This is a genomic window from Streptomyces sp. NPDC001351, from assembly GCF_042896045.1.
Classification (GTDB): Bacteria; Actinomycetota; Actinomycetes; order Streptomycetales; family Streptomycetaceae; genus Streptomyces.
In genome coordinates, this window is sequence record NZ_JBIAWS010000003.1 from 1 (window position 1) to 113,593 (window position 113,593).

General features: G+C 70.4%; 97 protein-coding genes and 9 pseudogenes (1 of these 106 cut by a window edge). 57 read left to right on the plus strand and 49 right to left on the minus strand.

Annotated elements, in window-relative coordinates; genetic code table 11:
- Positions 1-436: 436 nt before the first annotated feature.
- Both ACFY1U_RS10340 and ACFY1U_RS10345 read right to left on the minus strand, forming a co-directional pair.
- Entirely contained in the window at positions 437-1,321 is an 885-nt protein-coding gene (locus ACFY1U_RS10340) for an LLM class flavin-dependent oxidoreductase (RefSeq protein WP_390693691.1), read from the minus strand.
- Positions 1,322-1,346: 25 nt separating this feature from the next.
- The gene (locus ACFY1U_RS10345) at positions 1,347-2,366 is read right to left on the minus strand and encodes an aldo/keto reductase (protein ID WP_390693692.1); all 1,020 of its coding nucleotides are present in this window, start codon (positions 2,364-2,366) and stop codon (positions 1,347-1,349) included.
- Positions 2,367-2,530: 164 nt separating this feature from the next.
- Between ACFY1U_RS10345 and ACFY1U_RS10350 the strand changes: the two genes are divergently transcribed.
- Together ACFY1U_RS10350 and ACFY1U_RS10355 are read left to right on the plus strand one after the other, a co-directional pair.
- Positions 2,531-3,121 carry a TetR/AcrR family transcriptional regulator gene (locus tag ACFY1U_RS10350; RefSeq protein WP_390693693.1) on the plus strand — a complete coding sequence of 197 codons (591 nt, stop codon included), beginning with the start codon at positions 2,531-2,533 and terminating at the stop codon, positions 3,119-3,121.
- Between the two features lie 9 nt (positions 3,122-3,130).
- Complete coding sequence (locus tag ACFY1U_RS10355) at positions 3,131-3,736, plus strand: cadmium resistance transporter (protein WP_390693694.1); 606 nt, start codon at positions 3,131-3,133, stop codon at positions 3,734-3,736.
- 282 nt (positions 3,737-4,018) lie between these two features.
- Here the strand turns inward: ACFY1U_RS10355 and ACFY1U_RS10360 are convergent, their stop codons facing one another.
- A complete protein-coding gene (locus ACFY1U_RS10360) occupies positions 4,019-5,344 on the minus strand; it encodes a hypothetical protein (RefSeq protein WP_390693695.1) in 1,326 nt (441 codons plus the stop codon).
- Between the two features lie 405 nt (positions 5,345-5,749).
- On the opposite strand from ACFY1U_RS10360, the gene pstS reads away from it, so the two are divergent.
- Positions 5,750-6,895: a phosphate ABC transporter substrate-binding protein PstS gene (gene pstS / locus ACFY1U_RS10365; RefSeq protein WP_390693696.1), complete on the plus strand. Its 1,146-nt coding sequence runs from the start codon at positions 5,750-5,752 to the stop codon at positions 6,893-6,895.
- Positions 6,896-6,915: 20 nt separating this feature from the next.
- Here pstS and ACFY1U_RS10370 read toward each other — a convergent pair whose 3' ends face one another.
- A complete protein-coding gene (locus ACFY1U_RS10370) occupies positions 6,916-7,482 on the minus strand; it encodes a TetR/AcrR family transcriptional regulator (RefSeq protein WP_390693697.1) in 567 nt (188 codons plus the stop codon).
- Positions 7,483-7,567: 85 nt separating this feature from the next.
- Between ACFY1U_RS10370 and ACFY1U_RS10375 the strand changes: the two genes are divergently transcribed.
- Both ACFY1U_RS10375 and ACFY1U_RS10380 read left to right on the plus strand, forming a co-directional pair.
- Complete coding sequence (locus tag ACFY1U_RS10375; protein ID WP_390693698.1) at positions 7,568-8,491, plus strand: SDR family oxidoreductase; 924 nt, start codon at positions 7,568-7,570, stop codon at positions 8,489-8,491.
- A gap of 90 nt (positions 8,492-8,581) precedes the next feature.
- Positions 8,582-8,746 (plus strand): hypothetical protein, encoded by a 165-nt coding sequence (locus tag ACFY1U_RS10380; protein ID WP_390693699.1) that lies wholly within the window; start codon positions 8,582-8,584, stop codon positions 8,744-8,746.
- A 152-nt stretch (positions 8,747-8,898) separates the two neighbouring features.
- Here the strand turns inward: ACFY1U_RS10380 and ACFY1U_RS10385 are convergent, their stop codons facing one another.
- Positions 8,899-9,324 (minus strand): DUF4267 domain-containing protein, encoded by a 426-nt coding sequence (locus ACFY1U_RS10385; RefSeq protein WP_390693700.1) that lies wholly within the window; start codon positions 9,322-9,324, stop codon positions 8,899-8,901.
- Positions 9,325-9,384: 60 nt separating this feature from the next.
- Positions 9,385-9,830, minus strand: a pseudogene (locus ACFY1U_RS10390) (anthrone oxygenase family protein).
- A 92-nt stretch (positions 9,831-9,922) separates the two neighbouring features.
- Here ACFY1U_RS10390 and ACFY1U_RS10395 point away from each other — a divergent pair.
- On the plus strand, positions 9,923-10,501 hold the full coding sequence (locus ACFY1U_RS10395; protein WP_390693701.1) for a TetR/AcrR family transcriptional regulator: 579 nt from the start codon (positions 9,923-9,925) through the stop codon (positions 10,499-10,501).
- A gap of 212 nt (positions 10,502-10,713) precedes the next feature.
- On the opposite strand, the gene ACFY1U_RS10400 is transcribed toward ACFY1U_RS10395, so the two are convergent.
- Together ACFY1U_RS10400 and ACFY1U_RS10405 are read right to left on the minus strand one after the other, a co-directional pair.
- Positions 10,714-11,316, minus strand: a complete 603-nt coding sequence (locus ACFY1U_RS10400) for a methyltransferase family protein (RefSeq protein WP_390693702.1) — start codon at positions 11,314-11,316, stop codon at positions 10,714-10,716.
- Positions 11,289-11,585: a hypothetical protein gene (locus ACFY1U_RS10405; protein ID WP_390693703.1), complete on the minus strand. Its 297-nt coding sequence runs from the start codon at positions 11,583-11,585 to the stop codon at positions 11,289-11,291. The genes ACFY1U_RS10400 and ACFY1U_RS10405 overlap by 28 nt, the downstream gene beginning before the upstream one ends.
- Before the next feature lie 270 nt (positions 11,586-11,855).
- Here ACFY1U_RS10405 and ACFY1U_RS10410 point away from each other — a divergent pair, with 270 nt between their 5' ends.
- The 3 genes from ACFY1U_RS10410 (at position 11,856) to ACFY1U_RS10420 (ending at position 15,383) form a co-directional block, all read left to right on the plus strand.
- The gene (locus ACFY1U_RS10410; RefSeq protein ID WP_390693704.1) at positions 11,856-13,040 is read left to right on the plus strand and encodes a permease; all 1,185 of its coding nucleotides are present in this window, start codon (positions 11,856-11,858) and stop codon (positions 13,038-13,040) included.
- A gap of 153 nt (positions 13,041-13,193) precedes the next feature.
- Positions 13,194-14,429, plus strand: a complete 1,236-nt coding sequence (locus ACFY1U_RS10415; protein WP_390693705.1) for an alpha/beta hydrolase family protein — start codon at positions 13,194-13,196, stop codon at positions 14,427-14,429.
- Between the two features lie 132 nt (positions 14,430-14,561).
- The gene (locus ACFY1U_RS10420; RefSeq protein ID WP_390693706.1) at positions 14,562-15,383 is read left to right on the plus strand and encodes an SAM-dependent methyltransferase; all 822 of its coding nucleotides are present in this window, start codon (positions 14,562-14,564) and stop codon (positions 15,381-15,383) included.
- Between the two features lie 129 nt (positions 15,384-15,512).
- Here the strand turns inward: ACFY1U_RS10420 and ACFY1U_RS10425 are convergent, their stop codons facing one another.
- From ACFY1U_RS10425 to ACFY1U_RS10445, 5 genes are all read right to left on the minus strand, one after another.
- The gene (locus ACFY1U_RS10425) at positions 15,513-15,755 is read right to left on the minus strand and encodes a hypothetical protein (protein ID WP_390693707.1); all 243 of its coding nucleotides are present in this window, start codon (positions 15,753-15,755) and stop codon (positions 15,513-15,515) included.
- A gap of 98 nt (positions 15,756-15,853) precedes the next feature.
- Positions 15,854-16,852, minus strand: coding sequence for a type I glyceraldehyde-3-phosphate dehydrogenase (gene gap / locus ACFY1U_RS10430; protein WP_390693708.1), 999 nt, complete (start codon positions 16,850-16,852; stop codon positions 15,854-15,856).
- A gap of 124 nt (positions 16,853-16,976) precedes the next feature.
- Positions 16,977-17,933, minus strand: coding sequence for a GlxA family transcriptional regulator (locus tag ACFY1U_RS10435; RefSeq protein ID WP_390693709.1), 957 nt, complete (start codon positions 17,931-17,933; stop codon positions 16,977-16,979).
- Between the two features lie 79 nt (positions 17,934-18,012).
- Positions 18,013-18,777, minus strand: a complete 765-nt coding sequence (locus tag ACFY1U_RS10440) for a dienelactone hydrolase family protein (RefSeq protein WP_390693710.1) — start codon at positions 18,775-18,777, stop codon at positions 18,013-18,015.
- 262 nt (positions 18,778-19,039) lie between these two features.
- Positions 19,040-20,035, minus strand: coding sequence for a Gfo/Idh/MocA family protein (locus ACFY1U_RS10445; protein ID WP_390693711.1), 996 nt, complete (start codon positions 20,033-20,035; stop codon positions 19,040-19,042).
- 195 nt (positions 20,036-20,230) lie between these two features.
- On the opposite strand from ACFY1U_RS10445, the pseudogene rox reads away from it, so the two are divergent.
- Positions 20,231-21,788, plus strand: a pseudogene (gene rox / locus ACFY1U_RS10450) (rifampin monooxygenase).
- On the opposite strand, the gene ACFY1U_RS10455 reads toward rox, so the two are convergent.
- Complete coding sequence (locus ACFY1U_RS10455) at positions 21,734-21,973, minus strand: hypothetical protein (protein WP_390694537.1); 240 nt, start codon at positions 21,971-21,973, stop codon at positions 21,734-21,736. The pseudogene rox and the gene ACFY1U_RS10455 sit on opposite strands and share 55 nt — an antisense overlap.
- A gap of 193 nt (positions 21,974-22,166) precedes the next feature.
- On the opposite strand from ACFY1U_RS10455, the gene ACFY1U_RS10460 reads away from it, so the two are divergent.
- On the plus strand, positions 22,167-24,356 hold the full coding sequence (locus tag ACFY1U_RS10460; RefSeq protein WP_390693712.1) for an MMPL family transporter: 2,190 nt from the start codon (positions 22,167-22,169) through the stop codon (positions 24,354-24,356).
- A gap of 70 nt (positions 24,357-24,426) precedes the next feature.
- On the opposite strand, the gene ACFY1U_RS10465 is transcribed toward ACFY1U_RS10460, so the two are convergent.
- Complete coding sequence (locus tag ACFY1U_RS10465) at positions 24,427-25,419, minus strand: threonine/serine dehydratase (protein ID WP_390693714.1); 993 nt, start codon at positions 25,417-25,419, stop codon at positions 24,427-24,429.
- 210 nt (positions 25,420-25,629) lie between these two features.
- On the opposite strand from ACFY1U_RS10465, the gene ACFY1U_RS10470 reads away from it, so the two are divergent.
- Together ACFY1U_RS10470 and ACFY1U_RS10475 are read left to right on the plus strand one after the other, a co-directional pair.
- Positions 25,630-26,196, plus strand: coding sequence for a dihydrofolate reductase family protein (locus ACFY1U_RS10470; RefSeq protein ID WP_390693715.1), 567 nt, complete (start codon positions 25,630-25,632; stop codon positions 26,194-26,196).
- A gap of 43 nt (positions 26,197-26,239) precedes the next feature.
- Positions 26,240-26,413, plus strand: a pseudogene (locus tag ACFY1U_RS10475) (amino acid ABC transporter substrate-binding protein); the annotation flags it as partial.
- Positions 26,414-26,420: 7 nt separating this feature from the next.
- Here ACFY1U_RS10475 and rph read toward each other — a convergent pair.
- The 4 genes from rph to ACFY1U_RS10495 form a co-directional block, all read right to left on the minus strand.
- A complete protein-coding gene (rph, locus tag ACFY1U_RS10480; RefSeq protein WP_390693716.1) occupies positions 26,421-29,018 on the minus strand; it encodes a rifamycin-inactivating phosphotransferase in 2,598 nt (865 codons plus the stop codon).
- Positions 29,019-29,267: 249 nt separating this feature from the next.
- Positions 29,268-30,782, minus strand: coding sequence for a glycoside hydrolase family 43 protein (locus tag ACFY1U_RS10485; protein ID WP_390693717.1), 1,515 nt, complete (start codon positions 30,780-30,782; stop codon positions 29,268-29,270).
- Positions 30,783-30,868: 86 nt separating this feature from the next.
- Positions 30,869-32,323, minus strand: coding sequence for a cellulose-binding protein (locus ACFY1U_RS10490; RefSeq protein ID WP_390693719.1), 1,455 nt, complete (start codon positions 32,321-32,323; stop codon positions 30,869-30,871).
- Positions 32,324-32,437: 114 nt separating this feature from the next.
- On the minus strand, positions 32,438-33,502 hold the full coding sequence (locus ACFY1U_RS10495; RefSeq protein ID WP_390693720.1) for a LacI family DNA-binding transcriptional regulator: 1,065 nt from the start codon (positions 33,500-33,502) through the stop codon (positions 32,438-32,440).
- A 232-nt stretch (positions 33,503-33,734) separates the two neighbouring features.
- Here ACFY1U_RS10495 and ACFY1U_RS10500 point away from each other — a divergent pair.
- From ACFY1U_RS10500 to ACFY1U_RS10510, 3 genes and pseudogenes are all read left to right on the plus strand, one after another.
- Positions 33,735-34,007, plus strand: a pseudogene (locus tag ACFY1U_RS10500) (cellulase family glycosylhydrolase); the annotation flags it as partial.
- Positions 33,940-34,245: pseudogene (locus ACFY1U_RS10505) on the plus strand (X2-like carbohydrate binding domain-containing protein); the annotation flags it as partial. The pseudogenes ACFY1U_RS10500 and ACFY1U_RS10505, both read left to right, overlap by 68 nt.
- A gap of 118 nt (positions 34,246-34,363) precedes the next feature.
- The gene (locus tag ACFY1U_RS10510) at positions 34,364-34,417 is read left to right on the plus strand and encodes a hypothetical protein (RefSeq protein WP_390694497.1); all 54 of its coding nucleotides are present in this window, start codon (positions 34,364-34,366) and stop codon (positions 34,415-34,417) included.
- A gap of 79 nt (positions 34,418-34,496) precedes the next feature.
- Here the strand turns inward: ACFY1U_RS10510 and htpG are convergent, their stop codons facing one another.
- A complete protein-coding gene (gene htpG, locus ACFY1U_RS10515; RefSeq protein WP_390693721.1) occupies positions 34,497-36,401 on the minus strand; it encodes a molecular chaperone HtpG in 1,905 nt (634 codons plus the stop codon).
- Between the two features lie 215 nt (positions 36,402-36,616).
- Between htpG and ACFY1U_RS10520 the strand changes: the two genes are divergently transcribed.
- Positions 36,617-37,969: an RICIN domain-containing protein gene (locus ACFY1U_RS10520; RefSeq protein WP_390694498.1), complete on the plus strand. Its 1,353-nt coding sequence runs from the start codon at positions 36,617-36,619 to the stop codon at positions 37,967-37,969.
- Positions 37,970-38,156: 187 nt separating this feature from the next.
- Positions 38,157-39,530: a pentapeptide repeat-containing protein gene (locus tag ACFY1U_RS10525; RefSeq protein WP_390693722.1), complete on the plus strand. Its 1,374-nt coding sequence runs from the start codon at positions 38,157-38,159 to the stop codon at positions 39,528-39,530.
- Positions 39,531-39,639: 109 nt separating this feature from the next.
- On the opposite strand, the gene ACFY1U_RS10530 is transcribed toward ACFY1U_RS10525, so the two are convergent.
- A complete protein-coding gene (locus ACFY1U_RS10530; RefSeq protein WP_390693723.1) occupies positions 39,640-40,308 on the minus strand; it encodes a type III effector protein in 669 nt (222 codons plus the stop codon).
- Positions 40,309-40,434: 126 nt separating this feature from the next.
- Here ACFY1U_RS10530 and ACFY1U_RS10535 point away from each other — a divergent pair, with 126 nt between their 5' ends.
- The 3 genes from ACFY1U_RS10535 to ACFY1U_RS10545 all read left to right on the plus strand — a co-directional run bounded on the left by ACFY1U_RS10535 (position 40,435) and on the right by ACFY1U_RS10545 (position 41,868).
- The gene (locus ACFY1U_RS10535; protein ID WP_365842170.1) at positions 40,435-40,866 is read left to right on the plus strand and encodes an Hsp20/alpha crystallin family protein; all 432 of its coding nucleotides are present in this window, start codon (positions 40,435-40,437) and stop codon (positions 40,864-40,866) included.
- A gap of 102 nt (positions 40,867-40,968) precedes the next feature.
- Entirely contained in the window at positions 40,969-41,364 is a 396-nt protein-coding gene (locus ACFY1U_RS10540) for a DUF2267 domain-containing protein (RefSeq protein WP_390693724.1), read from the plus strand.
- A 69-nt stretch (positions 41,365-41,433) separates the two neighbouring features.
- Positions 41,434-41,868: a DUF2267 domain-containing protein gene (locus tag ACFY1U_RS10545; RefSeq protein ID WP_390693725.1), complete on the plus strand. Its 435-nt coding sequence runs from the start codon at positions 41,434-41,436 to the stop codon at positions 41,866-41,868.
- Positions 41,869-42,015: 147 nt separating this feature from the next.
- Here ACFY1U_RS10545 and ACFY1U_RS10550 read toward each other — a convergent pair whose 3' ends face one another.
- Positions 42,016-43,665 (minus strand): NAD-dependent malic enzyme, encoded by a 1,650-nt coding sequence (locus tag ACFY1U_RS10550; RefSeq protein ID WP_390693726.1) that lies wholly within the window; start codon positions 43,663-43,665, stop codon positions 42,016-42,018.
- 185 nt (positions 43,666-43,850) lie between these two features.
- On the opposite strand from ACFY1U_RS10550, the gene ACFY1U_RS10555 reads away from it, so the two are divergent.
- Positions 43,851-45,086 (plus strand): GNAT family N-acetyltransferase, encoded by a 1,236-nt coding sequence (locus tag ACFY1U_RS10555; protein ID WP_390693727.1) that lies wholly within the window; start codon positions 43,851-43,853, stop codon positions 45,084-45,086.
- 15 nt (positions 45,087-45,101) lie between these two features.
- Here the strand turns inward: ACFY1U_RS10555 and ACFY1U_RS10560 are convergent, their stop codons facing one another.
- Together ACFY1U_RS10560 and ACFY1U_RS10565 are read right to left on the minus strand one after the other, a co-directional pair.
- On the minus strand, positions 45,102-46,340 hold the full coding sequence (locus tag ACFY1U_RS10560; RefSeq protein ID WP_390694499.1) for an RNA polymerase sigma factor: 1,239 nt from the start codon (positions 46,338-46,340) through the stop codon (positions 45,102-45,104).
- Entirely contained in the window at positions 46,324-46,665 is a 342-nt protein-coding gene (locus ACFY1U_RS10565; protein WP_390693728.1) for a YciI family protein, read from the minus strand. The genes ACFY1U_RS10560 and ACFY1U_RS10565 overlap by 17 nt, the downstream gene beginning before the upstream one ends.
- A 560-nt stretch (positions 46,666-47,225) precedes the next feature.
- Here ACFY1U_RS10565 and ACFY1U_RS10570 point away from each other — a divergent pair.
- Positions 47,226-47,546, plus strand: a complete 321-nt coding sequence (locus ACFY1U_RS10570; RefSeq protein ID WP_390693729.1) for a hypothetical protein — start codon at positions 47,226-47,228, stop codon at positions 47,544-47,546.
- A 55-nt stretch (positions 47,547-47,601) separates the two neighbouring features.
- Positions 47,602-48,459: an alpha/beta hydrolase gene (locus ACFY1U_RS10575; protein WP_390693730.1), complete on the plus strand. Its 858-nt coding sequence runs from the start codon at positions 47,602-47,604 to the stop codon at positions 48,457-48,459.
- Between the two features lie 53 nt (positions 48,460-48,512).
- Here the strand turns inward: ACFY1U_RS10575 and ACFY1U_RS10580 are convergent, their stop codons facing one another.
- On the minus strand, positions 48,513-49,631 hold the full coding sequence (locus ACFY1U_RS10580) for a pentapeptide repeat-containing protein (protein WP_390693731.1): 1,119 nt from the start codon (positions 49,629-49,631) through the stop codon (positions 48,513-48,515).
- A gap of 190 nt (positions 49,632-49,821) precedes the next feature.
- Between ACFY1U_RS10580 and ACFY1U_RS10585 the strand changes: the two genes are divergently transcribed.
- Positions 49,822-50,277, plus strand: a complete 456-nt coding sequence (locus tag ACFY1U_RS10585) for a VOC family protein (protein WP_390693732.1) — start codon at positions 49,822-49,824, stop codon at positions 50,275-50,277.
- A 178-nt stretch (positions 50,278-50,455) separates the two neighbouring features.
- Here ACFY1U_RS10585 and ACFY1U_RS10590 read toward each other — a convergent pair whose 3' ends face one another.
- Positions 50,456-50,671, minus strand: a complete 216-nt coding sequence (locus tag ACFY1U_RS10590; RefSeq protein ID WP_390693733.1) for a hypothetical protein — start codon at positions 50,669-50,671, stop codon at positions 50,456-50,458.
- A gap of 365 nt (positions 50,672-51,036) precedes the next feature.
- Between ACFY1U_RS10590 and ACFY1U_RS10595 the strand changes: the two genes are divergently transcribed.
- The 8 genes and pseudogenes from ACFY1U_RS10595 (at position 51,037) to ACFY1U_RS10630 (ending at position 62,143) form a co-directional block, all read left to right on the plus strand.
- On the plus strand, positions 51,037-52,611 hold the full coding sequence (locus ACFY1U_RS10595) for an acyl-CoA carboxylase subunit beta (protein WP_390694500.1): 1,575 nt from the start codon (positions 51,037-51,039) through the stop codon (positions 52,609-52,611).
- Between the two features lie 74 nt (positions 52,612-52,685).
- A complete protein-coding gene (locus ACFY1U_RS10600) occupies positions 52,686-54,425 on the plus strand; it encodes a fatty acyl-AMP ligase (protein ID WP_390693734.1) in 1,740 nt (579 codons plus the stop codon).
- Positions 54,422-54,949, plus strand: a complete 528-nt coding sequence (locus tag ACFY1U_RS10605; RefSeq protein WP_390693735.1) for a hypothetical protein — start codon at positions 54,422-54,424, stop codon at positions 54,947-54,949. The genes ACFY1U_RS10600 and ACFY1U_RS10605 overlap by 4 nt, the downstream gene beginning before the upstream one ends.
- 110 nt (positions 54,950-55,059) lie before the next feature.
- Positions 55,060-56,487, plus strand: a pseudogene (locus ACFY1U_RS10610) (beta-ketoacyl synthase N-terminal-like domain-containing protein); the annotation flags it as partial.
- Positions 56,481-58,916 (plus strand): acyltransferase domain-containing protein, encoded by a 2,436-nt coding sequence (locus ACFY1U_RS10615; RefSeq protein WP_390693736.1) that lies wholly within the window; start codon positions 56,481-56,483, stop codon positions 58,914-58,916. The pseudogene ACFY1U_RS10610 and the gene ACFY1U_RS10615, both read left to right, overlap by 7 nt.
- A gap of 22 nt (positions 58,917-58,938) precedes the next feature.
- A complete protein-coding gene (locus tag ACFY1U_RS10620; RefSeq protein WP_390693737.1) occupies positions 58,939-59,883 on the plus strand; it encodes an alpha/beta hydrolase in 945 nt (314 codons plus the stop codon).
- 122 nt (positions 59,884-60,005) lie between these two features.
- Positions 60,006-61,241: a PucR family transcriptional regulator gene (locus ACFY1U_RS10625; protein WP_390693738.1), complete on the plus strand. Its 1,236-nt coding sequence runs from the start codon at positions 60,006-60,008 to the stop codon at positions 61,239-61,241.
- A gap of 257 nt (positions 61,242-61,498) precedes the next feature.
- Positions 61,499-62,143 carry a cutinase family protein gene (locus ACFY1U_RS10630; RefSeq protein WP_390693739.1) on the plus strand — a complete coding sequence of 215 codons (645 nt, stop codon included), beginning with the start codon at positions 61,499-61,501 and terminating at the stop codon, positions 62,141-62,143.
- A gap of 67 nt (positions 62,144-62,210) precedes the next feature.
- Here the strand turns inward: ACFY1U_RS10630 and ACFY1U_RS10635 are convergent.
- From ACFY1U_RS10635 to ACFY1U_RS10655, 5 genes and pseudogenes are all read right to left on the minus strand, one after another.
- Positions 62,211-62,578: pseudogene (locus ACFY1U_RS10635) on the minus strand (hypothetical protein); the annotation flags it as partial.
- 494 nt (positions 62,579-63,072) lie between these two features.
- Positions 63,073-63,873 (minus strand): alpha/beta fold hydrolase, encoded by an 801-nt coding sequence (locus ACFY1U_RS10640; protein WP_390693740.1) that lies wholly within the window; start codon positions 63,871-63,873, stop codon positions 63,073-63,075.
- A gap of 113 nt (positions 63,874-63,986) precedes the next feature.
- Positions 63,987-64,673, minus strand: coding sequence for a GntR family transcriptional regulator (locus tag ACFY1U_RS10645; RefSeq protein ID WP_390693741.1), 687 nt, complete (start codon positions 64,671-64,673; stop codon positions 63,987-63,989).
- A gap of 20 nt (positions 64,674-64,693) precedes the next feature.
- A complete protein-coding gene (locus ACFY1U_RS10650; protein WP_390693742.1) occupies positions 64,694-65,422 on the minus strand; it encodes an aspartate/glutamate racemase family protein in 729 nt (242 codons plus the stop codon).
- Positions 65,419-66,762, minus strand: coding sequence for a dicarboxylate/amino acid:cation symporter (locus tag ACFY1U_RS10655; protein ID WP_390693743.1), 1,344 nt, complete (start codon positions 66,760-66,762; stop codon positions 65,419-65,421). Before ACFY1U_RS10655 ends, ACFY1U_RS10650 begins: the two co-directional genes overlap by 4 nt.
- A gap of 106 nt (positions 66,763-66,868) precedes the next feature.
- Between ACFY1U_RS10655 and ACFY1U_RS10660 the strand changes: the two genes are divergently transcribed.
- On the plus strand, positions 66,869-68,287 hold the full coding sequence (locus ACFY1U_RS10660) for an aspartate ammonia-lyase (protein ID WP_390693745.1): 1,419 nt from the start codon (positions 66,869-66,871) through the stop codon (positions 68,285-68,287).
- Between the two features lie 231 nt (positions 68,288-68,518).
- On the plus strand, positions 68,519-70,858 hold the full coding sequence (locus tag ACFY1U_RS10665) for an alpha-L-fucosidase (RefSeq protein ID WP_390693746.1): 2,340 nt from the start codon (positions 68,519-68,521) through the stop codon (positions 70,856-70,858).
- Positions 70,859-71,249: 391 nt separating this feature from the next.
- On the opposite strand, the gene ACFY1U_RS10670 is transcribed toward ACFY1U_RS10665, so the two are convergent.
- From ACFY1U_RS10670 to ACFY1U_RS10685, 4 genes are all read right to left on the minus strand, one after another.
- Positions 71,250-72,182: a zinc-binding alcohol dehydrogenase family protein gene (locus ACFY1U_RS10670; protein WP_390694501.1), complete on the minus strand. Its 933-nt coding sequence runs from the start codon at positions 72,180-72,182 to the stop codon at positions 71,250-71,252.
- Positions 72,183-72,249: 67 nt separating this feature from the next.
- Positions 72,250-73,152 carry a carbohydrate ABC transporter permease gene (locus ACFY1U_RS10675; RefSeq protein ID WP_390693747.1) on the minus strand — a complete coding sequence of 301 codons (903 nt, stop codon included), beginning with the start codon at positions 73,150-73,152 and terminating at the stop codon, positions 72,250-72,252.
- On the minus strand, positions 73,152-73,997 hold the full coding sequence (locus ACFY1U_RS10680) for a carbohydrate ABC transporter permease (RefSeq protein WP_390694502.1): 846 nt from the start codon (positions 73,995-73,997) through the stop codon (positions 73,152-73,154). The genes ACFY1U_RS10675 and ACFY1U_RS10680 overlap by 1 nt, the downstream gene beginning before the upstream one ends.
- Before the next feature lie 50 nt (positions 73,998-74,047).
- Complete coding sequence (locus ACFY1U_RS10685; RefSeq protein WP_390693748.1) at positions 74,048-75,367, minus strand: extracellular solute-binding protein; 1,320 nt, start codon at positions 75,365-75,367, stop codon at positions 74,048-74,050.
- Between the two features lie 241 nt (positions 75,368-75,608).
- On the opposite strand from ACFY1U_RS10685, the gene ACFY1U_RS10690 reads away from it, so the two are divergent.
- The 4 genes from ACFY1U_RS10690 to ACFY1U_RS10705 all read left to right on the plus strand — a co-directional run bounded on the left by ACFY1U_RS10690 (position 75,609) and on the right by ACFY1U_RS10705 (position 80,558).
- The gene (locus tag ACFY1U_RS10690) at positions 75,609-76,634 is read left to right on the plus strand and encodes a LacI family DNA-binding transcriptional regulator (RefSeq protein ID WP_390693749.1); all 1,026 of its coding nucleotides are present in this window, start codon (positions 75,609-75,611) and stop codon (positions 76,632-76,634) included.
- Between the two features lie 37 nt (positions 76,635-76,671).
- Positions 76,672-78,978, plus strand: a complete 2,307-nt coding sequence (locus tag ACFY1U_RS10695; RefSeq protein ID WP_390693750.1) for a glycoside hydrolase family 3 N-terminal domain-containing protein — start codon at positions 76,672-76,674, stop codon at positions 78,976-78,978.
- A gap of 140 nt (positions 78,979-79,118) precedes the next feature.
- Positions 79,119-79,877, plus strand: a complete 759-nt coding sequence (locus tag ACFY1U_RS10700) for an SDR family oxidoreductase (RefSeq protein WP_390693751.1) — start codon at positions 79,119-79,121, stop codon at positions 79,875-79,877.
- 15 nt (positions 79,878-79,892) lie between these two features.
- The gene (locus ACFY1U_RS10705; protein ID WP_390693752.1) at positions 79,893-80,558 is read left to right on the plus strand and encodes a TetR/AcrR family transcriptional regulator; all 666 of its coding nucleotides are present in this window, start codon (positions 79,893-79,895) and stop codon (positions 80,556-80,558) included.
- Positions 80,559-80,658: 100 nt separating this feature from the next.
- Here the strand turns inward: ACFY1U_RS10705 and ACFY1U_RS10710 are convergent, their stop codons facing one another.
- Positions 80,659-81,201: an MOSC domain-containing protein gene (locus tag ACFY1U_RS10710; protein WP_390693753.1), complete on the minus strand. Its 543-nt coding sequence runs from the start codon at positions 81,199-81,201 to the stop codon at positions 80,659-80,661.
- Positions 81,202-81,546: 345 nt separating this feature from the next.
- Here ACFY1U_RS10710 and ACFY1U_RS10715 point away from each other — a divergent pair, with 345 nt between their 5' ends.
- Positions 81,547-82,791 (plus strand): cytochrome P450, encoded by a 1,245-nt coding sequence (locus ACFY1U_RS10715; RefSeq protein ID WP_390693754.1) that lies wholly within the window; start codon positions 81,547-81,549, stop codon positions 82,789-82,791.
- A gap of 45 nt (positions 82,792-82,836) precedes the next feature.
- On the opposite strand, the gene ACFY1U_RS10720 is transcribed toward ACFY1U_RS10715, so the two are convergent.
- Entirely contained in the window at positions 82,837-83,754 is a 918-nt protein-coding gene (locus ACFY1U_RS10720; protein ID WP_390694503.1) for a DUF6891 domain-containing protein, read from the minus strand.
- 231 nt (positions 83,755-83,985) lie between these two features.
- Positions 83,986-84,360, minus strand: a pseudogene (locus tag ACFY1U_RS10725) (aldo/keto reductase); the annotation flags it as partial.
- Positions 84,361-84,971: 611 nt separating this feature from the next.
- On the opposite strand from ACFY1U_RS10725, the gene ACFY1U_RS10730 reads away from it, so the two are divergent.
- Positions 84,972-85,307 carry a hypothetical protein gene (locus ACFY1U_RS10730; RefSeq protein WP_390693755.1) on the plus strand — a complete coding sequence of 112 codons (336 nt, stop codon included), beginning with the start codon at positions 84,972-84,974 and terminating at the stop codon, positions 85,305-85,307.
- Between the two features lie 202 nt (positions 85,308-85,509).
- Here ACFY1U_RS10730 and ACFY1U_RS10735 read toward each other — a convergent pair whose 3' ends face one another.
- Complete coding sequence (locus ACFY1U_RS10735) at positions 85,510-86,136, minus strand: PP2C family protein-serine/threonine phosphatase (protein ID WP_390693756.1); 627 nt, start codon at positions 86,134-86,136, stop codon at positions 85,510-85,512.
- Positions 86,137-86,173: 37 nt separating this feature from the next.
- Positions 86,174-86,674, minus strand: a complete 501-nt coding sequence (locus ACFY1U_RS10740) for a GAF domain-containing protein (RefSeq protein WP_390693757.1) — start codon at positions 86,672-86,674, stop codon at positions 86,174-86,176.
- A 431-nt stretch (positions 86,675-87,105) separates the two neighbouring features.
- On the opposite strand from ACFY1U_RS10740, the gene ACFY1U_RS10745 reads away from it, so the two are divergent.
- Both ACFY1U_RS10745 and ACFY1U_RS10750 read left to right on the plus strand, forming a co-directional pair.
- Positions 87,106-87,609 carry an acyltransferase family protein gene (locus ACFY1U_RS10745; RefSeq protein ID WP_390693758.1) on the plus strand — a complete coding sequence of 168 codons (504 nt, stop codon included), beginning with the start codon at positions 87,106-87,108 and terminating at the stop codon, positions 87,607-87,609.
- 21 nt (positions 87,610-87,630) lie between these two features.
- Positions 87,631-89,097 (plus strand): FtsW/RodA/SpoVE family cell cycle protein, encoded by a 1,467-nt coding sequence (locus tag ACFY1U_RS10750; RefSeq protein ID WP_390693759.1) that lies wholly within the window; start codon positions 87,631-87,633, stop codon positions 89,095-89,097.
- Between the two features lie 352 nt (positions 89,098-89,449).
- On the opposite strand, the gene ACFY1U_RS10755 is transcribed toward ACFY1U_RS10750, so the two are convergent.
- The gene (locus tag ACFY1U_RS10755) at positions 89,450-89,899 is read right to left on the minus strand and encodes a nuclear transport factor 2 family protein (protein ID WP_390693760.1); all 450 of its coding nucleotides are present in this window, start codon (positions 89,897-89,899) and stop codon (positions 89,450-89,452) included.
- Positions 89,896-90,744: an NmrA family NAD(P)-binding protein gene (locus tag ACFY1U_RS10760; protein ID WP_390693761.1), complete on the minus strand. Its 849-nt coding sequence runs from the start codon at positions 90,742-90,744 to the stop codon at positions 89,896-89,898. Before ACFY1U_RS10760 ends, ACFY1U_RS10755 begins: the two co-directional genes overlap by 4 nt.
- Positions 90,745-90,855: 111 nt before the next feature.
- Between ACFY1U_RS10760 and ACFY1U_RS10765 the strand changes: the two genes are divergently transcribed.
- Together ACFY1U_RS10765 and ACFY1U_RS10770 are read left to right on the plus strand one after the other, a co-directional pair.
- Complete coding sequence (locus ACFY1U_RS10765) at positions 90,856-91,794, plus strand: cupin domain-containing protein (RefSeq protein WP_390693762.1); 939 nt, start codon at positions 90,856-90,858, stop codon at positions 91,792-91,794.
- Between the two features lie 330 nt (positions 91,795-92,124).
- Positions 92,125-93,483: an SMI1/KNR4 family protein gene (locus tag ACFY1U_RS10770; protein ID WP_390693763.1), complete on the plus strand. Its 1,359-nt coding sequence runs from the start codon at positions 92,125-92,127 to the stop codon at positions 93,481-93,483.
- A gap of 28 nt (positions 93,484-93,511) precedes the next feature.
- Here ACFY1U_RS10770 and ACFY1U_RS10775 read toward each other — a convergent pair.
- Positions 93,512-93,936 (minus strand): annotated as a pseudogene (locus tag ACFY1U_RS10775) (hypothetical protein); the annotation flags it as partial.
- A gap of 16 nt (positions 93,937-93,952) precedes the next feature.
- Positions 93,953-94,840: a LysR family transcriptional regulator gene (locus ACFY1U_RS10780; protein ID WP_390693764.1), complete on the minus strand. Its 888-nt coding sequence runs from the start codon at positions 94,838-94,840 to the stop codon at positions 93,953-93,955.
- Positions 94,841-94,923: 83 nt separating this feature from the next.
- Here ACFY1U_RS10780 and ACFY1U_RS10785 point away from each other — a divergent pair, with 83 nt between their 5' ends.
- From ACFY1U_RS10785 to ACFY1U_RS10815, 7 genes are all read left to right on the plus strand, one after another.
- Positions 94,924-96,126, plus strand: a complete 1,203-nt coding sequence (locus tag ACFY1U_RS10785) for a thiolase family protein (protein ID WP_390693765.1) — start codon at positions 94,924-94,926, stop codon at positions 96,124-96,126.
- Positions 96,123-96,797, plus strand: a complete 675-nt coding sequence (locus tag ACFY1U_RS10790; RefSeq protein WP_390693767.1) for a 3-oxoacid CoA-transferase subunit A — start codon at positions 96,123-96,125, stop codon at positions 96,795-96,797. Before ACFY1U_RS10785 ends, ACFY1U_RS10790 begins: the two co-directional genes overlap by 4 nt.
- A 56-nt stretch (positions 96,798-96,853) precedes the next feature.
- Positions 96,854-97,507 (plus strand): 3-oxoacid CoA-transferase subunit B, encoded by a 654-nt coding sequence (locus ACFY1U_RS10795; RefSeq protein ID WP_390694504.1) that lies wholly within the window; start codon positions 96,854-96,856, stop codon positions 97,505-97,507.
- A 394-nt stretch (positions 97,508-97,901) separates the two neighbouring features.
- Positions 97,902-98,570, plus strand: a complete 669-nt coding sequence (locus ACFY1U_RS10800; RefSeq protein ID WP_390693768.1) for a pyridoxamine 5'-phosphate oxidase family protein — start codon at positions 97,902-97,904, stop codon at positions 98,568-98,570.
- Between the two features lie 186 nt (positions 98,571-98,756).
- Positions 98,757-99,566: an intradiol ring-cleavage dioxygenase gene (locus tag ACFY1U_RS10805; protein ID WP_390693769.1), complete on the plus strand. Its 810-nt coding sequence runs from the start codon at positions 98,757-98,759 to the stop codon at positions 99,564-99,566.
- Positions 99,567-99,900: 334 nt separating this feature from the next.
- On the plus strand, positions 99,901-102,183 hold the full coding sequence (locus ACFY1U_RS10810; protein WP_390693770.1) for an ATP-binding protein: 2,283 nt from the start codon (positions 99,901-99,903) through the stop codon (positions 102,181-102,183).
- Positions 102,184-102,311: 128 nt separating this feature from the next.
- Positions 102,312-103,040: an MgtC/SapB family protein gene (locus tag ACFY1U_RS10815; RefSeq protein WP_390693771.1), complete on the plus strand. Its 729-nt coding sequence runs from the start codon at positions 102,312-102,314 to the stop codon at positions 103,038-103,040.
- Between the two features lie 83 nt (positions 103,041-103,123).
- Here the strand turns inward: ACFY1U_RS10815 and ACFY1U_RS10820 are convergent, their stop codons facing one another.
- From ACFY1U_RS10820 to ACFY1U_RS10830, 3 genes are read right to left on the minus strand one after another with little or no spacing between them, the layout of a single operon-like run.
- A complete protein-coding gene (locus tag ACFY1U_RS10820) occupies positions 103,124-103,981 on the minus strand; it encodes a phosphatase PAP2 family protein (RefSeq protein WP_390693772.1) in 858 nt (285 codons plus the stop codon).
- The gene (locus ACFY1U_RS10825) at positions 103,978-104,796 is read right to left on the minus strand and encodes a polyphosphate polymerase domain-containing protein (protein WP_390693773.1); all 819 of its coding nucleotides are present in this window, start codon (positions 104,794-104,796) and stop codon (positions 103,978-103,980) included. The genes ACFY1U_RS10820 and ACFY1U_RS10825 overlap by 4 nt, the downstream gene beginning before the upstream one ends.
- Positions 104,793-105,446, minus strand: a complete 654-nt coding sequence (locus ACFY1U_RS10830) for a DUF4956 domain-containing protein (RefSeq protein ID WP_390693774.1) — start codon at positions 105,444-105,446, stop codon at positions 104,793-104,795. The genes ACFY1U_RS10825 and ACFY1U_RS10830 overlap by 4 nt, the downstream gene beginning before the upstream one ends.
- A 151-nt stretch (positions 105,447-105,597) precedes the next feature.
- Here ACFY1U_RS10830 and ACFY1U_RS10835 point away from each other — a divergent pair, with 151 nt between their 5' ends.
- Together ACFY1U_RS10835 and ACFY1U_RS10840 are read left to right on the plus strand one after the other, a co-directional pair.
- A complete protein-coding gene (locus ACFY1U_RS10835; protein ID WP_390693775.1) occupies positions 105,598-106,269 on the plus strand; it encodes a response regulator transcription factor in 672 nt (223 codons plus the stop codon).
- Positions 106,266-107,639 (plus strand): ATP-binding protein, encoded by a 1,374-nt coding sequence (locus ACFY1U_RS10840; protein WP_390693776.1) that lies wholly within the window; start codon positions 106,266-106,268, stop codon positions 107,637-107,639. Before ACFY1U_RS10835 ends, ACFY1U_RS10840 begins: the two co-directional genes overlap by 4 nt.
- Before the next feature lie 613 nt (positions 107,640-108,252).
- Here the strand turns inward: ACFY1U_RS10840 and ACFY1U_RS10845 are convergent.
- Positions 108,253-108,711, minus strand: coding sequence for a MarR family winged helix-turn-helix transcriptional regulator (locus tag ACFY1U_RS10845; RefSeq protein WP_390693777.1), 459 nt, complete (start codon positions 108,709-108,711; stop codon positions 108,253-108,255).
- Between the two features lie 110 nt (positions 108,712-108,821).
- On the opposite strand from ACFY1U_RS10845, the gene ACFY1U_RS10850 reads away from it, so the two are divergent.
- From ACFY1U_RS10850 to ACFY1U_RS10860, 3 genes are all read left to right on the plus strand, one after another.
- Complete coding sequence (locus ACFY1U_RS10850; protein ID WP_390693778.1) at positions 108,822-109,904, plus strand: substrate-binding domain-containing protein; 1,083 nt, start codon at positions 108,822-108,824, stop codon at positions 109,902-109,904.
- Between the two features lie 471 nt (positions 109,905-110,375).
- Positions 110,376-112,073 carry a purine-cytosine permease family protein gene (locus ACFY1U_RS10855; RefSeq protein WP_390693779.1) on the plus strand — a complete coding sequence of 566 codons (1,698 nt, stop codon included), beginning with the start codon at positions 110,376-110,378 and terminating at the stop codon, positions 112,071-112,073.
- A 375-nt stretch (positions 112,074-112,448) separates the two neighbouring features.
- The gene (locus ACFY1U_RS10860) at positions 112,449-112,664 is read left to right on the plus strand and encodes a hypothetical protein (protein ID WP_390693780.1); all 216 of its coding nucleotides are present in this window, start codon (positions 112,449-112,451) and stop codon (positions 112,662-112,664) included.
- A 470-nt stretch (positions 112,665-113,134) separates the two neighbouring features.
- Here the strand turns inward: ACFY1U_RS10860 and ACFY1U_RS10865 are convergent, their stop codons facing one another.
- On the minus strand, positions 113,135-113,593 hold the 3' portion of the coding sequence (locus ACFY1U_RS10865) for a TerD family protein (protein ID WP_390693781.1). 117 nt of this gene lie beyond the right edge of the window; the window shows 459 of its 576 coding nt (coding positions 118-576); its start codon lies off the right edge, out of view; its stop codon occupies positions 113,135-113,137.

Genomic DNA, 113,593 nt, shown 5'->3' on the forward strand with positions numbered 1-113,593 from the left:
TCTGCGAGGTCTCCGCGCCCCGGCAGCAACACCGCGATCCGGGCCCACGCCCGGCCGATTCCCCCGGCCATCACGCGACAGCCCCGGCTTCCCGCGGTGCGGCCGGCGGCTCGCTCCGCCCGGCGAACATCATCGGCCCGTCCTGAAGCAGTTCCAGCACGCGGACACGACCCCTCGAATTCCCGTACAGGTCCCCGCGCTCGTGGTCAGGCGCGGAGGTTGCGCCCGCACTACCTGCAAGCACTACCAAGCCAGCATCTAACCAATTGCGAAATTACGCAATTCCGCATGCGGGTAACATCCCCACGAACTGCGCCGGCCATCGGCCCGAGGTATGCGGCACTGGCACACGTCCAACCAGTCGCCGGTCAGGTGCCAGGACGTGATGGTGGTGACCTGCCCTGCCATCCCGCTTCCCTGCTGCCCTCTCAGCGGTTCATACGAGGGCCGACGCGCCGATGATCTCGTCGGCCAGCCGGCGCGCGACACCGTCGGGGAAGGGCGACGGCAGCCCCAGGACGATGTGCCGGAAGCCGGCGTCGGCCGCCTCGGCGATCGCGTCCCTCGTGGCGGCCGGACGGTCGTAGGAGACGTGCAGGACGATCGAGCGCGTGATCGAGGCGGGGTCGCGACCGAGCTCGGCGCAGTGGCGGTCCAGCAGGGCGCTGCGGCGGACCGCGTCGTCGATGTCCCCGCCCGGCATGTTCCACAGGTCCGCGTGCTCGGCGGCCACGCGCAGGGTCGCGGATGAACGTCCGCCGATGAGGATCGGCGGATGGGGGCGCTGGACGGGCTTGGGGTTGCCGAAGGCTCCGGTGAGGTGGTGGTGAGTGCCGTGGAAGTCGAAGGGCTGCTCCTCGGTCCACAGGCGCCGGATCACCGTGCACGCCTCGGCCAGACTCTCCACGGCGTGGGCGGTGTCCTGGAAGGGCAGGCCGTACGCCGGATACTCACGCCGGGCCTCGGGCGGGTCGGGCCGGGACCCCACCCCGAGGCCGAGGTCGAGCCGGCCGCCGGAGACGACGTCGACGGTCGTGGCGATCTTGGCCAGCACGGCCGGCGGGCGGAACCGGTTGCTGGTGACCAGGAGGCCGAGGCGAAGACGGCGGGTCTGTGCGGCCAGGGCCGCGAGGAGCGTCCAGCCCTCGTAGATGGGTCCCTCAGGGTCGCCTGCGATGGGCATGAGGTGGTCGAACAGCCAGGCGTGCTCGATCTCCGGAATGGTGTCGGCCTCGCGCCAGACCCGCAGGATGTCGCGATAGTCGACCTGCATGGGGGCGGTCATGATGCCGAAGCGGACTCGCGGTGCGGTCGTCGTCATGGTGTTGCCGTTCCTCCTCGGACGGTCAGCGGCGTCGCAGTGACGGGTCGAGCAGAGCGGGCGGGGTGTCGTACTTCTCGTGCGGGGCCAGGTCCGTGCCGGGGGGCACGATCGCATCGATCGCGTCCAGTACGTCGGCCGGGAGCACGGTGTCGGCGGCGGCGAGCTGGGAGCGCAGGTGCTCCAGCGTGCGGGGGCCGATGAGCGCACTGGTCACGGCCGGATGGGCGGTCACGAATCCGAGGGCGAGCTGGATCATCGTCAGTCCGGCCTGGTCGGCGAGCTCGGCCAGCCGCTCGACGGCGTCGAGCCTCGCCCTGTTCTCGGGAAGCCCGGTGTCGAAGCGCTGCGGCATGATCGTCGAGCGGCTGGTGGTGATGGAGCGTCCGGCACGGACGGCCCCCGACAGCCAGCCCGAGGCCAGCGGACTCCACACCAGCACTCCGAGCCCGTACTCCTCGGTCACCGGCAGGACGTGCGTCTCGATCCCGCGCTGCAGGACCGAGTAGCTGGGCTGCTCGGTGACGTAACGGCCCAGGTGATGCTCACGCGAGGCCCACTGGGCCTGCACGATGCGGTGGGCAGGGAAGGTGGAGGACCCGAAGTAGCGTATTTTTCCCGCGCGTTGCAGATCGGTCAGAGCTGACAGCGTCTCCTCGTCGCCGGTGCTCGGGTCCCACCGGTGGATCTGGTAGAGATCGACGTGGTCGACGCCGAGCCGGCGCAGGCTGTCGTCCAGCGCGGTGACCAGCCAACGGCGCGAGCTGCCCCGGTGGTTGCGCTCCTCGCCCATGGGCAAGCCCGCCTTCGTGGCCAGCACGATGTCGTCGCGGCGGCCCGCGATGGCCTTGCCGACCATCTCCTCCGATTCACCGTCGCCGTACATGTCGGCGGTGTCGATGAGGTTGATCCCGCCTTCGAGCGCGGCGTCGACGATGGCGGTGGCCTCGTCCTGGGTGGTGCGCCCGATGCTGCCGAAGTTCATCGCGCCGAGCGCGAGCGAGCTGACCTGCACACCGGTGCGGCCCAAGGTGCGGTACTGCATGACCGTGTTCCTCCATTGCGGGTGGGTGGCGGTGCGTTGCGACCAGGCATGACTTGGTCGCGGGGCTCCGGCTCTGGCATCATGAGCAAAGCGGAACGTCGCTCCGATTACGATACGGAACGTTGCTCCGCTTCAGCAAGCCCGATGGCGGAGGGAATGGCACGGTGAACGACGGCGACAGGGGCGCAGGGCGCGCAGCCCGGCCCAAGCGGACGGACGCCCGGCGCAACGAGCAGACCCTGCTCGACGCGGCCGCCGCGGTCTTCGTCACCTCGGGCGTGGAAGCGCCGGTGCGCGACATCGCGGCGAGGGCCGGCGTCGGGATGGGCACGATCTACCGCCACTTCCCGACGCGCGCGGACCTCATCGTCGCCGTCTACCGGCACCAGGTCGAGGCCTGCGCCGAGGCCGGTCCGGCCCTGCTGGCGAGCAGCCCGACCCCCTATGCAGCGCTGGGCCAGTGGATCGGCCTCTTCGTCGAGTTCCTGGTCACCAAGCACGGACTCGCCGCCGTACTGCAGTCCGACGACGCAGGCTTCGACACACTGCACGCCTACTTCCTCGACCGCCTCGTGCCCGTGTGCACCCAACTGCTCGACGCGGCAGCCGCCTCCGGCGAAATCCGGTCCGACCTGAAGGCCTACGAGCTCATGCGGGGCGTCGGCAACCTCTGCATCGGCGCGGAAAGCGACCCCCGCTACGACGCCCGCCGACTGGTCGAACTCCTCGTCGCAGGCCTACGCCGACCGAACTGACGTCCATCCATGAACCTGGGCATGGTCGCGCAGGCGGCCGGGCTGTTCGCCGTCACCAACATCGACGACATCCTGCTGCTGTCGCTGTTCTTCGCGCAGGGCGCAGGCCACCGCGGCTCCGCCCGCCGGATCACGTTCGGCCAGTACATCGGTTTCGCCGCCATCCTCGCCGTCGCCGTCGCCGCGGCGTTCGGTGCCACTTTGCTGCCCGAGTCGGCCATCCCGTATCTCGGACTGCTCCCCTTCGCACTGGGCCTGAAGACGGCCTGGCAGGCGTGGCAGCACCGTGACGGCGAGGACCAGAACGACACGCAGGAGACGCCCCAGGGCGGCGGCCCAAGAACGCTGGAGGTCGCAGCGGTCACCTTCGCCAACGGCGGCGACAACATCGGTGTCTACGTCCCCGTGTTCGCCACCGCCGGCCCGGGTGGGATGAGCGTGTATGCCGTGGTCTTCCTGACCCTGGTGGCCGTGTGGTGCCTCGCGGGCCGCTTCTTCGCCACCCGGCCGGTCGTCGCCAGGGCACTCAGCCGCTGGGGGCACGTCCTGCTCCCGTCGGTCCTGATCACCCTCGGGCTGCTGATCCTCATCGAGGGCGGCGCATTCGGCTGGTAGCCCCGGCCGGCCGGTGGCCGGGCCCGATCATCCGGGCCCGGCGCGACAGCCCCCGAGGGGCAGTCAGCGTCCATCCGACGCCCCTACGTTCCTTCCCGGGCCGCCGGGTCGAAGGCGAGGACACCCATCGCCGTCACGCCGGCGGCCGTGCCGCGCAGGCACGAGGCCTGACCGCCGCACCACCCAGGATCGACTTCTCCTCATCGTGTTCAAAGCGGTTCGCGAGCGGGGCGAGCCGCCCGCGCTCCGCGTCCAGTGGGTCGAACGGTGCCCTTTCGACGGCTACTTCGAGTGATCCGGCTTCGACGGCTGGTCCGGATACGAGGGCTTCGCCGGGTGCTCCGGGAATGCGGGCTTCTCCGGGTGCTCCGGGAACGCGGGCTTCACCGGGTGCTCCGGGAACGCGGGCTTCACCGGGTGCTCCGGGAACGCGGGCTTCACCGGGTGCTCCGGGAACGCGGGCTTCACCGGGTGCTCCGGATACGCAGGCTTCACCGGGTGCTCCGGGAAGGCAGGCTTCGCCGGATGCTCCGGATACGCAGGCTTCTCCGGGTGCTCTGGGAACGCAGGCTTGACGGGCTGCTGCGGATACGCAGGTTTCTCCGGAAACGCGGGCTTCACCGGATGCTCCGGGAACGCAGGTTTCACCGGGTGCTCCGGATACGCGGGCTTCACCGGCTGCTGCGGATACGCAGGCTTCTCCGGAAACGCAGGCTTCACCGGATGCTCCGGAAACGCGGGCTTCACCGGCTGCTGCGGATACGCAGGCTTCACCGGGAACGCAGGCTTCACCGGATGCTCCGGAAACGCGGGCTTCACCGGATGCTCCGGAAACGCGGGCTTCACCGGCTGCTGCGGATACGCAGGCTTCACCGGGAACGCAGGCTTCACCGGATGCTCCGGAAACGCGGGCTTCACCGGCTGCTGCGGATACGCAGGCTTCACCGGGAACGCAGGCTTCACCGGATGAGCCGGATACGCAGGCTTCACGGGCTGCTGCGGATACGCGGGCTTCACAGGCTGGGCCGGATACGCAGGCTTCACAGGCTGCTGAGGGTAAGCAGGCTTGACCGGCTGAGCCGGATACGCAGGCTTCACGGGCTGTTGCGGATACACGGGCTTCGCAGGCTGAGCCGGATACGCGGGTTTCACCGGATGCTCCGGATACGCAGGCTTCACCGGATACGCAGGCTTCGCCGGATGCTCCGGATATGCAGGCTTGACCGGCTGAGCCGGATACGCAGGCTTCACAGGCTGCTGCGGATAAGCAGGCTTCACTGGTTGGGCCGGATACGAGGGCTTGACCGGCTGCTGCGGATAAGCCGGCTTCACCGGATGCTCCGGATGCTCCGGATACGCAGGCTTCACCGGATGCTCCGGATAAGCGGGCTTCTCCGGGTGCGCGGGCTTCACGGGCTGAGCTGGATGCGCAGGCTTCCCCGGATGTTCCGGATAAGCGGGCGGTGCCGGGGACGGCGGGTGCGGGGTGGTGAGGTCCTGGGCGTAGGCGTTTCCCGCGTTCGACAGCGCGGCAGCGCCAAGGGCGGCAGCCATGAAGGCTGGCGTCAGAACGGATCGCCATCGCGGCGATTTCGTCATCTTCTCCACTCTCCTCGACTCGGTTCGGGGCTTCGTGACGGCCGGTCAGTACCAAGAGCCGGATAGTGGAATGATCAGAAAATCGGAGACACGAATAACGCTCTGGCGGCCATAAGCCACCGGATGGTGTAGCGCGGGAGGCCAGTTGGCCCGGCTGGCGGCGAGGGTTCGGGCAGGGACGGGTTCATGAGCCGGCCGGCTCAGAAGCCGACGCCCGCGGCTCCACCGGGTGCGGGCCCCGACGGCGGACGTCGCCCCGCAAACGGCTCCAGACCGAGGAGACCATTACCGGAATTGTCCGCTTTGATGCGTATAGTTCCCCGAAGGTGCGGGCTGTGACCGCCACCTGATCCACGGTCATCAATCCTTCCGCTGCGCCGACCCCGGCCGCCCACGAGCAAGGAGCACCGAAGAGTGAAGCCTCAGCGGAAGAGCAGGCTGCGTACCTTGGCGGCCGGCTCGGCGGTTGTCTCCGGCACCCTGCTTCTGACGGCCTGCGGCTCGAGCGGCGGTTCCGGGTCGTCCAACGGATCGTCCACGGCCGCCGCGCCGACCACCACGGCCGCCAGCGGCGTCAAGTGCGGCAAGGCGGCCCATGTGCCGGCTTCCGGCTCGACCGCGCAGGAGTTCGCGATGAAGTCCTGGATCAAGAACTTCACACAAGCCTGCCCCGGCACCCGGATCAGCTACGAGGGCAACGGCTCGGGTGCCGGCCAGACCGATTTCCTGCAGGGAAAAACCGCCTTCGCGGGTTCCGACTCCGCACTGAGCGCCACCCAGATCACCCAGTCCAAGAGCGTGTGCTCCGACGGCGGCCGGGCCATCCACCTGCCGGCGGTCGGTGGCCCGATCGCCATCGGCTACAACCTGCCGGGCGTCAGGAAGCTGGTCCTGGACGCGTCCACGCTCGCCAAGATCTTCGACTCCCGGATCACGAAGTGGAACGATCCGGCGATCGCGAAACTCAACCCCGGCACCAAGCTGCCGTCGACGGTCATCCGGGCGGCCCACCGTTCCGATTCCTCCGGCACGACGGACAACTTCACCTCCTATCTGAGCGCCGCCGCACCGAGCGCCTGGCCGCACGGGCACAGCAAGGAGTGGAAGGCCAAGGGCGGCGATCCGGCCAAGAAGTCCTCGGGCCTCGTCGACCAGGTGAAGAAGACCCTGGGTGCGATCGGCTACGTCGAGCTGTCCTACGCGATCGCCCGGGACATTCCCACGGTCTCGATCGACACCGGCGCCACCGCTCCCGTGGACGCCAGTGTCTTCACGGCCTCCAAGGCGATCTCCACTGCCAAAATCGCCGGCAGCGGTGACGATCTCGTGCTCAGGCTCGACTACGCGACCAAGACCCCGGGGGCGTATCCGATCGGCATGGTCACGTACGAGATCGTCTGCGACAAGGGCAACAAGCCGGCCACATGGCCCGCCACCAAGGCGTTCCTGACGTACATCGCCGGCGTGAAGGGCCAGCAGGACCTGAGCTTCGAGGGCTACGCGACGCTCCCGGCTGCCATCGTGAACCAGGTCCGCACCAAGATCAACAGCTTGTCCTGACCCGTCCGGACCGCGAGGCTTCAGCCACCCGCGGTCACGGCCTTGAGTTCGTCCAATGACTCCCGCATCAACTGCGCCATCGTGCGTTCCTCGGCCGCCTCGACCCAGCGCTCGAAGCCGATCTTGAAGACGGCGACCCCCGCCTCGGCGGTGAGACTTGCGGCCGGCTCCGGCACACCGCGTCGGCGCAGGGCGTCGGCGAGCGCCGCCGACAGCGAGGCGAGCTTGATCAGCTCGCGCTCCTGGAGTACGGCGTTGGCCACGATGACGGCGTGTCGCCGCCGGGCGTGCCCGTGGCGGCCGACGAACACGGTGGAGACCGCCTCGAGGCCGGCCGCGACCGCGTCGATCGGGGCCACGGACTGCGGGGCCTCGGCGACCGCGTTCACAAACAGCTCCTGCAACTCGCTGGAACCGCTGAACAGCACCTCGCGCTTGTCCGCGTAGTGGCGGAAGAAGGTCCGCTCGGTGAGACCGGCCCGTTTGGCGATCTCCGCCACCGTGGTCTGTTCGTAGCCGCGCTCGCCGTAGAGCTCCAACGCCGCTTTCGCCAGGCGTTCGCGCGCGTTCGGCTCCCATCTGCTCATGAGCAGATCCTACGTGATGACAGTTCCTGACATCACATGTTAGCGTTGATGACAGTCACTGACATCGACAGTTTGGGGCTCTCCTATGCGCATCTTCGTAACGGGCGCGTCCGGCTGGATCGGCTCCGCCCTCGTTCCCGAACTCCTGGACGCCGGGCATCAGGTCGTCGGGCTCGCCCGCTCCGACGCCTCCGCCGCCGCCCTCACCACCGCCGGTGCGGACGTGGTCCGCGGCACCGTCGACGACCTCGACGTCCTGGCCGGCGCCGCCGCCGCTTCGGACGGGGTGGTCCACCTCGCCTTCAAGCACGACCTCGCCTTCACCGGCGATTTCCAGGGCGCTGCCGAGGCCGACCGACGCGCCGTCGACACCCTCGGCGAGGCGCTGGCCGGCACCGACCGTCCCTTTGTCCTCGCCTCCGGACTGGTCGGCCTCAAGCCGGGCCAGGTGTCGAGCGAGCGGGACATGCCCGCGGTCGACGGCTCGCCGGTGTCCATACGCTCCGCCACCGCCGCGGAGCTGCTCGCACTTGCCTCGCGCGGGGTGCGCTCCTCCGTGGTGCGGCTGTCTCCGACCTGCCACGGCGAAGGGGACAACGGGTTCATGGCCGCCCTGGTCGCCATCGCCCGGGACAAGGGTGTCTCCGGCCATATCGGCGACGGCGCCAACCGCTGGCCGGCCGTCCACCGACTCGATGCCGCACGGCTGTTCCGCCTGGCAGTCGAGAAGGCACCGGCGGGCACGGTGCTGCACGGAGTCGCCGAGGAAGGCGTCCCGATCCGCGACATCGCCGAGGTGATCGGCCGTCACCTCGATGTGCCGGTGGTCTCCGTGGCCCCCGACGCCGCGACGGAACACTTCGCCTGGCTGGGTCGCTTCCTGGCACTCGACGGCCCGGCGTCCAGCACTCTGACCCGCGAACTCCTGGACTGGCAGCCCACCGGTCCCGGCCTCCTCGACGACCTCGACAAGGGCCACTATTTTCGCACCCCTGCCACCACCTCCTGACCAGGCGGCCGTACCTGCGGCCGGCGGCGGCCAGGCCCGCACGCGCGGCCACCGGACCGACCGCAGCCTGCCGGGGACACGCTCCGATGCATGCCGGCTCCTGATGTGTCGTACTTCTCGGGCCGTGACGGTGTGGGCCTCACCCACCGGGAAGTGGGCCCGGCAGCCAAGGACCGGACGATCGGCTCCCCGGTCCGCCTCGACCCGGCGCACGCCGAGCCGGTGCGCTGCGCCCTCATGCCGCTTCCGGTGTGACGCCGACCGGAATGGGAAAGGCCTGGGCCCGTATCTGCGAGGCGGTGCTTCGCAGATACGGGCCCAGGCCGCCGCCCACTGGCAGGAGACTGTGCGCCTCACCTTTCCCGGCACTGACAGGCGCATGCCAACCAGTGCCGAGGTGGCGGGTGTCAGGCGGGCTGCGGAGCGGTCGTTGCCGGGGCGGCCGCCACCTTGCGGGTCTCGCGCATGATCAGCAGCCCGTTGGCCACCATCAGCGTCGCGGTCAGGCCGTGGACGCCGAGCGCGGTGGCCACCGAGCCGTGGTGGGCCAGCACGGTGGCCATGTCCCCGTACGCGGCGAGGGCCTCCACCATCAGGACCCAGCCCAGCGCCCGACGCTGGCCCGTCACCAGCAGGATGCCCAGGACCAGGGCCATGACGACATCACGGATTCCCTTGATGATCAGGAAGCCGCCGCCGTCGCCGGACGGCCAGCTCGGCAGGCCGAAGGTCGGCGCCGTCGCCTCCGGGCTCAGGATGAACTCCCCTCCGAACCAGAGGATGAAGAGGATGAAGGCGGCGGCCAGGACGGTGTTGATCTTCTTCAGCGACATTGTTCTCCCCCTTTGTTGGGACTGCGCGCCACCAGCGTGGCGTCTGAAATCCGAAGTCCCTCAGGCGAGGGCGGCGACGAGCAGGGCGAAGGCGGCGATGAGGACGGCGACGCGGACATAGTGGTAGCGGTTCCAGCGGTTCAGCTGCTGCTTCCAGTCGGCGGGCCGGTTGCCAGGGGTCCACGTCTTGTTCCGGTTGTTGATCGGGACGAGCAGCAGAATCGACATGATCACGCTGAGGATCAGCAGCGCGGCGGCGGTGACGACGAGGCCGGTGCCGTGGTGGTGCCACCTGGCGACGGCCCAGATGGCGGCGAGGACGAGTGAACCGATGTACCAGAACGGCATGACGGCGCCCAGCATCCGGCCCCCGTGGGCGTGGCCGAGTTGGCCACTGTCCTCCGGAAGGGCGTTGAGGATCGGGTTGATGACGAAGGCGACGGAGAACTCCACCCCACCATCACGCCGACGACCACGGTGGTGAAGACCTCGAGTGCGGTGAGCATGATGCCCCCTCCTGAAATCTAGCGTTGCTAGCGGATGAGGCAACGCTAGTACTACTGCCGCTCGATTGTCTAGCGGTGCTAGGATTCCAATCATGTCGGTACAGGAACGCAAGCAGCGCGAACGGGCGGAGCGCGAGCGCCTCATCGTGGCGACAGCCCGCGAACTCGCAGAGCAGCAGGGCTGGGACGCGGTCACCACCCGCCGGCTCGCCGAGCGCATCGAATACAGCCAGCCCGTCCTCTACAGCCACTTCCGCGGCAAGCGCGAGATCATCGGCGCCGTCGCCCTCGAGGGCGCCGCCGAGCTGGCCGCGGCGGTGCGGGCCGCGACTTCCGCCGCGAACGACCCGCGCGGGCGGGTGGCCGCACTGGCCCGCGCCTACCTGGAGTTCGCCGAACGCAACCCGGCGGTCTACGACGCCTTGTTCCAGCTCGACGGCGGCCTGCCGTACGCGCAGGAGGACACCCCCGAACCGCTGAAAGACGCCTTCGCCGCCCTGCTGGAGACCCTGGGCGAGGTCGCCGGGGACGGCGTCCACCCGGGGTTGTACACGGAGACGTTCTGGGCGGCCCTGCACGGCCTTGCCACCCTGACCCGGGAGGGACGGCTACCGCCGGGGGACACCGAGCAGCGGGTGGAACTGCTGGTGGACCGGCTCGCCATCATCTGACCCGTCGTCCGGACGAGCCGCGGCCGGGGCTCTCGGTGCCCCACCGCTGCCTGGTCAGGTGTGTTCCCCGTACGAGAGGGACACCGGTCGATCCGATCCGCGGACCAAGCGGTCTGCTGCGCAGGAGTGTTGCGCACCGTGCCGTCATCGCCGAGGCACGGCACGCGTACGGCCGGGCCCACCGCCGGCACGACGTCCGCTGACGAGGACCGTCATCGGCGTATATGAGGGATCAGCGCCGGGACTTGAGCGCGGTAGGCGTCGTAGGAAGTACCGAACTGGCCGGCCATGAGGGCGTCTTCGATCCGGACCCGGCGTAGCAGCCACGGTATGGAGACCACCATCAAGGCGATCCAGACGCCGAAGCCGCAGGCGAGCATGGATCCGGTGACCAGGCCGAGCAGACCGGTGTAGATGGGGTGGCGGACCAGCCGGTAGGGGCCGTCGGTGCGCAGTTCGTGGTGGTCCCGCACCATCGGGACTCCGGACCACATCGTGCCCAGAACCCAGCGGGCCCACAGCAGCAGCGCGGTGGAGGCGACGGCGAGCAGAGCGCCCAGGAGGGCGAGTTCGGGCTGCCAGAACTGCAGATGACGCCAGAAACCCCGCGAGTGACGGACCAGCGTGGACAGGGCAACAGCGCCCGCTGCCAGCAGAAGCCGGCGAGGCAGCGTGTGTCGCAGCCCACGCGCCCAGCCGCGCAGAGCGGCCCGGCTCTTCACGCCGAAGTAGACGGCGCCCACGATCCAGGCCACGACGAAGACCAGGACGCAGACACCGCTGACAGTCACGAGCGCCGAGTGGAGAGAACCCATGCCTCAAGCGTGCTCCGCGCACCCAGTGGATCACCACCACCCACGGGTCGATGGAGAGGCCTCCACCCACGGGCGGAGGCGGCCGAGCCCGTGCGGTCGGCCCAGGGGTCGGCCGTGTCACGCAGGGCGGCGAGGGCCGGTGCGTACATACGGGTCCTGATGGTGGCGAGCGTGTCTCCCGCCTTGCCGACCAGCGGCTGCGCGAGGGCGAGAGCCGTCGTCCGTACGGCGTCCTCGTCGACGGCGCGGTCGACGATGCCGGCGGACATGCCGGATACAGCAGCCGCGCGAAGAGGGCGTGGACCGGGACGACGTAGTCCCTGTGCGGGTCGGCGTGTGGTCCCGCGGTCCGCTGTTCGCGCGGGCCATGGGTGTCGCCCTTCTCTGCCGGCCGTCGTAGGCACAGCCGCACAACACCGCACAAGGGCAACCGGCCCCATAGGTGCGCCGGATATCGTCCACGGCATGGGTGCCACGCGGCACGCCGGCACATCGTGGTGAACCCATCCGTACCCGCCGGAAGCAGAAGTAGGTGCCCTGTGGAAGCGATCGGCCACGCGCTGTCCATCGCCGGGTCGATGACCTGGGAGGTCACCTGGGCGCTGATCCTGGGTTTCGCCTTGTCGGCCGTGGTGCAGGCGGTGGTCCGTCGGTCGACGGTCGTCCGGCTGCTGGGTGACGACCGGCCGCGCACGCTCACCCTGGCGGCCGGGCTGGGGGCAGCCTCGTCGTCCTGCTCGTACGCGGCCGTGGCCCTGGCCCGTTCACTGTTCCGCAAGGGCGCCGACTTCACGGCGGCGATGGCGTTCGAGATCGCCTCCACCAATCTGGTGGTGGAGCTCGGCATCATTCTCGCGCTGCTCATGGGCTGGCAGTTCACGGCCGCCGAGTTCGTCGGCGGGCCGATCATGATCGTCGTACTCGCCGTGCTGTTCCGCATGTTCCTGCGCGAGCGGCTGCTGAGCCAGGCGCGGGAGCAGGCGGAGCGTGGGATCGCGGGGTCGATGGAGGGCCACGCGGCCATGGACATGTCGGTGCGGGCGGAGGGCGGCTTCGCCCGGCGCCTGTTCTCCCGGGCCGGCTTCACGTCCGTGTCGCACATCTTCGTCATGGAGTGGGCGGCGATCGTGCGGGACCTGGTGGCGGGGCTGCTGATCGCGGGGGCGATCGCGGCCTGGGTGCCGGACGACTTCTGGCGCACGTTCTTCCTCGCGGACCATCCGCTCGCCGCCAAACTGATCGGCCCGCTGGTCGGGCCGCTGGTGGCCGTCGCCACGTTCGTCTGCTCGATCGGCAACGTGCCGCTGGCCGTGGTGCTGTGGAAGGGCGGCATCAGCTTCGGCGGGGTGATCGCCTTCATCTACGCCGACCTGCTGATCCTCCCCATCCTGAACATCTACCGGAAGTACTACGGCGCCCGCACGGCCGTCTTCCTCCTGGGCACCTTCTTCGCCGCGATGGCCGTCGCCGGCTACGTCGTCGAGTTCGCGTTCGGCGGGCTCGGTCTGATCCCCGACCAGGCCGATGCCACGATTCCCGAGGAAGGGATCACCTGGAACTACACGACCTGGCTCAACCTCGTCTTTCTGCTGCTGGCCGCGACCTTGCTCGTACGGTTCTGGCGCACCGGCGGACCGGCCATGCTGCGGATGATGGGCGGCTCACCCGACGCCGGGGAACACGAGCACGGGCACGGGCACACCCACAGTCCGCATGAGGCGTGAGACGTGCGAGGTGCGACGTGCGGCGTGCGGCGTGCGACGGGTCTGTGGGATAACCCCCATGCGCATCGACCGGCCTGCCGGATGGTCGGCGACCGGGTCGCTCCACAAGTCTGTACGTGACCGTTTCACCCGTACAGACAAGGGAGTTCAGGCATGCAGACCCGTCGCGCCGCCATGCTGTCGGCCATGGCAGCACTCGCCGTGTCCGCCGTCCCGGCACGAGCGGCGGCCACCGAGCCGCGCACGGCCGGGCCGGTACGGCTGACCTTGCCCGCGCCCAGCGGGCCGTACCCGGTGGGGACGGTCTCGGTGCGGCTCGTCGATGCCTCGCGTGCCGATCCCTGGGTCGCTTCGCAGCCGTTCCGGGAGCTCATGGTCGGCATCCGCTATCCGGCCCGGACCGCCGACGGGTATCCGGCCGCGCCCCAGATGCTTCCCGGCGAGGCAGCCGGGTTCGCGGCCCTGAACAGCTTCACCGATGTGCCCAGCACCCGGGTCGACTGGGCCGCCACCCGCACGCACGCTCACGAAGGCGCCCCGGTCGCTCGGGACGGTGGTCCGTTCCCGGTGGTCTGCTACTCCCCCGGTGCCGGGGACCCGCGCTCCCTGGGCACGACACTCTGCGACGACCTCGCCTCCCGCGGCTACGCCGTGGTGACCCTCGACCACACCTATGACGCCTGCGCCGTCGAGTTCCCCGGCGGCCGCGTCGAACGCTCCGTCCTGCCCGCGGAGTTCGCCAAGGCGTACCCGGACCAGCGGCGCATCACCGCCCTGTTGCGCAAGACCATGGACGTACGCGTGGCCGACGCCCGCTTCCTCCTCGACGCACTTCCGAGCGCGCTGCCCCAAGTCGTGTGCGGCAGGCTGGACTTCGGCCGCATCGGCATGTTCGGCCAGTCGGCAGGCGGCTTCACCGCCCTGCAGACCATGCACGACGACCCGCGCATCACAGCAGCGGCCAACCTGGACGGTGTGCTCGCATACGTCCAGGAAGACAGCACCCCCGGCAACCTGTCCACCGTAGCCGCCGAGGGCCTCGACCGCCCCTTCCTCCTGATCGGAAAGGACGGCAACGACCTCGACACCGTGCCGTCCTGGAGTGCCCTGTGGCGCAACAGCCGCGGCTGGCACCGGGGCTTGAGCCTGCGGGGCGCACAGCACGCCACGTACACCGACGCCGAAGCCATGATCCCGCAGATCGCCCGGCGGCTCGGCCTGCCCCGCAAGACCGTCGTCGAGAACATCGGCACCATCGCCCCGCGGCACGCGATCACCGCCCAACGGGCCTACGTCGCCGCCTTCTTCGACCGCTGGCTGCGCGGGCGGGGCGACGGCGGCCTGTTGGAGGGGGCGGCCGGCTGCCGTCCGGAAGCACGGTACTTCTGAGAGCTGAGCCGCGGCTGTCAAGATCCCGGGAATCGGTGGCCTGAACCTGTACTGCCCGCTACGTTGTCGCTTGCCAAGAGGCGCGAAGGGCGGCGGTCGAGGGGGCCGCCGGTCCAGGACGAGGAGCGTGTCATGACCGAGGAACCGGCCGCCGACCGCGAGGCCGTGCTGGCGCGGCTGGATCTGACCACCCCACACTCGGCACGGGTGTGGAACTACTGGCTGGGCGGCAAGGACAACTACGCCCCCGACCGCGCCATGGGCGACCAAGTCCTGGAGTACTTCCCGGAGATCGTCGACTCCGCCAGGGCCGACCGGGCGTTCCTGGGCCGTGCGGTGCGCCATCTGGTCGGCGAGGCGGGCATCCGCCAGTTCCTCGACCTGGGCACCGGCCTGCCCACCGCGGACAACACGCACGAGGTCGCCCAGCGGCTGGCCCCGGAGACGCGGATCGTCTACGTCGACAACGACCCGCTGGTCCTGGTGCATGCCCAGGCGCTGCTCACCAGCAGCCCCGAGGGCGTCACGGACTATCTGGACGGCGACGTCCACGAACCCGGCCCGATCCTCGAAGGCGCCGCCCGGACGCTGGACTTCCAGCAGCCGGTGGCGCTCATGCTGCTGGGCATCATGCAGTTCGTGAGCGACGACGAGCAGGCGTACGAGATCGTCGACCGGCTCGTCGCCGCCCTGCCCTCGGGCAGCTATCTGGCGCTCGCCCATCCCACCGCCGAGGTCCACACCGAGGCCATGACGGCGGCGGTGGCCAGCTGGAACGAGCAGGGCTCGGCGCCGATGAAGCTCCGCAGCCGCGAGCAGTTGCTGCGCTTCTTCGACGGTCTGGAGCTGCTGGAGCCGGGCGTGGTGTCGTGTTCGCGCTGGCGTGCGCGGCAGCCCGAGGTCGGCGAGATCGTCGACGTGACGCAGTTCTGCGGGGTGGCGCGCAAGCCCTGAGGCAGCCCCTGAGGGCCGGTCGTCAGGGCCGGCCCTCAAGGATGTCGTGGGCCTTGCGGACGGCGTCGCGGTTCCAGCGGCGCTGCTTCTCCAGGGCCGAGGGGGCGTCGGGGTCCTGGGGCCGCGCGGTCAGCCGTGCCTCCAGCTCCTCGCGCTGACGGTCCTCGCCGATCTGGGCGTGCCGTAGTCGTAGCCCGCTGTGCGCATAACGGGCAGGGGGTCGATGTCCAGGTTCTTGAGGTCGGCGAACCCGAGGCGGACCATGCGCTGCTTGGCGAGCGTCCAGTCGGACGGCTGCCCGCACCCGGCGAGGGCCAGGGCCGAGGCCAGGAGCAGTAAGAGGGGCCTGCTGAGCGCATGGGGCCGGCTCATCAGGGGCCGAGGACGGCGGACCGGGTGGATTCGCGCATACGGCCCCGGACGCGGCTGGCCGCCCTCACCGCGGCCGAGGTGAGGACGGCGGGCGCCGCTCAGCCGGCCGCGAGGAGTTCCAGCGTGTCGATCACCCGGTTGGAGAAGCCCCACTCGTTGTCGTACCAGGCGACCACCTTGATGTGGCGGCCGTCGACGCGGGTCAGGGCCGAGTCGAAGATCGAGGAGGCCGGGTTGCCGGTGATGTCGGACGACACCAGCGGGTCCTCGGAGTACTCGAGGACGCCGGCCAACGGGCCCTCGGCCGCGGCGCGGTAGGCGGCCAGTACGTCGTCCCGGGTGACGTCGCGGGCGACCGTGGTGTTCAGCTCGACGATCGAGCCCACCGGGACGGGTACGCGGATCGAGTCGCCCGACAGCTTGCCGTCGAGGCCGGGCAGCACGAGGCCGATCGCCTTGGCTGCGCCCGTGGTGGTGGGCACGATGTTGACGCCGGCGGCGCGGGCGCGGCGGGCGTCGCGGTGCGGGCCGTCCTGGAGGTTCTGCTCCTGGGTGTAGGCGTGCACGGTGGTCATGAAGCCGTGCTCGATGCCGGCGAGTTCGTCGAGGACCGCGGCGAGCGGGGCGAGCGCGTTGGTCGTGCAGGAGGCGTTCGAGACGATGGTGTGCAGCTCGGGGTCGTATGCGTCGGTGTTGACGCCGTAGGCGAGGGTGACGTCGGCGCCGTCCGAGGGCGCGCTGACGAGGACCTTCTTCGCGCCGGCGTCGAGGTGGGCGCGGGCGGCCTTGGCCGAGGTGAAGCGGCCGGTGGACTCCAGGGCGACGTCGACGCCGAGTTCGGCCCAGGGCAGCTGTGCCGGGTCGCGTTCGGCGAGGACCTTGATGCGCCGGCCGTCGACGACCAGGGTGTCCCCGTCGACGGTCACCGGTCGTCCGAGCCGGCCGGCCGTGGAGTCGTAGGCGAGGAGCCGGGCGAGGGTGGCGGGCTCGGTGAGGTCGTTGACGGCGACGATCTCGATGGTGCTGTCGCGCTCCAGCAGGGCGCGCAGCACATTGCGTCCGATGCGGCCGAATCCGTTGATGGCGACGCGAGTCATGAATACCCCTTGGTGTCTCTGCGGCTCGTCTGGGTTCACCACCAGCCTGGCGTGCGGGGCGGGTGGGCGGCCGTGGCGTGAGCGCCATGGTTCGAAAGGATCGCGCCAGGCTCCGGGGGCTCGGCTATTCGCCGCGGGTGAAGGTGCGCCGGTACTCGCTCGGCGTCGTCCCGAGGATGCGCTGGAAGTGCAGGCGCAGATTGGCGCCGGTGCCCAGACCCACGTCGTTCGCGATCTGCTCGACGCTGCGCTCGGACCGTTCGAGCAGCTCACGGGCCAGGTCGATGCGGGCGCGCATGACCCACTGCATCGGCGTGTATCCGGTGTCCTCGGCGAAGCGCCGCGAGAAGGTGCGCGGTGAGACCGCGGCGTGCTGGGCGAGGGTGTCGAGGCTGAGGGGTTCGTCGAGCCGGTGCAGGGCCCATTCGCGGGTGGCGGCGAATCGCTCGCCGAGCGGTTCGGGCACGCTGCGCGGCACGTACTGCGCCTGGCCGCCGCTGCGGTAGGGCGCCGCGACCAGGCGCCGGGCCGCGTGGTTGGAGGCGGCCACGCCGAGGTCGCCGCGCAGGATGTGCAGGCACAGGTCGATGCCGGAGGCGGCGCCGGCGGACGTGAGGACGCTGCCCTCGTCGACGAACAGGACGTTCTCGTCGACCCGGACCAGCGGATGCTTCTCGGCGAGGGCCCGCGTGTAGTGCCAGTGCGTCGTGGCGCGTTTGCCGTCGAGCAGGCCGGTGGCGGCGAGCGCGAAGGCGCCGGTGGAGATGGCGGCGAGGCGCGCGCCCCGCTCATGGGCGGCGATCAGCGCGTCGACCACGGCCCGCGGCGGGTCCTCGCGGTCCGGGAACCGGTAGCCCGGCACGAACACGATGTCGGCCCAGCCGAGCGCGTCGAGCCCGTCCGCGACGTGGTACGCCAGCCCGTCCCCGCCGGTCACAAGACCCGGTGCCGCCCCGCACACCCGCACCTCGTACGGCATGCTCGCGCGGGTCGTGAACACCTGCGCGGGAATGCCGACATCGAGCGGCTTCGCGCCTTCGAGGACCAGGACGGCGACGCGGTGGAGGCGGGAGGTGGGCACGGGATCAGAGTACGAGGGGTGTGCCGCCATCGACGCCCGGCGCGTGGCCGGGCGCCGTCACCCCTTGGATCAGGTCAGGTCAGGCCGGTGACGTGACCACCCGGCGCAGGTGGCGGGCGAAGAAGCGGACCCCGCTGTCGGCCTCGAACCGGGGCAGTCGCTTGTGCCTGCCCGCGTTGACGTGCAGGGTCTTCTCCGCGGAGGCGAAGGCGTCGAACAGCGCCAGACCGGCCTCGCGCGGGATGTGCTCGTCGTCCCACTGCATGTCGAACTCGATCGGGATGGTGATCTGCTTCGCCTTCTCGGCCAGGGCGTCGGGCCAGTGGAGGCCGAAGACCGCGGCGGTGATCCTGGGTTCGGCCGCCGCCAGCGGCACGCCGATCGCGGTGCCCATGTTCAGACCCCAGTAGCCGACCGGCCCGTCCGTGCCGATCTCCGGCAGTTCCTGGAGGGCGTCCAGGGTGGCCTGCCACTCCGGTACGGCCCGCTCGGCCAGGTGGGCGTTGTAGCGGACGACGACCGGGCCGACCGGCTCGCCCGCCGCCATCGCGCGCTGCATGACGGCGATCTCCTGCTCGTCGTGCGCCGTGCGCGGCCGGTCGCCGTGACCGGGCGCGTCGATGACCGCGACATGGAAGCCGCAGCTGGTCACCAGGAGTTGCGCGCGGCCCGCCATCGCCTGGTGCTTCTTGTGATTGCCGCCGCCGTGCCCCATCAGAACCAGGGGCGCACGCTCGGCGCCGGAGGCAGGCGACCAGAGGACGCCGGGGACCTCGCCCAGAGTGAAGTCGCGCTGGACCATGTCGTTCGACGACGACTCGGCGGTGAACTGCAAAGAGGACATAGGTGTTGCCTTTCGGGAGTGCCTTGTTGTCGAGGCGCTCCCGGCGACACCTATATCGATCGCCCACCCGTGACCAAGAGGGGGAGCACCCACACAGCTACCACGTTCATGGGTCTCACCTCCTCTGCTTCTCGCGTTCTCGCGCGGCGTCACGGTGTCCCGGACACTACCCGCCGAAGATCACCCCGCTCAACGCATTTTCCTGCCGTCGACCGCGGCCTCCGGAACGGTGGGTTGTCGCAATTCCGCTTCGTGCGCTGACTTACTCGCCCGGGTAGCGGACTCCGATGCCCGCGCGTACGGCGTCCAGGGTCGCCATGACCGCGAGCGTGCCGTCCAGCGGGACGTACGGCGACTCGGTGAGGCCGGCGCGCAGGCAGCGGGCCACCTCCCGTGCCTCGTGGGTGTAGCCGTTGCCCGGGGAGGCCGGCAGGCGGATCTCCTCGGGCTCGTGGCCCTGGCGGTGCAGGGCGAAGCCGCCTGCGTGGAAGAAGTCGCGGGCGAACTCGATACGGCCCAGGGTGCCGTTGACCGAGGCGTGCTGTGCCGTCCGGGTGCCCAGGGAGCAGGAGAGCACCGCGACGGCTCCGCTGTCGTAGCCGAGCAGGATGCCGGTGTTGTCGTCGACTCCCTGCGGGTTCAGATGCGCCCAGGCCGAGACGGCGTCGGGGGCGCCCAGCAGCAGGTGCGCGAAGGAGACGGGGTAGACGCCGAGGTCGAGCACGGCGCCGCCGCCCTGGGCCGGGTCGTGCAGGCGGTGTGTGGCGTCGTAGGGTACGGCGATGCTGAAGTCGGCCTGGACGGAGCGGACTTCACCGATCGCACCGTCGGCGATCAGCTCCCGCATCCGCAGCACGGCGGGGTTGACGTAGGTCCACATCGCCTCCATCAGGAAGGCGTTCCGCTTGCGGGCGATGGTCACCAGGTCCTGCGCCTGGGCCAGGTTGAGGGTGAGTGGCTTCTCGCACAGCACCGCCTTCCCCGCCTCCAGACAGAGCGCGGCCGCCGCGCGATGGGCCGAGTGCGGGGTGGCGACGTACACGACGTCCACCTCGGGATCCACGGCCAGGTCCTGCCAGCTGCCGTGGGCCCGGGCTATGCCGTGCCGGTCGGCGAATCTGTGGGCGGCGTCAGCGCTGCGGGAGCCCACGGCGACGAGTTCGGCGTCGTCGGGGATCAGCCGCAGATCCTCGGCGAAGGCGTGGGCGATGCCACCGGTGGCGAGGACACCCCAGCGGACGGGGCGTGTTCCGGTCATGGGCTCGTGCCCTTCCGTAGTGCGCGAGTACGTGGTTGCCGTTGTACTCCAGCACGGAGCGGGCCTTCAGCGCAGGGTGGGCGCCTGGCGTGGGCCGCACCCGCCGGTGGAGATGGGCTGCCGTAGGAACACATGGCAGAGGCAAGGAGGTGATTCACTCCTTGCGCCTTCCATTGACAGCGCACAGGGGGATTCATGATCGACGTGATCCTTGCCGGGGGCGGGCCGACCGGGTTGATGCTGGCAGCCGAGTTGCGTCTGCACGGCGTGCACGTGGTCGTGCTGGAGAGGGAGCCGGAGCCGACCCCGTATGTACGGGCGCTCGGTCTGCATGTGCGCAGCATCGAGGTGCTGGACCAGCGCGGGCTGCTGGAGCGGTTCCTCGCGCACGGTCGGCGGCACGACAAGGTCGGCGGGTTCTTCGCCGCCATCGACAAGCCCTTGCCGGCGCGGCTGGACTCCGCGCACGCCTACGTCCTGGGCATTCCGCAGCCCACCACCGATCGTCTGCTGGCTGAGCGTGCGGTCGAGCTCGGCGCCGAGATCCGGCGCGGCCGGGAGCTGGTCGGGCTGAGCCAGGACGAGGGCGGGGTGACCGCTGAGCTGGCCGACGGCGCGCGGCTGCGTTCGCGGTACCTCGTCGGCTGCGACGGCGGCCGCAGCACGGTGCGGAAGCTGCTCGGTGTCGGCTTCCCGGGCGAGCCCAGCAGGGTCGAGACGCTGCTGGGTGAGATGGGGGTGGGCGCTCCGGCGGAGGAAGTGGCCGCCGTGGTGGCCGAAGTCCGCAAGACGCAGAAGCGGTTCGGCGTCGCGCCCTTCGGGGAGGGGGTGTTCCGCGTCGTCGTGCCCGCCGAGGGGGTGGCCGCGGACCGGAGGCTCGCGCCGACCTTCGAGGAGTTCAAGCAACGGCTGCGGGCGGTCGCCGGCACGGACTTCGGGGTGCATTCCCCGCGCCGGCTCTCCCTCTTCGGCGACGCCACCCGGCAGGCCGAGCGCTACCGGGTGGGCCAGGTGCTGCTGGCGGGCGACGCGGCGCACATCCATCCGCCGACCGGCGGCCAGGGGCTCAACCTCGGCATCCAGGACGCCTTCAACCTCGGCTGGAAACTGGCCGCCGAGGTGGGCGGCTGGGCACCGGACGGACTGCTGGACAGCTACCACGCCGAACGCCACCCGGTGGCCGCCGACGTACTGGACAGCACCCGCGCACAGATGGAGCTGATGTCCACCGAGCCCGGCCCGCAGGCGGTGCGCCGGCTGCTGTCGCAGCTGATGGACTTCGAGGAGGTGAACCGGTACCTGATCGAGAAGATCACCGCGATCGGGATCCGCTACGACTTCGGCGAGGGCCACGAACTGCTCGGCCGGCGCATGCGGGACGTACAGCTGCGGCGGGGGCGCCTCTACGAGTTGATGCACGGCGGCCGCGGACTGCTGCTCGACCGGACCGGCCGGCTCTCCGTGGCGGGCTGGGCGGACCGGGTCGACCATGTCGTCGACTTCGGCGCGGAGCCTGCGGCGGGGGCGCCTCTACGAGTTGATGCACGGCGGCCGCGGACTGCTGCTCGACCGGACCGGCCGGCTCTCGGTGGCGGGCTGGGCGGACCGGGTCGACCATGTCGTCGACTTCGGCGCGGAGCCTGCGGTGCCCGCGGTCCTGCTGCGGCCGGACGGTCATGTGGCGTGGGTCGGTGAGGATCAGCGGGAGCTGCTCAGGCGGCTGCCCCAGTGGTTCGGTGCGGCCGTGAGGTGAGCGCGGCCGCCGGGCGGAAGTGATTGCTCGCCGAGGAAGGCGAGGACGGCCGGGTGCCGGCCCAGCAGGTCGGCGCACAGCGCGGGAAGCGGTCCGCGGCCGGACCAGGAACCGGAGCTGTAGCCGACGTTTCCGCTGGAGTCCGTGGAGGTCTGAGCGGCGGGGACAAGCGCTCGGACGGACAACCGGCCGAGAAACGTGGGGCATTGGCCGACTCGCGACCATCGCCCCCTGAGGGGCCGCTGCGGTCCGATCACTACCATAAGAGCCCAAGACAACCATTCGACCGGCTCGTTGGACGCGGGCCGGTCGGGGTCGCCGATGCCAGGGACCGCTCCCCGGGCTGCGGTGATCTTCCTATCCAGGAGGACCTTCCGCATGTTCCGACGTATTGGCACCACGGTCGTCCGACATCCCGTCTGGACGATCGTGGCATGGCTGATCGCGGCGGTGGCGATCGTCGCCACCGCACCGAGCCTGCCCTCGAACAGTGACGAGAGCAGCTTTCTGCCGAAGAGTTACGAGTCGATCAAAGCGGCGGATCTCCAGGAGAGGGCGTTCCCCAGCGCCTTCACCCCGTCCGCGATCGCGCTGTACCAGCGCACCGACGGCGGCACACTGACCGCCCAGGACAAGCAGGATGTCGCCCGGATCACCACCGAACTGGGCAGGAAGCACATCGACCAGGTGCAGAAGGTCGTCCCCGGCCAGCCGTCCAAGGACGGCAGGTATGACCTGACCCTGGTGCAGATGGACAGCAAGAACGCCGGTCAGCCCAAACAGGCCGACGCGGCCAAGGTGTTACGTGAGGACGTCAAGGCGCTGGCCGAGGGCACGCATCTTGACGTCAAGCTCGGCGGCTCCGCCGCGCAGGCCCTCGACCAGCAGGATTCATCCCAACGCGGTCGGGCCCTGATCGGCATCGGCACCTTCGTGATCATTCTGGTGACCCTGCTGATCATCTTCCGGGCGCCGATCCTGGCCGTACTCCCCCTGATCCTGATCGGCCTGGTGTCGGCGATCGCCAACGGACTGATCGCGTACGCCACAAAACTGTTCGACCTGCAGGCCAACAGCTCGATCTCGTCGATCCTGATCGTCGTCCTGTTCGGCGTGGGCACGGACTACTTCCTGTTCCTGATGTTCCGCTACCGGGAACGCCTGCGCGCGGGCGACGAACCCAAGCAGGCCATGGTCAACGCGGTCGCCCGGGTCGGCGAGGCCATCGCCTCGGCGGCCGGGGCGGTCGTCATCGCCTTCCTCGCGCTGGCACTGTCGACGCTGGGCTTCCTCAAGCAGATGGGCCCGGCGCTCGCCATCGCGGTCGCCGCCACCCTGGTCGCGGGCCTGACCCTGATCCCGGCCGTGGTGTCGCTCATCGGGCCGAAGGTCTTCTGGCCCTCGAAGTCCTGGCAGCGCGAGCCGGACAACGCCCGGTTCGCCGCCCTCGGCCGGGGTGTGCAGCGCCGCCCGGCGCTCACCGCGGTGGCATCCGGCCTGGTCCTGATCGCGCTGTCGCTCGGGACGTTCGGTTACAAGGCCACGTTCGACCTGGCGTCGGGCTCGATGCCCAAGACCAAGGAGTCCATGGTCGTCCAGGACGAGATGCAGAAGGCGTACTCGGCGGGCGCCGCCGCTCCGACCGACGTCTATCTGTCCAGCACCGACGGCAAGCCGCTCGACAAGGCCGGCTTCACGGCGTACGCGTCGAAGCTCGGGGCCGTGGACGGTGTGGCGAGCGCCCGGTTGTCCCAGGTGAGCAAGGACGGCACGACCGCCGACTTCACCGTCACGCTCAAGTACGAGGCCTCGACGGACAAGGCGATCGACGCCGTGGGCAAGGTGCGCGACGTCGCGCACGCCGACGCTCCCGACGGCACCGAGGCCCTCGTCGGCGGCATGTCCTCGATCTTCAAGGACATCAACACCGCGGTCAACCACGACTACCGGACGGTCTTCCCCGTCGCAGCCGCCCTGATCATGGTCATCCTGGGGCTGCTGCTGCGCAGCGTGGTCGCCCCCTGGTATCTGATCGCCTCCGTGGGGCTGGGCTTCGGCGCGACCCTCGGCGCCACGGTGTGGATCTTCCAGGAGGGGCAGGGCCACTCCGGTCTGATGTTCATGCTCCCGGTGATCATGTATCTCTTCGTGGTCGCCATCGGCACCGACTACAACATCCTCATGATCGCCCGGCTGCGCGAGGAGGCCAGGGAGGGCCGCGACCCGCGTGAGGCGGCCGGCATGGCGCTCCGGCACGCCGGGCCGACGGTGGCCGCCGCTGGCTTCATCCTGGCCGCGACCTTCGCCACGATGATGCTGGCGGGCAACGCGCTGCTCACGGAGATGGGTTTCGCGGTGTCCTTCGGCATCGCGGTCGCCGCCTTCGTGATGGCGATGTTCTTCACCCCGAGTCTCACCGCGCTCATCGGCCACGCGGCGTGGTGGCCGGGCCACGGGGACCGGGCGGAGGCCGCGGCGGACACGGCCACCGGACCCAACGGTTCCGCCCCGGCCGCCGGACAGGGCCGGAACTCGGTCGCGCACGATCCTGCGGGACGGCGCAGCTAGCGGCGCGGAGCTGTGAGGGGGCGGTGTCTGCCGGGTCGTACGGCCCGGCAGAGGCCGCCCCGTTTCTCCCTCAGGGAGCGTGACGCCGGGGAGACAGGGACGCCGTACCGATCCAGCCCTGATAGGCCTCCACGTCGACGTTGCTGCCGCACACGATGGTGACCACATGGCGGCCGGCGAAGCGGTCACGGTCTTCGAGGACGGCCGCGATGCCGAGTGCGGCCGACGGTTCGACGACCAGGCCGGCGTGGTCGAAGAGCATCCGCATTCCGGCGATGATCGACGCCTCCTGGACCAGGACGGCGTCGTCGGCGACCAGCAGCAGGTCGTCCAGGACGACCGGGATGGGATACCGGCCGGCGACGCCGTCGGCGATGGTGTCGGCCGACTCCGTGGTGACGACGCGCCTGCTGCGCCACGAACGTGTCATCGCCGGTGCGCCCAGCGGCTGAACGCAGATCACCTCGGCTGCGGGCGCCAGGGCCTTCACCACATGCCCCACACCGGTGGCCAGTGCCCCGCCGCCGAGAGCGATCAGGACGGCGTCGAACGACGGCATCGCCTCCACCAGTTCCAGGCCGATGGTCGCCGCGCCCTCGCAGGTCTCGAGATCCAGGCTGTCCTCGAGCAGCCGGATGCCGTCGTGGCGCGCGATGGCCGCCGCCCGTTCACGGGCCAACTCGTGGTCGCCGTCCACGAGTTCCAGCGTGGCACCCAGGGCGCGGATGCGATCGAGCTTGGCCGCGGTCGCGAAGCGGGAGGCCACGACGGTGACGTCGAGCCCGCGGCCGCGACCGGACCAGGCGAGGGCCTGGCCGAGGTTGCCCGCGCTTGCGCACACCACGGCGCGCGAGCCCTTGCCGGCGAGCAGGCTCGCGACCACCTCGGTGCCGCGGGCCTTGAAGCTGCGGACCGGGTTCGCCGTTCCGAGTTTGATGCTCACCGCGCAGCCGAGGCCGGGCTCCAGCGCCTCGCAGCGGTACAGCGGAGTGTCGAGAAAACCGGGGTCGATCATCCGGCGGGCGGCCCTGATCCGAGCAATGTCGAGGCGCGTCTGCTGCATGACACGGCAGGGTAGCGCCGCCGTGGTCCTCGCTTGCCGTCCGATCGGCGCCGGGCCGGCGTCGGCGCAACGGCGGTTGCCCGTGTCGGCCGAGTGCACCACGCTGAGCCCCGGGCACGAGGACTACCGGCGAGATCGGATGGCGCACCGATGAGTTTCCCGCGCCGCGCCGGTCCATACACCGGACACCCACAGACGGAAGGCTGGGACATGCGGAAACTGATCTACGGCATGAACCTGTCCCTGGACGGCTACATCGCCGCGGCCGGCGACGACATCGGCTGGAGCGGACCGCCGAGCGACGAGCTGTTCCAGTGGTGGCTCGCCCACGAGCAGGCGAGTGGCCTGACGCTGTATGGGCGCAAGCTGTGGGAGACGATGAGCTCCTACTGGCCGACCGGCGACCAGCAGCCGGGCGCCACCCCGGCGGAGATCGAGTTCGCGCGGAACTGGCGGGACACGCCCAAAGTGGTGTTCTCCTCGACGATCGACAAGGTCGACTGGAACACCCGCCTGGTCACCGGCGACGCGATCGCCGAGATCACCCGGCTCAAGGCCGAGGACGGCGGCCCCATGGACATCGGCGGCGCGACACTCGCCGGGGCGGCCATGCGCGCCGGGCTGATCGACGAGTACGCGATCGCCACCCATCCGGTGCTGGTGGGCGGCGGCACGCCGTTCTTCACCGCGCTGGACAGCTGGGTGAACCTGAACCTGGTGGAGACACGGACGTTTCCCGGCGGCGTGGTCCTGACCAGGTACGAGACGAGGCGCTGAGCGGCAGCACGCAACACGCTCAGGTCTCACAGCGGAGTCGCTCAGAAAGTGCTCGGCCGAGTCCTGGCCGCGTGTGGCGGTCGAGGGCACCCGCGGGCTGATCCGCTTCTCCCGCACGCCGGGCATCGGCGTATGGCAATGGGCCGAGCCCCCCATCCAGGTCGTCGACCGGGATCCGGGGCAGCCCGATCGCTTCCGGATCCTTCACACCGGCTGAGGGAGCATCAAGACAGGATCTCGATGTACCCGTCGGTTCCGTGCACGCGGATCCGCTGTCCGTCCCGGATCAGGCGCGTGGCCTGCTCCACGCCGACGACGGCCGGCAAGCCGTACTCGCGGGCGATCACCGCACCATGGGTCATCAGGCCGCCCACCTCCGTCACCAGTCCCGCGATCCCGACGAACAGCGGTGACCAGCTGGGGTCCGTGAAGGGTGTGACCAGGATGTCGCCCGCTCGGAGTTCGGCCTGCGCCATGTCCAGGATGACGCGGGCCCTTCCCTCGACGGTCCCGGCGGACACCGGCAGACCGATCAGGGCGCCGGCCGGCACGTCGTCGCGCCGGTAGGCCCCGGTGACGGCCTCACCGTCCGAGGTGAGCACCCGCGGCGGTGTGAGCGCCTGGTAGGACCGGAACGCGTCCTTGCGCTGCTGGATGAGCCGGTCATCCACCTGGTGCGAACGCACGACGTCGTGGAGTTCGTGGAACGTGAGGTAGAAGATGTCCTCCTGCTCAGGGAGCACGCCCGCCTGCACGAGCCGCTCGGCCTCCGCCAGCAGGGCCTGCTTGTAGAGGAAGTAGCGGCTGATGATGCCGTACTTCGGGTACTCCCGGTATCCGATGAAGGCTCGGACCTGGTCGATCATCCGCTTGGTCTCGTCGGCCTTCCGCTCCCCGTCCGGCAGGGCCCGCAGGCGCGACAGCACCTCCTGTTCCTTCTGTCGCGCCTTCTGCCGTCCCTGCTCGAAGCGTCGCTCGGCGGCGCCCGGTTCGAAGTTCCTGACGTTGTCGAGGATCACGGGCACGAGCGTGCTGGGGCGCTCGCGCCAGCGCGGCCTCGTGATGTCGATCTCCCCGACGCAGCGCATGCCGTACCGGTCCAGATAGGCCTCGATGGCGTCGCGCGCTTCGGCCCCGCCCGCGAGCTTCCCCAGTTCGTCCAGGAAGCCGTCGTCCTCGACGCCCTGGAGGAACGCAACCACCTCCGGGTGCGGGCGGATCACGTCGGCGACGTCGAGCAGTGCCAGTCCCATCTCCGAGGTGACGTTGTCGGGGGCGGACAGCGTGAGCGTGTCGGCCGCGTTCTTCTCGCCCAGCCATTCCTCCAGCCTGTCGTTGAGCCACCACGTGGCCTCCATCCCCGCCATGATCGCCTGCATGTTCAGCGGCTCGCTGAGGACTCGCTTGTGCTCCTCGAAGGCCTCCAGCAGGAAGTCGAACAGCGCCGGTCCGTTCCTGGTACGGATGTCTCGCTCCAGGGCGGAGATGGACGCCCGGCTGCGCTCGATCAGTTCGGCGACGATGGCCGGATCGGCCTCGGTCGGGGCGGACGCCCCGCCGGCAGGCGATACGACGGGACTCGCGTCGGGGAGCGACGGGAGGAAATCGCCCCGGTCCAGGACGGTTTCCAGGGCGTCCCTGATCAGCGGATCGCCTCTGCCGACAAGCTCCAGCAGGGCCTCACGGCTCGCGGGCGAGGCCAAACGCCGGGTGGCGTCGACGAACAGCCTCCCGCCGGCCTCGAGCATCGGCGCCATGGCCGTCAGCTGCCACACCGAAATGCCCAGGGGCTTCATGGGGTCGGTCATCATCTGCTGATGGCCGACGGAGAGATAGATGTGGTTCTCCTCGTCGTCTCGCCGGGGGACGGGGAACAGCGTGGTGATCGGCCGGCTCTGGACGATCTGGAAGTCGCCGTCGACCAGGCACCATTCGATGTCCTGCGGGCGGCCGAAGTGCGCCTCGATCCGCCGCCCGAGCCGCACCAGTTGCACGACCTGCGCATCCGTCAGCGCCGGCTGCTCCTGCCGACGCGAGTCGACCGCCACTTCCCGCGTGCCGCCGGCGGGCAGGGCTTCGACGGCGCGCTGCTTTGCGGCGATCGTCCTGGCGACGACTTCGCCGCCTCGCACCTTGAAGACGTCCGGGTTCACCAGGCCGGAGACCAGGGCCTCGCCGAGCCCGAAGCCGGCGTCCACGGTGGCGACCTTCCGGTTGCCCGTGACCGGGTCGGCCGTGAACAGGATGCCGGCCGCATCCGGGAAGACCATCCGCTGCACCACCACGGCCATGAGGACCGTACGGTGGTCGATGCCGTTGCGCTGACGGTAGGTCACCGCCCGCTCGGTGAACAGCGAGGCCCAGCACCGGCTGACGTGCTGCAGGATCGCCGTCGGCCCCACCACGTTGAGGTAGGTGTCCTGCTGGCCGGCGAACGAGGCCGTCGGCAGGTCCTCCGCCGTCGCGCTGGACCGGACGGCGCAGGCGGCCCGCTCGCCGAGCCGGGCGAGCGCACGGGTGATCGCCGCCGCGAGATCGGCCGGGACGGCGATCTCCTCGATGGTGCGGCGGATCTGCGCGCTGAGCGTGCGGATCGCCTCCCGGTCGTCCGGGTCGGTGCGCGCGAGCTCATCGAGCCGGTCGTCGATCGACGGCGCCTGAGCCATGATCCGGCGGAAGGCGTGGGTCGTCACACAGAATCCATCCGGTACGCGGATGCCTTCGATCCGCGACAGCCCGCCCAGATGCGCGCCCTTGCCGCCGACGACCGCGACCCGTGTCTCGTCGACGTCTTGCAGGTCCAGCACGTACTGCTCGGTCACTGATTGTCCCCGTTTCCGCAGGTTGTGGTACCGGCCGACGATTCTGCACGGTGACCGGGGCCTTGCGGCAAGCCCCCTGGTGCGCTATAAGTTGAGAGTGGCAAGGAGAGATCTCTCCTTGCCTTTTGCTTTTTTGACCCCTCGCGTGGGGGGGAGAGAATCCGTCCCCCGGTTGCGCGTGCCCAGGGTTGAAAGCCGCAGCCGGCTGACCTCCGCGTCCTGGATGAAGGGCGCCGCAGCACGCTGCCTTCAGCGGTCGAGCGGCTCGTAATCGAACCAGTCGAAGTGAACGGAGCCGGTTGAGGCGAACATCCCGAGGACGCGGCCGGTGAAGCCGCCGGCGACCTCCGTGGACAGGTATTTGCCGTCGAGTGAGGCGAGTTCGGCGAAGCTGCCGTCCGGTTCCTCGATGCCGATCGAGACGGTGTCAGGGCCGGTGCGCGCGTCGTTCAGCGTCTCGACGGCGGCCACCTCGACGCGGAGGACCACAGGCCCCGGCGGTATCGGCCGGGACGCCACGACCGTGCTCAACGGGCCGATGCGGGCGCGCACTTGGACCTCGCCGGACGCCACCTCGATGTCGTAGTGGTGCTGCTCGTCGAGGCGTACGGCCAGGCCGCCGCGCCCCTCCCCCACGTCGACAAGGGTCCGCACCCGGCAGGACTGATGCTGCTGCCGCCGGCCGACGAACGTCACGTCGGTGGCGTCGAGCGAGGCTCCGCGGGCGCGCAGGGTCAGCCAACCGGGCCGTTCCTTGGTGGTGCAGTCCTCCGCCGGGCGATGGCGCAACGACACCCAGTGCGGGGCCAGTTCGTTCAGGTCGAAGTCGTCCCGGACCGGCGTGCCGGGACCGGGCTGCAGCGGCCATGGGGGCACCGGCGCGTCGAGGGACAGTTCGCCGACGACCGGCCAGTCGTCCACCCAGGTCACCGGTGCCAGGAACGTCTCGCGGCCCAGCACGTGCCAACCCGGGGTGCCGCCGCCCGGCCGTACTCCGAGGAGCACCATCCACCAGGAGCCGTCGGGTGCCTGGACCAGGTCGGCGTGGCCGGTGTTCTGGATGGGGTGGTCGGTGCCGCGGTGGGTGAGGATCGGGTTGGCCGGGCATGGCTCGAAGGGGCCGTCGGGCGTGCGGGCACGGGCGATCGAGACGCCGTGGCAGCGCTCGGTGCCGCCCTCGGCGATGAGCAGGTACCAGTAGTCGCCGATCCGGTACAGGTGCGGCGCCTCGGGGGCCTTGGCGCCGGGCATCCCGGACCAGAGTTTGCGCGCGGGTCCGAAGGTCTCCCCGGTGTACGGGTCGAGGCGGATCTGAGAGACCCCGGCTACGGTGCACCAGCAGGTGCCGTCCTCGTCCCAGGCGAGGTCCGGGTCGATGCCGTGCACCCCGGGCAGCAAGACCGGATCGGACCAGGGGCCGGCGGGGTCGGTGGCTGTGACCAGCAGGTTGCCGTCGGCGCTCACGTTGGTGACGATCAGCCAGAAGCGGCCGTCGTGGTGGCGCAGGGTGGGTGCGTAGATCCCGCCCGAGGAGCGCGAGTCCGGCGGCAGGCGCAGTTGGCCGGGCCGGTCCAGCGCGTTGCCGATCTGGGTCCAGTGCACCAGGTCCCGGCTGTGGAAGAGGGGTACCCCGGGGAAGTACTCGAAGCTGGAACAGGCGAGGTAGTAGTCCTCGCCCACCCGGCAGATGCTCGGATCGGGGTGAAAGCCGGGGATGACTGGGTTGTTGATGGTGGTGGTGCCCGTCTCGGGCCTGCTCGACACCCTGATCGAGTCCTTTCACTGGTTCACTGGCTGCGGTTCACTGGCCGTGTTCACTGGCCGTGTTCACTGGGTCGGCATTCGCCGGCTCAGCCGTTGCGGTGGAGTTGTACGACCACGATCGAGTAGGCCGGCACGGTCTGGCGGGTGGCGCTTCCGGTGGCCGCGGAGCCGATCGAGGTGGCGTTCTTCAGGTACGAGTACACGGTCGGGGTGGCCGAGGACGGAGTGAACCCGCTGTAGGACAGCGTCACCGTGGCGGCGTTCGCGGGATCCTTGTTGATGAGCAGGACGCTCATGTCACCGTTGGCGCGCCGCACGGCGTGCGCGGACAGCAGCGCCGTGGAGCTGGCGGCGTGGACCAGCCGGTCGCCCGGCGCACCCAGCATGGTGATCATCCGGGCGCCGTAGTAGGGCGGGAAGGGCGTGTTCAGCGGCGGTTCGCAGGAGGCGCCACTGGAGAGGATCCCTCCGTCGTCGTAGTCGGTGGCGCCCTCCACGGTGGTCACGTGGCTGCAGTCGGTGCCGTTGTGCAGGTTCCACCAGTCGAGGGTGAAGGCGCCGTTCTCCATCCACGTCAGATACTCGTCCGGCGCGAACAGCCCGTTCGGCGAAGTGTCCTTGTAGGCGCCGGCGTTGGCCTCGGTCACCGCGATGCCCACGTTGGGCGCGTTGCTTCCGGCGTACTGGTTGATCAGCGACCGGAGGCCGGCTGCCATGCCGGGGATCTCCGCCTGGGGTTTGCCCAGCAGGTCGGCCTGGCTGTTGCCGATCGGGTAGTGGTGCACGATCACGAAGTCGATCTTCGGTCCGGCGATCGAGAGGACCGTGTGGTTCCAGTCCATCGTGTCGCCGGGTCCGGTGATGCCGTCGGGCCAGGATCCCGGGGTGGTCAGCACGGCACCGATCTTGATGGTCGGGTCCACGGCCTTCATCGCGGTGGCGTACTGCACGAGGTTGTTCGCATACGTCGTGGCGGTCTTGCCGGCGTGGTGGTCGGTCTCCCAGGTGGCGCCGTAGAGGCCGTTGCCGTAGACCTCGTTGCCGATCTCCCAGTACTTCACCCCGTAGCCCTTGGTCACGTTGGCGTACCGCACCCAGCCGGCCGCCTCCTCGGGGTTGCCCGAGCCGTAGTCGGCGGTGATGATCGGCTGTGCTCCGGTGGCGCGCACCGTGCCCATGAAGGTGTCGAAGTCGGTGTTCGGGGCGACGTATCCGCCCTCGACGGTGTGCGTCTGCCAGTGGTATCCGTCGGCGTAACTGCCGCCCGGATAGCGGACCATACCGACGCCGGCGTCCTTGAGCAGCCCGGGAACGGAGGGGTGGTTCATGTTGCCGTCGTAGACGGCGACGTTCATGCCGACACCGGTGGCCGGGATGCTCGCCAGGGTGCGGCCGGCGTCCACCGACACGGAGGCGGTGACCGCGGCTGCAGCGGCCTGCGCGGGCGGGGTGGCGGCGGTGACGGAGCCCGCCGCGGCCAGCGGTACGGCTGCTACAAGCCCGATCAGGCGGGCGCGGTGTCTTTGGACCGGCCTGCGCATGTGCCCTCCAGCAGGATGACGAGCGGGCGGGAAACGCGCACCACGGTCCATGAGACGGGAGGCACTTGGCAAGTGTCGTGGCAAAGATACGAAAGTTTCGACCCTCGGATGGTCCTACTTCAACGGAGCGGTGCTCCCCCGGACCGTCAGGGTCGTCGCGATCTCCAGCCCCGCCTGGGGTGCCGGCTCGCCGCGGCCGAGGGTGAGCGCCAGCTCGGTCGCCGCCACCGCCATCTCGGTCAGGGGCTGGTGGACGGTGGTCAGCGGCGGGTCCACCCAGGCCACCACCGGCAGATCGTCGAAGCCGACCACGCTCAGGTCGTCCGGGATTCGCAGGCCGGCCTCGCGGGCCGCCTGGTAGACACCGAGCGCCTGGAGGTCGTTGGCGGCGAAGATCGCCGTCGGGCGTTCGGGCAGGGCCAGCAGGGTGCGCGCCGCCTCGTAGCCGTCGTCGCGGGTGAGGCCGGCATGGACGACGATCTCCGGATCGACCGGCAGGCCCGCGGCCTGCATCGCCGAGCGGTACCCGTCCAGCCGGGCGGAGCAGCACAGCTGTCCCTCGGGGCCGCTGATCATCGCGATGCGGCGGTGGCCGAGTTCGGCGAGGTGGCGGGTCGCGGCGCGGCCGCCGGACCAGTTGGTGGCGCCCACGTACGGGACGTCGTCGGGCAGCTCCACGATCGGGTCGAAGACGACGAACGGGATGCCCTTCGCGGTCAGTTGCTCGCGTTCGGCCTCGGAGAGCTGTGCCACCGACAGCACGCAGTTCGGGCGCCGGGCGACCGTGTCGTCCCAGGCGGGCGCCGCACTGTCGTGCAGGCCGAACTCGGAGACCATGACGCCGACGCGGTGCCGGCGCGCCACCCGCTCCACACCCCGGATGATCTCGACCGCCCACATGTCCCTGAGCTCGCGGAACACCAGCTCGACGACCTTGCTTCGGCCCGCACCGGCGGGCTTGCGGTAGCCGTAGCGGTTGATCAGTTCCTCGACCCGGGCGCGCGTGCCGGCGGACACTCCCGACTTTCCGTTGAGCACCTTGGACACGGTCGGCACGGACACCCCCGCCGACTCGGCGATGTACGCGATCGTGACCGACTTGGGGGCGTCACGCTCCTCGTGCTGCCGATTCGCCGGCCCGTCTGCTGCGTTGTCAGCCAAGGTGGCCTTCCCGGTCATGGAACCGTTCGCGCCCGACGCGGGCCTGGCACGAAAGCCGGTTGAAGAGCGTCGTACAGGTGTTGCCGCGTCATTCTCACATCTCTGACTGGCGAACCTGTGGCCCCGGACACATCTTCATGTTTATTTCTCCGCAGCTTATAGCGAAACTTTCCATCAGATGCCCGCAACCTCACGGGCCGCCGACCCGCCACGGGCCGGCTCCGCCACCGCCCGCAGCGCGGTCGCGGCCATGCGGCCCGGCTGGAACCTGGGCAACACCTACGACGCCATCCCCGACGAGACGTCCTGGGGCATCCACCAGGGCGCCGCCCCGGACTACACGATCGACCCGGCCTGGCTGGCGAAGGTGCGGCAGATCGTCGACCGGGCGCTGGACGAGAACCGCTCCGTGCTGCTCAACACGCACCACGACTCGTGGATGTGGGTCAGCAACCTTGCCACGGACCACGACGCCGTCCTCGCCCACTACAGCGCCACCTGGACCCAGATCGCGGCGGAGTTCCGCGACGCGCCCTCCCGGCCGGCGTTCGAGAGCATCAACGAGCCGACGTTCAGCGGCACTTCGGGCGACGGGTCACATCGGCGCCCGGAGCCTCACCCTCAACCCGAACGGCACCGACTTCCAGGGACTGCGGTACGGCTCCCGCAACCTGCTCAAGGGCCAGGACTACACGCTCGCCGGCAGCCGGCTCACGCTGACGGCCGCCGCACTCACCGAGCTCGCCGGCGACCGCGCGTACGGGACCAACGCCACACTGCAGGCCAGGTTTTCGCGAGGCGTCCCGTGGCGGATCGACGTCATCTCAAGGACGACGCCCGCGTCACGCTCACCTCCCCCACTTCTGGAGCGGAGCCACGGTGGTCTACCACCTCACCAAGACGGGCAACACGGTGACCGGCACGACCGGCTGACCCCCGCGAGCTGTACCTGCTTTTGGGCAGGCACTCGGCACGGACCGGCCGTGCCGAGTGCCTGCGCGAGGGGTCCCGGTCAGTGCAGGCCGCGCTCCAGCCGCTCCGCCACCAGCTTCACGAAACGCGCGGGTTCCTTGGGCTGGCCGCCCTCCGCGAGGACGGCAAGCCCGTGCAACAGCTCGGCCGTCTCCACGAGTTCGGTGTGGTCCTCGCGCTCCTGGTACGCCTGCTTCAGGCCCTGCACGAGCGGATGCTCGGCGTTGAGCTCGAGGATCCGCTTGGTGGGCGGGACCTCCTGGCCCATGGCCCGGTACATGTTCTCCAGCGCCGGAGTCAGGTCGTGGGCGTCGGAGACGACACAGGCCGGGGAGACGGTCAGGCGCGTCGACAGGCGGACGTCCTTCACCTCCTCGGCCAGCTGCTCCTTGAGCCAGCCCAGCAGACCGGCGTAGGCCTCGGTCTGCTTCTCCCGCTCGGCCTCGGCCTGTTCGTCGCCCTGGACGTCGAGGTCGATCTCACCCTTGGCGACGGACCGCAGCGCCTTGCCCTCGAACTCGCCCACCGCGTCGACCCACACCTCGTCGACCGGGTCGGTGAGCAGCAGGACCTCGACGCCGCGCGCCCGGAACGCCTCCATGTGCGGGGAGTTCTCGAGGCTCTGCCGGGACTCGCCGGTCATGTAGTAGATGTCGTTCTGGCCGTCCTTCATCCGCTCCACGTACTCCTGGAGGGTGGTCGCCCCGTCCTCGGAGTGCGTGCTGGCGAAGGACGCGACCGCGAGCAGGGCGTCGCGGTTGTCGGGGTCGCCGAACAGCCCCTCCTTGAGCACGGCGCCGAACTCCCGCCAGAACGCCGTGTACTTGTCGGGGTCGCCCGCCTTCATCTCCTTGACCGACGACAGGACCTTCTTGGTCAGCCGGCGCTGGATCATCCGGATGTGCCGGTCCTGCTGGAGGATCTCGCGGGAGACGTTGAGCGAGAGGTCCTGCGCGTCGACGACGCCCTTGATGAAGCGGAGGTACGGCGGCAGCAGCGCCTCGCAGTCGTCCATGATCAGCACACGCTTGACGTAGAGCTGCAGGCCGCGCCGGAAGTCCCGGGTGAACAGGTCGTGCGGGGCGTGCGCCGGCAGGAAGAGCAGGGCCTGGTACTCGAAGGTGCCCTCGGCCTGCAGGCGGATGGTCTCCAGGGGGTCGCGCCAGTCGTGGCTGACGTGCTTGTACAGCTCGTGGTACTCGTCGTCGGAGACCTCGTCGCGCGAGCGGGCCCACAGGGCCTTCATCGAGTTCAGCGTCTCGGGCTCGGGCGTGTCCTCGCCGTCGCCGCCCGGCCGCGGGACCAGCCGGATCGGCCAGGTGATGAAGTCCGAGTACCGCTTGACGATCTCCTTGATCTTCCAGGTGGAGGTGTAGTCGTGCAGCTGGTTCTCGGAGTCGGCCGGCTTGAGGTGGAGGGTGACGGCGGTTCCCTGCGGTGCGTCGTCGACGCCCTCCAGGGTGTAGGTGCCCTCGCCGCGCGAGGACCAGCGGGTGCCGCCGGCCTCACCGGCGCGCCGGGTCACCAGGGTCATCTCGTCGGCCACCATGAAACCGGAGTAGAAGCCGACGCCGAACTGTCCGATGAGCCCCTCGGCCCCGGCGGCGTCCTGGGCCTCCTTCAGCTCCTTGAGGAAGGCGGCCGTCCCGGAGTTGGCGATGGTGCCGATGAGGTTGCCGACCTCGTCGTACGACATCCCGATGCCGTTGTCCCGCACGGTGAGCGTTCGGGCGTCCGGATCGAGCTCGATCTCGATGTGGAGGTCGGAGGTGTCGACGTCGAGGCTGTCGTCCCTAAGCGCGGCCAGGCGCAGCTTGTCGAGCGCGTCGGAGGCGTTGGAGACGAGTTCCCGCAGGAAGACGTCCTTGTTCGAGTAGACCGAGTGGATCATCAGCTGGAGCAGCTGACGGGCCTCTACTTGGAACTCAAACGTTTCGGTCGGCATGGCTCGTGTGTCCTCGCAGGTCCCTAAAGTGCCAGGTCAGGTGAGAGTCACTGTAAAACATGGCAGGCGGCGAGATGAGGGACAGGTTGTCAAAAGCCCGCATTCCCACGGCAACTTGCCCGCAGCATCTGGCGTAGCGCACGTGTCACCGGATATGTCATGTCTCGGTCATCGTCGGCACGCCCGTGCCGGAGTGAAGGGAACCCCCCGTGCGCCTGCGCCCCCTGCGCGTCCTGTGCTGTTCCGCCGCCCTCGCCCTGTCCACGCCCGCTCTGCTGCCGGGCACGGCCTCGGCGGCGGTCCCCGCCTCCTCGGTCTACCTGCAGAACTACGCCACCGGCCGCGACGCCGCCGACGCCGGCGGCACGGTCGCCGCGCACAATCCCAAGGGCAACGAGGACCACCAGCAGTGGACCCCGGTCGCGGTCGGCGGTGGCTACCAGCTGCAGAACGCCGACGAGTCGGGCACCTGCCTCGGCCGCAGCGGCACCTCCGCGGTCACCGCCACCTGCGGCGCGGACGGCACGACCTGGACGGTCACCGCCGGTGCCGACAGCACGTATGCGATCACCGCCCCCGGCACCTCGCAGTACCTCACCGGCTCCGCCTCCGACGCCGGCGCCGTACAACTCGGCTCCGCGGGCGACCTCGCCCGCTGGTACCTCACCCCGGTCACCTACGCCACCACGGCGATGCCCTCCGCTGACACCCGCACCCTGGACCAGGTCACCTTCCTGACCGCGCACAACGCCTTCGCCAACGGCGTCGACGGCAACTTCGCCACGTTCCCGGTCAGCTGGTTCCCCAACCAGAACTACGGCATCAGCAGGCAACTGTCCGACGGCGTGCGGGGCTTCATGCTCGACGACTACACCGTGGGCGGGCAGGCCGTCCTCTGCCACAACAGCTGCGACGGCGTCAGCAGCCCCGTCCCGCTCGCCACCGACCTGCAGCGCATCGTCGACTTCCTCAAGGCCCACCCGGGCCAGTTCGCCACCGTCTTCCTGGAGGACTACGCCTCCTCCGACGTGCTGAAGTCCTCCCTCGCCTCCGTGAGCGGCCTCTCCGACGTGCTGTACCGGCCCGACCAGGAGGGCGTGGCCACCAAGGGCTGGCCGACGATGGCCGACCTGGCCGCCCGCGGCAAGCAGCTGCTGATCTTCAGCGACCGGACCCGGGCGAGCGACACCGCGAGCGGCTGGAGCACCCGCGACACCTTCGGGGTGATGTACCAGCGCGAGTGGACCGTGGAGAACTACTGGTCCATGGGCGGCGGGATCGGCACCTCGGACTGGTCGTGCTACAGCCGCTGGGACACCCGCCCCCTCACCACGGACTCGTCCGCCTTCCACCCGCTGTTCGTGATGAACCACTTCCGCGACTACACGATCGGCTCCACCGCGCAGACGGACAACGGCAAACTCCTCAACCGCGCACAGAACTTCTGCACACCCGCCGCCCGCAAGAAGCCCAACTACCTTGCCGTGGACCGCTACGACCTCGGCTCCCCGAGCCCGCTCACCACGGTGGGCAGCCTCAACACCTACATCCTCGCGCCGGGGCAGTGACCGCCGACCGGTTCCGCGGAGGTGTGGAATGCTGCGGTCCCAGGCACTGTCTCCAGCAGAGAGTGCACCCCTGCCGGATGGACCGCCTGGAGCGTGATGAACACCGCAAGCCGACCGCACGACGGCGCCGCCCCCCTCGCGTGGTTCGAGCACGGGGCCGGCTCCTGGACCGAGTTCGGCACCGCCCGTGTCGTCTGAGCCCGACCGGACGGTCGACGCGGAACGCGTCCGGCGGGAGATCCTCGACGAGGCCGCGGGAGCCGAGCCGTACATCCTGCGCGGTGCCCGCATCACCGGGGCGTTGCTGCTGGACGGGGCGGAGATCAGGCGGTCCCTGCGGTTCGAGGCGTGCCGGTTCGACGAGGCCGTCAGCCTGGAGGGCGCGACGACGCTCGGGGTGAGCGTCGTCGACTGCACACTGCCCGGCTTCCGGGCGCCGACGGCACGGTTCGGCGGGCGACTCGACCTGCGCCGCTCCACCATCGGCGGGGACGGGCAGCACGCTCTCGAACTCGTGCACGCGGACATCGCGGGAGCGCTGCGGCTCGACGGGGCGCGGCTGATCGCGCCGGGCCGGATGGCGGTGGATGCCGGTGGCCTGGTGATGCGGGGCGGGGTGTTCTGCGAGGACGGATTCGTCGCCGAAGGCGAAGTCAGCTTCCCCGGGGCGGAGTTGCCCGGTGGGCTGTGGATGCGCGGGGCGCGGATCACGGTGGGCTCGCCGGACGCGTTCGCCTTCCACGGGGACATGCTCAAGGCGTCGACCGTACGGTTGTCGCGGGGTTTCACGGCCGACGGCAGGATACGGCTGCGCAGCGTGCGGATAGAGGACCTGCTGACCTTCGACGATGCCGAACTGCTCGGCTCCGGCACGTCGTTGATGTGCGTGGGGATGCAGGCCGGGGCACTCGACCTCCGGTTCCGGTACCGGCCCGCGGGCGGCGTGAACCTGCGCACCGCGCACGCGGACCGCATCCAGGACCACCCCTCGACCTGGCCGAAGACACTGGGCCTGGACGGGCTGACGTACGGCTGGCTCGGCGATACGGCGCCCACCCGGCGCGAGGACGTCGAGAACCGGCTGGAGTGGCTGCGCCACCAGCCCGTCTACGTTCCGCAGCCGTACGAGCAACTCGCCTCCCACTACCGCAGATGCGGGCACGAGGACGAGGCACGGCGCGTGCTGCTCGTCCGGGAGCGGCGCCGCCGGGCGACTCTGGGCCCGGCGGGCCGGGCCTGGGGCTGGCTCCTCGACTCCACGGTCGGATACGGCTACCGCCCGTGGATCGCCGGGATCTGGCTGGCGCTGCTCACGCTGATCGGCTCGCTCGTGTTCGCGGCGCACCACCCCGTGGCGAACACGAAGGACGAGGGCACGCCGTTCAATTCGGTCGTCTACACCCTCGATCTGCTGGTCCCGATCGGCGGCCTGGGCCAGCGCGACCACTGGCACTGGGCACAGGGCGGCGTACAGGGCCTTGCGTACGCGCTGATCGCGATCGGCTGGGTCCTGACGACCGCGATCGTGGCCGGGGTGACGCGGACGCTCAGCAGGAACTAGCGTCCGTCTGCCGCGTGGCTGCCCGGTACTTGGGGCACGTGGCGCTCATGCTGCTCGAGCCCGTCCGCCAGAAGCGCGGCCGAGCCGACGGCCGCCCCTTCGTCGCCGGCTACTGCTTCGAACGCCAAGGGACCGCCGGGTTCGTGGCGGAGTTCGTCAAGGCATCGAGCTGGGCGGCGAGTTCGGGGTGGCCCGGGGTGAGGTGGGGGCGGGTGGCGTTGAGGGGGTGGATGAGGACGGCGGGGTCGTCGTGGGCGAGGGCCGCGTGAAGCTCGCTGAGCGGGTTGCGGGCCGCGGTGGGCAGGTCGGTGAGGGCGCTGATCTGGCCGGCGATGCGGCGCAGGTCGGCTGCGTTGCGGCGGGCCCAGGCGGCGGTGGTGCGTTCGGCGGCGCGGCGTTCGCGGGTGGCCTGGACGCGTTGTTCGCCGGTGGTTCCCGCAGGGCCCGGCCGGCCTCGCAGGTAGCGGCGTTCGGCGGCCTGGCGGCTGGAGACGCCGAGGGGGTGGGCGAGGTCGGCCCAGCTGGCACCCGCCTGGCGGGCGGTTTCGATCAGGCCGGTTTCCCATTCGGCGAGCTGCTCGCGCACCTGCCGCAGCAGCAGAAGGGAGGCCAGGGCCTTCTCCGGGGCGACGTCCTGGGTGTCAGCGGTGTCGCGGTCCTCGTGCCGGGCGGCCTGCAGGGCGTCGTCTATGGCGTGCAGAGCCGCCGCGGCGGCGAGGAACGACGTCGGCCCTGGTGCGCCGATGCTGGACGATGTCGGCTGGTCAGCCGGGGTCATGAGCACCTCCTCAGTCTGTCATCCTTTGGACGACGCCTCGCTTGTCATCCATTGGATGACATGGTACAACGTTTTCAGTGAGGCGCATTGGCAGCAACTGCCCGAACCTTCCTGGAGGTGTTTTCGATGTTGATGCGCACTGACCCCTTCCGTGAGCTGGACCGGCTGGCGCAGCAGCTGATGGGCCCGGGCACGTGGTCCCGGCCGTCCCCGATGCCGATGGACGCCTACCGCGAGGGTGACGAGTACGTGGTGGCCTTCGACCTCCCCGGCGTCAGCCCGGACGCGATCGACATCGACGTCGAACGGAACATGCTGACCGTCAAGGCCGAGCGCCGGCCCGTGACGAAGGCCGACGACGTACAGATGGAGCTGTCGGAGCGGCCGCTCGGCGTCTTCTCGCGCCAGCTCGTGCTGGCCGACACCCTGGACACCGAGCACATCAAGGCCGACTACGAGACAGGCGTGCTCACCCTGCGCATCCCGATCGCCGAGCGCGCCAAGCCGCGCAAGATCACCATCGGCGTCGGATCCGACCGCAAGGAGATCTCCGGCTGAGCCGGACAGCCGAAGACGGAGCAACGGCGGAGGACAGGTACCTGATCTCCCCCCGGGACCTGTCCTCCGTTCCCCGTGGACCGAGGAAGGGTGGCGGCTGACGTGACTGTGCGACGCGAGGCGTTCCTCAACCATGTGAAGGAACGCGGTGAGTACGCCACCCCGCAGGAAGCCGACCGCGCGGCCCGCGTGGTGCTCGCCCTGCTGGGCGCACACCTGGTCGGCGAGGTACGTGCCCGGCTGGCGGCGCGTCTGCCGGAGGACTTCGCCCTGATCCTGCTCAACCCGCTGCAGAGCGCCGAACCGCTGTCCCCGGAGCGGTTCGTGCGCGCGACCGCGGCCTGGATCGACGGCGCGACCGAGCAGACCGCCGCCTGGGACGTCAGCGCCGTCCTGTCCACGGCCGCCGACGCCGCCGGCGACGACCTCCTCAAGGAGATCCTGCTCCAGCTCCCCACGGGCTACGACCTGCTCTTCGGCCGCTTTCAGCCCACCTGACCACCCATCCACCGGTGACCGCGCACCGGTCGCCACGACCCCGGTGACAGAAAGGCAACCACCGCAGTGATGTCCGACCACAGCGCACCGCTCCAGCAGCCCTATGGAAGGGCGTACGAACAAATGCTGGAAAAGGTCCGCTACGACGGCGCCTACCCCACCCGCGAGAAGGCCGAGCAGGCCGTCCGCCTCGTCCTCGCCGGGCTGGGACGCCAGCTGACGGGCGACGAACGCGTCGACCTCGCCGCCCGCCTCCCCCTCGAAGCCGCACGCATCCTCACCGCCCAGATCCCCGACACCCAGCCGCTGACCGGCTGGGCCTTCGTGAAGGACCTCGCCGCCCGCAGCGGCGCTTCCCTCGCCACCACCCGCTGGGACACCGGATCCGTCTTCTCCGCCGTCGCCGCCTACGCCGGCTCCGACCTCGTCACCCGCATCCTGCGCCAGCTCCCCTCCGGCTACGCGCTGCTGTTCGGCCGCGCAGAACTCACCCAGGCCGCATAGGCGGGCCGCGCCTTTCCGGCGCCACAGCACGCCGGTGACCGTGACGCGTGCACGGGCTGCGAAGACCGTGCAGTGCGTCCGGTCACCGGCGGCATCCTGCCGACCGCTCCGAGGATCGCGAACAGAACACCGTCACCCGCGGCTCCGTCATGCGTACTCCGGCTGCCACATGGCGTCCTGAACCTGCTGGACGACATCGTCGAGCGGGGCGCGCGCCACCCCCTCCTCGGCGGCGCGGCGGGCGACCGACACCGCCACCGTCGCCGACGAGGCCCGCAGGTTCTCCACCTGCGGCAGCAGCGGGGCCCCCGGACCGGACAGGTCGGCCAGGACCGCCACCGCCTCGGCGGCCGCCTGGAGCATGCCGTCCGTGATCCGGGAGGCCCGCGCCACGACGGCCCCGAGGCCGAGGCCCGGGTAGACCAGGGCGTTGTTGGCCTGGCCGATGACGTATGTGGTGCCGTCCAGCTCCACCGGAGCAACCGGGACGCCGGCCGCGACGAGGGCTTTGCCGTCGGTCCACCTCAGGACATCCTGTGGCAACGCCTCGATCCTGTCAGTGGGGTTGGACAGGGGCAGCACCACCGGTCGTTCCACATGCGCGGCCATGGACCCGACGATGTCCTCGCTGAAGGCCCCGTGCACGGTCGAGGTGCCGACCAGCACGGTCGGGGGGACCCGGTCCACGACCTCCTTCAGTCCGATCGGCCGCTCGCGGCCGCCGGACCATTCCTCGTCGGGGCGGGCGTAGAGCCGCTGGTAGTCGCGCAGCCCATCGGTCGACCGCAGCAGCAGCCCCTGCCGGTCCACGCACCAGATGCGGGCCACCGCCTCCTCGCCGTCCAGGCCGTCGCGGACCATGGCGTCGCGCAGTTGGTCGGCGATGCCCACCCCTGCGGTGCCCGCGCCGAAGACGACCACCCGCTGCTCACGCATCGGCGTCCCGGACACGCGCGCCGCGTTCAGCACACAGGCCAGGGTGATGGCGCCGGTGCCCTGCATGTCGTCGTTGAACGTGCAGAACTTCTCCCCGTACGTCTCCAGCAGCCTGCGGCCGTTGCCGGGGCCGAAGTCCTCCCAGTGCAGCAGCGCGTGCGGGAACAGGTCCCGTACGGTCTCCACGTACGCGGCAACGAACGCGTCGTAGTCCTTCCCGCGCGCGCGGGAGTGTCGGTTGCCCACGTACAGCGGGTCGTTGAGCAGCGCCTGGTTGTCGGTGCCGACGTCGAGCATGACGGGGACCGCCCGGCCCGGGTGGAGGCCGGCGGCGGCCGTGTAGACGGCCAGTTTGCCGACCGAGATCTGCATGCCGCCCACACCCCAGTCGCCGATGCCGAGGATCTGCTCGGCGTCGGTGGCCACCACCAGGTCCACATCGTCCGGACCGAGGCCGAGCGCCTCGAACGCGGGCCGTACGTCCTGCGGGTGGTCGATGGACAGATACACCCCGCGAGGACGCCGGTACTCGTGGCTGTACCGCTTGATCGCCTGCCCCACCGTGGGGTCGTAGACGATGGGCAGCAGTGCCGTCAGGTTCTCGGTGAGCAGGCGGTGGTAGAGCACCTCGTTGCGATCGTGCAGCTGCTCGAGGCAGACGTTCTTGGCCAGGTCGTCCGGCTGGGCCTGCACCTGCTCCCAGGCCCGGCGGGCCTGCTGTTCGAGGGAGAGCACCCCCGGTGGGAGCGCCCCCACCAGGCCGTGCCGCTCCCGTTCCTCCCGTGTGAAGGCGACCCCCTTGTTCCGCAGCGCGTCGGTGAGCAGGGCCCGTCCGTGCGGGTCGTCGCGGCGCGAGGACATGGGTACTCCTCCGTCGACTGCATCGTCCCCGCTCCGGAGTTCCCGTCCGGCCCGGCAGCAAACCGGACAGCGGTCGGGTCCACATCCAGGGCCGTAATTCGTTTGACCTGGACACGCCTCGACGCTGCACTGTGGCGGGGCGCCGCAGGTCGTGGTGCCGGTATCCCGGGGAGGCAGCGGCAGCAATGGAGATCCGTTCCACGACCGACCAGGACATCGACGTCTTCGTCGACACCATGCATGCCGCGTTCGGGCGCTTCCCGGAAACTCCCGCCGAGGGCGGCGGCGGGGTGTGGTGGGCGGCGCTGGAAATGGACCGGAACCTGCTTGCCGTGACGGCGGACGGGCGGCCTGTCGGCACCGCCGGTGCGTACTCCTTCGAGCTCACGCTGCCCGGTGAGATCCTCGTCCCGGCCACCGGGGTGACCGCCGTCGGTGTCCTGCCCTCGCACCGACGCCAGGGCGTGCTCACCTCGATGATGCGGCATCAGCTCAGCGAAGTGCGGGCCCGAGGGGAGTTCCTCTCCGTACTGCTGGCCTCCGAGGCCGTGATCTACCGCAGGTTCGGCTACGGGCCGGCGACCTACACGCAGCGGCTGACGGTGCCGCGCCACCAGGCCGCCCTCGCCCTCCCCCGGGCGCACACAGCGGCCGGCGCCCCGGCGACCGCTGGGGACACAGGCTCGGTCGAGCTGCTGCGACGTGCCGAGTGCGGCGAGATCCTGGAAGAGGTCTACGACCGCTACCGCCGCGCACAGCCCGGTGCGCTGTCCAGGCCGCACCGCTGGTGGAGCTCGGGCGCGGGGCAGCCCCCCATCGCTCCGGCGTCGCGCCATGTGGCCGTCCACCGTGACGCCGACGGTGTCCCGGACGGGTACGCCAGCTATGCGATCGGCGAAGGCGACGCCTTGACGGTCGACGAGACCATCGCCACCGACGACGCCGTCTCCACGGCCCTGGCCCGGTTCGTGCTCGGACACGACCTGGTCCGTCAGGTGGTCTTCAAGCACATCCCGCCCGACAGTCCGCTGCGCTGGCAGCTCGCGGACTTCCGCGCCGGCAAGGTCAGTGATGACACGGACTGGCTCTGGGTGCGGCTGCTGGACGTCCCGCGTGCTCTGACCGCGCGCGGCTGGTTCATGGACGGCGAGCTCGTCCTCGACGTCGACGACCCGTTCCTGGGCGAACACGACCGCTACCTGCTGACCGTGCGGGACAGCAAGGCCGAATGCGTACCCACCGACCGTGAGCCCGACCTGTCCCTGGACGTGAGCGACCTCGGTTCGATCTACCTCGGCGGTACGGCCCCGAGCACGCTCGTGCGTGCCGGGCACATCCGGGCCCACCGCCCGGGGGCGGCCGCCCTCGCCGACGCCCTTTTCCGCGCCGAGCGCGCCCCGCACTGCCTGCACTGGTTCTGACCCGAAGTTCCGCATTCAGTGGATGTCGTGCATGGGGTGCAACCGTGTGTAGAGCAGGGAGCGTTCGGCCGGATTGGCGGTGAGCTTCAGGGCCTGCTCATCGGCCTGATGGGCCTGGTCGGTGCGGCCGAGGTCGCGCAGCAGGGCGGCCCGGGTGGCGTGGAAGAGGTGGTAGCGGCCCAGCGGTTCGGTGAGTTCGTCGACCAGGGCGAGGGCGCTCGCCGGTCCGTGAGTGTGGCGGACGATGACGGCCCGGTTCAGGCGCACGACGGGCGACGGGTCGACGGCCAGCAGCATGTCGTAGAGCGTGAGCAGTTGGGACCAGTCGGTCGCCTGCCAGCTGGGGGCTTCACAGTGGACCGCGGCGATGGCGGCCTCGATCTGATAGGGACCGGGGCGGCGCAGCGCGGCGGCCCGTTCGATCAGGGTGACGGCACTGTGGATACGGGCCGTGTTCCACAGGGAGCGGTCCTGCTCGGCGAGCGGCACCAGCTGGCCGTGACGGTCGAGGCGGGCGGGCCACCGGGCGGCGTGCAGGCGGATGAGGGCGAGCAGCCCGAGCGGTTCCGGCTCCTGGGGCAGGCACTGGACGAGCAGCCCGGCGAGCCATTCGGCGTCGTCGACCAGTTCCCGTCGTACGCCCACGCCTCCCCCGGTGGTCAGGCAGCCCTCGTTGAAGACGAGGTAGACCACGCGCAGTACCTGCTCCAGCCGGGCGGCGCGCTCCGCGGGCTCCGGGCTGCGGTAGGGGATGCCGGCCTTGGCGATCTTCTGTTTGGCGCGGGTCAGGCGCTTGGCGAGGGTGGCCTCGGGCAGCAGGAAGGCCCGGGCGATCTCGGCCGTGGTCAGCCCGGCGACCGCGCGCAGGGTGAGTGCCACCTGGGCGTCGGCATCGAGGGCCGGGTGGCAGCAGGTGAAGATCAGCCGCAGGCGGTCGTCGGGTTCCCGTTCGGCCGTGGCCGGCAGCGCGGCGATCTGTTCCAGCTTGTCGCGGTAGCGGCCCTCGCGGCGGATGCGGTCCAGCGCCTTGTTGCGGGCGCAGGTCAGCAGCCAGGCGCCGGGCCTCCTGGGCGGTCCGGCGCTCGGCCAGCGCTCAAGGGCCTCGACCACCGCGTCGGCGACCATCTCCTCCGCGAGGTCGAAGTCGCCCAGGAGACGGACCAGGCTGGCGGTCAGCCGGCCCGCCTCCTCGCGGAAGACCCGCTCCAGCAGCGACCGCGTGGCAGCTCCGCCCGGGTCAGCGCTCGACGACAGGACGCACCTCCACCTTCCCGTCGGGCATCGGGAAGCTCGCGGCCAGCTCCAGCGCGGCGTCCAGATCGGGCACCTCGACGACCGCGTAGCCGCCGATCGCCTCCTTGGCCTCCAGCAGCGGACGGTCGATCAGTGTGGAGTGTCCCTTCTCCAGCACCACGGTGGTCGCGGTGTCCGGCTCGCGCAGCTGCTGCGCCTCCACGATCGTGCCGTCGGCCCGGTGCTTGGTGAACCACTCCATGATGCCGCCGTACACCTCGCCGCGCTCCTGTTCGGAGCCTTCCTCCTGCCATGCGCCCCGGGTCAGCAGCAGCACATACTTCATGGCTTCCTCCTCGCTGGTGATGTCACTTCATCCTCACGACGAACAAGGCGACGCCAAAAGGACAGGGCCGGTGCGCCGAATCTTTCCGCCGGGCGGCTGCTGACTCGATCCGGCGCCGGCCGGACGTCGGCGGCCATTGTTGACCAGCAGGTTCAGGCGTCCCTGTGCGGTGGAGATCCGCTCCCCGGGGAGGGCCCATGACATCCTGTCGTAGTGCTGTTGAGCGACCATGCGAGCAGTGTCGATCTCCGCCCGTCCTTTGCCGACCCGTCTCTGCTGACCCATGAAGCCCACCAGGTCGCTCCTTGGCTGCGCGCGGTGGCCGCGGGAACAGTAACCCGTCAGTGCACCTGATGCCGAAGGTTATGTGTCGCCGGACACATGGTTCACCGAGCCGGTCGTGGCTTCCTTCCCCACCCGCTGATCGGCATGGGGGCTTCGCCGACGAAGCCGTCAACTGGATGCGGCGGTGGGCGAGATGGCAGGATCATCGAGGTGACTCATGAGGATGAGCTGTCCCTGTGAGCCGGAGGAAAGCCGGCACGCGTGGCGATCGCGTCGTGCGCACTGACGGCGATCGCGGGGTCGTGGCCGGACTCGGTGTCGCGTACGCCGACCAGTGGAGGATCCTCTCCGGAACCCTCGGTGTGGCGAGCGTTCTCGGCGCTTTCGCGGTGCTCGGCCGCCGTGTGGAGGCAGGGCCGACAGGCCTGAGGTTCCGCACGGTCCTGCGGTGGCACCGGCTGGAGTGGGAGGAGATCGTCCGCTTCGAGGACGTACGGGTGGCCGCCGCCGACCACCGCTTCCACCACACCCATCTTCGTGTCGCGGCCCAGCTGCGCGCACTGCGCCGCCGCTACGCGTGTGAAGTCAAGCCGTAGGACGTGGGCGGTAATCCCTTTGAGAGGGGTCGCGATCCCTCCTAGGTTGGCCTGCGTGACGTTCGAGGTGCCCTACCAGCCGCTTCCGGTCGACCAGTCGGACGTCCGCTACGCTCACGGCCCCGACTCGGAAGTCCGGCCCGGTGTGCCGGTCGGTGAGACGACCGAGTTCGACTGGAACGACAGCGCGATCTACCCGGGCACGTCCCGGAAGTTCTGGGTCCATGTGCCCGCCCGGTACGACCCCGCAGAGCCCGCCTCACTGATGGTGTTCCAGGACGGATGGTGGTATCTGGACCCCGAAGGGGAAGTCCGTGGCGCGATCGTCCTGGACAACCTCGTCCAGCGCGGCGACATCCCGGTCATGGTCGGCGTGTTCGTCGACCCGGGAGTGTTCCCCGGCACCGAGCACCCGAAAAACCGCAACACCGAGTACGACGCATTCGACGACCGGTACGTCCGTTTCCTCCTTGCCGAGATCATCCCAGAGGTCACCAAGCGCTGCGCGATCGCCGAGGCCCCCGACCGGTGGGGCATCTGCGGTGGCAGCAGCGGCGGCAACTGCGCCTTTACCGCGGCCTGGCTGCGCCCGGACACATTCCGCCGGGTGATCGGGTACTTGTCCAGCTTCACACAGATGCCGGGCGGCAATCCGTACCCCGAACTCATCCCCCGCGTGCCTCGCAAACCGCTGCGGATCTTCATGCAGGCAGGCCATCGTGACCTGCGCTGGAACGAGCCCGAGGCGAACTGGCTCGCCAACAACCTGCGCGTCGCCGCCGCGCTCGCAGAAGCCGGCTACGACTTCCGCCTCGTCCTGGGCGACGGCGGCCACAGCCCCAACCACGGAGGCGTCCTGCTCCCCGACGCCCTCCGCTGGTTGTGGCGGCCGGACGAGCACGGGGTCTGCTGAGCAAAGGGGAAACACCGGTTCCGGCGGGCCCGGCGACTGCGCTGACCGATTGCTCAATGCGCCGACGCTGACCCGCCACGCATCGGCTCCGACTGCAGCAGCGGGACTTGCCTCGTGAGCGCGGCAGCCGGAAGCAGATGGTCCGGCTCGATGCCAGGGTCCGCGGTGACGACGACGCCGGCTGTCTGAGCGTCGAAGCCGGTCGGCCAGGCCGTGAGGTCGCTCGCCAGCGCGCCTTCCAGCCTCGCCTCTCGCAGGTCGGTGTCGGTGAGGTCGCAGCCCCGGAGGTCGGCCAGCCGCAGGTCCGCGCCGGCGAACACGGCACGCTGGGCACGGGCCTTGCGCAGGATCGCCTCCCGCAGGTCCGCACCGGAGAAGTCCGCCGACCTCAAGTCGGCTTTGACGAGGCGTGCGCCGCGCAGATCGGCTTGCAGACAGCGGACCTGGCGGAGGATCGAAGTGCCGAGTTCGGCATGCCGCAGGTTGGCGGCGATCAGCGACGCCTTGCTCAGATTGACCTGGTAGACGCTCGCAGCTTCCAGGCATGCGCCGTCGAGGTTGACTCCGTGCAACCACAATCCGTCACAGTCGGCTCGGCGCAGGTCGGTCAAGCTGACGTTGAGCCACTCCGGACGGCGTTCCTGGTACAGGACCCCGAGACAGGTCAGTGCCGTCTGAGCGTCGGCGGCGCGGGTCTCCAGCGGGGGCACCGCGTTGATGGACACGTCCGCCGCCGGAACTGCACCTTCCTGCGGCGGCCAGGGAAGGTGTGTCCGCAGATACGCCGCCATGATGGAGACGACCGCCTCGCGGTCGCGGTCGGAGTGATCCGCGATCCGCCACAGTGCGTGGATGCCTCCGATCCGCACGTCCAGCTTGTCACTGCCGAGCTGGTCCACGGCCCGGCTGAAGCGGTCGGTGATGTTCCCCTCTCGGGTTGCGTTCAGCCCGTCCTGACTGACGCGCAGCTGCCGCCATGTGGCATAGGCACCGAACAGGACGACCGCACCACCGACCGCCTGCAGAAGCGTGGTGCGCACGTTGTTCACCGCGTTCAACCGGTCCGCCGCAGCGAGGTGGCCACCTGCGAGGTCGTGGTCGACTACCAGCCCCGGAAGAACAAGGAGCACGACGCCGAGCAACACGATCACGGCCAGTGCGGACAAGGTCACAGCAACGGCACGAGTCAGGCGCCATCGGTCACGAAAAGATCCCCCCATAGCCGGAGGATCCTAGGACAAGGCCGAACCCGGCGAACCTGCACGGTCACAGGCTGCGCTTCAGCGAGCAGGTGAAACCCATCGGCATGTAGCGCTGTTGCGAAGTGGATCGACTGTCAGACCCGCCTGGGATGCTCGGAGCATGGAGATGACAGTGCAACTGACGATCGACTGCTCCGATCCGCAGAGAATGGTGACTTTCTGGGCCGAGGCCCTCGGCTATATGCCTGAGCCTCCACCGGGCGGGCACGCCACGTGGCGTGCTCACTGGGCGGCGATGGGGGTGCCCGAGGCGGAGTTGCCGCCCGGCGCCGGGGACATTCCGGAATCGATCGTCGATCCCGCGGGACATGGGCCGAGGGTGTGGTTCCAGCAGGTTCCGGAGTCGAAGGTCGCCAAGAACCGGTGGCACTTCGACCTGAAGGTCGGCGGTGGCCGTGATGTCCCACTGGACGTCCGCACACAGCGGGTCAAGGCTACGGTGGAACGGCTGCTCAAAGCTGGTGCCACTGTGCTGCAGATCAAGGATGAGCCGGACATGGGGTTCTACGCCGCCGCCATGCAGGACCCCGAGGGCAACGAATTCGACGTCGTCTGAGGACCGTGGCCGAGGAGCCCGCCGATCGGCGCGCACTCGATCGGGGCGGACGCCTGGCCAAGCCGATGCGATGCGATGCGGGAGAATGCGCGGACATCCTTCCGCACGGGCTCGAAGCCGGCGCTCAAACAGGTGACCGGCGCGAAGCGCATCGCCGCATCGTGCGGCCATGCGGCGCTCAGTGCTGCCATGCGTCCGGGCCGCCGCCCCGCCACTCGACCAGCCCGGATTCCCGCACCCACGCCTCTTCGGCGTCCTCCAGACCCGCGAGCCGCAGGAACTCGACGATGTCGAGCAGGCCGTATGCCATACCGCGGAAATGATCGCCCACACGAACCCTCCGGCCGCCGTCCTCGGCGGGCGGATAGATCACGATGGGGGGTGCGTCTGCCATAGCACCAGGGTGCGCTGTGTGATGGCTGGGCGCATGCGGGGCGATCGTGACGCCGAGGGGCAGCTGCCGCCGGGCGGGCTCCGCGTGCTGACCAAGGGCGCCGAGTACCGGCAGGTGGCCGAGCCGCCAGTTGCCGCGCATAAGACCCTGCTGGACGCCGTCCGCCTGATCCGGTCGGGAAGGATTCCGCCGAGGGCGCCCGGGGCTCGCACTCCATACCGTGCCGCCACCCGGTTTCGCCGTCTGCGTTGTCACGCTCGGAGCAACACCGGCCCCGCGGGACTCATCTCCCGCAAATAGAACAGTGATTCCCCCATTCCGGCCCCGCGTCGCTGCCATATTCGAAAGCCACTTCGGAGGTGGCTGTGACGCGAGAGGCGACAACATCCCGTGCCGGGGAGACGGCGACGCGCATTCCCGACCGTACCGCCGGGCGCATCACCGAGCTGGAGGGCCGTCGGGTGCAGGCCGTGTCCTCGGGCGGGCCGAGGCGGCGTGGGGAGTTCGGTGCCCGGGAGCGGATCGAACGGCTGCTGGACGCGGGGTCCTTCACCGAGACCGGCCTGTTCGTACGGGCGCGGCCCGCCGGGGGCGGTGCCCCGCGTCCGTACGGCGACGGAGTCGTGACCGGGCACGGCACGGTCGACGGCCGCGCGGTGTGCGTGTTCGCGCAGGACTCCACGGTCTTCGGCGGCAGCATGGGGGAGGCCTTCGGTGAGAAGACCGTCGCGCTGATGGATCTCGCCCTGCGGATCGGCTGCCCGGTCGTCGGGCTCAACGACGGCGGCGGCGCCCGCATCCAGGAGGGCGTCGCCTCACTCGCCCTCTACGCCGAGCTGGTGCGCCGCAATGTGCGGGCGTCCGGGGTGATCCCGCAGATCTCGGTCGTCCTGGGGCCGTGCGCCGGCGGTGCCGCCTACTCCCCCGCCATCACCGACTTCACCGTGATGGTGGACGGCGCCTCCCACATGTTCGTGACCGGGCCCGACGTCATCGAGGCGGTCACCGGCGAGCGCACCAGCGCCGAGGAGCTGGGCGGCGCCCGCACCAGCAACACGGTCAACGGCAACGCACACTTCCTCGCCGCCGACGAGCAGGACGCCTTCGACACCGTACGGGATCTGCTGTCGTATCTGCCCGCCAACAATCTGGAGCGGCCCCCGGGGTACGCGCCGGGGCAGGTGCCCGGCGCGGCGTGGCTGGACGAGGTGGTGCCCGATCGACTGGGGCAGGCCTACGACATGCGCGACATCCTGCGCGCGGTCGTGGACGACGGTGAACTCCTCGAAGTGCAGGAGCTGTTCGCGCCCAACATCATCTGCGCGCTGGCCCGGATCGAGGGCCGGTCCGTCGGAGTCGTGGCCAATCAGCCGCTGCATGCCGCCGGGGTCCTCGACATCGACGCCTCCGAGAAGGCGGCACGTTTCGTACGGTTCTGCGACGCGTTCGGCGTGCCGCTGCTGACCTTCGCCGACGTGCCGGGCTATCTCTCCGGGGTCCGCCAGGAGCAGGCCGGGATCATCCGGCGCGGCGCGAAGCTGCTGTACGCGTATGCCGAGGCGACCGTCCCGAAGGTCACCGTGGTGGTGCGCAAGGCGTACGGCGGCGGGTATGCGGTCATGGGCTCCAAGCACCTGGGCGCCGACATCAACCTCGCCTGGCCCACCGCCCGCATCGCGGTCATGGGCGCCGAGGGCGCGGTGGGCGTGCTGCACCGGCGGGAACTCGCTGCCGCCGCCGACCCCGAGGCGCTGCGGGCCCGTCTGGTGGCCGCGTACGAGAGCACCCACGGGACGCCGTATCTCGCCGCCGAGCGCGGATACGTCGACGACGTCATCGCCCCGCGTGACACCCGCGCCCATGTCTGCCGTGCCCTGCGCGCGCTGCGTGGCAAGAGGGCTCCGATGCCGGAGCGCCGGCACGGCAACATCCCGCTCTGACAGGCCAGTTCACCTGCCCCCTGCGACCGCTGTGATCCGCAAGCCGTACCCCGCGACGTTTGGAGCCATGCCCCATGGACAGCCGCCGCCCCCCGCTCGCGCCCGCGTTCCGGACTCTGCCGGAGTATGTGCGGCACTGGGCCGACACCACACCCGACCGCCGGGCGTTCACCTTCGTCGACCATCCCGTCCCCGACTCGCGCGGCGTCCACCGCACCCTGACCTGGCGGCGCCTTGACCTGCGGGTGCGGGCGCTGGCCGCCCGGCTCGCCGAGGAGGCCGAGCCGGGCGCGCGGGTCGCGCTGCTGTGCCCGCAGGGCACGGAGTACGTCACCGCCTTCCTGGCGGCCCTCGCCGCCGGCCTGGTCGCCGTACCGCTGTATCCGCCCGGGCTGCCGGGGCACGCCGACCGGCTGTCGGCCGTGTTCGCCGACGCCCGTCCGGCGGTCGCCGTGACGACGAGCCGCGTCCTGGACGCGGTGCGGGACTTGTGCGACGGCACGCCGGTGCGGATCGTCGCCGCCGACCAGATCCCCGACGCCGACGCCGGGGACTGGCAGCCGGTCGTGCCGGGCGCCGCGGAGATCGCCTACCTGCAGTACACCTCCGGCTCGACCCGCACCCCGGCGGGCGTGGAGATCACCCATGCCAATGTCGTAGCCAACGCCCGTCAGGCGCTGACCGCCTACGGCGCGGACGCCCATCCGGTGACCTGTGTGGGCTGGCTGCCGCTGTACCACGACATGGGCCTGGTCCTGAGTGTCGCCGCCCCGGTGGTGCGCGGGCTGCTGTCGGTGCTGATGGAGCCGGTCGCGTTCCTGCACGAGCCCACGCGCTGGCTGCGGCTGCTCGCCGCGCATCCGCGTGCGCTGAGCGCCGCGCCCAACTTCGCGTACGACTACTGTGCCTCCGCCGTCACCGACGTACAGAAGGCGGATCTCCGTCTGGACCAGGTCGCCGCGCTGATCAACGGCAGTGAGCCGGTCCGTCCGGGCACGGTCGACCGCTTCCACGCCGCGTTCGCCGCGCAGGGGCTGTCGCGCGACGTCCACTGCCCGTCGTACGGGCTGGCCGAGGCGACGGTCTTCGTCAGCGCGGCCCGGCCCGGCCGGCCGCTGTCCCGGTTCGCGCTCGACCGTGACGCCCTCGCCTCAGGGAAGGCGCTGCTCGCACGGCCCGAGGACCCGCGGGCGGTACTGCTGGCGGGCTGCGGCACTCCGGCGGGCCAGCAGGTTCGCATCGTCGATCCCGCGTCCGGGGCCGTGATGGCCGAGGGAGAGGTCGGCGAGATCTGGGTGCAGGGCCCGAACGTCGGCCGCGGCTACTGGAACCAGGAGCGGCAGACCCGGCTCGTCTTCGGCGCCGATTCGGACGCCGGGCCCGGCGGCTGGCTCCGCACGGGCGACCTGGGCACGGTGCTGGACGGGCAGTTGATCGTCACCGGTCGGCTCAAGGACCTCATCGTCGTCGACGGCCGCAACCACTATCCGCAGGACGTGGAGGCCACAGCCCAGGAAGCGCATCCGGCCGTGCGGCGGGACCGGCTGGCGGCCTTCGGCGTGCCGGGCGGCGCGGGTGAGCGGGTGGTCGTCGTGGCCGAGCACGTGCGGACCACGAGCCTCGCCGAGATCGACGTACGGGCCCTCACACGCGCCGTCCGCGCCGCCGTCTCGGACCGGCACGGACTGCGGCTGGCCGAGGTCGTCCTCGTCGCGCCGGGCGTGGTGCCCCGCACGTCCAGCGGCAAAGTGTCGCGGGCGCTGACCCGTCAGCGGTATCTGGAGGGCGCATACGCGGCGGAGCGTGAGCGATGAGAGCGGCTGACGAGGCCGGGACGGGCCGACGCATCACGGAACCCGTGGCCGCCTGCAACGGGTCCGCCCCGAAGACCCACCCGATCATGCCCCACACCTCCAGCAACGAGGTCTCGCGGCCGCTGAGCCATCAGCCGTATCCCGACGAGTGCATACGCGACACAGGGCGCGCGATGAGACCAGCCGACGAGGACGCGATGCGCCGACTCACCACACAGCGGTCGGCCGCGTGCACCGGTTCCGCCCCGAAGACCGACCCGCCCCACACCTCCAGCGACACGATCTCGCAGCCGCCGACCCATCAGCCCCATCTCGACGAGCGCTTACGCAGCGGAGCGTGCGCGATGAGAGCAGCCGACGAGGACGCGAGGGGCCGACTCGTCACGGAACCCGTGGCCGCCTGGAACCGGTCCACTCCGAAGACCGGCTCGATCATGCCCCACACCTCCAGCGACGAGGTCTCGCGGCCGCTGAGCCATCAGCGATGTCTCGACGGCATTGACGCCGGGGAGCGTGCGCGATGAGAGCCGCCGATGAAGACGCGATACGTCGGCTCATCGCCGAACGCGTGGCCGCCTGGAGCGGATCCGCCCACGAGGCCGTCCCGATGGACCGGCCGCTGGCCGACCTGGCCATGGCCTCGCGGGACGCGGTGGTCCTTGCCGGGGAGTTGTCCCGGCTTGTGGGGCGGGAGCTGTCGGCGACGCTGCTGTGGGAGGCGCCGACCGGTGACGCGCTGGTGGCCCGCCTGTGTGCCACCGAGGTGGAGGACGCCGCCCAACCGGCCCCTGTCCACGCCGACTTGGGCGAGTCCGTCGCCGTCATCGGGGTCGGTTGCCGGTTGCCCGGGGGCGTGCACGGGCCGGGCGACTACTGGCGGCTGCTGAGCGAGGGCGTCGACGCGATCCGACGCGTGCCCGAGGACCGGTGGCGGGACTTCACCCACTTCCCACCCGCCGACGCGCCCTCGTACGGCGGCTACCTCGACGACATCGCGGGCTTCGACGCCGACTTCTTCCGGATCACTCCGCGCGAGGCCGCGGTGATGGACCCGCAGCAGCGGATCCTCCTGGAGGTCGTACAGGAGACGCTCGACCATGCCGCCGTCCCGGCCGCCTCGCTCGCCGGCAGCGACACCGGTGTCTTCGTCGGTGTCTCGGCCCCCGAGTACGGCCGGCTCACGGGCGCCGACGCGAGCGCCGTCGACCCGTGGGCCCCCGCCGGTGCGGCGCTGAGCGTGACCGCGGGCCGGGTGGCGTATGTGCTGGACACCCGCGGGCCGAGCATGGCCGTCGACACCGCGTGCTCCTCCTCCCTGGTGGCCGTCCACCACGCGTGCGTCAGTCTGCGCACGGGCGAGAGCGGTATGGCGATCGCCGCGGGCGTCAACGTGCTGCTCTCCCCCACCATCGGCGTCGCGTTCGCGCGGGCCGGAGCACTGGCGCCGGACGGGCGGTGCAAGCCGTTTTCCGCGGCGGCCGACGGCATCGGACGCGGCGAGGGCTGCGCGGCCGTGCTGTTGAAGCGGCTGTCCGACGCCGAACGCGACGGGGACCGCGTACTCGCCGTCATCCGCGCCACGGCCGTCAACTCCGACGGCCGCTCCAACGGCCTCCTGGCGCCCAACCCCCTAAGCCAGCAAGCCCTGTTGGCGACCTCCTACGCACGGGCCGGACTCGACCCGGCCGCAGTCGACCACGTCGAGGCGCACGGCACCGGCACCCCGCTGGGCGACCCCATCGAGGCGGGCGCGCTCGGCGCCGTCCTCGGTGCGGGCCGCGACCCCGACCAGCCGCTGCTGCTGGGCTCGGTCAAGGGCAACCTGGGTCATCTGGAGTCGGCCGCGGGTATCGCCGGGCTGGTCAAGACGGTGCTCGCGCTGCACCACGACGTTCTTCCGCCGTCCTTGCACTGCGCGCAGGGCAGTTCGCCCGGCGAGGCACCGCTGCGGGTGGTGACCGAGCCCGAGCCGTGGCCGCGCTACGGCGGCACGGCCACCGCCGGGGTCTCCGGGTTCGGTTTCGGCGGCACCAACGCCCATGCGGTGCTGGAGGAATGGCGGCCCGCCACCTGTCACCGTCCGCCACCGAGGAGCCGGCCGCCCGCCTTCATCTGCTCTCCGACGTCGACTCCGAGCGTCTGCGGGACACCGCCTCCCGGCTGGCGGACTGGCTCCGCACGTCCGAGGCAGGTGCCGCACGACCGGCCGACATCGCCCGCACGCTCGCCGGGCGGGCCGGCCGTGGGCCGGTGCGGAGCGCCGTCGTCGCCGCTGATCGCGGTGAACTCGCCGACGCACTGGGCGCGTTGGCGCAGGGGCGTCCTCACGGACGGGTCCTGACCGGCGAGGGTGATCTTGTCGGGCGCGGCCCGGTGTGGGTGTTCTCCGGGTACGGCAGCCAGTGGGCCGGCATGGGACGCCGGCTGCTCGCTGAGGAGCCCGCGTTCGTCTCCGCCGTGGAGAAGATCGACGCGCAGCTCGCCCCGGAGTGCGGACTGTCCTTGTACGAGCATCTGGCCTCCGGCGAGGGCCTGGAGTTGCTGGAGGTGGCCCAGCCGGTCCTCTTCGGCCTTCAGGTCGCGCTCGCCGAGCTGTGGCGCTCCTACGGTGTGGAACCCGCCGCCGTGATCGGTCACTCCATGGGCGAGGTCGCCGCCGCGGTGTGCGCGGGTGCCTTGGACGTGCCCGACGCGGCGCGGGTCGTCGCCGTACGGGCCCGGCTGCTCGGTCGGCTGCGGGGCGGCGCCATGGCGGTCGTCGACGTCGACGACCGTGAACTCGACGCCCTGCAACAGGACTTCCCCGGCGTCCATGTCGCCGTCCACTCCTCCCCCGGCCAGAAGGTGGTCACCGGCGAGGAGGCTGCGGTGGCGCGGCTCGTGCGGCGGCTGGAGGAGGAAGGGCGGACCGCCCGGGCCATGCGGGTGGCCGGCGCCGGGCACTCGCCCCAAGTGGACGGGCTGTTACCGGAGTTGATCGACTCCCTGGCCGGCATCGAGAGCAGACGGCCACGCATCCCCGTCTACTCGACCGTCCTCGACGATCCCCGCGGCGACTCCACCTTCGACGCCGGCCACTGGGCCGCCAACCTTCGGCGCCCGGTACGTCTGGACCGGGCCGTAGCGGCTGCCGCGGCCGACGGTCACACCGCTTTCGTGGAGATCTCCCCGCACCCGGTGCTGCCCCGGGCCGTCACCGACACGGCCCCGGGCGCGCTCGCCCTCGGCACGCTGCACCGCGACGCCGACGACTGTGCCGCGTTCCTGGGCCAGTTGGGCTCCCTGTATGCGGCGGGGCTGCGCCTGCCGTTGCCGCCCGGCCGCGTCATCGACCTGCCCGCGCCGCGCTGGCGTCACGTCCGGCACTGGTGGACGGACGGGCGGGCGGCGACGACCACCCCCGCCGCCGTACCGGAGGAGCAGGCGGCGGCGCGGCAGGACACTTCCGTCCCCGCCCGTCTGTGCCATCACATCGCCGCCGTCACGGGGCACGCGCCGGGCCGTGTCACCCCCGCCACCGCCCTGACCGACCTCGGCCTGGACTCCCTGATGGCCGTCCGTATCCGCACCGCCCTGGAGCGCGAGTTCGGCATCGAGCTGCACCTGCGCGATCTGCTCGGCACCCCCACGGTCGAGCAACTCGCCGAACACATCCGCCAGGCGCTCCCGGCCGGGGACGGCTCGCCGCTGCGTACCCTGCGGGCCCACGGCTCCCGCCCGCCGCTGTTCCTCGTCCACGCCGCCGGCGGCACCACCGACGTCTACCGCGCTCTGGCGGAGCGGCTCGGGAACGACCGGCCGGTGTACGGGTTGGAGCGGGTCGAGCAGGCCACCACGGTGATCGAGAAGGCGAGCCGCTACGCCGAGGCCGTCACCGCCGCCCACCCCAACGGGCCCTGTCTGCTGGGTGGTTGGTCCTTCGGCGGCTTCGTCGCGCAGGAGACCGCACGGCAGCTCACCACCGCCGGGCGCGAGGTGGAACTGGTCGTGCTCATCGACTCCGTACGGCCCCTGCTCCGGCCCGGGCACAAACCCGAGGACCGGACCCGCGCGCACTTCACGGGCTTCGCCCGGCACGTCGCCGACACCTACGGGGTCCGGCTGGAGCTGCCGTACGACGAACTGGTGGCGATGGACGACGACGGCGCGCGCATCGACGTCGTGCTGCGGGCCCTGCGCGAGGCCGCCGAGGTGCCCGCCGCCGTCCTGGAGCACCAGCGCTCCTCCTATCTGGACCTGAGGATCGGCGAGGCCCACCGGCCGGGACGCTACGACGGGCGTGTGGTCCTCTACCGGGCCATCGAGCGCGCTCCGCACACCGTGCGCGATGCGGCCTATGAGCGGGACGACGAGTCGCTCGGCTGGGACGAGGTGTGCCCGCGCCTGTCGGTCGTACGGGTCGGGGGCCACCATCTGTCGCTCCTCGACCCTCCGCACGTCGACGAGATCGCCGCCCAGCTGCGGCGGGAGCTCGCCGAGCAGACCCGCTGAACCAGGATCCCGAGGAGCCGCCATGCCCCAGCCCCACCGCGTCACCGGAGTGTCCCGGCGCACCATCACCAAGGCCGCGGCGAGCGCCGGTCTGGCCGCCCTGTTCGATGCCGCCGCGGGCGCCGCGCGGGCCGCGACCCAGCTGGGGCCGCGCACCTTCGACGTGTCGGTGGCCTCCGCCGCCCTGGGCCGCAGCGCCCCGGTGCGGCTGATCCTGCCGTCCGGTTTCGACACCCGGCCCGGCCGGACGTATCCCGTGCTGTATCTGCTGCACGGCGCCCATGACGACTACACGTCCTGGACCCGGGAGACCGACATCGAGGCCTTCACCGAGGGCCGGGATCTGATCGTGGCGATGCCGGACGGCGGCCCCACCGGCATTCCCACCCACTGGCTCAGCGGCCCCGACTACGAGACGTTCCAGCTCACCGAGGTCCCGGCGATGCTGAGTCGCGACTACCGGGCCTCGGGGGTGCGGGCGGTCGCCGGGGTCTCCACCGGCGGCTACGGCGCCATGGCGCACGCGGCCCGCCATCCCGGCGCGTTCGCCGCCGCGGCCTCCTACAGCGGCATCCTCGACACCATGGCGCCCGGCGTGCCCACCCTCGTCGACGCCATCGTGGCCCGTGAGAACCTGGCTCCCTCCTCCCTGTGGGGCAATCCGGTCCTGAACCTTCTGACCTGGCGCGACTTCAACCCGCGGGCCCGCGCCTCGGGCTTGCGCGGCACTCCCCTGTTCGTCTCCAACGGCAGCGGAGTGGTCGGCGGGACCGGCGACTGGCTGCCCGAGGCGCTGGAGAGCGCCCTGTGGCCCTGCGCGCACAGCTTCACCGACACCCTCGCCCGCCTGGGCATCGCGGTCACCACCCACTTCTACGCAGGAGGAGGACACAGCTGGGCGTACTGGAAACCGGAGTTCGCCGCGTCATGGCCGATGCTCGCCGGTGCTCTCGGGCTGCCGGAGTGATGTCGGTGCCGACGGGGCACGGAACGGAGCGCAGGGGACGCCCGTCCAACACAGGACTTGCCCCTCGCCCCACGGGAGACACTCCGCGGGTGAGCCGGTTCCGGTGGAAAGGAGGGTCCGCGATGGCCGTCCCCGCCCCGCACGGCGAACCGGCCGGTCCGGCGTTCCCCTCGGTGCCGTCCGACCTCGCCGGGCTGCTGCGTGCCCGGCTGGAGGCGGTCGCCGACCAGGTCGAGGACGAGGTGCGCAGACAGGTTCCCGAGTACGCGGGGCCCCCGGACGGTATGTACGCCCGGAACCTGCGGGCCGGGGTGGTGCAGGCGCTGACCCTGTTCGTCGACCACATCGCCGACCCGCGCGGCCGCAGCGACGCGATCGCCTCGACGTACTACGAACTCGGGCGCGGCGTGGCTCTGGAGGACCGCAGCCTGGACGCCCTGCAGTCCGCGCTGCGGATCGGGGGGATGCACGCCTGGCGGCTGATGGGCCGTACGGCGGAGGAGCTGGGGCTCGATTCGGCGGTGGTGGCGGCGCTGGGCGAGCTGGCGTTCCGGACCGTGCACGAGGTGGCCGAGGCGGCCGCCGCCGGTTATGCGGAGGGCCGGCTGCGCAGCACCGACGAGTTGGAGCGGCGGCGCAGGCGCCTGCTCGAGCTGCTGCTCGGGGAGGGGCCGGTGTCGTTGGAGGCCGTGCAGGATCTCGCGCACGGCGCCCGCTGGTCGGTGCCCCGGCAGGTCGCGGTCGTCGTGCTCGCGGCCCCCGCTGACCAGAGCGAGGAGGAGCGGCCGCTGGCGGCCGCCGGGGCGCTGGTGGACATGGGCTCGCGGCCGCCGCGGATGCTGCTGCCCGATCCGGACGGTTCGGGCCGCTTCGGCGGCCGCGCGTTCACTCTCGCGCTGCGCGGGCGCCCGGCGGCCATCGGCCCGACGGTGCCGCTCACCGAGGCGGCGCAGTCGCTGCGTTGGGCCGCCCGGGCGCTGCGGCTGATGGGGCGCGGGATCCTGCCCCGGCAGGGCGTGGTGCGGTGCGCCGACCACCTCTCGACGCTGCTGCTGCACGGGGACGAGCCGCTGCTGGCCCGGTTGGAGACGCGTGTCCTCGCCCCGCTGGACACGGCCACCGAGGGACAGCGGCCCCGGCTCGCGGAGACGCTGTTGGCGTGGCTGCTCAGCGGCAGCAACGTGCCCGACGTCGCGGCCCGCCTGCACATCCACCCGCAGACGGTCCGCTACCGCCTGCGCCAGCTGGAGAAGCTCTTCGGGGACGCCCTGCACGACCCCGGCACACGGCTGGACCTCATCCTGGCTCTGCGCGCCGAGGAACTGCGGGAGCAGGAAACGCCCTCCGAGGGTTGGTAGGGCGTGGATGCGGGCGGCGGTGATGTCGGGGGTGGATCCGGGTTCGGCGTCGGAGAGCCACAGCGGGGTGCCGTCCGGGGCCGACCAGCGCATTGTCGAGAAAACCTCAGTGCAGGCAATTTCCGCCGACTCACCTCAGCTCAAGAATCCATAGAATTTCTGAATTTCCATGCATAACACGTAGTCAGAAAAAGCGAATACGTTCGGGGCGTCCTTTTCCGCAGGCGCGCAACGCGCCCGACCCCCAAAGGATCCCCATGCGTATTCGCTTGTGCCTCGCCGCGCTCTCATTGGTCGGCGGGGCGGCCGGAGTGGCCACCGTCTCGGCACCTGCCGCATCGGCCGCCACCTGCTCGGACATCGACGTCGTCGCGGCTCGCGGCACGTTCGAGCCGGGCACGCTGGGCGCGATCGTCGGCGACCCGGTGTATTCCGCCCTGCAGAAGAAACTGACGGGCAAGAACCTCACCAGCTACAGGGTGAATTACCCCGCGGACCTTTCGCTCACCTCGGCCGCGCAGGGAAATGCCGACCTGGTGAATCACGTCAACAGCCAGGCGGCGGCCTGCCCGAATCAGCGTTTCGTTCTCGTCGGCTATTCGCAGGGCGCGAACGTCGTCGACAACTCCATCGGCATCAGCAGCGACGGCGCGGTGGTCGGCAGCCCCATCGTGGCCACCATCCCGGCCACACTCGAACCGAGGGTCGCCGCGGTGCTGCTGTTCGGCAATCCGATCCGGGCCCTCGGCAAGAGCGTCACCGGCACCTACCAGAGCCGCACCATCGACTTCTGCGCCAAGGGCGACCCCATCTGCGAGAACGGCGGCACCGACGTTCTCGCACACCTCGGCTACAGCTCGGACGCCGACGCGGCGGCCGCCTTCGCCACGACCAAGATCTGAGCGGACGGCCCACGCAGGACTGGCCCGGGAGGCCCCTCTCCCGGGCCCAACTCACGTTCCGGAACGGCTACTTGGTCTCCCCGGCAAACCGGGCGAGGTTGCTGGAGACGACCTCGGGCCGCCCGTTGTTCTGCACCGGCGCCGCGGTGGGCACATCGAGATGTACTGCTCGGTGAAGTCCAGGGGCTGCTGGGCCAGGCTGCGGGCCGGCTCCCCGATGTCGGTGACCTCCTTGCCCGCGTTGGTGAACGGCGTGCCGTCGGCCGACCGGTGGCCCGGGTCGTCGGCGGCGCCGACACGGTCGTCATTGCGCCATGTGTAGAGCGGGCCGTACGGCCTCTCGGGGATGGCCTTGTACTCGACGCCGAACAGCCCCGGGCGCAGCGAACTGCCCTTGGTGGCCGGGAAGTTCTTGTCGGTGATCGGCCTGGGATCTTCACCCGCACCACCGACTCACTCACTCCGGCGACCGCACTCGTCGACGCCACGGGCGTCTCGGTCCGCGCGCCGTCCCCCCGGGCGTCAGGGGCGGCCACGGTGATCGCCCCGCTGGTCAGCAGCACCGCCAGCACGGTGCTGCGCAGGGCCTTCGCGGTTCTTCCTCTGCTGCGGCTCGTGTCCATGGCCGGACCGTAGGACGGCGCAGGCCGCGGCTTCGGGCAGTGCTCACAAAGACGCAGCTCCTGTGCACCGCTTTGTCACTGGCGGCTGGCGACCCGCACGTCTCCATCACCACCTGCACCGCGCATCCCGGTACACCCGGCGCTGACAGCCGCACCCTGATCGCGACCTGGGCCGAAACCCAGAAGCAACCGCAGCCGACCAACGCCGAAGAGCACAGGTCCTCGACCGCGAGCACGATCGGCACGTCCGAGCGCCGTGACGGCGGACACCGACAAAGCCCGCTTCGCCGTGGCCGCGTAGGGGTTTCAGGCGAGACCCTCGAGGAAGCCCGAGAGCACGGTGTGCAGGATTCCAGGCTGTTCCAGGTGCAGGTCGTGGCCGGTGCCGGGGATGCTCATGGCCATGGTGGCGGGTCGCTGCCGGAGCATTTCGTCGAGTTCCCCTGCGGGGACGAAGCTTGATTGGGCCAGGACGACCAGGGTGGGGCACGCGACCTGCCCCCACTCGTGCCAGAAGGGACGCTGGGCGTTCTCCGCCAGCGAGCGGACCATCACGTCCCGGTCGAAGCGAGGCCACCATCCGCCGTCGCGTTCTTCCAGCCCGGCCGCCCAGCCTGCGCCCAGCGGTCCGCCGCCGAAGAATGCGGCTGCCGCTTCGCGCGAGGGAAACGGTGTCGGCCACGAGTCGAGCCATCCGCCGATGTCTCCGGGTCCGTCCGGGTTCGGGCCGCCGGAGCCGGCCTCGACGAGCACGAGCGCGCGGACAAGTGCGGGATGCGCCGCGGCGGTGAGCATGGCGGTGTGCCCGCCCAGCGACTGGCCGACGAGGACGGGCCGGTGCAGCGCCAGCTGATCGACAACGGCGACGACGTCGTCGATGGAGGCGGCGCGGGAGACGTCCAGCGGGTGGCGCTCGCTGGCGCCGTGCCCGCGCTGGTCGACCGCGACGACCCGATGTCCGGGGCTCAACTTCCGTGCCGGCACGTCCCATTCACCCGCGTGACCGGCCAGGCCGTGCAGCAACACGATGGGCTGTCCGGGCCCGCCCCAGTCCCGGCAGACAAGCCGGACGCCGTCTCGCACCACCACGTGTTCAGACCATGTCACGTCGCCTCCAGGGGATCGGCCGGCCTTGATCTTGCCGCAATCGCCTCGAGCCCCCTCCGCGAGGTGACCGACTGCCGGAGTCGGCCTGTCCCCCAGCCGCTGGGGATGTCCCCTCATCCCTCAGTCGGCTCGACCAACTGATTGGTGTCGAAGAGTTCGTTGATGTGTCCGCCGAGTTCGGACCAGTGCTGTGCGGAGAGTTCGGCGGCGGAACGGGCGTCGCCGGTGGCGCAGATCTCGACGAGCTGGTCGTGGTGCTCGATGGTGTTGCGGCCGCCCAGCAGTGTGGAGAACTTGCGGTACAGGATGCGGTGGATCTGCGGGTGCAGCTGTTCGACGATCCGGCTCAGTACGGGGTTGTCGGCCGCCCCGATCGGTACGGCGTGGAAGCGGTCGTCGGCCGCGAGCGCGGCGGCGGTGTCATTGGCGGTGACGGCTCGTTCGAAGTCCCGGTTGGCCTCGCGCATGGTGTCGAGGTCCTGCTTCGTCAAGACGGGCACGGCCGTCTCGACGGCGAGCTGGTCGAGGGAGCGCAGGACCGCGAGGGTCTTTTCGACGTCACGGCGGTTGAGCGTGGTGATGCGCGTATAGACGCCGGGCTTGGCCTCGACGAGGCCGATGTCGGCGAGCCGGGCGAGCGCCTCGCGCACGGGAGTGCGGCTGAGGCCGAGGCGCTCGGCGAGTTCACCGTCCTTGACCTTCTCTCCGGGGGCGAGTTCGCCGCGCACGATGGAGTCGCGCAGGCGATGGAAGACCTCGTCGCTGAGGAGGCGGCGGGAAACGGGGCTGTCGAGTGACATATTGCGTACAGTACATCGCCTTAGAGGGCCTCTCCGGTGGCGGCCATCCCGGCCCGGCGGACTAGGGCCCGGGCCAGGATCACCGCCGGGTCGATGAGCGGGACGTCCACTGCGTCCTGGGGAAGCCCCAGCGGAATCTCCGTGCAGCCGGCGATCACCGCCTGCGCGCCCTGTTCGACCAGGCGCTGTGCGGCGCGGGCCAGCAGAGCGGTCGTCGCGTCGTCGCAGACGCCGGATTTCACGGCTCGGATGGCGGTCATGACCTCTTCGTCCTGGCCGGCGTCGTCGGGCAGGACGAGGCGGATGCCGAAGCGGTCCAGCCAGTCCTGGTACAGGCCCGCGCGGACGGTGCCGGTGGTGGCGAGCAGTCCGGCGGTGCGGAGGCGCGGGACCATGGCACCGAGGTACCGGGCGACTTCACCGATCATGTGGACGATGGGCAGGCCGACGTGGTCGGCGATGCGGGGGACGAAGGCGTGCGCGGTGTTGCAGGGGATGGCGATGACCGTGGCTCCCGCCTCGCGCAGCACGCGGCTGCCGTCGAGCAGCCACGGGGTGGGGTCGGGTCCGTCACCGAGCAGGGCCTGGGTGCGGTCCGGGATGGTGGGGTCGGACCAGATGACCGTGCGCAGATGGTCCTGGTCGTCGGCGCCAGGGGTCGTCGCGACGAGCTTGGCGTAGAAGTCGGCGGTGGCGGCCGGGCCCATGCCGCCGAGGATGCCGATGATCTCCGTGGTGGGGGCGCTCACTGTGCGGGTTCCTTGTGCAGGGACGGGGTCTCGGGCTCGGCCGGGGTGTGGACGGTTTCACCACTGGCCCGTTTGGCTGCGCGCCGCTTCTCGGAGCTGTCGACGACGGCGGCGGCAAGGGAGTTGCCGACGACGTTCACGCCTGTGCGGGCCATGTCGACGATGAAGTCGACGCCGAGGAGCAGGGCGATGCCTTCGGGGGGCAGGCCGATGGAGTTGCCGGCGGCGATGAGGACCACGATGGAGGCGGAGGCGACGCCCGCCATGCCCTTGGAGAGGATCACCAACACGCCGACCATGAGCAGCAGGGCAGGCAGGGAGGTGTCGGCACCGTAGGCGTTGGCCAGGAAGACCAGCGCGGCGGCCTGGTAGAGGACGGAGCCGTCGGTGTTGAAGGAGTAGCCGAGGGGGACGACGAAGGAGGTCGTGGAGCGGCTGACGCCGAACTCCTCCAACTTGCCCATGAGGGGCGCCAGTACGGCCTCCGAACTGCGCGTGACGAAGGCGATCCCGACCAGTCCCGCGATGGACTTGAGCAGTTCGACGTAGCGGATGCGGTAGATCGCGGCAATGAGCGGGAAGAGCGCGCCGATGACGATGGCCAGGCCCGCGTAGACCACCGCGATGAAGCCCAGCAGGCTGCGCAGGTTACCGAAACCGTAGTACGCGACGTCGTAGGAGATGAAGCCGAGCACGCCCAGCGGCGCGATGCGGATGACATAGCCGACGACCTTGAACATCACCGCGGCGACCGACTCCAGGACGGCGGCGAAGGGCTCGGACTTCTCCCCGATCGCGGCCATGGCGATGCCGACGAGGACAGCGAAGACGATCGCGCCGAGCAGATTGCCCTCGCCGAACGCGGCGAAGATGTTCTTCGGTACGGCGTGCAGGACCAGCTCGTGGAAGTCGATGCCCTGGCTCAGACCGTCCAGGTCCTTGGCGTCGGCGCCGTGGACGGGGGCGCCCTCGCCGATGCCCGTGACCTTGGCCAGACCCACCGCGATCAGCAGGATCACGGTGGTGACGAGCTCGAAGTAGAGGATGGCCTTTCCGGCGATCCTGCCGACCTTCTTGACCGACTTCATGCGGGCGATGCCCAGCACGATGAGCGGGAAGACCAGGGGCAGGACGACGACCTGCACCAGGTTCAGAAACACGTCTCCGAGAATCTTCATCTGCTCGCCGGCGGCCGGGGCGAGGGATCCGATCAGGGCGCCGAGACCGACGGCGATGAGCGACTGGATGCCGATCGGCACGTTCATGCGTCGCCGCAGGAATCCCGAGGGCCGGGTTGGTGGGGTGTCCGCATCGGCGGGACGGCGGGGTGCGGTGTCCATGGGCCACTCCTGTCATATGCAATATATTGCGTTCTGCGTGTTGGTCGGCAACACTGAGGCCGGACATGGCCGCCTGTCAAGGGGCCCGCAACACGAGGAGCAGCGGATGGCCGTACGCATCGAGCACGACCTGGTCGGAGACAAGAAGATTCCTGCCGACGCCTACTACGGCGTGCACACCGTGCGGGCCGTGGAAAACTTCGCGATCACTGGAGCGACCATCGCCCAGTTCCCGGACCTGATCACCGCACTGGCCGCGGTCAAGCAGGCGGCCGCCCGGGCCAACCGCGACCTGGGTCTGCTGCCGCCGGACATCGCCGAGGCAATCGTCGACGCCTGCGAGGAGATCCGCGCCGGGCACCTGCACGAGCAGTTCGTCGTCGACCCGATCCAGGGAGGGGCCGGCACCTCCACGAACATGAACGCCAACGAGGTCATCGCCAACCGGGCCCTGGAGCACCTGGGACATCCCCGGGGGTTCTACGAGATGGTCCATCCGCTCGACCACGTCAACCTCGGCCAGAGCACCAACGACGTCTACCCCACCGCCGTACGGCTGGCCCTGGTCACCTCACTGCGCCGGCTCGGCGATTCGCTGGGAGCACTGGCCACGGCGTTCGCCGAGAAGGCGGCGGAGTTCAGCGACGTACTGAAGATCGGTCGTACGCAACTCCAGGACGCCGTGCCCATGACGCTGGGCCAGGAGTTCACCACGTACGCCGTCATGATCGAGGAGGATCGCCGGCGCCTGAGCGAGGCCGCCACCCTGCTGCTGGAGTCCAACCTCGGCGGTACCGCCATCGGCACCGGAATCAACGGCCACCCCCGCTACGCCGAACTCGCCTGCGCGTACCTCGCCGAGATCAGTGGTGAACCCGTCCGGCCCGCAGGCGACTTCATCGAAGCCACCCAGGACTGCGGTGCCTTCGTCCAGCTGTCCGGCGTCCTCAAGCGCGTGGCCGTGAAGCTCTCCAAGACCTGCAACGACCTGCGCCTGATCTCCTCCGGCCCCACGGCCGGACTCGGCGAGATCAACCTGCCGCCGGTGCAGGCGGGTTCGTCGATCATGCCCGGCAAGGTCAATCCGGTGATTCCCGAAGTCGTCAACCAGGTCGCCTTCGAGGTCATCGGCAACGATCTGACCGTCACCATGGCTGCCGAGGCAGGACAGCTCCAGCTCAACGCCTTCGAACCCGTCATCGCCTACAGTCTGATGCGCTCCCTGACCCACCTGCGCGCGGCCGGCGACACACTGGCCACCCGCTGCATCCCCGGCATCACCGCCAACCGCGCCCACCTCCACGACACGGTCCACCGCTCGGTCGGCCTGGTCACCGCACTCGCCCCGCACATCGGCTACGCCGCGAGCACGACGCTGGCCCGCCGGGCCCTGGCCACCGGCCGCCTGGTCAAGGACCTCGCCGCCGAGGCCGGTCTGCTCACCGCCGAGCAACTGGACGTGATCCTGCGGCCCGAGAACCTCACCGGGCACTCCGCCCTGCCATCGGTGACCGCCACGCGGTGAACGACGGCGGAGGCGCCTGGGCGGAACACCACTAGTCATCCAATGACTGCGTCCGCGCTTTCCGGATCGCCCCCCACAACTCCATTCGCGATAAGGAAACTTCTTCCCACCTCTGGACAACGGCCTCGCCGATCACCCTTAATGCATCCGATGTCTTCCGTGGGCACCGTTGGCTGCCCAGGTCCCCGACGCCGAAGCGCTCCGAACACCAGCGAGCAGGAGGAAACAACCGTGCCCAGAGCTCTCTCACGTCGTTCGGTACTCGCCGGAACGGCGGCGGCGACCGTGGCCGCCGTCGTGGGCCCGACCGTGATGGCGCCCCCCGCGTTCGCCGCGGCCGCCAACCCGCTGCCGCTGCCTCCCCTGCGGATCCCGAAGACCGACATGGGCCTCGAGCAGCAGCCGGATTCCAAGGTGCAGTGGCTGCAGGACGCCAAGCTGGGGATGTTCATCCACTGGGGTGTCTACTCGGGGCCCGCCAAGGGCGAGTGGTGGATGCACAACGCCCCGATCACACCGGCGAACTACCGGAAGTACGTCACCGACGCGACGAGTGAGCAGTTCACGGCGGACGCCTACGACCCCACGGCCTGGGCGCAGTTGGCCAAGGACTTCGGGGCGAAGTACGTGACCCTGACGACCCGTCACCACGACGGTTTCGCGCTGTGGCCGCTGAACCACCCCAACGCCTGGAGCTCCGGACAGGCGCCGCTGAGCCGTGACTTCGTCAAGGACTATGTGGCGGCGGTGCGGGCGGCGGGACTGAAGGTGGGCCTGTACTACTCCCCCATCGACTGGCGCTACCCGGGCTACTACGACGTCACCGGCACCGACTGCGCGACGAACCCGTGGGGTTACACCACCGATCCGGCGCACAAGGAGAACGCGCGGATCATGAAGACCGAGGTGTACGAGTCGGTCAAGGAGCTGGTCACCCAGTACGGCGTGATCGACGACCTGTGGTGGGACGGCGGCTGGATCGCGGAGCAGGGCACCGACGCGGACGGCGCGTTCTTCTGGGAGCCCGGCCAGTTACGCGATCCGGCCAACCAGTGGCCGGTGGACTCCACCTACGGTGAGACCGACCCGGCCGGCAACCCGCTGGGCCTGATGGGCATGGTCCGCAAGCACCAGCCGAACATCGTCGCCACCTCACGCTCCGGCTGGATCGGCGACTACACCAGCGAGGAGGGCTCCTCCGTGCCGTCCGGGGCGATCCGCACCGGCAAGGTCAGCGAGAAGGTCTTCAGCGTGGGCAGCAGCTGGGGCTACAACTCCGACGGCCAGGTGATGAGTTATGGCACCGCCATGAACATCCTGGTGAACGCCTGGGTCCGCAACATGACGGTCATGGTCAACGTGGGCCCGGACCGGCACGGCACCGTCCCCTCCGGCCAGGCGGACCTGCTGCGCCGGATCGGGGCGTTCCTGAGCGCCTGCGGCCAGTCCGTCTACTCCACCCGCGGCGGCCCGTGGGACCCCGTGGACGGCCAGTACGGCTACACGTACAAGGACAACACCTTCTACGTCCACCTGCTGCCCGGCTACAGCGGCACTTCCTTCACCTCCCAGTCGATCGGGGACGCCCAGTTCACCCGCGTGTTCGACGTACGCTCCGGCACCAGTCTGTCCTTCTCCGTCGGCGGTGACGGCCGGGTCGCCATCACCGGCATCGACCGCACCACCCACCCCGAGGACAGCGTCGTCGGCGTCACGCTGGACCGCTCCGTGCAACCGGCCGACATCGCCTCCGGCAGGACCGCCACCGCCGACAGCGAGGAGACGTCCAAGGGCAACACCGCGTCGAACGCCGTCGACGGGTCCACCTCCACCCGCTGGTGTGCCAACGACGGCAGCACCGGCCACTGGCTCAAGGTCGACCTCGGCTCCACCCGCTCCCTGACCGGAACCCGCATCGCCTGGGAGAAGGACGGCGCCAACTACCGCTACCGGGTCGAGGGTTCCACCGACAACGCCACCTGGACCACGCTGGCCGACCTCACCGCCACCACCAGCACCAGCCAGGTCCAGGTCGCCCTCTTCCGCGCCCAGGCGCGCTACGTCCGGGTCAAGGTCACCGGCCTGCCCACCGCTGTGTGGGCGTCCATCCGCAGCCTGGAGGTCTACGACCGGCCGTTCACCGCGGACCTGGGCACCGTCAAGCTCATCAACCGCAACAGCGGCAAGGTGATGGACGTCAAGGACGCCTCGACCGCCGACGGCGCCCTGGTCATCCAGTGGCCCTGGACCGGCGGCGCCAACCAGCAGTGGAAACTGCTGCCCGACACCGACGGCTCCTACCGGCTGTCCAACGTCAAGAGCGGCAAGGTCCTCGACAGCCCCGGCGGCTCCGCCCGGGGCGCCAACCTCGACCAGTGGACCGACTCCGGCAGCGACAACCAGTGGTGGAAGCTGGTCCCCTCCACCACCAGCGGCTACTACCGACTCGTGAACGTCCGCACCGGCTGGTGCGCCGACGTCGCCAACGCGTCCACGTCGGACGGCGCCGACGTCATCCAGTGGCCGACCGCCGGCGGAGCCAACCAGGACTGGCAGATCGTCGCGCTCTGACGGCCGGTTGAGCCGACGGCATCGCGTCACGTCAGCCGAGGGGGCTGCCTGAGCCAGGAAGCCCCCTGCTTCAACTGGGAGGGGGTCAACTGACCTGTCCGGTCACCTCCAGGGATGGAGGGTCTCCGCCGCGGCCTCCCTACGACGCGTCCTCGGCGACAGGCTGACCCACTCCCCCGGCCTGGTGCGCGCCGCCGACCTGACCACCAAGGCCGAGGACCACTTCACCGAGCCGGCCGCGAGGTCAAACACCGCATCGAAGCCCTCACTGACGAACTCGCCACCCCGCCCTTCGAAGCCCTCTCCCCACCGAACTCGACGAACTGATCACCGAACTCGAACCCATCACACCGGCAGCAACCGACGCGACGGGGATGCATTCCGCGTGGCGTTACGGCACCAGAACGATCTTCCCGGTGACGTGGCCGGTCATGATCTGACGATGGGCATCAGCGGCTTCGCGCAGCGGGTGGCTGCCGGCGATCAGGATGCGCAGCCGCCCGGCTTCGGCCGCTGCGGTGAGCTCCAGACGGGCAGCGGCCCGGACCTCCGTACCGGGGTCCGCGCCGGGCACGCCGCCGAGGAGTTTGATGCCGGCGCGGGCGCCGCGCTCGAAGCCGGCGATGGTGGCGATGCGGGAGAGGCTCGGCACGAGGTCCACCGAGACGTCCACCGCCTCGTCGGTGCCCACCAGGTCGGCCGCCGCGTCGACGCCGTCGGACGCCGCCGCACGTACCCGGTCGGCCAGACCGGGCCCGTACGCGAGGGGGATCGCGCCCAGGTCGCGCAGCAGCTCGTGCTTGGCCTCGCTCGCCGTTCCGAGAACCGTGGCGCCTCGCGCGACCGCCATCTGCACGGCCACCAGGCCGACTCCCCCGGCAGCGCCGTGGATCAGCACGGTGTCGCCCTTGCCCACGCCGATCGCTTCAAGAGTGTGCACGGCGGTGACTCCGGCGGTCATCAGCCCACCGGCCTGCTCCCAGGACAGTCCTGCCGGCTTCGGTAGCACTGACGACGCCGGGACGACGAGTTCGGAGGCGTACGCGCCCGGCGCGCGATAGACGATCACCTCATCGCCGGTCTGTACGGGGCCCGCCGGGCCGATCGCCTCGGCGCCCACCGCGGTCACGACACCGGCGGCCTCGGTGCCCAGCCGCATCGGCAGCGCTGCCGGATCGGTTCCGAAGGCACCGCTGTACACCTTGTGGTCGAAGGGGTTGACACCCGCGGCACGGACCGCGACCCGCACCTGGCCGGGCCCGGGCTCGGGAACGGCCACTTCGATCACCGACAAGACCTCGGGGCCGCCGTACGCACCCGCCACCACTGCTTCGCTCATGCCCGTGGACAACACGCTGCTGGTGGCGATCATTCCGCCGTCCTCTCGTTTCTCATTTTCCGAAGCCCGCGGTGAGTCCGCCGATGAGCTGGCGGCGGCCGAGGACGTAGAGGGCGAGGATCGGCAGTGTGGAGAGGACCACGGCGGCCAGGATCGCGGGGATGTTGATCGTGAACTCGCCCTGGAAGCTCCACACGAACAGCGGCAGGACCCGCTTGTCGGGGCTCTGGGTGAGGATCAGCGGGAAGAGGAAGCCGTTCCAGACGTTCAGGGCGTCGTAGATCGTGACCGTGATCAGGGCGGGGCGCGACAGCGGGAGTGCCAGGTTCAGCAGCATGCGCCAGTGCCCGGCGCCGTCCGCGCGCATCGACTCGTACAACTCGTCGGGGATGTCCCGGAGGAAGTTGACCAGGATGATCACCGTGAGCGGGATGGCGAACGCCGCCGAGGGCAGCACGATCGCGAGCAGGGTGTCGTACATCTGCGCCTTGGCGATCAGGTAGTACACGGGGATGATCGTGGCCTGCAGCGGGATGGCCAGGCCCAGCAGGAAGACGTTGAACGCCCAGCGCAGGGCCCGGCCGGTGCCACGGACGATGGCGTACGCGGCCAGGAAGGACACCGCGAGGGTCAGCAGCGTCGCGCCGACGGTGACCACGGCGCTGTTGAGGAGGTAGTGGGCGAAGCCGTTGTCCCAGACCAGGCGGTAGTTGGCCAGCGTGGGGCTCGTCGGCAGGGCGAGCGGGTTGGCGTCGAAGAAGCCCTCGCGGGTGCGCAGGCTGGTGACGAGCACCCAGTAGACCGGGACGAGGACGATCACCAGCCAGAGCAGGCCGCCCAGCGCGCCGAGGGGGTTGGTGCGGCGCAGACGGGACAGGCGGCCGGGCGTCCCCGCCGTCATGGGTGCCGGGCGGGCCGGGGAGTCGGTGGTCGGGGCTTGGGAGAGCGCGGACATCACATACCTGCCTGCTGGCTGCGCATCCGGTTGAAGCCGGAGAAGCGGAGAAGGGCGAGGGAGAGGAGGAGGCCGGCCACCACGAGTACGACGGAGATGGCGCTGGCGAGGCCCATCTCGTTGCTCTGGAAGCCGGTGATGTACATGTCGAGCGGGAGGATGCGGGTGGCGTAGCCGGGGCCACCGCCGGTGAGGACGAAGACGAGGTCGAAGTAGGTGAGGGAGCCGACGACCATCAGCGTGGACGAGGTGACGACGGTGTAGCGCAGTTGGGGCAGGGTGATGTGCCAGAACTGGGCGAGCCGGCCCGCGCCGTCGATCGACGCCGCCTCGTACAGGGAGGCCGGGATCTGCCGGGCTCCGGCCTGGTAGAGCAGCGTGTGGAAGGGCACGAACTGCCAGGCGATGACGAACACCACGGTGTAGAAGGCGAGTTGGGGATCGCCCAGCCAGTCCTGGTTCAACAGGGGCAGGTTCAGGGCCGCGCCCAGGCCGAAGTTGGGGTCGAGCAGGTCCTTGAAGATGACGGCGATGGCGGCCGTGGAGATCAGCAGCGGGACGAAGTAGAAGACGGCGAACAGGGCGCGGTAGCGCTGTTTGCCCGCGACGAAGACGCCCAGCAGGAGGCTGAGCGGCGTCTGCACCACCCAGGACAGGACCATCAGCTTGGCGGTGAGCCACAGTGCATGGCGGGTCACGGAACTGGTCAGCGCCTCACGCCAGTTGTCGGTGCCCGCCCAGGCCGGGCTGCCCAGTCCGTCCCAGCGGGTGAAGCTGAGGTAGACGACGATCGCCATCGGTACGAGCGCGAAGAGGGCGAAGAGCAGCAGGGCGGGCAGGGCCATGAGAAAGGGCGGGCCGCCCTGCCGGGCGGAGGCGGAGACCTTGGCGGTGCTCACTTCGCCGCCGCCTTGTCCATCTGTGCGCAGAACTGCTCGGGGCTGAGCTGACCGAGGAAGAGCTGGTCGAGGTGGGTGAGCAGGGCGTCGCCGAGTCCCGGGCTGAGCGCCTGGTCCCAGGAGAGCTGGAAGCTCTTTGCGTCGCGGGTGAGGTTGTAGACGTACGAGGACCAGTCCGCGTTGGCCGATGCCTTGATCTTGGCGTCGAGGTCCTTCACCGGCGGCACGTCACCGTTCTTGAGCAGGCTGTCGACGTAGGCGTCGTTGTAGACGCCGTCCTTGAGGTACGACACCGCAGCCTTCCGCTCCTTCGCGCTCGCCTGCGCGGACAGGGAGAAGAAGTTGGCCGGGTTGCCGACGATGTTGCTCGCGTCGCCCTTGCCGCCGGTGACGGACGGGAAGTCGGCCCAGCCCAGATGGCCCTCGGAGACGAACTTCGGCGAGCCGGTGTTGATGGAGCCGTAGCCCCAGCTGCCCTGCAGGAGCATCGCGGCCTTGCCGGTGTACAGCTGGGCCTCGGCCTGGCCGGTGTCGGCGGAGACCGAGGTGAAGCCCTTGGCGAAGCCGCCCGCGTCGACCAGCTGCTTGATCATCCGGGTGGCCTGGAGGACGGCCGGGTCGGACCAGGCGCCCTTCTTTCCGGCGGCGATGTTCGCGAAGGTGTCGGGCCCGCCGACGCGGTCGACGAGGTACTCCAGCCACATCAGGTCCGGCCACTTGGACGCGCCGCCCATGGATATCGGGGCGATGCCCTGGGCCTTGAGCTTCCTCACGAGGGCGAGCAGGTCGTCCCAGGTCTTCGGCGGCTGGGCGCCCGCCTTCTGGAGCAACTCCTTGTTGTAGTAAAGGACCACGGGCTGTACGCCGTTGACGGGAACCCCGTAGACCTTGCCGCCGAAGGTCGCGGACTTGAGCACCGAGGGGAAGATGCGGTTCTTCCAGGCGGGGCTGGCGTCGAGATCGGCGGTGAGGTCGGCGACCTTCCCCGCGTCGACGTAGCTCTTCAGCCCGCCGCCGCCCCAGTTCTCGAACAGGACGGGTCCGTTGCCGGCGCCCACGGCGGTGCGCAGCTTCTGCTTGTAGGGGTCGTTCTGGAAGAACTGGTAGGCGATCCTGCTGTCCGGCCGGTCCTTGTTCCACTGGGTGGCCGAGGCCCGGAAGGTGGCCTCCGAGCCCTGGGTGAGCGCCCAGGCCGGCGTTCCGTCTCCGCCGGCACCGCCGGCGGTGCGCCCGCTGCTGCCGCAGGCGGCGAGGGCGAGGCTGAGCGCGGCCGCCGAGGCGGTGATGAGGGCGCGGGAGGGCATTCTCGAGGTCATCGTGAGCTCCTTCGGCTCTTCAGAGGTTCGATCGCGCTGGACGGCTCGTCGGCTGCGTCGGATGCGATGAAGTGCGACCCGGCTCGAAAGTTTTCGAAACCTCTGCGTTTTCTGGCCGACAAATTAGGTCCGCCATTGCTACGGGTCAAGGGGTCGCGCGCGAATAATTTACGTGGCTGATACCCCTGGAACCTTGCGAAAGCTTGCGCTACCGTCCCCGTAAACCAGCGAAAGGACCAGCATGGCGAAGAGAGCCGTCGAGCGGACGACACTGACCGGTATCGCCGAGGCGGCCGGGGTCTCCGTGGCCACCGTCTCCAAGGTGGTCAACGGCCGCAGCGACGTCTCGCCCGAGACCCGGGCGCGCATCGAGCGGCTGCTGGTGGAGCACGACTACGTGGCGCGCGGTCCCGGCGGCGCGCAGTCACCGGTGCGCACCGTCGACCTGACCTTCGACGAGCTGGTCAACCCCAACAACCTGGTGATCACACAGGGTGTCACGGAGGCCGCGGCCGAGGCCGGGGTCGACGTCGTCATCGGTACGGCGCCGCAGGATCCGCTCGGTGCGGCCTGGGCCCGGAAGATCGCGGGCGCGGGCCGGGAGGGCGTGATCCTGGTGACGTCCGAACTGACCGCCCAGCAGCGGGCGCAGTTCGCCCAGCACGGCATCCCGCTCGTGCTCATCGACCCGATGAACGTGCCGGACGAGAGCGTGCCGAGCATCGGTGCGACGAACTTCAGCGGCGGCATGGCGGCCACCGAGCACCTGCTGAAGCTCGGCCACCGCCGGATCGCGATGATCGAGGGCCGGCACGACGCCGTCTGCAACACGGCCCGTCTGCACGGCTATCAGGCCGCGCTCAGCGGTGCCGGCGTCACGCCCGACCCCGGGCTCATCAAGCGGGGGGCGTTCCGGTTCGAACCCGCCTACCAGGCCGCCCTGGAACTCTTCGCCCTCGACGAGCCGCCCACCGCGGTCTTCGCCGGCAACGATCTGGAGGCCTTCGGCGTCATCGAGGCCGCCCGGGTCAACGGCCTGCGGGTGCCGGACGACGTGAGTGTCGTCGGCTTCGACGACACCGCCGCCGCAGGCACCTCGGCCCCTCCCCTGACCACCGTGCGGCAGCCGTTCGCCGAGATCGGCCGGGCCGCCCTGCGCACGCTGCTCCGCCTCGCCGCCGGCGAACCCCTGGACAGCCACCGCGTGGAGCTGGCCACCCAGCTGGTGGTCCGGGGCTCCACCGCTCCGCCACCCACCCACATCTGACGCTTCCGCGCCTCACCACCACCCCGAGGAACGCACCATGACGACACCTTGGGCCGATCCGGCCTGCCCTCGTGACGACAGGGTCGAGGCCCTGCTCGCGGAAATGACCCTGGAGGAGAAGCTCGCCCAGCTCGGCAGCGCCTGGCCCGGCGTCGAGCGGGTCAGCGGCAACGTCGCCCCCATGCAGGACGTCTTCGCCCGCCACACCGACTTCGGACAGGCCAGCAAGGACGGACTCGGCCATCTCACCCGCCCGTTCGGCACCAAGCCGGTCGAACCGGCCGAAGGGGCGCGGCAACTCGCTGCCCTGCAGCGCGAGTTGATCGACAGCACCCGGCTCGGCATCCCCGCCATCGCCCACGAAGAGTGCCTGACGGGTTTCACCACCCACCACGCCAGCGTCTTCCCCACCCCCCTGGCCTGGGCCGCCGCGTTCGACCCCGGCCTCGTCGAGCGCATGGCCCACGCCATCGGCGCGAGCATGCGCCGCGTCGGCGTCCACCAGGGCCTCTCCCCCGTCCTCGACGTCGTACGCGACTACCGCTGGGGCCGCGTCGAGGAGACCCTCGGCGAGGACCCGTACCTGGTCGCCACGACCGGCACGGCGTATGTGCGCGGCCTGGAGAGCGCGGGCATCATCGCCACCCTCAAGCACTTCGCCGGCTACGCGGCCTCGAAGGCCGCGCGCAACCACGCCCCCGTCTCCATGGGCCCGCGCGAGTTCGCCGACGTGATCCTGCCGCCGTTCGAGACGGCGATCCGGGAGGGCGGCGCCCGCTCGGTCATGAACTCCTACGCCGACGTGGACGGCATGCCGGCCGGCGCCGACCCCTCCCTGCTCACCCGACTGCTGCGCGAGGACTGGCAATTCGAGGGCACGGTCGTCTCCGACTACTGGTCCATCGCCTTCCTGCGCACCATGCACCGCATCGCCGCGACCGAGGGCGGGGCCGGTGCCCGCGCGCTCACCGCGGGCATCGACGTGGAACTGCCCGACACCCTCTGCTACGGCGAACCCCTCGCCGCACTCGTCCGCGAGGGAACCGTCTCCGAGGACCTCGTCGACCGGGCGGTACGGCGCGTACTGCGCCAGAAGGTCGAACTGGGGCTGCTGGACGCCGACTTCGACCCGGCGGCGACCGGCGAGGGGCCCGTCGACCTCGACCCGCCCGCGCACCGGGCCATCGCCCGCGAACTGGCCGAGCAGAGCATCGTGCTACTGGACAACCGCACAGGACGACTCCCCCTGGCCGCGGACACCGGATCCATCGCCCTCGTCGGCCCGTGCGCCGACGACGCCAACGCCTTCTTCGGCTGCTACTCCTTCCCCAACCACGTCCTGCCCCACCACCCCGGGCACGACAACGGCATCGAGGCCCGCACCCTGCTGGACGCGCTGGCCACGGAGCTGCCCGGCACCCGTATCACCTACGAACAGGGCTGCCCCGTAAAGGACATCGACCGCGGCGGAATCGCCGCGGCGGCCGAAGCTGCCCGGCAGGCGGACGTCTGTGTCGCGGTGGTCGGCGACCGCGCCGCCCTCTTCGGACTCGGCACCTCCGGCGAGGGCTGCGACGCGGAGGACCTCTCGCTGCCGGGTGTCCAGGGCGAGTTGGTCGAGGCCCTGCTGGCCACGGGCACGCCGGTCGTCCTGCTCGTCGTCTCCGGCCGCCCGTACGCGCTCGGTGCGTACGCCGACCGTGCGGCCGCCGTCGTCCAGGCCTTCTTCCCCGGCGAGGAGGGCGGTCCCGCCCTCGCCGGTGTGCTCTCCGGACGGGTCAACCCCTCGGGCAAGCTGCCGGTGCAGGTCCCACGGACGGCGGGCGGCCAGCCCGGCACCTATCTGCATGCCCCGCTCGGCGGCAACACCCAGGGCGTGAGCAACCTCGACCCCACCCCGGCCTACCCCTTCGGGCACGGCCGCTCGTACACGACCTTCGCCTACGACGGGTTCGAGCTGAGCGCCGAGCAGATCACCACCGCCGGCGAGGTAGACATCAGCTGCCGGGTCCGCAACACCGGCGGCCTCCCCGGCTCCGAGGTCGTCCAGCTCTACACCGCGGACCCCGTCGCGCAACTGCCGCGCCCGATAACGCAGTTGACGGGATTCGCCCGGGTCCGCCTGGCACCCGGCGAGGAGCGCAGGGTCACCTTCCGCCTGCATGCCGACCGCCTCGCCTACACCGGCCCCGCACTGCACCGCATCGTCGAACCCGGCGAGATCACGGTCCAGCTCGGCTCCTCCAGCACCGACATCCGGCTCACCGGCACCATCCAGCTGACCGGCCCGACCCGCCGGGTCGGACACGCCAGAGTGCTGCACACGCCGACAGACGTCGACTGAGCTGCCGCCCCTCTAACCGCCTGCGACGTGGACAGACGTCCGTAGCCGCAGGCGGTCGACGTCACTCACCTTTTGAGCGGAGCGCTCCGCTCCGATAGGTTGAATGCAGAACACACCGTTCCGCCGACTCGGAGGACACATTGAAGACGACGAGCAAGCCGACGGCCCTGGTCACCGGTGGCAGCCGGGGAATCGGCGCGGCCACCTCGCGTGCGCTGGCGGACCGCGGCTACCGCGTGGCAGTCAACTACTTCTCGAACCGCGAAGCGGCCGACCGGGTGGTCAAGCAGATCGAGGCCCACGGCGGCGAGGCCTTCGCGGTGCAGGCCGATGTGTACGACCCGGGTCAGGCGGCCGACCTGCTGGAGCGCTCGGCCGTGGACGGGCGCCTGGACGTCCTCGTCTGCAACGCCGGTGCCCGCTTCACCCCGACCCCGCTGCCCAGCCTGTCCTGGGACGACTTCAAGGCCAAGGTGACGAACGAACTCGCGTCCGTCTACACCCTCACCCAGCGGGCACTGGCCGTCATGGGCGCCCAGGGCGGGGGCCGGATCGTGTACGTCTCCAGCGCCGTGGCCGACGGCCCGCCCACCGTGGGCATGGCGGCACACGGCACCGCCAAGGCCGCGCTGAACACCTTCGCGCGGTTCGTCGCCTATGAGGCCGGCCCGCACGGCATCAACGTCAACGTCGTGGCGCCCGGCTTCGTGAGCACCGAGGCCAGCGCCGGGCAACCGGTGGAGTTCCAGCAGCGCTTGGCCGACCGCACCCCGCTCGGGCGGGTCGCGGAGCCGGAGGACGTGGCCGCGGTGATCGCGATGCTCGTGGGCGCGGAGGCCGGTTTCGTCACCGGCTCGGTCGTCACCGTCGACGGCGGACACGGCGTGGGACGCCCCTGAGGGAGAATCCGCGCCATGGGTGACACGTACGCAGGCAAACCGCGAGGCCGACAGCGGGAGGCGGACCGCAACGACGCCCGCCTCTTCCAGGCCGCGCGCGAGGTCTTCGCCGAGCGCGGCTGGGACGCTCCCGTCTCCGAGATCGCCCGTCGGGCCGGCATCGGGATGGGCAGTCTCTACCGCCGCTACCCCAGCAAGGAACTGCTGGCCCAGCGGATGCGCATCGCAGCGATGGAACACCTGGTCGCGCAGGCACGTGCGGCCATCTCCGAGGAGCCCGACCCCTGGTCCGCGTTCGCTCGCTTCCTGCGGGACGTACTGTCGGCGCAGGAGCCGGGCGGTGCACTTCTCCCTCTGATCGGTGGCCGGCTACCGGCCACCGACGACATCGTGAACGCCGCCGACCGGCTCCGGGCCGCACTCGACGACCTGGTGGGCGACGCGCACCGGGCAGGCGTGCTGCGCACCGACTTCACCTCCGCCGATGTCCCGTTGCTGCTCGAACACCTCACCGCGCGCATCCCCGTCGCCGGTGAGCGTGCCGGCGCGCTGCACCTGCGCTACCTCGACCTGGTCCTCGCCGGGCTGCGCACCGCGCCCAGCGCCGAGCCCACCGCCCTGACGAGTCCGGCACCGAGCTGGGCAGAACTAAGGGAGCTGTGGAACGCACCGAAGGAGTGACCGCCAGGGTGCGAGCTGCGATGTCCGCCGCAGCGCCGACGCCAGGCGTGTGCCCTCTCGGCGGATCGGAAGGGGGTACGCCCGGCCGCCCGACCGATGGTCAGACCCGGTCCAGGGGGCGGTGCGGACCGCTGGGAAGTTCCCATTCGATCGTGTCTCCGGGGGACACCACGCCGCCTTCCCTCACGATGCTCATGATTCCGGCTTTGCGCACGATGTTCCCCGCATCGTCACGGCCGACGACCTGCTTGAGCAGCCCATCCTGGAAGTTGTCGATCTGCAGGCAGGGATTGCGCAGGCCGGTGACTTCCAGGACCGCGGAGGCACCGATGCGCAGCAAGGTGCCGACCGGCAGACCGAGCAGATCGATGCCGCGCGTGGTGATGTTCTCGCCGAGTTCGCCGGGCGCCACCTTGAACCCTGCTTCACCGACCTCGGCGAAGAGCTCTTCATGAATGAGGTGGACCTGGCGCAGATTCGGCTGGGTGGGATCCTGCGCGACGCGCGAGCGGTGCTTGACCGTCACACCGGCGTGCACGTCTCCCTCCACACCGAGCCCGGCGAGCAGTCTGACGCTGTCCCGGTTCGGCTTGGTGAACGAGTAATCCCCGTTGCTGCTGACCGCCGTCACTCTCCCGCTCATACCTCGGGCCCCCCTCGTCGGTAACCGTGATCAGCCCCAGCCTAGCCAGGGGATTCAGCGCGCGCCGGGGCGTAGACCTGATGTGGCCCGCGGTAGCGATCCACAGCGGACTTCATGACGCGTCCCCTTCCAGGTCCCCATCGAGGCGGCCACGCGCATCGGTGTCCGGCCGGCGGTCGTCGCCGCCCTCGCGGCAGGCGGCACCATTCACGCCAGCAGTACATCGACCCCGTCACCGGGGCCAGGCTGGGGCCTGCAGCAGTCCCCCAGGAGGGCTCGCCCGGCGACGCTACGGCGAAGTAGCGTAACGCTTCGTATCGACGTTCGAGACTCTGTGAGGCTGCGATGGGACATCCCGACCCCTTAGTGATCGACCCCACCGGACGCGACATTCACGGTGAAGCCGCCCGTATCCGCGAGCGTGGACCGGTGACCTTGGTCGAACTCCCCCACGGGGTTGCGGCATGGGCCGTCAGCTCCCCCGATCTGCTCAAGCGCCTGCTGACCGACCCGCGCGTCTCCAAGGACCCCCGCCGCCACTGGACCCGCTGGATCAACGGCGAAATCGCCCCGGAATGGCCGCTGTTCACCTGGGTCGCGGTGCAGAACATGTTCACCGCGTACGGCGGCGAGCACAAACGCCTGCGGGCCCTGGTCTCCAAGGCGTTCACCGCACGTCGTACCGCCGCACTCCAGCCTCGTGTCGAAGAGATCACCAAGAACCTGCTGGACCGGGTCGAGCAGACCGGACAGGACGGACGGGTCGTCGATCTGCGCGAGGCGTTCTGCTACCCGTTGCCGATCCAGGTCATCAGCGAACTGTTCGGCCTGCCCGAGGACCAGGGTGCGGAGCTTCGGGCCGTTGTGGACGGCATCTTCCACACCTCCGCCACACCGGAGGAGGTCACCGACATCTACACACGGTTCTACGCGGCGCTCGCCGAACTCGTCGCTTCCAAAAGGGAGTCACCCGGCGACGACCTGACGTCCGCCCTCATCGCGTCGCGGCACGACGAGGGTGGCAGCCGCCTCAGCGAGCAGGAACTCCTCGACACCCTGGTGCTCATGGTCAGCGCGGGCCACGAAACCACGGTCAACCTCATCGACAACGCCATTCACGCACTGCTCACCCACCCCGGCCAACTCGCGCTCGTCCGCAGCGGCCACGCCTCGTGGAACGACGTGATCGAGGAGACGCTGCGCGTCGAGGCGCCGGTCGCCAGTCTGCCGCTGCGATACGCCGTGGAGGATCTGGCGATGAGCGAGTTCGGCGGTCCCGAAGGAGTCGTGATCGGCAAGGGTGAGGCCATCCTGGCCGCGTACGCCGCAGCCGGACGCCACCCCGGCAAGTACGGCGACGACGCGGACCGCTTCGATGCCACCCGCGTCGACAAGGAGCACCTGGCCTTCGGCTACGGCGTGCACTTCTGCCTGGGCGCCCCGCTGGGGCGGCTGGAGGCGCGGACCGCGCTGCCGGCGCTGTTCGAGCGTTTTCCGGATCTGCAACTCGCGGTGCCTCAGGACGAGTTGGAACCGGTGGATTCCTTCATCTCCAACGGTCACCGCTCCCTCCCGGTACGCCTTCGCTGAGCACCCCCGCACATCGATCGGTGATACGGGAGGGAGGGCCTGGCCCTAACCGACCAGGCGGCGGCGCCAGTCCACAGGGGTGACAGTGATGGCCCGGCCGGGGTCACCGCCCCACTCGGTGTGGAGGCCGACTGCTTCGAGGGCCACCACGACCTCGCGGCCGATGGCTGCGGTGGTCTCGGCCGAGCCGTCGAAGCCGCCGTAGAGGAGCATCAGTCCGTGGCCCGCTGCGGCGGAGTCCGTGCACTGGGCGTGGAAGTAGACGAAACCACGGGCGTCGGGCCCGCCTTCGCCGCCGATCTCGGACTGGCCGCAGCTGCGGCAGCAGGTGAAGTTCTCGCGGGCTGTGATCCCGGCTTCCTGCAGGGCGGTGAACGCGCGGGTGAGTCGCTCAGGGTCGGTCTCGCCCTGCCATGCGGCTTGCTCCGCGACCCGCTCCAGCCACAACCGGTCGGCCAGCGCCTCCGACTGCTCGCGCGAGACCGGCCGACGGTCCTCGGTGACCAGGTACTCCTCAGCGATCTCGGCCAGTTCGGCGCGGGAGGCGTACCCGCCGACCAGCACCTCGCGGACGCGCTTCTCCCACTCCATGCGCTCGTTTTCGGCGAGGTCGAGCAGCGGCACTTCGCGGGTGGGGCCCATGTCCAGCAGCGACCAGGCCGGACCACCGTCCCAACCGGCCTCCTGGCGGGCCCAGCCGGTCATCGCCGCGATCACGGCTTCGGGCCCGCCGACCAGCGCCTGGAAGTGTCGGTCGGCGGCACCGTCTCGGTGTTCCAGCGTGTAGTCGGCACCGGTCTCGTGCCAGACCTGGGCGAAGACGTCAGGCAGGTCGGGTATCCGCTGGACCACCAGGAACCGGTCACCGTCACCACCGATTCTCCGGACCAACCCGGCCAGTTCATCGGCGGACACACGGACGTGCCGCTCCCGGTTCTCGGTTTTCACAACGATCTCGAGCATGCGCAGACTCTGACACACCCCTCTCAGTACAGATCTCCCAGGACGTCTGCGGAGCCACCGGCATGGCTGACCTGCCGAGGTGCCATCAAGCCCCGCCGGTCGTCCGCTACTTGCCGACCAGCGACATGTGGTGCTCGTTGTAGCGGTCTCCGCGTACCCCGACGCGGCGGCGACCTCGTTCAGGTCGGCGAGTTCGTCCGCGGAGAGCGGTAGGCGGGGGGCGCCGGTGTTCTCCCCGACGCGGGCGATACGCCGCGTTCCGGGAATGGGAACGATCGACGGATGCTGGGCGAGGAGCCAGGCGAGGGCGACCTCTCCGGGCGTGGCGTCCTCGGCCTGTGCGAGCTGTGCGATGTGCTCGACAAGAGCCTGGTTCGCCGCACGGTTCTCGGCCGTGAACCGTGGAATGCGTCGGCCTACCCGACACCGTGGCCCGCAGCGGGTGGCAGGCCTGCGCACGTCCGTATTCTCTTCACCGACGCGCGTACCGACCGCCCGGCACCCCGACGACGCGCAGCCGGCCAGGCTGGTCGGGGAACGTTCCGAGCAGGAACTCGTGGTCTGGGCGGCGGAACCTGCCAGCCCTTCGTACGACGGGCTGCGCATCCTCGCCTCGTGAATCGCCGCCGGCCCTCAGCCGGAGCCACAACAGGCGGCGGTCTCTGATCCGCTGAACTGGCCACAGCCGTCGGTGAGTTGCCGGTGGCGGTCGGACGACCATCCACTGCTGGTTGGCGCCGACGTCGCAGGTCAACCGGCCCAGGGCCGGTCCGGCAACTGCAACTCCGGGGCCAACTCGACATCCGGCAAGGGACCTTCGCGAACGGCTGGCCGGTCATCGCCGGCCTTCACGATGCACACGGCTCATGGCTCATCAGCGCTCCGCATCGCATCATGGATGCGTGACCGGCCGCCGTTGGTCCGGTGTTCGTAAAGCGTGAGTGGTGGCATGCCGCGCTGTCGCAGCATGAATCATGCGCATCCGACTCTCGTACCGGCCTCAGGACGAGAATGTCGCTTCTTCCCTCGCAACCCTGCTGAGGCATGGTGGGGCCGATGTCGTATGCGACGCTGACAACTTCTGCTCTGATTCGTCCGATGACGACACGGTCGTCCTCCTGTGGTCCGTCGCCGCACTGGCCGCGTGGGGCGGACGCCTGGGGGATACAGGCCTGCCCGCTGGACTCACTGACACCGGGGCTGCCCGCCTCGTACCCGTGCGCCTCGACGCCACACCGCTGCCGCGCTCCCTCAGTGACCTGCGCCATATACGCCTCGCGAGCAGCAAGGAACCCGTGACAGAGGGGACGGCGGCCATGATCGTGCACATGGGCCGAGCAACCGGTCCCGCACCGGCGGTTCGCGGTCACTACTCCGAACACACCGTGGTCATCAGCGACTTCAGCCGCCTGGGCCTGTTCGCGTCCTGCCCGAGGTGCGGTGCGAGCAGTGAGCGATTGCGCCCGTACCTCACCGTCGATCACCTCCACGACCGTGCTCTGCGTCTGGTCCTCTGCGGCGCCTGCGGCTGGCAGGATGCCTGCGACTTGTGACCAGGGAAATGGGACGGCAACGTCGTTTTGAAACGATCAGCAGAGAACGCGTCCGTTCACCCTTGTGATGTCCCGTGCGGCGTGGGCGGCGCTGAGCGGGTTTGGTGTGGGCGCCGGTCAGGTCGGCCTCGCTCGGGTCGGCGCCGTCCAGGCGAGTCCGGGTCGGGTCGGCACCTCCATCGACAGCACAAGAGCAGGCCGTTCAGCGTCGGGCGTCGTAGGTGAGGCCGGGGCGATGGTGCAGCCGGGCGGCCAGGACTGCCACGTCGTCCTCGGCGTGGCCGGCGTCGAGGCGGGTGAGCACGGTGTCGAGGACGTTCTCGACACCCGCGTCGCCTTCGATGCCGACGCCGGACAGCCGGGCCAAGGACTGATCGATGTCCTCGCCTCGACGCTCGACGAGCCCGTCTGTGAAGAGCATCAGTGTCTGGGACGATTCGAGCTGGTAAGTGGCTGATTCGTAGCCGCCGAGGCCGGTGCCCAGGGGCGGGCCGACAGGAATCGGCAACAGGTCGGTACGGCCCTGTCCGTCGATGACGGCTGGGGGCAGGTGCCCGGCGCTGGCCAGGGTCACCTGGCCGCGGTTGGGATCGAGGCGCGCGATCAGGCAGGTAGCCGGTCGGCGGTCCGGCTCCCTGGAGGCGATGTCGTCGAGCTGGCGTAGTACGCGGTGCGGTGGCAGGTCGGCGGAGGCGATGTAGCGCAGCGAGGAGCGGTAGGCGGTCATGTCGACGGCTGCCTCCAAGCCGTGTCCCATGACGTCGCCGACGATGAGCAGGGTCCGGCCGAAGTGCAGCCGGACGGTCTCGCACCAGTCGCCGCCGACCACGGCGCTCTGCCCGACCGGCAGGTAGCGGATGGCGACGTCAAGGTTGGGGTGCGGGTTCCGTGAGAAGGGCGCGCTGCAGCTTGCCGACGATGCCGCTGACCTGGTCGTGCTCCCGGGCGTGCCGGATGTGGGAGGCGGCGTGCTCGGCGAGAAAGGCGAGGAATGCCGTCTCCAGGCGGGTGAACGGTGCGCCGTCCCGGGCGCACACAAGCGTGCCGTAGTCGTGCCCGTTGGTGGCCAGTGGTACGCACAGGGCCTGGCGGGGCCCGCCGGGTGCCGGGCGAGCAGCCCTGTTGTCTCCCGGTGCCGGCGGCTCCTGTGTCACGGATGCGGCCCACCGGGCATCGGGCAGCACGGCCGGGTTCCCGCTGACGGCTTCGTACTCGACGCCGGACTGTGTCGTGAGCCGCAGTAGCGCCGCCGTTCCGCCCGCCTGCCTGGCGGCCTCACGAGTCAGCTCCCCGCACGTGGTGTCCTCGTCCAGTGTGGTGCCGATCCGGGCCGCCGCCGTACGCAGCGCGGACAGCTGGGACGACACGCCGAGGTCCTGGGCGGGCAGACCCCGGGGCGCGACAGGCTCCTCCGCCGCCAGTCTTCGAAGCGAGTGGAACCATCCCACCACACCGAACACCTCAAAAATGAATAAACCGACATAAAGAAGCTACCTGACGCCGAACACCCGCACGGACCACGTGCGGCCCATGAGTGCCGACCGGGCCCATTGCGCAGATGGTGGTCGCTTGGCATCACCTTTGCACCAGCCTGCGGTTCCCGGGCGGGTTTCCTGGGCCTGGGCTGGGCCCGGGGCTGGGGCAGCTGACGCTGCTCGCGGCGGTGTACGGCGGGCCTCCGGATCCTGCACACGACCAGGAGCGAGCTGCGGCGACACCTGGGCCGGATCGAGAAGGCACGTGCCCCATACCGATATGCCAGGCGCTCCTGCTGCGCGAACTCGCCACCGTCGGCCGGGTGTCGGTGCGTTCCTTCTACGCCCGCCGGGCACTGCGATTGCTTCCCGTGTCGTGTCTGGTCACTGCTGTCACGCTGGGCGGGGCGTGGCTGTTTCTGTCGCAGGCGCGGTTCGCCGAGTACGCGGGCGACGCCCTCGCCAGCGCCCTGTACGTGGTGAACGTCCGGCTGGCGGCGACCGGTACGGACTATCTCGCCCAGAGCAGCCCGCCGTCACCGTTCCAGCACTTCTGGTCGCTCGCCGTGGAGGAGCAGTTCTACCTGGTGTGGCCGCTGCTCCTGCTGCTCACCTGGCGCATCGCCCGCGGTCGGCACCCCCTGGTGGCCGTACCGCTCGGAGTTCTGTGCCTGGGCTCGTCGGCTGACACGACCGGCGTGCAGAGCTTCTCCGTGTCGGGGTACGGGCCCGAACGGTCCCGGTGGACGGGGCATTTCATTTGTTTTGTTACGCAACCATATATCCCTGTCGGCTGTCTCCCTGGGCGGGTCGCGCAGCGAGCCTGAACCAGGACCGAGGGGGAAGTCATGACGGGTCGGCGTGGACCGGCGAGAGTGGCCGTGGGGCTGGGCCGGTCGGGGCGCCTGAGTGACCGGGGACTGGAGCTGGTCCTGCTGCTCGGCGCCATCCTCATCTGTTGCTGCGGCTACGCCGAGACGGCCCTCGCGCTCACCGGGAAGCTGCCGTCCGGCATGGCGCTGACGTGCCCGGCCGCCGCCGCGCTGCCGCTGGTGTGCCACGTCGCCGTACGCCGGTTCGCGCGGCACGCCGATCCGCTGATCCTGCCGCTGGCCACCCTGCTCAGCGGCCTGGGGCTCGTCCTCATCCACCGTCTCGACATCGCGTACCAGACCCTCTACCGGCACGCGACGGCTGCGGCGCCCGGGCAGTTGATGTGGTGCGGCATCGCGGTGGTGGTCTTCGGTGGGGCAGTGGTGCTGCTCAAGGACCACCGCAGGCTCCAGCGCTATCCGTACGTCACGATCGCCGTGGGCATGATCCTGCTCATGGCGCCGGCGTTCTACCCCGGGGACGTCTACGGCGCCAAGCGGTGGATCTTCATCGGGCCATTGTCCTTCCAGCCCGGCGAGTTCGTGAAGATCGTCATCGTGGTGTTCTTCGCCGGGTATCTGACGCTGCGCAGGGACGCCCTCGCGATCGCCGGACGGCGCCTGATGGGCATGTATCTGCCGCGCGGGCGGCAGTTGGGGCCGGTCGCGGCCGTGTGGATCCTGAGCCTGCTCGTCCTGGTCTTCGAACGGGACCTCGGCACTTCGCTGATCTTCTTCGGCCTGTTCGTGATCATGCTGTACGTCGCCACCGAGCGGACCAGCTGGGTGGTGTTCGGCATCGTCATGTTCGCCATCGGGGCCTTCGTCGTCGGCTCCTTCGAACCGCACGTCCACGGGCGTGTCGTCGCCTGGCTGCACCCCATGGACATCTTTCTGCCACCCGACCAGCGCCCGGCGGGGCTGGTCTCCGACCAGGCCGCCCAGGCCCTGTTCAGCTTCGGCTCCGGCGGCATTCTCGGCACCGGCCTCGGCCAGGGCCATCCGGAACTCATCGGCTTCGCCGGGCGCAGCGACTTCATCCTCACCACCGTCGGCGAGGAACTCGGCCTGGTCGGGGTGACACTCGTCATCCTGCTCTACGCGCTGCTCGCCGAACGCGGGCTGCGCACGGCCCTGACCGTCACCGACCCGTTCGGCAAGCTGCTCGCCGCCGGCCTGTCCACGGCGGTCATGCTGCAGGTGTTCGTCGTGTGCGGCGGTGTCACCGGCCTGATCCCGCTCACCGGCAAGGCGCTGCCCTTCCTCGCCCAGGGCGGCTCCTCCATGGTCGCCAACTGGCTGCTGGTCGCCGTCCTGATCAAGGTCAGCGACACGGCCCGCCGGCCTGTGCCGGTCCCGGCCGCCGCCGTCAGTGCCGCCGAGACCCAATTCGTACGGGCCGTGAGCCCGCCATCGGCTTCGGCACAAGGACGCACCCACTGACGTTCTTCGACGCGAGCCCGTGAACCTGCTCACCCCGGCAATCATGATCACACTGCTCGTCGGACCGGACAAGCGGGCCCGCGCGATCTGCCACGGCGGCCGGGACCAGATCCGACAGGCGTACCGCGAGGGCCAGGAGGGTCAGCCACCTGTTCACATCAAGGCCGGCGGCCCCGGCCGGGGCCTGCGCCCCCTGCGGGACCCGGAGGCGGTCGAGGACGGGGAGTGCCCGGCGCATCCGCCGTCCGGGGCAGGTCGTTGTACCTCCGGAAGACCGCCGCCGGCCCGCGGTGGGGTGCCTTCGCAGGCCGATCGCCTGGGTGACTGCGGCCTCGGTGGGCTGCACCGGCTCTTACGAGCGGCCGCCCTGTGGCCATCCCTGCGCGTCGAATACGGCGGTGGGGTCCAGGTAGTCGCGCCAGTGCGTCACCTTGCGGTCCTTGATCGTCACGACGGAGACGAAGCGGTTGTCGTAGGGCCTTCCCGTCCTGACCGATGTGCCGTGGACCTCGTACTCCAGGACGATCGTCGAGGTCTCACGGTCCCGGTGGGCGCGGAGGTTGTCCGCGCTGTGCAGCTTGATGTAGTCGTCGTAGTCGCTGTACAGGTCGATGATTCCCTGTCGTCCCTCGACCCGCCGGGGGTAGCCCGGCACGGTGATCACGTACTCGAAGACCACGTCCTCGGCCAGCAGGTCGTAGTAGTCCTCCCCGTCGACCAGGCCGTCCAGCCCCTCCTTGATGATGTGGAAGAACGGGCTGTTCGCCCCGAAGGGAGCGTTGTCGTCGACGGTCTTGCTCACTTCGCCCCCGAGATCCAGGCGTGGGCGCTGCGCTCGGCGAACTCGCGGAAGGTGGTGGCCGGCCGGCCGGTGACCTTCTCGACGTCGCCGGTGGGCACGGAGCCGTTGCCGGTGATGACGGCGCCGGTGAGCCAGCGTAGTACCACCGCGTAGTCGGCGGGGAGTCCCGCGGCGAGCGCGCCGTTGATCCATGTCTCCTGGTCGAGGTCGTGATGGGCGACGGGGCGGCCGCTCACGGCGGCAATGGTGTCCGCGGCGTCCTGGAAGGTGAGGGCCTGCGGGCCGGTGAGCGAGTAGGTGACGCCGGCGTGGGCCTCGGGGTCCAGCAGCGTCTCGGCCGCGACCGCCGCGATGTCGGCCGCGTCGACGAAGGCTTCCCTGTTGCCGGCGCTCGGGACCGTGATCACTCCGTCGATGACCGGGAGGTGGTCGTCGGCGAAGTTCTGCATCACCCACGACGGACGCAGGACCGCGCGCGTGATGCCGTTCCGGGAGGCGAGATCGGCCTCGACGTCGGCGATGTCGATCTCTGGCGGCGCCTGGTCGGCGTTGTACGCGCTCAGGTAGGTGACGTGGCGCACGCCGGCCGCCTCGGCGAGGTCCAGGAAGGCGCCGACCTGGTCGGCGTAGCCGACCCGCATGGTGGGCGTCACCAGATAGAGGCGGTCGACGCCGGCCAGAGCGGGCGCGTGGGTGGCGGGGTCGTCCCAGTCGAACCGGACCTCCGCCCCGCTGCGCGCCGCGGTGCGGGTGGCGATTCCTCGCAGGACGAGCGCCTCGGCCACCAGTGTGCCGGACCGGCCGGTGCCGCCGAGGATGAGTGCGGTGGAGGCTTCGTTGTTCATGACTCCATGCTCGGAGCGGCGATCGAGCTGGTCCATGTGTGATTCGCTCGGTCTTTTACGTGAGGCTCTCACGCCTTGACCTTGGATGCCGGGGCTGGTCAAGCTCATTCCATGGACTTGCTGACCGACCACCTGGTGCGGGCACGCGCCACCGGCGCGGTCTTCGCGCGGACCGTCGCCGAACCGCCGTGGGGACTGCGGCTGGGCGGTTCGATACAGCTGTCCGTGCACACCGTCGTCCGCGGCCGCGGCTACCTCTGGCTGAACACCCCCGACAGCACCGTGGAGCTCCTACCAGGAAGCGTCACGCTGGTACGCGGCGGTCCGGACCACTACATCGGACATGAGCCGGGCGCCGCCTGCCTGGAGCCGGAGGAATTCCGGGCACGCCACGCCCGGATGGGCCCCAGCGACAACCCGCGAGCCACCGTGTTCCTGTGCGGCGCCTACCAGTTCTCCGGCGACGTCGGCAGCGGGCTCCTGGACGCACTGCCCCAGGTCATGACCCTCTCGGCGGCCGACGACGATCCCCTGCGGGACGTGATCACCTTGCTGTCCCGCGAACTCGTCCGCAGCGAACTCGCCCAGCAGATCGTCCTGGACCGCCTTCTGGACCTGCTCCTCGTCCTGGCCATCCGCAGCGACTTCCGCCGCAGTGCGACCGCACCACGCTGGTACCGGGCAGCCGCGGACCCACGGCTGGGAGCCGCGCTGCAAGCCATGCACGAGAACGCGGCCCACCCGTGGACGGTGCCCGAACTCGCCGACATCAGCGGCCTGTCCCGGGCCGCCTTCGCGCGCGGGTTCCGAGAGGCACTCGGTAAGGCCCCCATGCAGTACCTGACCGAATGGCGCATGACCATCGCCCGCGACCACCTGCGCGCCGACGACCTCACCCTGGCCCAGATCGCCGACGCCGTCGGCTACGGCTCCCCCTTCGCCTTCGCCGCCGCCTTCCGCCGCCACCACGGAGAACCACCCGGAACCTGGCGGCAGAGAGAACGAACGGCCGCAAAGACGCGACCGCTGACCACGCATCCCGGCACGTGAGGTCTGTTCGGCCCCGCTCGCCGATCAGCAGTGCCCCGCCGTCCGAACCCGGCAGCGTGTCGACGCAGGCTTTCGACCCGCGGCTGTTTCACAGGTGGTCGCTGGTGCACAGCCCTGTCCCCGAAAACGGCGGCCGCCCTCAAGGACGAGCTCGTGCTGATCGCCGGCGGTCGGGACCTCTGGCTCTCTCGAAGCCCGGGGTCGCGGCGCGGCCACGTTCTCGATCTCTTCCCGCGGCAGGCGCGCGTAGCCGAGCGGGCCGCGAACCCGTTGTCGTACCCCTGTGGTGAAGTGAAGTCAGGCGACGGGGAGAACGAGAGGCGGGGGACAATGGGTGAGCGTACGGCGTGGCGGCCGTTCCTGGAGCAGTGGAGCGCGGAGTGGATCGCCGGGCACGACCCGGACAAGGACGCGCCGCTCGCGCAGGAGGTCCTGCGGGACGCCTGGCTCGGGTTCGCGCCGGCGAGTGAGGCCGAGGTCGCCGCGGCCGAGGCCCGGCTGGGGCGCCGGCTGCCGCCTTCGCTCCGGGAGTTTCTGCTGGTCACCAACGGGTGGCGGGACGCGGGCAACTTCATCTACCGCCTGGCGGGCACCGCGGAGCTGGCATGGCTGCGGGACACCGACGACCGCACCTGGATCGAGGTCTGGGAAGACCTCGCGGAGGACGACGTCGAGGAGGACGAGGACGGTGAGGAGGCGTTCGGTGTTCAGGAGGCGAAGGTCCTCGCCCGCTCCTTGCGCCTGTCCCTCGAGGGTGACGCGGCGGTCATGCTGCTCGACCCGGACGACGTGGACGAGGACGGCGAGTGGGCGGCGTACTGGCTCGCCTCCTGGTCCGGCGAGGGACCGGAGCGCTACGGCTCCTTCCACGACCTCATGCGCCGACAGTGGGTGTCCTTCCACGCCCTGCGCAAGCCGCCGGGCGCCACCCGGGACCACTGGGACGCGGAGGTCGAGCGGGCCCGCTGCGAGGCGCTGGCCGGGGCGGTCGACGGACCTCTGTCAGTGTTCGCCGAGGCGCACGAGTACGGGCGGGAGCGGTCAGACGTGCTGAGCATGCAGATGAAGGCGATGCTCGGCGACTGGCGCGGGCAGATCGCGAACCTGATGTGGTACCGCGTGGGGTACGACGACCTCCTGCTCAGCCCGTTGTTCGCCGCGGAACTCCTGCCGCTCCTGATCCGGCACGACCAGCTCGCGCACCGCCACGACCTGCGGCCCCTGCCACGGCTCAAGGAGTACGCGCCCGAACCTGTGCGGGCGCTCGTCGCCGACTACGAGGCCCGGGCGGCCGAGCCGGGCTTCCGGCTCACCTTCGGCGGACCCGACTTCGACGCGGCCGTGCACGCCGTCGCCGACCGCCTGGCCGGACACCCGGCCTTCCAGGCTCCCGACGGACCGCCGATCCGTACGGGGCCGCTCGTCGTCACCCTGTACGCGGGCGGCGACCCGCGGCCCGAACCCGACCTGCTGTCCGGCCCCGCCCAGGTCCGCGAGGCCCGCGCGGACCTGTGTGCCGAAGCCTGGCCCGAACTCCGTGCAGCGCTGCGCCTGTGGCACCCGGTGTGCGAGGACCATATTGCCCCGATATCCCTGTTCGCCGACCCGGTCCTGGCCCAGCTGATCACCCCGGACCGCGGCCGCGAAATCCTGGCCACGCCCCGAGGCACACGCCCCGGCGCACACTAGGCCGGAAGTCCAGCCACCAGGGACAGCAAGTGCGCTCCGGCCGATCGCCCAGCCCCACCAGTCGGTCTCGTCGTGGGCCGCATCCCGGAGGGCCCGAGCACCACGGCCGCCGTCTCCACCGCGCTCGGCCCCTGGCCCTGCACATCCCCCACCATCACCCGGATCCCGTGCGGCGAGGCCACCACCTCGTACAGGTCACCGCCGATCCGCGCCGTGGCGACCGCCGACGTGTACGACACCACCGCCTGCAGCGCACCCGCGTTCCGCGGCACCGGTCGCAGCAACACCCGCTGTGCCAGCTCCGCCGTCGAGCGGACATCGGCGAGTTCCGCCTCCCTGCGCGCGCATGACCGCCGTCGCGGAGAACGCCGGTCCGAGCGCGACCAGTGGCAGAAATCCCGCCCCCGGCCCCGCGCCTACATCCGCCACGGCCACCACGGTCATCGCGGCCATCGGCGCGGCACAGCCCTCAGTGCCCGACGCACCCCTGGATCACCGCCGCCACCCGTTCCGTCGCCGGTGCGTTGTGCCCGGCGCGCCGTGCCAGTGCGAGATCAACCGTCTCGTTCTCGACGAGCGGCAGGTACGTCACGCCGTCGAGGCGGAGGCTCTGCACCGACTCCGGGACCAGGGCAACGGCGTTGCCGGCGGCTACGAACACCACAAGGGTCGCGGTCTCGCCGACCTCGATCAGCGTGGCGGGTTCGAAGCCGGCCCGGGCGCATGCCGCGAGAACCCGGCCGTGCATGGAGGAGCGGTCGCGGGAGGGGTGGACGACGAAGGGCTCGGCGGCAAGTGCCGCGAGCGGGATCTCGGCGTGATCCGCCAGTGGATGGCCGGTGGGCAGGACGGCCACGAGCCGTTCGGACCGCAGCGGGGTGAGGGCGACGGCGGCGTCCACCGGTGTGTCGGTGCGCAGCAGGGCGAGGTCGTAGGTGCCGTCGAGCAGGCCTTCCACCAGTTCAGGGTTGAGCAACTCGCCGCGCAGCTCCAGGGATACGCCTGGCAGTTGTGACCGTACCGTACGCGCGATCCTCGGCAGGATGTCGTAGGTGGCGGTTCCGACGAACCCGATGGACACGCGTCCGGCGCGGCCGGTGGCGAGCAGGGCCATCTGTTCCTCCGCCCGTTCCACCTCGGCGAGGATCGACCGGGCATAGCCGGCCAGGTGGCGACCGGCATCGGTGACTTCGACCCGCCGCGTCGACCGGTGGAAGAGCGGGGTGCCGAGTTCCCGCTCCAACTGCTTGATCTGCTGGGAGAGGGCCGACTGCGCCACGTGCAGGCGTTGGGCGGCGCGGCCGAAGTGGCACTCCTCGACGAGGGCGAGGAAGTAGCGAACGTGCCGAAGCTCCATGACCACAGCTTATCTGTGTGGGTGATGGATTGAGCGAAACTGAGTATTGGACGAGATCAATCCGGCAGACCTACGGTGCATCCATGGTTGCCAGCTTCATTTACGCCGCAGTCAGGACGCCGTTCGGACGATTCGGTGGGGCGCTCGCCGACGTCCGGCCCGACGACCTCGCCGCCATCGCCGTCTCAGGAGCCCTGGCCAAGGCACCGTCTCTCGACCCGGCCCTGATCGACGACGTGGTGTGGGGCAACGCCAACGGTGCGGGCGAGGACAACCGCAACGTCGGGCGGATGGCCGTCCTCCTGGCGGGCCTGCCCACCTCGGTGCCGGCCACGACCGTCAACCGGCTCTGCGGCTCCTCGCTCGACGCGGCGATCATCGCCTCTCGTGCCGTCGAGAGCGGCGACGCCGACATCGTCCTCACCGGCGGTGTGGAGTCGATGACCCGTGCGCCCTGGGTGCTGCCCAAGCCGTCACGCGCCTTCCCGGCCGGCCATGTGACCGCCGTGTCCACGACCCTGGGCTGGCGGCTGGTCAACGACCGCATGCCCAAGGAGTGGACCGTCTCACTGGGCGAGGCGAACGAGCAGCTGGCCGACCGGTTCGCCATCGGGCGGGAGCGGCAGGACGAGTTCGCCGCCCGCTCGCACCAGCTCGCGAACGACGCCTGGAACGCGGGTTTCTACGACGACCTGGTCGTTCCGGTCGTACAGGACGGGGAGGTCCGTCTCCACGCCGACGAGGGCATCCGGCCCGGTTCCACCCCGGAGAAGCTGGCCGGGCTCAAGCCGTCGTTCCGCCCCGACGGCGTCATCACCGCCGGCAATGCCTCGCCGCTCAACGACGGCGCGTCCGCCGTGCTGATCGCCTCGGCGAGGGCCTCGCGGCACATCGGTCTTGCGCCTCTGGCCCGGATCGCCGGGCGCGGGGTGTCGGCGCTGGACCCGCAGATGTTCGGGTTCGCGCCGGTCGAGGCGGCCGAGCGGGCCCTGAAGCGGGCCGGGATCTCCTGGTCGGACGTGTCGGCGGTCGAACTCAACGAGGCGTTCGCCGTGCAGTCGTTGGCCTGCGTGGACGCCTGGAACATCGATCCGGCCCTCGTGAACACCAAGGGCGGCGCCATCGCGATCGGCCATCCGCTGGGCGCCTCGGGTGGCCGGATCCTCGGCACCCTCGCCGCGCGGCTGCGCGAGTCGGGGCAGCGGTGGGGCGTCGCCGCGATCTGTATCGGCGTCGGACAGGCCCTCGCGGTCGTCCTGGAGAACGTGTCGGAGACGAGCCGATGAGCGTTCAGGTGTGCGCGGACGCCGACGAGGCCGTGTCGGGCATCGAGGACGGGGCGACCGTGCTGGTCGGAGGGTTCGGCATGGCCGGGATGCCGGTCGAGCTGATCGACGCCCTCATCCGGCAGGGCGCGAGCGAGCTGACGGTGGTGTCGAACAACGCGGGCAACGGCGACACCGGGCTGGCCGCACTGCTGGCCAAGGGCCGGGTGCGCAGAATCGTGTGCTCCTTCCCCCGCCAGTCGGACTCGTGGGTCTTCGACCGGCTCTACCGGGAAGGGCGGATCGAGTTGGAGGTCGTACCGCAGGGCACTCTCGCCGAACGGATGCGCGCGGCCGGGGCCGGCATCGGGGCGTTCTTCTCCCCCACGGGCGTCGGTACGCCGCTCGCCGAGGGCCGGGAGACCCGGGAGATAGCCGGCCGTACCTATGTCCTGGAGTACCCGATCAGGGGCGACGTCGCGTTGATCGGCGCGCACCGGGCGGACCGCATGGGCAACCTCGTGTACCGGAAGACCGCCCGCAACTTCGGGCCGGTCATGGCCACCGCCGCCACCACGGTCGTGGCGCAGGTCGGCGAGATCGTCGAGGTCGGTGCGATCGACCCGGAGGCCGTGGTGACACCGAGCATCTACGTCGACCGCATCGTACGAACGGGAGGGCCGGCAGCGTGAACACGACCACTGCACCGGTGGAGCACCTCGACCGCGGGCCGCTGGACAGGGGCGAGATGGCCGCCAGGGTCGCGCGCGACATCCCGCACGGCTCCTACGTCAATCTGGGCATCGGCCAGCCGACGCTGGTCGCCGACCACCTCCCCCAAGGGTCGGGTGTGGTCCTGCACACCGAGAACGGCATGCTCCACATGGGCCCCGCGGCCGGCCCGGGCCAGGTGGACCCCGATCTCACCAACGCGGGGAAGATCCCGGTCACCGAACTGCCCGGAGCGGCCTACTTCCACCACGCCGACTCCTTCGCGATGATGCGCGGCGGCCACCTGGACATCTGTGTGCTGGGGGCGTTCCAGGTCTCGGCCGTCGGTGATCTGGCCAACTGGCACACCGGCGCGCCCGACGCGATCCCCGCCGTCGGCGGCGCGATGGACCTCGCGATCGGCGCCAAGAAGGTCTTCGTGATGATGACGCTGTTCGCGAAGGACGGCTCGCCCAAGCTGGTGCCGGAGTGCACGTACCCGCTGACCGGGCTGGGCTGCGTCGACCGCGTCTACACCGACCTCGCGACGTTCCGCGTGGGCCCCGAAGGCGCCACCGTGGTGGAAACCTTCGGCATCGCCTATGCCGATCTCGCGGCGCGCCTCGACGTTTCACTTCCGTCGCTACGTCCTACACGGTCCGCCCAGTCCCCGGAGCCGGACGTCGCTTGAGGGAACGCCCCGTACCTTCCCTCTTTCTGGTCCTCTGCGTCTGGCCCCGAGGGTTCCTCGGCAGCTCGCACGAGGTTTCCTTCCAGGCGTTCCAGGGCGAGCAGGGCCTGGGCACACTCGGCGTCGGAGAGGCTCTCGGTCGTGAGGTCTTCGAGTTCGCTCCAGACCCGCTCGCCCTCCCGACGCGGGGCACGGCCGGCAGCCGTGGGCGGACAAAGCCGGCCTGTTCCAGGCCGCGGACCGTCCGGGTCATGGTGGCGGTGTCGGAACCATCAGGCGCACAAGCCCGCGGCCGCCCCTCGAAGAGCCCTGCGAGCGACCTGCTCTAGTCTCTCCTACGCGGCCGTGGCGCTCCTCGGCTGGTGCCCTGAAGGAATCGCTGTCAGGAGGACCGTTGGATCACGACGAGCGGGTCGACCGGCCCGGAAGCCACGGCGAACACCGGATGCAGCGTGAGTTGGGCACCCTCGACCGCGCGGACCGGTTCTACGACGAGCAGGTACTGGACCGGCTGAACCCGCGGATGCAGGAGTTCGTGGCCCGCCAGGAGATGTTCTTCCTCGCCACGGCGGACCGCCACGGCGAGTGCGACAACACGTTCCGGGCCGGACCGCCCGGTTTTCTCCGGGTACTTGACGAGACGACCCTGGCGTACCCGGAGTACCGCGGGAACGGAGTGATGGCCTCGCTCGGCAACATCCGGGAGAACCCGCACGTCGGCATCCTGATGATCGACTTCTCTCAGGACCGTATCGGCCTGCACGTCAACGGCCGGGCGCAGTTGGTCACGGACGAGGCGATGCGCCGGAGGTATCCGCAGCTGCCGGTCGACCCGGTGCCGGGCCGCCGCCCCCAGATATGGGTGGAGGTGGAGGTCGAGGAGGCCTACATCCACTGCTCGAAGCACATACCGCGCCTGGTCAAGGCACCGCTGCGGCAGAACGGAAACGGCGATACGGCCGCGGGCGGTGAGCAGGCCTGGGGCACGGACGACGTCAAGCGCAAGGGCGGCGACTACTTCGGCGCCGCAGCGGAGTCGGGGAGGCGGCTGCCTTCCCGCTGACGACCAGCCTGTGGATCGCTTCGGCAACCCCCGGGCATGCGGCTCCAAGCCCGAATGCCGTCGAGAGCCACGTCCGGCATCCGGCCGGGCACCGAGCGGACGCGGGCGCCGTGCGTTTCGTAACACGCCCGATTCACCGGTCATCCGATCGATCCCACGCACCTCCGCGCGCGCCATTCTCACTGCATGACTGACACCCCCCGCCCCCATTCCACAGAACGCGAGCGCGCACCCGAGCCGACCGGCGGCTCGGGTGGTGCGAGCCGCAGAACCGTCATCGCCGCGCTGGGCGGTGCGACCCTCTCAGCGGCCGCCCTGGGGCTCACGTCCGGGCAGGCGGCCTCGGCCGCAGCCCGGAACGACGCTGCCCCGGCCCGGCAGGCCGCCGACTGCGTTCTCACGCCCGAGCAGACCGAGGGGCCGTACTACCTGGACCTGGAGACGGTCCGCAAAAACATCACCGAGGGCAAGTCCGGCGTGCCCCTCACCCTCCGCGTCAAGGTGATCGACACCGCGACCTGCTCCGCGCTGCCCGGCACGGCGGTCGACATCTGGCACTGCGACGCCCTCGGCGTCTACTCCGGCTACGTGGCCGGCGGCTCCACCCCGGACACGACGTTCCTGCGCGGTGTGCAACTGACCGACGCCGGTGGTGTCGCCGAATTCACCACCATCTATCCCGGCTGGTACGTCGGCCGTGCCCTCCACATCCACGTCAAGACGCATGTCGGCGGCACCGTCGCCAACGGTGAGTACCAGGGAGGCCACGTCTCCCACACCGGGCAGCTCTACTTCCCGGAGACGTACAACAGCAGGGTCGCCGCTTTGGCTCCCTACCGGAACAACACGGCCACGCGGACGCTCAACGCCAGGGACGGCATCTACCGCAACGGCGGGTCCTCCACTCTGCTGACGCTCACGCAGGTCGGCAGCGACCTCGGCAAGGGAGTGACCGGCACCGTTGTGCTCGGCATCGATCCCGACGCCGTGCCCTGACCGTGCCACCGACCGCCCATGCCTGCCGCTCGCAGTCGGACATCCCAGTACGTCGACGACGAACGTGAGCCTCGCATCCGGGCATGGGCGGCCGCAATGCGGGGATGACCGGAGCATGACATGCGAGTCGTGCGGTGCGCCGCTGACCGGTCGCCCCCGCAGTGGTCGACCGGCTCGCTACTGCTCCGGCGCATGCAGACAACGGGCGTTCCGGCAACGCTCGGCGCGCCCGGATTCGAGCGGGGCGCGGACAGCCGCGTCACCGCCCGCGCAGAGCGCTGCCTCCTCAGCCACCGCTCAGGACCGCGGCCTGCCCCGGGCCCTCGACTCCTTCGTGGGCCGGCGCGCCGAGCTGTCACGGCTGCGCGCACTGCTGAGGACGTCGCGGCTCCTGACGCTGACCGGTGCCGGCGGCGTCGGCAAGACACGGTTGGCGCTGGAGTTCGCCAGAGGCCTGCCCGGCCGCCACGGTCGGGTCGACCTGGTCGAACTCGACGTGCTGCGTGACGGCGCCGCGCTCGCACCGTCCGTCGCCGCCGCGCTGGCCGTGGGTGAACGGGCCGGACGATCCGGTGTCGACGTCCTGGTCCACGCGATCGGCGACGCCCGTCGGCTGCTGATCCTGGACAACTGCGAGCACCTGGCCGAGGCGTGTGCCCGGCTGATCGCGACCCTGCTGAGTCACTGCCCTCGGTTACGGATCCTCGCCACCAGCCGGGAGGCCCTGCGGGTGCCCGGGGAGACCGTGCTGCGCGTCGGCGAGCTGTCGCTGCCGCCGGCCGACGCCTCAGACGACCCGGACGTGCTTCTACGAGCCGACGCCGTCCGGCTGTTCGTCGAGCGTGCCTCCAGCTGCTCACCAGGGTTCACGCTGCATCGCGGAATCGGCCGGACGGTTGCCGAGATCTGCCGCAGACTGGACGGCCTCACGCTCGCCGTCGAACTGGCGGCCCGCAGGGCCGGGACGCTTCCGCCGCGCGACATCCTGGCAGGACTGGGCGACCAGATGTCCCAGCTGTCCCTTCTGTCGGGCGGACACAGGACCGGCCCCGGGCGCCACAGCGAGCTGGCCGCCGCGATCGACTGGAGCCACCGCCTGCTCGACCCGGCCGAACAGGCCGTCTTCCGGCGCCTCGCGGTCCTCGTCGGCGGCTTCGACACGGCTGCGGCGCGGGCCGTCTGCGCCGACGACGGCATCCCACCGTCGCGGATACTCGGCGTCCTCTGCGCCCTCGAGGCCAAGTCCCTGATCGCACCTCTCCCGGGAGACGCGGCGGGGGATGCGGAGACCGCACGTTTCAGACAGCTGAGCACCATCCGCGCCTACGCTCTGGAGCGCCTGCTCGCATCCGGCGAGTCGCACGGCACCAGGCACCGGGTCCTCGGGTGGCTGAACGGACTGACGGACCGGGCCGGCGACGAGGTGTTCCCCGACCAGGCCGGCAGCCCGCTGGCCGAGGAACGGGACAACCTCGCGGCGGCTCTGGCCGACACCACCGGTCACGACGGTGTCTCGCGCCTGCGGCTGGAGCTGGAACTGGCGCGCGTGCACTACGAGCAGGAACAGCCGTCCGCCGCCCGCGCGTTACTGACCGGACCGCTGCGGGAAACCGGCGTCCCGAAGCTCGGCGGGGCGCCAGCGGCACTCGCCGCGCGCGTGGCCTGCCAGCGGGCCGATCCGGCGCAGGCGCTGCGCCTCGGCGAGCAGGCGGTGGCCGTGGAGCGCACGCGCGCTCACCCCGCCGGACTTGCCAACGCCCTGGACGCGCGGGCCGCGGCGCGGCTGTGCCGCGGGGAATTCGACGCGGCCGTAGACGATCTGCGGGAGTGTCTGGAGGTCGTCGGCACGCTGGACAGACCCGGGGACACCGCGTGGTGCACCCATCATCTGGCCTGGGCTCTGCTCCAAGCAGGCGGGGCGCCGGAGGCCGACACCCTCATGTCCCGCTGCTTGCCCGTGCTCAAAAGCACCGCCCCGTGGAACCAGGTCGCCGCCGCTCTGCACACGGCGGGCGCCGTGCGGCTGGCCCTGGGGCAACTGGAAAGCGCCGAGGCGCTGTTCGGCGAGGTGCTGCGGATCGTCCCCGAAGCGAGTTTTCACGCCCTCTACCCGGTGGAGGGCCTGGCGCTCGTGGCCGCCGAGAGCGGAGACACGCGACGGGCCCTCCTGCTGTACGAGGCGAGCGCACAGGCACGCCGCCGACTCGACACCGTCTCCGAGGCTCCCTGGCGACGCCAGGTGGAACGAACGGTGACCCGTATCAGCACCCGGCTGCGGGCATCCGCTCGGGACGCGGCCGTCAGCGGCGGCCGCCGGCTGCCCCCGGATCGACTTGTCGCGTACGCCCTGCGGACAAGGAGCACCGATCACCGAGCGGCGACGCACGCCACGGAAGTCGTCGACGGCCGATCGGCACTCACCGGAAGGGAGTTCATGGTGGCCGAGCTCGTCGCCGACGGCCTGACCAACCGTCAGATCGCTGAGCGTCTCGGTCTTTCGGTCCATACGGTCGCCACTCACCTGGACAAGGTGCGCGACAAGCTGGGCTTGCGGTCACGCACACGGATCGCCCTGTGGGTGGCCGCTCGGACCAAGGCCGGAGACACATCCGTGTGAATCATCAGACATGTCCGGTGCAGCATGCCGACGTGCTGCCTTCCGGCCCCGTGACCCCGACCTGTCGGACTGGTCACAGCCTTGGTCTCCGTCCTCGGGGTAGACGCCCTTGATGGACGGAGGTGCGTGTGACCGGACTGGCGGTCCCGCTGTGGGACGTGGACAACGGACAGGGCCTGCGTCAGCTGGCCGAACTGGGCCTCGCCCTGCTGCTGTCCAGCCTCATCGGCTGGGAACGGGCGGCCCAGCAGAAAAGCGCGGGCCTGCGCACCCACACTCTGGTCGGCATCGCCAGCGCCCTGATGATGGAGGTCTCCCAGCACGGCTTCACCAACGTCCTCGGCCTCGACAACGTCTCCTTCGACCCCTCCCGGGTGGCGGCCCAGATCGTCTCCGGTATCGGCTTCATCGGCGGCGGCCTCATCTTCGTACGACGGGACGCCGTCCGCGGTCTGACCACCGCCGCAACGATCTGGCTCACCTGCGCGGTCGGCATGGCCTGCGGCGGGGGCCTGCCCATCCTCGCCTGCGCCGTCACCGCCCTGCACTTCCTCGTCGTACGGGGCTATCCCCTGCTGGCCGACCGTCTGATACCCGGCGCGACCGCGTCGACCTTCGAACTGCGCATGACCTACCGCACGGGCACCGCCCTGCTGCCCCAGCTCATGGAGACCTGCACCCGGCGCGGCTTCCGCATCCTCCAGGTCAAGGTCGACCGCCTGCCCGGCCGAACCGACCCCGCCGCACGCGTCCTGCTCGAACTGGAGGGCACCACCGACGCCGGCCCACTCACCGCCGAACTGTTCCAGAACGACGGCGTGATCGACGTCGAGATGACCGCGGCCACCGACGAATAGGCGCGAGCACCTTGAGCACGTAACCGCTGCTGCCCGCCCCAGGTGAGTCGCGGGGCGGGCGGAGCGCCGAGGTGTCGCGGATGTCAGTGTCCGCTGACGGTGAGCTCGTAGTCGCCGATCAGGTCGCCGAGCAGCGTGCCGGCGGTCAGGTCGCCGGCGACGTGGCCGGCCATGTACAGGCGGGAGTAGAGGACTTCGGCCCGCATCCACTCGTATTCCTGGGCGCGATGCGGGGAGAGGGCGCTGAGGAAGGTGACCGCCGCGGCGGAGCGGGTGGCGTGGCGGGAGGGGTAGGAGTAGGGGCCCTTGGCGCCGGGCTTGATGTGCTTCTCGGGGCGCAGGGTGGGGTCCACCACGAACGGGGCCGGCTGCTTGTCCTTGGCCGCCACCTGGTCGCTGATGGTCTTGGCCAGTTTCAGCGCGGCCTTGAGCCCGGCCTTCTCCGCCGCGCCCTGCCCGGCGGGGATCAGTTCGCGCTGGTCGTGGAGGTAGAGCTTCCAGATGTCCTTCTTGCCGTACAGCTCCAGCCAGGTCGCGGCCTTCTTCCCCGCTGCCGTGCGGGTCTTCGCGAGCTGCTGGTCCTGACGGAGTTCGGCGGTGCGCTCCTTCGCCGACGGCGGGGCGGGCACCTGTTGCGCGGCCCAGGCGGCGAACGCCTTGTCGTCGCGGGTGGTGCCGTGTGCGGCCTTCCAGTGCGCAAAGAGGGCGTCGGCCTTCTTGCGCTGGTCCGTCGCCTGCTTGCCGATCGTGGCGATGTCGGCGTCGGTGAAGAGTGGGGGCGGCGGGTTCTGCTTGATCAGTGCCGTGGCGCCGGGCTTCTTCGCTGAGCCGCCGGTGGCGGCCGAGACCAGCTGCGGTCGCACCACGCCGACCGCGACCGCCGCGACGGCAAGCACTGCGATCAGGGCGTACGGCCATGTGATGCCGCGCAGGACGTTCATGCGGCGGAGGTCCTTTCGTAGAGCGGTACCGTGCCGGCCGCGCTGGTGAAGTGGGCACGGGCGAGGCGGCGTACGTCGTTGTCGGGGAGGCCGGGGGTGAGCAGGGACTGTGCGACGACGTACTTGCTGAGGGAGACGGGCCTGCCGCCCAGGGCCAGCAGCAGGCGGTCGGCCGGGGCCGGCCGGACCCCGCCCTTGGTCTCGACGAGCACGTGGCCGGAGTCGAGCGCGACGGCGCGGTCGCCGTGATGGCAGGTGAGGGCGCCGTCGAGGGTGACGCGGGTGCCGCGGTCCAGGTCGGCGAGGGCGGCGCGGACGTAGCGGATCTCGGCGGCGGGTGCCAGCTCCTTGGCCGCGACCGGGATGCCGGCCCCGGCCAGCGTCTCGTCGACGAACTCGGCCGCCTGGGCGCCGAGATGGCCGTACGCGGCGGCCGGGATGGTGAGGGCGTGCTTGACCGTGGCGCCGCGGCCGTCCTTGGTCTTCACCTCGACCCGGCACAGCCCGTCCTCCGCGTACAGGCGGGTGCGGACCTTCCAGCGCCTGCGCCGGCCCTGGACATGCGCGCGCCAGGCACCGAGCTGCTCGGTGTCGAAGTAGGCGCTGAGGTAGTTCGTCGTACGACGGCCGGCCAGGTCGAGAACGTGGTGAGTGCCGGCGAGCCGGGCGACGAGGTCGCGTGCCCGGTCGAGCGGGACGAGGTACTTGCGGTCGATGCGATGCTGCAGGGCCGCAACCGCGTCGACCTCGGCCAGCGTCGCGCCGCGCAACGCGGAAAGGCCCAGACCGGCGGCGACGGAGGGCGCGGAAGTCATGACGCCGTCACCTGCTCGCGCGGATCGGCGTCCGGGGCCGCGACGGCCTCACCGGGCTGAACGGGATAACGGGCGGAGACCCGGGTGGTCTCACGGACATAGTCGACCTCGTCGACGTCCACGGACAGCGGGGCCCGACCGAAGCGGAGCGCCACGTCGTGGGCGATGAGCGCGGGCTCCGGGTAGATCCGGTCGAGGGTGAGCCTGACCGTACGGGTCGGCGGCTCGTAGGCCTTCGGGGCGTCCACCAGCAGCACCGCCAGCAGCACCACGGCGTCCAGTACGGCCACCAGCCACATCTGCCGGTGCGGAAGCCCTGTGCACAGGGCGATGACCAGGGTGACGAAGGTGTAGGCGACGTCGCGCAGGGTGAAGGCCGCGCTGCGCAGACGGACCAGGGAGAGGATGCCGAAGAGGCCGAAGCCGACCCCGGCCGGGAACTTGCCGGCGCTGATCGTGCTCATCGCCGCGAACAGGCCGGTGTTGAGCGCGGCCAGCACCAGGGGCATCGCCGGTACGCTGGGCCGGCGCCGGTAGAGCCGGCCGACCAGGATCAGCAGCGCGATGACGTCGAGACCGCCGCGGGTCATCAGGTCCATGGGCGCGATGTGGCTGGTGATGCCCTTGGCGGCGAGCATCAGTGCGTGCATGACTGTCCCTTCCGTCCCGGCACGTCGGACGGCGGACCGGTCGCGGTCCGCGGTGCACCGCGACCTGAACGACGGTAGGGATGTCACATGAACAGACCATGAAGCCTTCCGGCGCCCGGAGCCGGTGCCCCGGGCGGCTAGCCTGACCGGCATGCACTGCCTGGTCGTCGACGACGAGACGCGCCTCACGGACCTGGTCGTCCGCTACCTCACCGAGTCCGGTCACACCGCGGAGGGGCACTACGACGGCCCCTCCGGCCTGGCCGCCGCCCGTGACCCGCGCGTGGACGCCGTGGTTCTCGACGTCATGCTGCCGGGGATGGACGGCGTCGAGGTGTGCCGGGCGCTGCGCACCGAGGGCATCGACGTCCCCGTCGTCCTGCTGACCGCCCGCGGCGCGATCAGCGAGCGGGTCGCCGGTCTCGACGCCGGCGCCGACGACTACCTGGTCAAGCCGTTCGCCATGGAGGAGCTGCTGGCCCGGCTGCGGGCCATCTCCCGACGCCGCCCCGAGTGCTCCGCCCGCCTTCAGGTCGGCGACCTCGCCCTGGACCCCGAGCAGCAGCGGGCCTGGCGGGCGGAGACCGAACTCGAACTCTCCCGGCGCGAGTTCGATGTCCTGAGAGTGCTCATGGAGAACGCCGGCCGGGTGGTGACCCGCCTCCAGCTGCTCGACGAGGTCTGGGACGGCGAGGCCGACCTGCGCAGCAACGCCATCGACGTCCACGTCTCCAAGGTGCGCGCCAAGGTCGACCGCGCCTTCGACCGTACGACGATCACGACCCTGCGCGGACGTGGCTACCGCCTGGAGACCGCCCCGTGAAGCTGCGTCACCGGCTCGGATCCTGGTTCCGGCGGCTGCCCGTGGTCACGCGACTCGTGCTGGCCGTCGCCGTCACCATGTCCCTGGTGCTCACCGGGGCTGCCGGACTGGTCTACTGGCGGGTCGAGACCGCCCTGGACCGGCAGCTGAACGACGACCTCACCACCTACCAGCGCAGCCTGGACCAGGCGGTGCGCGCCGGAACCAAGCTCCCGCCCGGACCCAGCGGCAGCCTCCAACAGGTCCTCGACGGACAAGGCCGCGTCCTGCGCTCCAGCGACGCCCTCCGCCACGAACTGCTGCTCACCGCCGCCGAGATGGACGCCGTCACACACGGCGCCACCGTCCGGCGGGATGTCGGCTCCCTGCTCCCGATCACCTCGGACACCCTGCGGCTGCAGGCCAGGCACGTCACGGCGGGCGGACAGACCCGGATCGTGGTCGCCGCCGTGCGGCGCGGCCACCGCGACGAGGCGCTGCGTGAACTCCTCGCCCAGCTGGCGATCGCGTCCGGCCTGACGCTGATAGCGGCCTCGTACGTCGGCTACCGCACCGCCCGCGCCGCTCTGCGCCCCGTCGAGCGCTACCGCACCGCGGCAGCCACCCTCGCCGACGGCGTCCAGAACACGCGCCTGGAGGTGCCCGCGGACCACGACGACGAGATCACCCGCCTCGGCCACACCCTCAACCACATGCTCGACCGCCTCGATGCCTCCGCGGAACGCCAACGCCGGTTCGTCGCGGACGCCAGCCACGAACTGCGCACCCCGCTGACCTTGATGCGCGCCGAACTCGACGTCGCCCTGCACCGCCCCCGCTCGGCCGGGGAACTCACCGACACCCTGCGCTCCGTGGACACCGAGGTCCAACGGCTGATCGACCTCTCCAACGCCCTCCTCGACCTGGAGGAACTCGGCAGCACCGGGCACATCGCCCCACTGCCCGTATGCCTCGCCGACCTGCTCGACACCGCTGTCGCCGCGCACCGGCGCACCGCCGAGCGGGCCGGACGCGCCCTGATCGTCGACGCTGCCCGCGTGACCGTCGACGTGGACGCCCGCTGGCTGCGGCCGGCCATCGGCAACCTCGTCGACAATGCCCTGCGCCACGGTCACGGGGCCGCCCGTGTCACAGCTGCCGTCGAGGACGGCAGGCTTCGACTGTGTGTCACAGACGGGGGCCCCGGCTTCGCACCCGATTTCCTCCCCCGGGCCTTCGACCGCTTCGCACGAGCCGAAGCGAGCCGCACCGGCGAGGGCTCCGGCCTGGGCCTCGCCTTCGTACAGGCGGTGGCCACCGCCCACGGCGGAACCGCACACGCCGAGAACACCGGGCAGGGAGCCACCGTCACGCTCGACCTGCCCTGCTGATCCATGGCGGCGCCGACGGCGAGCACCGACACGACGGCACCGGTTGCGGCGGTGCCGAGCCCGGCCACCCGGCCCCAAACCGGGAGGAGCACCACGCCGACCGCGAGGGCCGCGGCCGGCGCGCCGGTCGGGGCGAGGAAGGGCGGGTCGGGCAGGCGAGCGATCGAGACCAGCAGACCGAGCAGTCCCATGGCGATGTCGAGCGGGCCGCCAGCGGGCGTACGGCAGTTACGGGTTCTGCAAGTCGATCAGCCGCACACTCGGCCCGTTGCTGGCGTGGGGCGGCTGGTGATGGCGGGGCCGACGACGAGACCGGCAGGACTGGTACCACCAGCAGGCACAGCCACCTTCGCAGCGGTGGCCTGGGCGGTGGCCGCCTGATGGGAATCCGCATCTTCATGGGCGGACCTACGCCTCCGCCCTGCTCTCCGTGTACGGCGACGTTTTCTGCGCCCGCGCTGGGACGAGGACGAGGAGAAGGCGGTCGAGCTCGTCGGGTCCACGCCCGAAGGCAGAGGCATCGCTGCCTTCCTGGGCCCCCGTCATCCCGCCCGTACGCCGGCTGCACTCCCCCTCTGCGCACGCGAGTTTCCGCGCCGGCGGGGGAGAACACTCAACCCTGCGGGTGACTTGACACTGCCGCGGGCAGCCCGTCCACCGTCGCCGTGAGGACAGACAGCAGTCGGGCGAGTTCTCCCTGGTCGCCCACGGCGTCGAGGAGCCGGGTCTGGTCGGAGTGGACGCGACGGGCGGCACGGTCGTGGAGGATGCGGCCTCGCGCGGTCAGATGGAGCAGGACGCGGCGGCGGTCCTCGGGGTCGGGGCGACGGTAGACCAGGTTGCCGGCGACCATGCGGTCGACCAGCTTGGTCAGACTGGGCGCCGGCATCAGGACCTGCTCGGCGATCCCGGTCATCGGATGGCCTTGCCCGTCGGCGACGGCCGCCAGGACACGCCACTCCTCCACCGAGCAGCCCTCCTGCGCCAGCACCCCCGCCAAGCGCTGCACGAGGCGTCGCTCGGCATGGCTGAGCAGGTGGGCAAGGTCCGGCGAGGAGGATTCGGACGGCATTGCCGGTGTCCTTCCACTAGGTCTACTGTCTGGGCAGATTACGAGCCTCTGCGAGGGCGCCGGGGCCCGGACCGGGATCCGCGCGCCCCATGCCCTCACGGAGGTGATCTGTGCATCCGGTGCCGTCCACAGGGAGCGGCGACTCGAGCACGGCGCTGGTTGTGGCTCTGGTCGTGCCGTTGCAAGGGCCGGCGGGGGTCTTCGGCCCGTCGTGCGAACTGGCCGCGCAACTGGCCGTGGAAGAGCTCAACGCCGCGGGCGGCGTGCTGGCCCGGGAGGTCCGGCTCGTCACGGTGGACGGCGGCGGATCGCCCGAGCAGGTGGCTGCCGAGGTCGAGGCACTGGTGTCGCTGGGCGCCGTCGACGGAGTGCTGGGCTGGCACACCTCGGCGGTCCGCCAGGCACTGCTGCCGCGGATCGCGGGCCGGGTGCCGTACGTCTACACCGCCCAGTACGAGGGCGGCGAGCGCACCCCCGGAGTCTTCCTGACCGGCGAGACCGACGCCGCCCAACTGCTCCCGGCGATGCGGCTGTTGGCCGAGGCGACCGGGGCGCGACGTTGGTGCACGGTGGGCAACGACTATGTGTGGCCGCGGGTGACCGCTCGTGCCGCGCGCCGGTATGCCCGAGCCTGTGGTGGCCGGGTGCGGGACGAGGTCTTCGTGCCGCTGGGGACGCACGAGTTCGGGCCGGTGCTGCGCCGGATCGAGCGGAGCGAGGCCGACGCGGTGCTGATGCTGCTGATCGGGGACGACGCGGCCCGCTTCAACCGGGCGTTCGCCGCATACGGTCTTCACCAGCGGAGTCTGCGCCTGAGCACCCACATGGACGAGAACATCCTGCTGGCCACCGGTGCCGAGGCCACCGACGGGCTCTGGGCGGCGGCCGGGTTCTTCGAGACGCTCGCGACCGCGGAGAGCCTGGACTTCAGCGCCCGTTACGCGGCCCGGTTCGGGGTGCAGGCACCCGTCGTGGGGAGCCTCGGCGAGTCCTGCTTCGAAGGGGTACGGCTGCTGGCGGCGCTGGCGGAGCGGACGCGGTCGCTGGATGTCGGGGCGATGTGCGCCGTCGCGGACACCGTGTCCTACGAGGGCCCGCGGGGCGTACTGCGGCTGGACGGCAACCATCTCGCCCAACGGTTGTATCTGGCACGGGCGGACGCCTTCGACTTCCACATCGTCGCCCAACTCTGACCCCTTGCCCTCCGGTTGGGGCTGGTCAGCGCACCTCTCAGGCCGCTGTCCCGTGTGGCCGTTGACAATACCCTGCCGCAGAAATACTTTCTACGGGAAGTATCAAGCGAGGCAGGTTGCCATCCATGCCCCCGCCGGATCGTACGCAATCGCGCAATTCGCCCTGCCTCCGTAAACAGCCGCCACCCACGCGGCCGCCCGACAGAGAATTGCACCCGGAATCCTCACAGAACGCTCACCAGTAGCCCTGGAAAGCAGGAAAGTGACCAGCTCAGAGGGCACATCCAGACACCCTGACCAGCCTTCCCCCATTCCGGATGCCCTATCTTCTACGCGCGTCACATAAAGGGCTCGTTAAAGAACTCCCTTTTAAAGGACGTGAAACACCTGGGAAACAGAAGGACCTGACTCTTCCCTGAAAACACCCGGGTCATCCGGGTCGTGGCCCTGCGTCCAGAAGAGGGAAGAGTTGTGACGGAGATCGTCGACAAAGAAGCGCCACCGGCGAGTGCGGGCGGACGGACGTACAACAACTGGGCACAGAACGACACGTTGGAGGACTACTCGCTGCGCTACGCGCCGAAGTCCTTCCGCCGTTGGACCCCCTACGTGGTGGCAACCACGGCCCTGGGCGGCATCGCTTACCTCGCCGACTTCGCCATCGGCGGCTCCATCGCCATCTCCAACGGCTTCTCCAGCGCCATGGTGGCCATCCTCGCCGCGGCAGTGGTCATCTTCCTGACCGGCATCCCGATCTCGTACTACTCGGCCAAGTACTCCATCGACATGGACCTGTTGACCCGGGGCGCGGGCTTCGGCTACCTCGGGTCCACGCTCACCTCGGTCATCTACGCCAGCTTCACCTTCATCTTCTTCGCCCTCGAAGGCTCGATCATGGCGCAGGCGCTGGAGTTGGGGCTGCACATCCCGCTCGCTGTCGGCTACTTGATCTGCTCCCTCATCATCCTGCCGCTGGTCATCTACGGCATGACGGCGCTGTCCAAGATGCAGGTGTGGACGCAGCCGGTCTGGCTGGTGCTGATGGTCGCGCCGTTCGTGTCCATCGCGATCCAGGAGCCGGGCAGGTTCTCGCAGTTCACGCACTTCGCCGGCAACTCCCCCACCGGCTCCAGCATCAGCATGCTCGGCGTCGGCGCGGGCGCCGGCGTGGCCCTGTCCCTGATCGCGCAGATCGGTGAGCAGGTCGACTACCTGCGGTTCATGCCCGACAAGACGCCCGAGAACAGCAAGAAGTGGTGGGGCGCGGTGCTCTCGGCCGGGCCGGGCTGGGTGGTGCTCGGCGCGGCCAAGCAGATCGGCGGCGCCTTCCTCGCCTTCTACATCGCCGGCAGTGTGGGCCTGTCCAAGGCCAACGAGCCCATCCAGCAGTACGTGCACGGCTTCAAGACCTTCGCCGCGCCCGTGGCTCTGGGCCTGGCCACGTTCTTCGTGATCCTCTCCCAGATAAAGATCAACTCGACGAACGCGTACTCGGGTTCGCTGTCCTGGTCGAACTTCTTCTCCCGGCTGACCCACCGTCACCCCGGCCGCGTCGTCTACATCTTCCTCAACGTCGGAATCGCCCTGGCCCTGATGGAGGGCGGCGTGTTCGGCTTCCTCAACACGGTGCTCGGCTTCTACTCCAACGTCGCCATCGCCTGGATCGGCGCGGTCGTCGCCGACCTCGTCATCAACAAGCCGCTGAAGCTCAGCCCCTCGTACATCGAGTTCAAGCGCGCCCACCTCTACAACTTCAACCCTGTCGGCTTCGGTTCGATGCTCATCGCCTCGGCCGTCTCCATCGCCGCGTACTTCAACGCCTTCGGCGACTACGGCAAGGCGTACTCCCCGTTCATCGCGCTGTTCCTGGCCATGGTGCTCTCGCCGCTCTTCGCGGTGCTGACCAAGGGCAAGTACTACATCGCCCGTGTCGACGACCTGGAGGAGCCACTGCTCGGCGCCGACGGCCTGCCGTCGGCGGTCACTCTCACCTGCGCCGTGTGCACCACCGACTTCGAGCGGCCCGACGTGGCCAACTGCTCCTTCCACTCCGGGGCCATCTGCTCCCTGTGCTGCAGCCTGGAGAAGGACTGCCACGACTCCTGCAAGAGCGGCGCCGGCACCGGACCAGTCGCACTCGCCATGCCCACCGTCCGATCCGCGGACTGACCACCCACCTCACATCCCTGTGTCATCGGCTCCGGCCCGCGTCCTTCGACACGGGCCGGAGCCGATGTCGGCCGGCACATGTCCCGCCGCGGCGAGCAGCGCGCACAGCACGGTGAACGCAGAACTGCCAGGAAAACCAGCCTCCTCCCTACCAGTCGGAGCCGCGTGTCGTTCAGTTCCCGGCCATCCCGGCGATATCGGGGCAACGGAAGCGCGGGAGAAGCACGAGCACGCACCGGCCATCGACCGCGCACCCGCCCGGGCTGGGGACGCGCGTCCGGCCACGTCGCGCCGGGTATCCCTCGGACAGTCCCTGCGGCCGGCGGTTTCGGACACCGACGCGCCGCGACCCCATATTCACGGAGGTGGAGCAGCATGCCCGAGACCAACGGACTGGAGCCCGTGGCGACCTTCTGCGGCAACTGCGACTGCGGCTGTCCCCAACTGTTCGTCGACCCGAGCGCCCCCGCCGAACAGCGAATCATCCTGACCGACGACTTCGGCCAGCGTGTGCAGATGAGCGCTGACCAGTTCTCCCACCTGGTCTCCGACGCCAAGGCCGGCAAGCTCGACGGCATCGCCGTGCCCTGACCCCGGCTACCGCCCGACAGCGTGCCCATGGCGTGCCCTCAAGACCGGTCAACCGCGGTCGACCGCGGCGCGATCCCGCACCCGCGAGCGCCACCTCAGAGCACATACGGCCAGGGCCAGAGGCTTTCCGGCTCTGCAAGCGCCGCAGCGCCGTCGGCGGCAGCCGCTTCTCGCGTTCCCGAGTACGTGTGCTGCGCACCGGTCTCGTCGCCGGCGGACACCGTCGCCGAGGCCGAGCACGACGCTGTCCGAAGCCCGCGAGGCCGGTGAGACCGGATGGCCCGGGCCCTGACCACCCGCCCGCCGGCCCTCTGTCGCACTCTGCACCGGCGGCACGCACACCACGGCCGCGACCACGGTGACGGTGATCCCGCCGAGCGGCCGGTGACGGCGAAGACGCGCCAACGGCAGCCCGGTCTGTCCAGGAGCCATCGGCAGCCCTGACCTGCCTCGGCGACCGAGGGCGGCGGTCAGACGTTGACCCCGAAGTCGGCCGCGATGCCTCGCAGGCCCGACGCGTAGCCCTGGCCCACCGCGCGGAACTTCCACTCGCCGCCGTACCGGTACAGCTCCCCGAAGACCATGGCCGTCTCCGACGAGGCGTCCTCGGAGAGGTCGTAGCGGGCGATCTCCTGGCCGCCCGCCTGGTTGACCACGCGGATGAAAGCGTTGCGCACCTGCCCGAAGCTCTGGCCGCGCGACTCCGCTTCGTGGATGGAGACCGGGAAGACGATCCGTTCGATCTCGGACGGTACGGCGGCGAGGTCGACCTTGATGGACTCGTCGTCGCCCTCGCCCTCACCGGTGAGGTTGTCGCCGGTGTGCTCGACCGAACGGTCGGGGCTGGTGAGGTTGTTGTAGAAGACGAAGTGCTGGTCGGAGGCGACCTTGCCCGACGCGTCGAGCAGCAGCGCGGAGGCGTCCAGGTC

What these genes read in the sequence shown, in the direction of transcription:
- ACFY1U_RS10340 (WP_390693691.1), bottom strand. Translation starts at nt 1,321, where the DNA reads ATGACGACGACCGCACCGCGAGTCCGCTTCGGCATCATGACCGCCCCC.
- ACFY1U_RS10345 (WP_390693692.1), bottom strand. Translation starts at nt 2,366, where the DNA reads ATGCAGTACCGCACCTTGGGCCGCACCGGTGTGCAGGTCAGCTCGCTC.
- ACFY1U_RS10355 (WP_390693694.1), top strand. Translation starts at nt 3,131, where the DNA reads ATGAACCTGGGCATGGTCGCGCAGGCGGCCGGGCTGTTCGCCGTCACC.
- ACFY1U_RS10370 (WP_390693697.1), bottom strand. Translation starts at nt 7,482, where the DNA reads ATGAGCAGATGGGAGCCGAACGCGCGCGAACGCCTGGCGAAAGCGGCG.
- ACFY1U_RS10375 (WP_390693698.1), top strand. Translation starts at nt 7,568, where the DNA reads ATGCGCATCTTCGTAACGGGCGCGTCCGGCTGGATCGGCTCCGCCCTC.
- ACFY1U_RS10380 (WP_390693699.1), top strand. Translation starts at nt 8,582, where the DNA reads ATGCCGGCTCCTGATGTGTCGTACTTCTCGGGCCGTGACGGTGTGGGC.
- ACFY1U_RS10385 (WP_390693700.1), bottom strand. Translation starts at nt 9,324, where the DNA reads ATGTCGCTGAAGAAGATCAACACCGTCCTGGCCGCCGCCTTCATCCTC.
- ACFY1U_RS10395 (WP_390693701.1), top strand. Translation starts at nt 9,923, where the DNA reads ATGTCGGTACAGGAACGCAAGCAGCGCGAACGGGCGGAGCGCGAGCGC.
- ACFY1U_RS10400 (WP_390693702.1), bottom strand. Translation starts at nt 11,316, where the DNA reads ATGGGTTCTCTCCACTCGGCGCTCGTGACTGTCAGCGGTGTCTGCGTC.
- ACFY1U_RS10405 (WP_390693703.1), bottom strand. Translation starts at nt 11,585, where the DNA reads ATGTCCGCCGGCATCGTCGACCGCGCCGTCGACGAGGACGCCGTACGG.
- ACFY1U_RS10415 (WP_390693705.1), top strand. Translation starts at nt 13,194, where the DNA reads ATGCAGACCCGTCGCGCCGCCATGCTGTCGGCCATGGCAGCACTCGCC.
- ACFY1U_RS10420 (WP_390693706.1), top strand. Translation starts at nt 14,562, where the DNA reads ATGACCGAGGAACCGGCCGCCGACCGCGAGGCCGTGCTGGCGCGGCTG.
- ACFY1U_RS10425 (WP_390693707.1), bottom strand. Translation starts at nt 15,755, where the DNA reads ATGAGCCGGCCCCATGCGCTCAGCAGGCCCCTCTTACTGCTCCTGGCC.
- gap (WP_390693708.1), bottom strand. Translation starts at nt 16,852, where the DNA reads ATGACTCGCGTCGCCATCAACGGATTCGGCCGCATCGGACGCAATGTG.
- ACFY1U_RS10440 (WP_390693710.1), bottom strand. Translation starts at nt 18,777, where the DNA reads ATGTCCTCTTTGCAGTTCACCGCCGAGTCGTCGTCGAACGACATGGTC.
- ACFY1U_RS10445 (WP_390693711.1), bottom strand. Translation starts at nt 20,035, where the DNA reads ATGACCGGAACACGCCCCGTCCGCTGGGGTGTCCTCGCCACCGGTGGC.
- ACFY1U_RS10460 (WP_390693712.1), top strand. Translation starts at nt 22,167, where the DNA reads ATGTTCCGACGTATTGGCACCACGGTCGTCCGACATCCCGTCTGGACG.
- ACFY1U_RS10465 (WP_390693714.1), bottom strand. Translation starts at nt 25,419, where the DNA reads ATGCAGCAGACGCGCCTCGACATTGCTCGGATCAGGGCCGCCCGCCGG.
- ACFY1U_RS10470 (WP_390693715.1), top strand. Translation starts at nt 25,630, where the DNA reads ATGCGGAAACTGATCTACGGCATGAACCTGTCCCTGGACGGCTACATC.
- ACFY1U_RS10490 (WP_390693719.1), bottom strand. Translation starts at nt 32,323, where the DNA reads ATGCGCAGGCCGGTCCAAAGACACCGCGCCCGCCTGATCGGGCTTGTA.
- ACFY1U_RS10495 (WP_390693720.1), bottom strand. Translation starts at nt 33,502, where the DNA reads ATGACCGGGAAGGCCACCTTGGCTGACAACGCAGCAGACGGGCCGGCG.
- htpG (WP_390693721.1), bottom strand. Translation starts at nt 36,401, where the DNA reads ATGCCGACCGAAACGTTTGAGTTCCAAGTAGAGGCCCGTCAGCTGCTC.
- ACFY1U_RS10530 (WP_390693723.1), bottom strand. Translation starts at nt 40,308, where the DNA reads ATGACCCCGGCTGACCAGCCGACATCGTCCAGCATCGGCGCACCAGGG.
- ACFY1U_RS10535 (WP_365842170.1), top strand. Translation starts at nt 40,435, where the DNA reads ATGTTGATGCGCACTGACCCCTTCCGTGAGCTGGACCGGCTGGCGCAG.
- ACFY1U_RS10545 (WP_390693725.1), top strand. Translation starts at nt 41,434, where the DNA reads ATGTCCGACCACAGCGCACCGCTCCAGCAGCCCTATGGAAGGGCGTAC.
- ACFY1U_RS10550 (WP_390693726.1), bottom strand. Translation starts at nt 43,665, where the DNA reads ATGTCCTCGCGCCGCGACGACCCGCACGGACGGGCCCTGCTCACCGAC.
- ACFY1U_RS10555 (WP_390693727.1), top strand. Translation starts at nt 43,851, where the DNA reads ATGGAGATCCGTTCCACGACCGACCAGGACATCGACGTCTTCGTCGAC.
- ACFY1U_RS10565 (WP_390693728.1), bottom strand. Translation starts at nt 46,665, where the DNA reads ATGAAGTATGTGCTGCTGCTGACCCGGGGCGCATGGCAGGAGGAAGGC.
- ACFY1U_RS10585 (WP_390693732.1), top strand. Translation starts at nt 49,822, where the DNA reads ATGGAGATGACAGTGCAACTGACGATCGACTGCTCCGATCCGCAGAGA.
- ACFY1U_RS10590 (WP_390693733.1), bottom strand. Translation starts at nt 50,671, where the DNA reads ATGGCAGACGCACCCCCCATCGTGATCTATCCGCCCGCCGAGGACGGC.
- ACFY1U_RS10600 (WP_390693734.1), top strand. Translation starts at nt 52,686, where the DNA reads ATGGACAGCCGCCGCCCCCCGCTCGCGCCCGCGTTCCGGACTCTGCCG.
- ACFY1U_RS10605 (WP_390693735.1), top strand. Translation starts at nt 54,422, where the DNA reads ATGAGAGCGGCTGACGAGGCCGGGACGGGCCGACGCATCACGGAACCC.
- ACFY1U_RS10615 (WP_390693736.1), top strand. Translation starts at nt 56,481, where the DNA reads ATGGCGGCCCGCCACCTGTCACCGTCCGCCACCGAGGAGCCGGCCGCC.
- ACFY1U_RS10620 (WP_390693737.1), top strand. Translation starts at nt 58,939, where the DNA reads ATGCCCCAGCCCCACCGCGTCACCGGAGTGTCCCGGCGCACCATCACC.
- ACFY1U_RS10625 (WP_390693738.1), top strand. Translation starts at nt 60,006, where the DNA reads ATGGCCGTCCCCGCCCCGCACGGCGAACCGGCCGGTCCGGCGTTCCCC.
- ACFY1U_RS10630 (WP_390693739.1), top strand. Translation starts at nt 61,499, where the DNA reads ATGCGTATTCGCTTGTGCCTCGCCGCGCTCTCATTGGTCGGCGGGGCG.
- ACFY1U_RS10645 (WP_390693741.1), bottom strand. Translation starts at nt 64,673, where the DNA reads ATGTCACTCGACAGCCCCGTTTCCCGCCGCCTCCTCAGCGACGAGGTC.
- ACFY1U_RS10655 (WP_390693743.1), bottom strand. Translation starts at nt 66,762, where the DNA reads ATGGACACCGCACCCCGCCGTCCCGCCGATGCGGACACCCCACCAACC.
- ACFY1U_RS10660 (WP_390693745.1), top strand. Translation starts at nt 66,869, where the DNA reads ATGGCCGTACGCATCGAGCACGACCTGGTCGGAGACAAGAAGATTCCT.
- ACFY1U_RS10675 (WP_390693747.1), bottom strand. Translation starts at nt 73,152, where the DNA reads ATGTCCGCGCTCTCCCAAGCCCCGACCACCGACTCCCCGGCCCGCCCG.
- ACFY1U_RS10680 (WP_390694502.1), bottom strand. Translation starts at nt 73,997, where the DNA reads ATGGCCCTGCCCGCCCTGCTGCTCTTCGCCCTCTTCGCGCTCGTACCG.
- ACFY1U_RS10685 (WP_390693748.1), bottom strand. Translation starts at nt 75,367, where the DNA reads ATGACCTCGAGAATGCCCTCCCGCGCCCTCATCACCGCCTCGGCGGCC.
- ACFY1U_RS10690 (WP_390693749.1), top strand. Translation starts at nt 75,609, where the DNA reads ATGGCGAAGAGAGCCGTCGAGCGGACGACACTGACCGGTATCGCCGAG.
- ACFY1U_RS10695 (WP_390693750.1), top strand. Translation starts at nt 76,672, where the DNA reads ATGACGACACCTTGGGCCGATCCGGCCTGCCCTCGTGACGACAGGGTC.
- ACFY1U_RS10705 (WP_390693752.1), top strand. Translation starts at nt 79,893, where the DNA reads ATGGGTGACACGTACGCAGGCAAACCGCGAGGCCGACAGCGGGAGGCG.
- ACFY1U_RS10710 (WP_390693753.1), bottom strand. Translation starts at nt 81,201, where the DNA reads ATGAGCGGGAGAGTGACGGCGGTCAGCAGCAACGGGGATTACTCGTTC.
- ACFY1U_RS10715 (WP_390693754.1), top strand. Translation starts at nt 81,547, where the DNA reads ATGGGACATCCCGACCCCTTAGTGATCGACCCCACCGGACGCGACATT.
- ACFY1U_RS10720 (WP_390694503.1), bottom strand. Translation starts at nt 83,754, where the DNA reads ATGCTCGAGATCGTTGTGAAAACCGAGAACCGGGAGCGGCACGTCCGT.
- ACFY1U_RS10750 (WP_390693759.1), top strand. Translation starts at nt 87,631, where the DNA reads ATGACGGGTCGGCGTGGACCGGCGAGAGTGGCCGTGGGGCTGGGCCGG.
- ACFY1U_RS10760 (WP_390693761.1), bottom strand. Translation starts at nt 90,744, where the DNA reads ATGAACAACGAAGCCTCCACCGCACTCATCCTCGGCGGCACCGGCCGG.
- ACFY1U_RS10765 (WP_390693762.1), top strand. Translation starts at nt 90,856, where the DNA reads ATGGACTTGCTGACCGACCACCTGGTGCGGGCACGCGCCACCGGCGCG.
- ACFY1U_RS10770 (WP_390693763.1), top strand. Translation starts at nt 92,125, where the DNA reads ATGGGTGAGCGTACGGCGTGGCGGCCGTTCCTGGAGCAGTGGAGCGCG.
- ACFY1U_RS10780 (WP_390693764.1), bottom strand. Translation starts at nt 94,840, where the DNA reads ATGGAGCTTCGGCACGTTCGCTACTTCCTCGCCCTCGTCGAGGAGTGC.
- ACFY1U_RS10785 (WP_390693765.1), top strand. Translation starts at nt 94,924, where the DNA reads ATGGTTGCCAGCTTCATTTACGCCGCAGTCAGGACGCCGTTCGGACGA.
- ACFY1U_RS10790 (WP_390693767.1), top strand. Translation starts at nt 96,123, where the DNA reads ATGAGCGTTCAGGTGTGCGCGGACGCCGACGAGGCCGTGTCGGGCATC.
- ACFY1U_RS10795 (WP_390694504.1), top strand. Translation starts at nt 96,854, where the DNA reads ATGGCCGCCAGGGTCGCGCGCGACATCCCGCACGGCTCCTACGTCAAT.
- ACFY1U_RS10805 (WP_390693769.1), top strand. Translation starts at nt 98,757, where the DNA reads ATGACTGACACCCCCCGCCCCCATTCCACAGAACGCGAGCGCGCACCC.
- ACFY1U_RS10820 (WP_390693772.1), bottom strand. Translation starts at nt 103,981, where the DNA reads ATGAACGTCCTGCGCGGCATCACATGGCCGTACGCCCTGATCGCAGTG.
- ACFY1U_RS10825 (WP_390693773.1), bottom strand. Translation starts at nt 104,796, where the DNA reads ATGACTTCCGCGCCCTCCGTCGCCGCCGGTCTGGGCCTTTCCGCGTTG.
- ACFY1U_RS10830 (WP_390693774.1), bottom strand. Translation starts at nt 105,446, where the DNA reads ATGCACGCACTGATGCTCGCCGCCAAGGGCATCACCAGCCACATCGCG.
- ACFY1U_RS10835 (WP_390693775.1), top strand. Translation starts at nt 105,598, where the DNA reads ATGCACTGCCTGGTCGTCGACGACGAGACGCGCCTCACGGACCTGGTC.
- ACFY1U_RS10845 (WP_390693777.1), bottom strand. Translation starts at nt 108,711, where the DNA reads ATGCCGTCCGAATCCTCCTCGCCGGACCTTGCCCACCTGCTCAGCCAT.
- ACFY1U_RS10860 (WP_390693780.1), top strand. Translation starts at nt 112,449, where the DNA reads ATGCCCGAGACCAACGGACTGGAGCCCGTGGCGACCTTCTGCGGCAAC.